The following is a 101,981-nucleotide window of genomic DNA, read 5'->3' on the forward strand; positions in this document are numbered from 1 at the left end:
CGGTAAAGGCTCAGAAGCCGTCGTCGCCCAACTTCAACAGATGCAGACGGAAATCGCATTCGGTGGACCACTGAAGAGGCTGTACTTGGAGAACCACCGACTTTTCCAGTTTCATCCTTGGTATAAAGGTTTTCCAATAAATAGTCTCGATATCTCACGATTGGACTTTCCTCTACCTTCTCGGTGCAGTCATATATTGTTAACGGAGGTTTTTCATCAACCAGAAGGCCAGTCCTTGGGTGTGTATGTTCGGGGATTTCCGTGCTCAACCACCGATAGAAGCTCAATAACGCAACTGCATGGGATTGAATCGTCTTATCGGAGGATATATCTGGATCTGCCAACAAAGAGTGAAGATATAGATTCACTGGCACCACATTGATACCATCGGGGTCTATTAAAATTGGAAGTTTATGAGCAAATGGTTTTGAGTTGTCCCTAACGTCATGGATGATCTCGCCACTGTCAGGGTGTGGCCTACTTATAAATGAGGGATATTTCTCCGTACTAATCCACATAAGACAATAGTCAAAGCCGAAGTCATCTGGAAACGACCTATTTTGTTCAATCACATTAACACCTAAATCATCCGTTATTCACACTGCTAAGCCTTCCCCCAGGGGGTTACGCGTTCATACATCTACTTTTTCAAGATATTTCTTAACCAATAGTAAAAATTGTAACCACCCCTCATCTCGACGTCTAATTTATACAACCTGAAACATTACAACATGTGATGTCTAAAGTATTTCCCAACTGTAAGCGCATAGTTAGAGGAGAATGCCAAAATGCCATGGCGCTGCATTTCGGCTTTGATCTGAAAGACGGGTACGCCCATTTTAATACCGAGTAACTTAGCTTCACGCGAGCGTGCAACCACGCAGCCGTCATTGTTGGACAGCACCACAACCGGCGTATCTTTTAAATCAGGACGAAACAGCTTCTCACAACTGGCGTAAAAGTTGTTGCAGTCCACCAAGGCAAATACAGGCATGGGACAGTCACGACTTACGGCGCATGTTTCGCACCACATTGGTGACCACACCAAATATCTCTAACTCTGCCCCTTCAGGAATATGAATGGGCTCATACGCCTGGTTTCTTGGGATCAGCTTGACGCACGGCCTTAGTTGAAGCTCCTTTACCGTGAGTTCTCCATGGATGCCAGCGATGACAATGTCACCGTGTTCTGCTTGAACAGAACGATCAACCACCAAAATATCATCTGGGTGAATCCCAGCATCAATCATTGAATCACCTTCAACACGCACAAAGAACGTTGCAGCCGGTCGCTTGATGCACAGCTCGTTGAGGTCGAGCGTTTGCTCAACATAATCCTGCGCTGGATTCCCATATGAACTCATTCTGCCCATATCTTGTCAGCTCTCTGTAGAAATTGAGGCGCTACTGAGTTCCTCCAGCGCCAAGTCGATATAGTCGCGGAGGAGGGCGCTCAATTCAGTAGGACTCCTGCCGTGTCTGAGTTCGATAGCAATGTCCTTGAGATTGGACCGTAGCGATTCAACGGCAAGCTTTGCTTTAATCAGGTCTAAGGTACTTCCAAACCTCGCCACTTCCTCGAAAGCCAAGTGAATATACGGTTCAAGACTACTGATCGAAGTATGCCCCGTGTACTCTTGAACCTTTCTCTTGAGGGTCTCACCATCCAGGAGAGCACGCCGAAAATCGTCCCCATTTTCGAATTCATGTTGCTCAATCAAAGCCACAAAAAGCTTGGTAATGAATCTATGCCGGAACATGTGTGCGCAGGCTTGCTCTTCGATCTTGGCAGCCTTGGCAAGCAGCAGTAGTTCATTCGTCAGCGTCTCGGTAGCGAGCCTTAGTCCACTACTTTCCGAAATCAGCAGATAGCCCAAGTCACTAGCGCTACCGATGGTCTTCTTAATGATCCGGTGTCGGAACTTTTCGATGAAATTTACGATCAATTCAAGGTCCATTTTGGAAACCGGCAAGTATCTGTACTCTTCCCTTCCTCCCGAGCGCTTGGCGGTGAAGACCTTGAGAACAGGCTCTTGCTTCATCTTCCTCGCGTTATAGATGTCTTCGACTCTGATGTTCGCGATCTCAACTCGCCTTGCCCCAGTAATCTCCAAAAGCTTGACCAGAATGAAACGCCGTCTTCTCTGATAGGTCGTCGTGCTCACATCCGGAATCACTTCGATCAGTTTTGCGATATTTGTAGAATTGATAGGTAAGCGCCGTGTTGGAGGCTCGGGGTTAGGAAAGGAATGGTGATGCCAATAGGTATGGACTATCTGCTTTCTCTGACCAGCCAGCTTGAACTCCTTCGTCTCAGCCCTGATCGTTCCTGCGGCGCCGACGAACGACGGTTCTAGATAGAGTTCTCCAACGAATCCTAAAAAGCCGAGGCAGGTTCTCCCTATGTTTGCCACATGGGCTGCTCTCCGTTTTCTCTGCTCTGGTTTTCGTGGATCCATTTCTCCTTGGAGCGTTCTGATGAATAGTGAAAAGCGAGAATCAGTCAACCCTATGAATGAGTAGTTGTTGTTAAAGCAAAAGCGAATAAGGTGTGAAAGAAGCTTGGCATATTGAGTAAGTGTCCCACCGCCTTCCTTACGGGAAAGTCCACGCTCAAAACAGTGCAGCATATATAGGTTCGCCTCGGTGCACGGCCTGCCATCGGGCCAACAGAGAAGCGGAATGTTATCAGCTCTGACGCTGAGGACGTGGCTATTTCGATCAACCCCGTAAGGTAATCGGAAAACATCGCTCGTTAGATTATAGAGTTTCTCATCCTTCGGCATTGGACGGGCTCTCATGTAAAGGCGTCTGAGGCCGCTTGCTTAATGAGAACATTAAAAGCAGCTCTCTACGGCGCTTTTTGAAAAGGATCAGATCTGCCGGGTCTGGGCATTTCTCGGCAAACTGTTGGGCGAGTGTTACTGATTCTCTAAAAACATTCGTAACCAGTGCGATTTCATCCCACAACTGAGAGATGGTCCTTTCCTGAGCCTTAATCTTATCTTTGAGGTCCTGCTTGGTTATAGAGGACGATGAAGGCTTGACTACGGTTGAATCGTGAATAGCTTTTGCGGCCTGGCGTCTCAGGTGATCAATAGTCGTAAACCCACCAGGGAGTATGTCATTCGCTCTGTTCTTAAGCGTATTGAGAGACATAGGAGAAATAAAAGCTTCGCTAACCGCCAGCTTTGCAAGTCCACTTTGGCTCTTCAAAGCGATCAAAAGTGTTATGTTTTCTTGATGCTCGGCGGGTGAGTGAATAATCGATTCGAGATACTCAACGCGAGAAAGAACAGATCTGTTGCTAATCTCAAGCTGAGCAGACACCTGCCGTGATGCTTTCTTCATGAATTTTCTCCGGTGATTTTAAAGAGGATCTCATGGCGCTTTCCTGTCGGTGTGTCGAAGAAGACTGGCTCTATCTTTAGCAACCCTTCCATCATTAGGTCTTCGATATAGTCTGCGACTTCATCCGACTGCATGATGGAAAATGATGACAATCCGTAACGCTCACGTAGGAGATTACCCAGATCTTCTGTGTTGCTCTGCCCTATGAGAAGTGCATCAGATGCGTATTCGGCACCGATTCTTCGCAACACCTCTCCTGGAACGGTCTCTGTGATGTAGTGATAAACATGCTCGACATTCGTATGACCCAAAAACCACCGAAGTGTGTCTAGGCCGCCAAATCCGCCGGCCCAGAAGAATGTCATAGCGAAGAAGCGTCTAAGTTGATGGGTACGAATGTAATAACGATGCCCAGTAGCGTCCTGTTGGACTTCGAAATAGTCAGAAAAGCGGTTTAGCACCTTGGCCGCGTCTACTGAACCCATCGCAGACAGGCCAACTTCGCGATAATGAGGCTTGCTGAACAGCCTATCTGAAATCGTAACTGAACTAAGCAAGGAGAGCTTCTGACGAAGATCACCCAAGCTCAGAATGCACCGGGCCGCGACATTGGGAATGGGACGAAGGACCTGTTCACGAGTCTTGCCGAAGTTCCGTTTCCGCAAGTCAAACTGTAAATAATAGCCATGGGACTTCTTAACAAGGCAGGTATCTGCCTTAAGATCCCTAAGCTCTCCAGAACGTCTGGCACTAAGCGCAGCGAGTATTATCCAGATGGCACCATAAAGTACCTCAATTAGCTGGAGCAGTCCCTCATTCTCTCTGAACCGCTTAAAAAACAGAGCGCTACCGCCTCCACGGTTCTGCCCGCGAAAATCTGCCGAGAGATCCCAGATACTTACTCCGATGTCTCGCAACCTCTTTGGGATCAGCTCTATCGTTTCAGATTGGGTCAAATCCCCGATGGCACATCCACGTGCATCAGCCTCTCGCGCCAAGGCCAGATAACCATCGATAAGGACCTGACCCAAATCTAAGTAGAACTCCACTGCGTTCCGAAACGATGAAAATACGACGTCCCGAGGCAGCGACCGGTAACGCCCGGTGCCCTTCATCTTAAGTTGCCCGAGGAAAGCTCTATTATCCAAGGCTGTTAGCGAAAGATGGTTGATATGGTCCAGCCCACAGAGCTTAAGGAGTTCCATCCGTTTAAGCGATTGTCGGTAGAAATCAACCCCAGCCTCAGAGGGAAGTGGATCATCATACAGAACCATGGACGAAACCATGGGATACTCTCTAAAGGTCTTCTCGGATGGGCTAAAGTGGAGCTCGTCCAGCACCAGCCCCCGGAATTTAGGCGTCACTAAAGTTCGCTCATGATAAATTTCAGAGTAGATACTGTTTGGAGAAACTTGATGACTAAAAAATGAATGCCCATGACTACCCGCCTTAATCGGTATGCGTTTGTAGTTTCCGTTGATCCACAGAAAAATCCTAGCCGCAACAATCTCCGACTCTGATAAGCCAAGGTTGCTCTCATCTACATCATCAACAATAGCGATTCCAGGAACCTTTGATAGAACGTACTGTGTCTCCAGCTTCGTAACCTGATGGCTGTTGAGGCGAAGGAAACGCTGTAGCTCTTCACGCGCAGCGTAGAGATTGTTCTTAGCGTACTGATCAGTAGCCAACACAGCCATGAACTCAGTTATGTCATGCGGCGTAATTAGCTTGAACTGATGGGATGCCAGTTGGAAATGCTCGGCTCTCAGGAGAAAGTAGTCGATGATACCTAAGGTCGTACGAACCCTTTGCTGTACCGTCTTCGGGGCAAGCTGGCTGCCTCCGGTGGCCAACGGATGGGACGACAGACATAAATATGCCTTTATGCTTTCCAAAAGGTTGTGATGTCTTGGGTGGGTGAGCAGTAGCCCATCATCGAGCCTAACCCTGAAATCAATAACAGTGTCTCTCTTGCCATTTTCGGCAAAACGAGCGCTCCATACTGGGTCATCGAACTTCGAATTGAGCCATTCAGCGCTTCGGAATAGTCCTAGATCCGCATCGACTGATCGCGTTATGAAGTCCAATTCGCGAGGTAGCGCGCTGCTATCATCCATAGACTAGACCCTCAAACTGTTGAGGATTCGCTATCCCCTTAGCCTTAACTAGACAACCGCGGATATATGGATCTAGATAACCATCAGATTCAATGTGAGCCTCTATCTTCGCTGCGAACTGGCTCCAGTACACAGCCGTTCCCGCCGCACGTGGGCCAGCTTGCTCAACGGCCATTTTTAGCGAGAGGAGCACACCAAGAACGCCTTCATCGATAGAAATAACGATCTCTGGATCTGACGAACCAGATATTTGCTCAGAGGAACTACTCAGCTGTTCGGGTTCTTCAGGCGGCGTTCGAAGGGCATGCGCCTCTAGAAACATATCCAACTCACTCATGCTGCTAAAGTCCGTTGCATCAAGCAGATAAGGAGAGTCCTTCATAGCGTGGACAATCACCGCGTTTTGGAAAATCCTGACCCACCGCTCTTGGAAAAACTGCATGATGGTAGGCGGCAGATAATGGTTCATGGCGACTCGTTTCGAGTTGCCTAGTGACTCTGCCATTTTCTCTATGCTTAACGACTTGAGGTAGACGAGAACACCTGCGGTAGCCCTTATCCGGGCCAGCGACAATACGGAGACCATGTCTCCTAACTCGGCGCTATGAGCTTGTATAAAGGCTTTCTGCCGGAGGATCTTGGCGAAGCTGGTCTGGTTTGTGAAAGTGTAAGGTTCCTGAAAGCCCTGACCACCCGCGACGATGAACAATCGTCGCCAGGCATCATCCCTTTTCTCCTTGAGATAGCGCCTAACCGGGGCCGTGATCTGGATAAGCAGCTCGACCACCGAAGCTGCGTCGTCGCTCAGTACAACCTCCTGTTGCTTCCCTTTCCGGTTTTTCTTCACAACAAGCACAGATCCAGAGTCGGTCTTAACAAAGCCGGTTCGCTTACCGTTTCGGTCGAATAACTCGCATTTCAATAGAGATGCCTCGGTCAGAACGGGATGCTGCGCTACTAGCCAGAGAGCGATGGGAGCAATCGCATACTTCGTCGGCATAGCCAGATTCGCCGCTAACTCCGATGTTGAAAAAGAACTCCCTGTTGCGCTTACCAAGTGGCCGCGCATAGCGTGGTCGATGATTGCAAATCCGTTGTGGGTTTCTTTTACAGTTCTGATAAGGCTGTTCATCCCCATCACAGGCTGGCCATAAGCCCGAGCAGATATTCGAGAACCTAGCGTTATCAGATCCCCTTGATCGCAGGCCTGATCAATAACGTTCAAACGATGAGCTATGTGATCAATCTCCCGTCGAGCCCACCGAACGACTTTATTGAAGTCGTCTTCGATCTGTCTGAATAGAAGCTCCGTTGCCTCCTTATCTGTGACAGACAGTGGGATCTGGGTCAAAAGCTTTTGTGATACAAGGGATTCACCATCAGCGTATCGATGGTGGCCTACTTCATGGAGGAATCGAGTGAGCTTTTTGCTCCCTTCGGGCCACACATCGCCAAGCGGGGAACACATAAGCCCTCCGCTAACCAGAACAGACTTTGCCCAACAGATGATTCTGATCCATTGGCGCTGAAGGTTTGCCAACACCCGTTCCGTCGGTTGGGTTTGGCTCCGCTCGGAGTACCCTTCGAAATGCCAGCGCTGAAAGCTCCAGAAAAGCTGATATACAAAGACTGGATCTTGGAGCACGTGAGCGTTTAAGGAAGGTCTGTCTATCGGATCATCGTCATACCAGCGCAGAAAATCATCAAATCGAGAGACCACATTAGCGTAGTTACTATAATGACTATGAGCCAAGGCGTGCTTCTTACTCTCCTGGTGTAATTCCATCGTAAAATCAGGCCCAAAAACATCGAAGATGGCTCCCATCTTTAATCGAAATGAGTTCGCGCTTCTGTCTGCGACTTGCCACCCCATGAGCTTGGCTGCTCGTACAGGGTCAATCCCAATAGCTTCAAACTGAGCGATGCATTCTCGGACCTGGCTATCTGTAAGGTCTGAATATACAAAAATATTGATAGGAGACGATTTAGACAGCTCAGCGAGGAGTTTAAAGAAATACCGGACAAGTCTCTGTCTGCCTGAGTATTTTACTTCAGCAGCCAGAAAACAGTTTGAGTAAAGCGCGCCATAGAAAAGGCGCTGAATGCTCAGAAAAGCATTTGTTCGAAGGTCTAGAGTGCTTGTGATAGGTGGATGGTTGATTAGCCACAGGAAACATTCGAAGTAGAACACAGCCCTATTAGCGCTCCGCCGCTGGGACGGCGGTAAATTAGCAAGGTGAGATTGAATTAGAAGCAAAACATTACCGGACAGAACCAGAAACTGGAAATTCTTATCTGTGTGGCCTTTCGTAATGATACCTTGGGGAAAACTTTTTGGGGAAACCCGACTCATAAAGAGATCTCACTCACCTTGCTCTACAAGATAAGCCTACTATAAAAAACTGTATATACATACAGTTTTTTATAGCGCGAGATACTGCTAAATGACCACACTGCTCAACTACGGCCGCAGATAACTACCGTATAGCCGTCTCTGAGGAGCAGCGTTAAAGGGGGAGAGGGCATACGCTCACTGTTGCTTTAACAGAGCCAACTGAAATTTCCGGAACCGGACGTTAGATGATTTTCCTGCGCATATACCGGAGTCGGCACAATGCGGACATACGGAGCGGCCTGATCGATGTCTTTAGCTGCGATTTAGCTGCCGCTATAAAGGAAGATTGAAAGAACACCTCTCATCTTATGATGCTGAGGTGCTTAGTACCCGCCAAGTTGCCTTAGTTATAAGAAGCGAAAATTTCTCTACCTATTTTGGCAATAGCTTTATTTCTCTCGTCAAACGAAGCTTCAGTCTGGGTGAGATATATCGCAACAATTAATGGCTGCTGTTCATTTGACCAAATCGCAGCGGTGATTCCCCTAGACCCAAAACCACCAGCACCCGACCTATCAGCAATTGACCACCCCTCTGGTAGCACTGAACGCAACAAGCTATCGGACACCTTGTTGCCAGCCATCCATTCAATTAATTGTTCTTTAGAGCCACTTGAGAGTTTCTCGCCATAAAGCAGTTTCCCGAGGCTTTTTACAATCGCGTTAGGTGTTGTTGTATCACGCTCATCCCCGCTTCGCGCTTCATTTAAATGAGGCTCTATACGATCCAGTCGCGTTACTTCATCACCGAGTTCTTTCATGAACAAGGTCAATTCAGATGGGCCACTAATACCGTCCAGTACTATATTAGCCGCTGTGTTGTCACTCATAACCATTGCAGCCGTGCAAGCCTGCTTGAGGGAAAAGCTCTCTCCAACAAGCTTTTCTGTTATCGGCGACCAAGTAATAAGGTCTTGTTCCTCAATCTTCACAGATCGATCAATCGACAGCTTCGCCGTTTCAACATCGTGGAGCAATTTCGCACATGCAAGAGTTTTAAAGGTGCTCATCAACGGAAAACGTGAATCGCCGTTGTAATGCCAAAGGTAACCATCAGAAACGCTGTAGATTGAGACTCCTACTTTAGCACCCAGGTTTTGCTCTACCTCTTTGATGCTGTTGACTATCAGGTCTGGAGAAGAGTTGGCAGGAATGCTGAGGGTTAAGCTGCTTAACAGCGATACAAAAACAACAAATTTGGAGTACATACGATAGTTTTTTCCTAGATATAAAGAAAGGTGTTTCCTGCTCGCGATGATACATCAAAACGAATATCGATTAAAGAATTAGCGTCTGTTATGGGTCGCGACCTGCGGTTTAAAGCAGCTTCGAGTGAAAGAGAATTGCGTCTGCTTTACCAGTTTGTTTAAAAACTCTCACGGTTCGGAGTGGGCCAGCGCTTATCGAGGCCACCGAAGTTGTTCCGTCTCGCCTGAGTCGGACAAGGCCATTTATATTATTTAGTTAACTAGCCTAACTCAACTTTGCTCGGATGAGCGCTAAGGCAACCAATTAGGGGATCCCAGCGGGGATCAGTGAAAAAACTCGACCGAGTGATAGTTGTCAACGCCGTAAAAGTAGGTATGAACGAGATTTATCTTACTATCTTATTATTTTTTCGTTATTTATTAATAGATTTCAGAACATTGACAAAAAAGAGCAATATGGGAAAAGCGCTGGTGAAGGAAAACCAGCAGAAACACGTTCCATGAACAATGGAATACGAAGGCGCTTGGCTTTGATGAAGGCAAGTGCGCCGCTACGGCCTATCAGCGAGACACTCATGACGAACCTCGAAAAATCATAATTAATACTGTTTGTTTATACAGTATCTAATGCTATGCTGATTTCTACAAGTAAAATTGTAGGTAAAACTGTAGTTGTTCGAGTAAGACGCTGTGTTGTCGGTGATTTCTTTTTTGTGTTGAAAAACTAGATGTGGGGGGATCGCTCGCCCTCGTCAAAGCCTGCAAGGCTTGGACAATACTGCTTCTGCCTACTGCTCTTGTTTCTGTTACTGATCCTGTTACTGCTACTGGTTAACGCATGGGTCAAGTAACCGTCAAACAAGGCTTGTTGAACCCTTTGCAAAGGGTTTAAAAACAGTTAGTAAAATTCTGCTTCGTATTGAATTTACTGGCTTAAAGCGAAGTCAGGAGCATCATTAAAATGCTCAGTCGAACTCAGTTCAAGCCTTTTTCAACCGTTTGAAAAGGGGTTGGCTAAGCCATACCTAAAGGGTATCGGTAAGGGTTACCTAAAGGGTTTAGCTAAGGCTTTCTGAAAGGCTTAGCCAAAGCCTTCATACATGGGTTCACCCAGTAGAAAGATTAAAAAAACGCTGAGGTATCCAAGGTGCATTTAGAAAAACCTGTGGCACAGTGAAATCACCTAAAGCGAACAATAGAATTGAAGAGGAACCATCAATGACAAGAGCCCCTGCGCCATTTCCGCTAGAGCGCCTCGCGGATATCCCAGACAGACCAGAAGATTTTAGATTGCTGGAGCGTATTCCATTAACGCGTGAGCCGCAGTCCTGGCCACTTGAACTATCTCCTGTGGTCGGTGATGAACAGCCAATGGTGCTGCTCGATACAGAGACAACTGGACTGTCTGCCGATGACGAGTCCATTATTGAGCTTGGTATGGTTAAGGTGCTTTACAGTCCCTCGGCTAAGCGGATTGTGTCGATTGTTGATGTGATCAGTTTGTATGAAGATCCCGGCAAGCCAATCCCCGAGCTGATTACAGAGTTAACCGGTATTACCGATGACATGGTGCGAGGCCAGCGCATTGATGATTCACTGGTAGCGAGTTGGTTATCCGATGATCCGCTGGTGGTTGCACACAATGCACAGTTTGATCGTCCTTTCTTTGAAAAGCGGTTTGCTGCATTAGGCCATCTATCTTGGGCCTGTTCAGCCAGTGGCATAGATTGGAAGGCGCTGGGTTTTGAAAGTCGAAAGCTTGAGTACCTGCTGCTTCGCTTAGGTTGGTTTTATGAAGGACACCGAGCCGCAACCGATTGTTTGGCGATGGCCTGGTTGTTCCATTTGTTGCCCGAGTCCGTTGCAAACTTGTTGTCTGAAGCAGACAGGCGAACTGTGTTAGTTCGTGCGTTTGGTGCGCCGTTTGACGTAAAGGACTATTTAAAAGAACGTGGTTACCGTTGGCATGACGGCGTTAAAGGTGCCAACAAGCATTGGTGGCGCGAAATCAGCGAAGACGAGTTGCCGCAGGAACAAACTTACCTGGATGATTTGTATCATCGTGGCTCAGAACATGCCCACTATGACTACAAAGATGCCCGTAATCGATTTAAAGCTTTGTAGCTCTCTACAAGGTAAGCCTTGCATATTTGAAAACCTCTGGAAAATGGAAAGTGAACTCATGGTTTAACCAACAAGAGGAATCTTTCCATGTACCAAGACACCTACATTGAATACTGGGGCGAAATCTTCGTCTCTGCCCGCATCATTGAATTTGGCATCACGTTCGAGCGCTTTCTTAAAGATCCATGGAAGCACTTGATGTCCTGTGGCCAAGACTCAGCCCCAGACGCGATTGCTGAAGGGATGTTGCCATTGCTACCAGCCCAGGCAGAGGTTGCTAGGCGCATTCGGGAGAGTGAACAACGAGCCCTGATGTCTACAGAGTCGGACAAAGGGGTATCGCATCGCGGTAACATCGTGGTGCCATTGGTTCGGGTAGCGCATTGATAGCGGCTACCAGCAATGGCATGAAACAGTGTCTTCACGCCCATACCTGAGCGGCAATTGCAATCCAGATCAAAAAGTTGCCGCTTAGTCTTCCCTACAAAATAATTTGTGATAGGATGATACTTAATAAAATTAATTAGGTTGAAGCCTATTCAGTGTGTTATGGCCATCTGTCCAGCTTCAACCGGTAGAGATTGATTAGTCATTGCGGATGAAGAGCAGCATTGAGTGGTGCTTTTCAATGTGATTACGCGATGTCGGTCCGTACTTTATAAACAGAGTTTTAAGAAACTGGTTGAATTGGATAAACAAGACGCATGACAAATGATGGTCTGAAACAAACGGTACCAGCGAGTTCACTCGCTAAAGAAGGCGCGAAAGGAAAGCCAGATAGGCTTTTGCAGATAGCGCAGTTGCCACAAGCAACCAGGGATCGCATTGCCCACATCGATTTCACTTTATTGTTTAAGGGAGAAGCGGTGCGGGCGGATTTAGTCGATCGCTTCAGCATAGCTGCTGCACAAGCAACGAAAGACTTCACAATGTACCGAGAGCTTGCACCAAGCAACATTGAGTATGACCAAAAGCTCAAGTTGCATAAACGTGGTGAAGCATTTGAACCCTTGTTCGACTATGACGTTGTGAGAACACTGGCAACCATTAGCCAAGGATACGGAGATGGCTTTACTGGAAAGGTAAAACCACCACTGGCTTGTGAAGCGCCTTATCACCTTAACAAGCCCAGTTTATCTATAGTAGCGAAAGTCACCGAGGCCATTCACAAAGGCAAAGCCTTGAGTATCACCTATGTGTCGTTATCGAGCGGTGAAACCACGCGTGAAATTGTGCCGCATACGCTGGTGGACAATGGCCTGCGTTGGCATGTTCGTGGTTTTGACCGCAAGCATGGTGAGTTCCGTGACTTTGTACTGACCCGAATTAAAGCAGCGTTTGTGCTTGAAGATTCCACTTTGTCGCCTTCTGTTATCAAAGAAACGGAGCTCGAAACCCAAGATCGGCAATGGAACCGATTTGTAGAGCTTGAGTTAGTGCCGCATCCACGTATTGAGCACAGCGAAGCGATTGAACTGGATTATGGCATGAAAGGTGGCGTGATGAAGGTTGAGATTAGAGCTGCAACTGCTGGGTACTTGCTTCGGCTTTGGAATGTTGATTGCACCAAAGAGGCTCTGCTAAAAACACCCGAATTCCATTTATGGCTAAAAAATCATCAAACTTTATACGGTGTCGGTAACCTTGCGATTGCGCCTGGTTTCGATATGGTCACAGAATAGGAAATAACATGAACAAGCAACAATTAGCTGCAAAAATCTGGGAATCAGCCAACCAGATGCGCTCAAAAATCGAAGCTAACGAATACAAAGATTACATCTTAGGTTTCATTTTTTACAAGTACCTGAGCGACCAGTTAGTTCAGTTTGTCACCAAAGAGGGCATGACACCTGAAGACATTAAAGCCCTCAACGAAGAAGACGCGGACACGGTCAAGTACATTCAAGACAATCTAGGTTATTTCATCGCTTACGATAATTTGTTTGCTACTTGGGTTGATCCTGCATTCGACTTTGACGAGTCTAACGTGCGCGATGCGCTATCCGCCTTTAGCCGTTTGATTTCTCCTACCTACAAAAAATTGTTTGAAGGAATTTTCACCACACTCGAAACGGGTCTTAGCAAACTGGGTGAAAGCGCGGGTAAGCGCACAAAAGCCATTAGTGACCTACTGCATTTAATCAAAAGTATCCCAATGAACGGTAAGCAAGGCTATGACGTACTGGGTTACATCTATGAATACCTGATTGAAAAATTTGCCGCCAATGCCGGTAAAAAAGCCGGTGAGTTCTACATAATGCCATCTACAAATTTACGGTCTAAATGTCACCTTCATATAGCTGCGTAGAGTGTTACTATTTTTAAAGTTTCACGCTAACTTCTCATTAAGTGCTTGGCCCAAATCAATAATATTGTTCCTCGCTGTAACTCCATCTTCTAACGCTTCTAAAAACCATTTCTCTGGATAAACATTCCCTCTGTATTTAAAGTCTCGTATTAAGACACCAACGTTACCCTCTTGAACTTTGAACATTCGCTGCGTCTTTAACAGGTTTCTATGTTTAATCGTGTTAATAAATGATTCCACGTAAGTATTGCTTTCATTTGAGCATACTTGCTCAGTAAGCACTGTAAGTGGGTCATTTGGTATGTCTTTTTTTAGCATTTTAACCACACGTGCAATACTACAATCGTGGACTGGAATTTTCGGCTCTAAAATTAGCTCGTTAATTAATTGCGCATAGATTTCATACATAGAACGCACATTGTAAAAAGCTGATTGTAGGTGAGCTTGAAGGATCAGAGTGGAATCATCTAGTGCGGCTCTTTCTTCACTACGAGACAATATAAATGATATTGCTTCTCTTTGACTTTTTGGCTCAATCTCTTTGAAAAGAGCGTATGCTTCACATTTGTGATAATCAAAGATGTCAATAGACCTATCGAGAGACTCAACGTAATCAAAGACACTGTGATTACCTTGATAGCTTTGAGATATCGTTTCTTTCAGCGTTTTAATGTTCCACATTGTTATGCCCTAATCATCCACAACTTCAATCGTTACATGCTGTGCACCAAGGTATGTGCCTTCATCCACTTCATAACGCAGGGTTTCATTGCAATGTGGGCAGTCAAAGGCTTCGTTTGGTTCGATGCATTCATCTTCTAGCCAATCCCAGCCAATATGCTTCTCACAAGTCGGGCATCTCATTTAGCAATCCTTATTCATTCAAATACAACTCCGCCATGCCATCGAGCTTACTTTTAACTTCTTTCCAGTGCGGCATAACACTAGTCAGCAAGCGCCAAAACTTGTCACTGTGGTTGTGCTCAGCGATATGACAAAGCTCGTGCAGAATCACGTAATCAATACACTCTTTAGGCGCTTTAATTAGATGAGGGTTGAGCATCAGGTTCCCTTTGGCTGAACAGCTTCCCCATTGCTTACTCATTGGCAATACACGAAAGCTGGGGATACCATCAACCCATGTCGCTTGAGGTAGTAACTCAGATAGGCGCTCATGGAAAATACGTTCAGCACGAACCTTGTACCAGTTGCGCACCAAAGCTTTAACCATGGCAGTTTTGTCATCGTTAAACCTCGTCAAGGTGACAAGTAACTTACCGCGAGTCATTTTTACCGTTGGTAAGGCATCTGCATCTTCTACTACCTTTAGTACATAACGACGACCAAGATAGAACTGCATCTCACCGCTGACGTAGTGTTTGGGCTGCACGTACTCCAAATGACCTCGAAACTCTTTCAGGGCATCATAAATCCACTTGGCACGCTTCATTACTGCTTGGTGAATGTCGTCAAGCTCAGCGTCTTCTGGGGTACTAACCGTGACATCGCAGCTGGGTTGCACCTTGATGGTAATGCTTCGCTTCTTTCCTTGTTTGATAGGCTTACGCAGCACCTCATAGCTCACAGCCTCATCTCCATAGATGAAGCTGTATTCCTCTTTGTTACGTTCGTCAGAGAATGTTGATGCCATTAATGGTGACCTGCTAAACCTAAGCGAGTGATTTGCACCACTTCTTCGGCAATGACCTGCGCTTTATCGACCCCTAAATCGGCAAACAGCAACGGAAGTACCTCTAGAGTGATCTGGTTTTCAATTTCTGATGGATTGATTGAAAATTCTGCCACCGCTTTGCGCACTTTCTCGTCAATCTCTACTGCATAGTTGAAGTATTGATCTTCGGTAAGACCTTGACCTTCAGCGCCATGCTTTAAGAACAATCCAAAGTAAGCTTGTACATGACGCTTAATTTTTGGATCTAGCTCTGCGAAGCGATCGGTTGGTAATCCCTCGACTTTGCGATCGATCACTTGCTCTTCGAAATCAGCAAATAGGAGATATTGCTTAACAGGCGCATCGAACATCTCTTTGGCTTGCTGAATTGCTTGTTTAAGCAGTTTCGAGAAATACTCTTGTGCATAAGGGTCGTCGGCAAGATCTTGCTCAATCATCTTAGTGACACGACCAGTGATCGCATCTTTCTTATTGCGAGCCTCATCGTCACTTAGCTCTTCTGGTTTTATATCCTTACCCATATTGCCAACTAGATAAGCACCTTTAGACTCTTGGATCTCAACGCCACCGATGTGCTTGTCTAACATGGTGCGAATACTCTCAGCGTACTCGTCGTAATCAATGGTCTCTTCTGCTTGCTCACGGACAACTTTACGCAGCGATGTCATGCTTTTTAGCGTGTCTTTGTAAATCTGGCGCTTATCATCAAAGCTCTTGTCTTCAAAGTAGGTGGCCGATTGCAGAGCGACTTTTAAACAATTAGCAAACGCAGTGAGCGTGCTATAAAAATCTTGGCGTTTTTTTAGGTTTAAGTCTGTTGGTTGACCGTCTACATATTCTATGTTCGGCGCAAATACTCGTGCCATTGCGTGTGGATCTTGTGTGTTTTTTACATCAATGAAAAATGCCCAGAGTTCACTGTATAGACCAGGCAGTTTTTTATATTCGGTGTCCATTCGGCTGTATAAGCCTTTAAGATCGTCAATATCAAATCCGCCTTGAGTACGCTCTGCTAAGTCTTGATAGTCGGCAATGGTGGCATCGAGTTCTTTTAAGATGCCTCGGTAGTCGATTAGGTAACCAAACTCTTTCTTCTGGTGTAGGCGGTTCACGCGAGCAATAGCCTGAATTAAGTTGTGCTGCTTTAGCGGTTTATCGATGTACAACACAGTGTTCTTTGGTTCATCAAAGCCCGTTAAAAGCTTATCGACCACGATCATCAAGTCAGGGTCATCATCTTTACCAAACTCTTCAATGATATGCTTGGTGTAAGCTTTCTCATCTTGGCCAAAATCTGAGTCAAGTACGTTCTCTTTCCACCAATTCTGTACCACATCTTTGCTTTCACCATCGACCGTATCGTGCCCTTCACGGGTGTCTGGCGGTGACATAGCGACAACCGAAGTCACCTTGCCAATTTGGTCAAGAAGCTTCTTGTATTGGATAGCAGACGCTTTTGAGTCGCAAGCAAGCTGACCCTTTAAACCTTGGCGTTTGAAGTTTTGGAAATGGTCAGAAATGTCATGGGCGATAAGTTCAATACGACCCTCGGTTTGATAGATTTGACCTTTCTGAGCGAACTTCTTCTTCAAGTCTGTACGCTGTTTTTCAGTGAGCTTGTCGGTGATGCGATCAAACCAAGCATCGAGTGCTTTGTCATTGGTACTTAACTCGGGGACTCGCTCTTCATACAGCAGTGGGGTAACGGTTTTATCTTCTACCGCTTGCTGCATGGTGTACGAGTGGATGATTTTACCGAATTTGTTTTCGGTCTTATCATCTTGCAGCAGCGGTGTCCCCGTAAAGCCGATATAAGCCGCTTTTGGCAGGGCTTGCTGCATACGAATGTTGTTTTCACCGTTTTGGCTGCGATGACCTTCATCGACCAGCACTATCATGTCAGGGCTGTCGTTGTAGCACTCATCAAGCTCTATTGCGGTGCCAAACTTGTTGATGATGGAGAAGATAATACGCTCATTACCCTTACCAATTTGCTCAGCAAGACGTTTACCCGTTGTAGCCATGGCAGTTTTGCGATCTTTTTCAGACAGTGCACCGCCAGAGGCAAACGTACGTGCTAGCTGATCTTCCAAATCAACACGGTCAGTGACGACTACCACTCGGCATTTGGCGAGTTCTTTAATCCAAATCAGTGCCTTGGACAAGAACACCATGGTGAACGATTTACCCGAACCTGTGGTATGCCATATAACCCCACCATTACGTGCGCCTTGCTCATCAAAAGAGGTTACACGCTCAATTAATGCTTTAATGCCAAAGACCTGCTGATAACGGGCAACGATTTTGCCCGCTTTTTTATCGAACAAGGTGAAGAGTTGGGTTATTTCCAGAAGGCGGTCATGACGAAGTAGTGATACCAATAAACGGTCTTGGTCTGTCACCATTAAATCACCGCCAGCAATTAGTGATAGGTATTCATCACGTACTTTGGCTGAACGGTGAGCAAATAGCTTATCAAGCTGCGCTGGCGTAAGTGGCGAATTTTTAAGGCGTGCAAAAGTGGCATCGGTGATCTCTTCTTCTTTCCACTTCGCCCAGAATTTACTTGGTGTGCCGCATGTACCATATAAACCTTCGTGTCCATTCACCGACATCAGCAATTGGCTATAGGCAAACAGATGTGGGATCTCATCGACTTTTTGATTGCGGATGTTTTGTGAAATACCCTCGGCAACAGTCGGCTTGCCTTCATGAGAAGAGTCTGGACGCTTGGCTTCAATCACCACCCAAGGCAGGCCGTTCACAAAGCAGACAATATCGGGAATACGATGACCCGTTCCATGAGCATTTTCTACTTCCAGCTCTTCAGTAAAGTGGAACTGGTTGTTCTCAGGGGTTTCCCAATCAATGACATTGATTGTTGGGCTGGCTTTCTTGCCATTAACAAACTCGGTTACGCCAATGCCATAGGTCAGAGCGTTATACAGTTTTTCATTAGCCGCTTTCAGCCCTTCGTTCATAGCAGGGTTGGCAAGGTCATGGACAATTTTGTCGATAGCCGCTTCCGATAGGTGATGATCTTTCCCCATGAATGAGTAGGTTTTGTGCTTGAGTACATCACGCAGTACATCAGGCAAAATAACGGTTGAAAGATTACCACGCCTAATTACACATTCACTCGGTGAAATGAACTGATAACCAAGGTTAGTGAGCAAGGTTAACGCTGGAATTTTCGCGCTTTGTTCTTCTCGGAAGTTGGGTAAATTGCCTGACATTGTCGTCCCTTATTGTCGATTCGTTTTTGTTTTTATTGTGGGTTTTGCTTTTAATGTAGTTTTCGTTTTTTTGCCTGATTGAAGTCGATGACGTTATCGGGTGTCTCTTCGTTGAACGTGTCAGGGGCAATCTCTTGATAATACTCATGGATTGCTTGGCTGAGTTCGGCATTCATCCCATCAAAATAGTCGTCGTCGGGAATCCCACGCTTAACCATTTCGGCGTGCATCATCTGTCGGCGTAGAGAACCAAATAACTGGCGGATGAGCTTGTCCTCGTTGTCGCCCAATTCGCTGTAGGTCTGCATCCAATCGATGAACATCTCTTCGTCAGGGTGAAAGTGGTATTTCTTTTGTTTGGTCGAGCGAATCAAACTGTTGATCCACTCATCAAAGCTGGCGCACTCTTGGTGGCCGTCTGGGAGAGAGCCAACTTGGTAAACCCGACTTTCAAACTGCCAAGCGACATCATTAATGTGGCTTTGTACACTGCGGTCACCGCGTTGACAAAAGAAAGGTTTAGGATGAAGTTTGATGAACTCATTGAACATCTCTTCGAAGCTCTCTTCATCGCACATTTCGAACTCTTCACCAAAGAACTGCATGTTGTTAAACAGCCGTTCCAGCAGTTGATTAGTAAACTCGAGCCAATCCCCTTTTTTAATGCCAACAAACACCATGGCGTAGCGGGTTTCGACATGCATGGCAATCAGCACTTTTTTGCGTTGAACGTTGACCGCATGCACCAACCAAGCACTGATTGGTACTGTTGGGGTATTCAACACATTCACGGCTTGAGAACCACTGACAGAATCCGTCGGCGGTTCTTCCAATGGAGAGACTTTTTTACCATTGCGCTTTACGGTGAAAAAGTCCGCAGCGGCTTTGGTGCAGTTAAACACTAACATTGTGTAATACCTAGTTTTGATAGCGCCAATAATGAGTGACGCACTGCGTCGCTCATTGGTCGAGCGTTAAGATATGCATCAAGCCGCAACGTCTTCATCCAATTTTACGCGGCGTTTACCCGTCAACAACTGCTGCATCAATGCCTTTTTCTCTTGTTTAAAGTTAGCGAGCTTAGCTTCAAGCACTTCTATTTCCTTATCGGCAGCAGTAAGGACTGAGGCGATTTTTTGTTGTTCTAATTTTGATGTCGGGTACTTAAAATCTCTCTCTTTTAGTTCCCTCATATGCCGACTATAACCAAGGTTTGGTATATCGGTGTTTAGTAAAGCGTAATAAGCAAATTTCTCATCCATTGACTTATGACTTTTCAAAACTTGAGTTCCATCTGCACCCTGTGCAAACTCAAAATCAACCCATTTAACTATTCTTGTGTGATCACCAAATATAATCACAGGTAAGTCTTTATAAGTGATTTCATTATTGGTATAGCCTCCAACAATAGATTTCCCTTGATCAACTATTGGAGTGCGCCCACTTTCTAAGTATTCTCCAGACTTCACTTGAGTCGCTTTGTTATTGGCAACCTTATAAAGTTCATTGAATTGCGAGAACTTCCACTCCCCCTCAAACGCCTTACCCGTTTCAGAATTAACCAAACGCTTCTTACCTGTTAAAAGCTGCTGCATCAGGGATTTTTTCTGCTGCTTGCTGGTTTCAATCAACTTTTCTGTGGTGCTAATCGCTTTGTCCCATGTAGAGAGGATTTTGGCGATTTTGCGTTGCTCTGGGAGTGGGGGTATTGGCAGCTTTACAGCATAGATAGGCTTCTGTGAGACAAGTGGCTGCCCCCCTTTATTTCTAAGTCTAGATAAGTCAAACTTTTTAAGTTTGCTAACCAAATACTCTTTGTCGATATCAGAAGATACTGATTTGGTATATAAGGCGTTATCAGTAATCCAACATGCTTTATCAATGTATCGCGTTACACCACAATATTCGCCGACACGTCCAATTAAAATCACAGAATCTGAAGAGTTTTTTTGACTAGAGTACCCCATGATGTTGTTTCCGCCATAGACAGGATATGGCGAATCATCAGAAAACTCTTTTTGCAAGTCAGTTGGTTTCGTATCTCCACTACCAAGCGTTAAAACATCACCTAGTTTAACTAAACTCCAACCATTAGGCACCATAACCCAACTCCTCTAGGTAACCCGCCATTTCCGCTTCAAGGTCAGTCAACTCATTTTGTAACGCCAAACGTTCACTGCGTACCGTCATCAAATCAATCTCTTCTTCTTCCTCAAAAGTATCTACATAACGAGGGATATTGAGGTTGTAATCATTCTCGGCAATCTCTTCGAGCGTAGCTAGGTACGAGTATTTGTCGGTCGTTTCACGCGCCTTGTAGGTATCAACAATCTTCTGAATATTCTCAGGCGTGAGCTGGTTCTGGTTCTTACCCGACTTGAACTCACGAGACGCATCAATGAACAGCACCTTGTTATCGTCTTTTTGCTTTTTAAACAGAAGAATAGCCGCAGGAATGCCTGTACCGAAGAACAGTTTCTCAGGTAGGCCAATTACTGTATCGAGTAGGTTTTCATCAATAAGCTGCTTACGAATTTTACCTTCACTAGATGCTCGGAATAGCACACCATGAGGCACAACCACGCCCATCCGACCCGTTTGCGGTTTTAGCGTCTCAATCATGTGTGAGATAAACGCATAGTCACCCTTAGTTTTAGGTGGAATACCACGGCGAAAACGACCAAAGTGATCATTAGCCGCATTATCATGCCCCCATTTGTCTAGCGAGAATGGAGGGTTTGCCGTTACCACATCAAAGTGTAGTAAGCCGCCTTCCTTATCCTGAAGCTTAGGGTTACGAATGGTGTCACCCCATTCAATACGGTGGTTATCTTCACCATGCAGAAACATGTTCATCTTAGCCAGCGACCAAGTAGAACCAATCGCTTCTTGGCCAAACAGCGCGTACTGCTTAGAGCCAGCGAAGTTGCTTTGAACTTGCTTACCACACTTCATCAATAGCGAGCCTGAACCACACGCAGGGTCGCAAATGCTGTCGCCCTGTTGTGGCTCTAGGATGATAGAAAGTAAATCCGACACCTCTGGTGGGGTATAGAACTCGCCCGCCGATTTACCGCTGCCTGCGGCAAAGTGTTTAATGAGGTATTCGTAGGCGTTACCAATCACGTCCAGTGAACCAACGCGGCTTGGGCGCAGGTTTAGTGTGTCTTTACCAAAGTCTTCCAGTAGGTGACGCAGGATATCGTTCTTTTGTTTTTCGTCACCCAGCTTGTCAGTGTTAAAGCTGATGTCTTGGAAGACGTTTTTAAGCTTGGTGCCGTTGGCTTCTTCAATCGCGTGTAATGCTTGGTCTATGCGTGAGCCGTTACCTGCTTCGTGGCGAGCTTCGTATAAGTCCCAAAATGTTGAACCTGTTGGAATTTTGAAAGACTGTTTCGACATCATCGCAATTATCATCTGCTCGTTACCATTGAACTGCTTTGATAGCTCATCAAACTTGTCTTGGTGTACGTCAGAGATGTACTTCAAGAACAGCATAGTTAAGATGAAGTCTTTGTAAATAGATGGGTCTACTGTGCCTCGGAAGGTGTCACAGGCAGCCCAAACGGCTTTGTTGATTTCATCTTGATTGATTGGTGTGTGTACCATTTTCCCTAGCCTTTAATTAGTTTGCTTTAATTCATTAGAATTTTGGATTAAGTCAGAAGCAATAGCATTAAGCTGCTGCTGACGGTTGTTTATAAGCTTATGAAGCAGCGCATTCTCTTTGATGCTGGCTTCATAGAGCTTGGCAATCGTGTTCTGTGTTTCAATATCGGGCAGTGCAATGGGCGTTGCTGCAAGCACAGGTTTTCTGATGCTTATCTGAAAGCTGCCTTCGGCACTGCGCTTAAAATAGGTTTGCACAGGCGCTTGGTTAAGCTGCCAAGTTAAAAACTGTGGGTTGACCTTTTCTTGCCATTGCGGTTTTACCCTTAGCAGAAACAAGCTTGGCGCACAGGTGGTGCGCTCTAATTGCTTATTCACATAGCTTGCCAGATGTTTCGAGCCTTTGGCGCTAAATAACACATCACCTTGCTTGAGCCAGTCGGCATCTCGTTTACCTGTCAGGTCGGTAGTGATCAAATCATCCGTTATCAACTCGCCTAAAGCAGAGATGTCTTTAGCTTGTACGGCTTTAACGCTGCCACTAGGGATGGCTCTGATCGCCCCTCTAAATGGGTAACCCGCTTGAATCGTGACACAGTCGTTGAGTGTTACTGATGTAACCGTTTTCTGAACACTCATCTCTGAACGCATCCTTTTGGAGTGTTCAAGATTGCTTGCTCATTACTTTCAACCATTTGGCTGAGCCTCTTAGTTATTCCATGTTTGATATTGTGGCATCAACCTCATACCTAGCCAATGATTTTTTACAGTAATTGTATGATGCAAATAATGCTTTGACATTAAAACCTATCTCATCTATCTTTTTATTGCAGTAAACGAATGGTGCAATGGTGTGTAATGGTAAGTGTTATTAAAAATGAGGTGAATCTGGGTGATTTGCCGTACTTCAATCAGGAGTCTCGTTATGGGCAGCCATTACGCGAGGTGTCGTATCATTGTGATCGCGAGATCAGTAAGTTTCCTCGTTTACGCTCATTGACTCGTATTCACGATGTATTGGAAATGAATTTGTTTCTAGAGCATCGCTATAAAGGGCAGTTTATGCCTCCCAAGCGTGCCAATCAAACAAACAACCTTGGCGGGGTAAGTGTGTTGACGCTTAGCTCAACGGCCTATTCATTGAGCATTTTCCTGTCATGGCTTGAAGAAAACAATGTAGCGTGGCAAGAAGTGATTGCTATTGCCCCTTCAGAAAAAGCCAAATATTGGCTCCCTGTGTACCGTTTTCGCAAACACTTAATTGATCGAGTGGCCGCCAAAGAGATCGATCGTGACTCTGCCAATCTTTATATGAACCATATTCGCCAATTTTACGAGTGGGCGCTCAAGCAGCGCCGCATCGATAAAATTCCTTTCCAATACAAAACTCAAGTTATTAAGAAAAAGCGCAAAGATGGGGATATTGATTTCCTATTTAGTGGTCAGTTTGCTCAAGAGCGTGGTATCACGGTAACAACCACCGACTTGCTCATACCTAAGAAGTACAAACAGAAGACTTTTAACCAGAATGAATTAGCGCCCTATAGCCGTAAGGAATTGGAACTGCTTTACGCAAGCAAGGAACTAACCAAACCAGCATCAAGGTTGTGGGTAGAATTGGCGCACCAATGTGGGTTAAGAGCCGATGAGGTAGCGACATTTCCAGCTTCGGCAGTCAAAGACCCTGCGTTTATCACTGACAAAATCTTTTACGTTGAAATCACAGGCAAGCTGAGTAAGACCAGAAAGGTCATGGTTTCGAGTGCGCTTATGGCGAGTTTATGGGGCTATCTAAACTCGACTGAGCGGCAGCGCCGACTAGGTAAATGGCAGCTAGAGCATGGTGAGAGTGATACTGCACCACTGTTTATTAATCGCTCTGGCAAGCCAATGATTGCTAAGTCAGTGAGTAACGTCATTTCTAAAGTGAGATCAGAGTTAAAAGAGGAATCATTAAAACGAGATTTTCACGACCTCCGCTCTACCTTTGCCACGAACCTTGCCAAGTTCATGCTTAAGCAAAACCTGCCGATTGGCTTTATTCAATACAAGTTAATGCAACTGCTTGGACACAGTGATTTTGCTACTACGCAGAAGTACATCAACTTTGCACGTTCAGAAACCTTTGATAAGCAGATGTCGAGTTGGGTCGATAAGCTGTTTGGTGAACATTTACCTAGCCTACACAGTGATTTACTCGCAATACAGCAAGGTGGTGAGCATGAGTAAGGTTACGCTTGAACTGCCTGTTGGTAATACCAACATCACGGACTTATTCGAATTTTCACCTGCTTTAGTGGAGGACTTGAAGCAAATCTTGGCCAGTGAACGATATCAAGGAGAGAAAGGCCATAATCTACGCTCAATGTCTGCACGATTTCGTGTGGTATTAACAGCTTGCCGATTTGTTATTGCCAATAACATCAATGCAGAATTGCTTAAACAAGGGTTTAGTGGCTTTGTTAAGGAGCATCATGCGCTATTGAAATCAATCTACCTCAGTGATATCCGCAAAGAATTGTGTAATGAACTGGTGTTTGCCATTGGTATTTTCATGGGAAGACCGCTGCTAAAGCATCACTATCAATCGGATTTATGGGCCTTTTACTTTAAAGAACAAGATGCTTGGCGACACATTGATAGCGCAGATCTAAAAGCGGCTATGCCAAAGATCCATGCTGAGATGACATCCTTGCTAAGCTGCGAGACTGAGCTGTTGTCGCAAAAAAGCTACAGTATGGAAACGCTCCATACTCGCTTTTCAAAAGCCAAGCGATTGTTATTAGAGCGCTTAGCTCCGCAATTTAAAGACGAGTTGGAGGAGCATGGTTTACAAGCGTTAAGTGTTGATAACAATCGCATCCAAAAATCACTGTTTCAAGCCATTCAAAGTGATGTTCAGCAAAAGAGTATATCACTCCGAACGGGGACAGGTTACTTTGAAGTCATACGCTGGTTAATGGAAGTGACAGGACAAGAGGTTGTCGATGCCTATCGAATATCGATGCAACGTTACCAAACTCATGCCAAGCGAGAATCACTAGAAAAGACCTACAGTGATGAAGAGTTAACAGAGTTGGTCTTCCACGTAGAGAAAGCCATTGAACAAGCAAAAGAAAGTAAGCCGCTAATCGCTCTATACTTTGCCAAAATCCAGTTAAAAACTTGCTGGAACACTGCGCCAATGTGTGCAATTGAACTCTCTGATATCAAAGAGATTGAGTTACCCACGTCGAAAAAGACGATGGCGATCATGCTGCAAAAAGCGCGTAAAGGCTACGACATTGATACTTATCAACTTGATGGTCGCACGGTGAACAGCGTGATGCAGGACTTGTTGCAAGTAAAAGTGCTCACTGAACAGTACCGAGAGGCTCACTCGCCATTTCAATCACTTCTGTTTGTTTATGAAGAGTACGGAGAGATCGGCTGCGTTAAAGGCACTAATGCCACATCATACATAAACAACCTACTGGAACAGCAAGGTTGCCGCGTGCGATACAACTCTCAGCGTATTCGTAAATCAGGTGCAAACCACATCTACCGTGAAGTGGCGAAAGATTTGCGCAAATACAAGCAGCGGATGCGCCATTCCTATTCGACATTTATTCAGCACTACAAGCAAGTGGAAGAAGCCGATACTCAAACCAATCTCGGCGATGCAGTGCAAACCATGCAGAGCTACTTTACGGGGCGTGAGATCAGCTCTGACATCATTATTATGGACAAAGATGATACCGATCTACAGCAGACGCCAACGGGGCTATGTGCCTCCAAGGGCAATGACATAGAAGCGCAGCAATATCACAAAGAGCATCGATTGTTACATAAGGATAATGGCCGTGAGTCGACATGGTGCAGTGACTATCTAGCCTGTATTTGGTGCAAGTATTTTCGAACTGTCGCAGACCCAGAACATGTGTGGCAGCTTCTGAGTTATCGGGACTATGTCTTGGCGGATATGAGGGCGAGTGTGTCCAATCTAGAGGGCAACGAGCAACAAACGGAAGCAATAGAAGTATTGAAAGACCGAGTGAATGATATTCTGCATCAGCTTGAGAACAGAGATCATAAAGCAGTCGAACAAGCTAAAGAGATGCAGCGAAATCAAGGCATGCACCCATTCTGGTCATTTGCTATTTCAACAGTCGCGGTATAGGGGAAAGTTCATGATACATGACGTGGTAGACACAGTTTTGAGTGTTGATGGTGCCATTCGATTGCGCCCTTTTTCTACGGAAGAATACCAACGATTAGCCTCCACGGTTTTATGGCAAGCAAACCGAAACACGGGAACGATGATAAGCCGTTTCAGTGATGATTCTTGGCTACGAGGGGGCGAAAAGTCGTCCATCACCTTCCACCAAGCAGATGAAGAGTTGGGGTATGAACTGAGAGCGATAACGTTAGGGATGCTTACGCATGGTGCGGGTGAAGGTATGCAGCCTGTCAAATGGGGAACAACCAAACGAATTATTCGTTGCAGCAAACGATTTGGTCTTTGGTTGCAGGAGCAGAACATTCGATCGTTACACCAGTTAGATGTATTGCCCTTGTTGAGATTAAGGCATCTTATTGGCAAGTTTTTGACGGATAATAACGCGTCAAAGCATGTTCATATCGCACAGGAGGTATCGAGTGCGCTGTATTGGTGGCAACAATACGGCATTATTAAGTCAGCCGAACGTGTGGATTTATTTAATGAATTACTCAGTCCGCTGATTGCCCTTAAATCCTCTTTACGTCAGAAGCATGCGGTGATCCCAACTCGCATAATGAAATTAATGCTGAAGGAGTGCGAAGAGCAACTTGAGCTTGCGGAGAGGCATTTTGACCAATGGCAAGTCATCCAACTGGGCTTGAATAACCGTATTGCAGGGCTTAATCCTGGCCACTTTAATCATGACACCTTTATCGATGCTTTAAGTGAAACTGAAGCAGAAGAGCTAAATCATTTGCATGCGTATTTTGAACGCATCAGGCGCTATGTTTTTGTACTTGTTATGGCCTATTCGGGGATGAGGCACAGTGAGGCAATGGCGCTGGACGACGATGCTGCATTTAGCCGTGATGGTATTTATTACTTACGTTCAGAGTTGTCAAAAACTACAGATGGCAGCCAAGCGCTAGAATGGGTAGTCAGTGAACAAGCGTATAGAGGGGTTGGGTTACTTGGCAAGATGAACGCGATTTATCGTGAACGTGCCAAGCAACTTATTCAATACTATTCGAACTCACTGCCTGAAAAGCGATTGCTTGACCTTAAATTTGGAGCCAAAGACAACAAACTATTTCGAGTGAAACACACTAAGCAGTCGGCATGGTTTAGTAATCAATCCAAGGCAACGAAGAACGGTTTCAATAACGTGAATACCTTGTTCAGCATCTCTGTGACTCAAGCGGATATTGATCAGTTGGAAACGTTGGGGTGTAATGTTCAATCTGTCTCTGCAACGAGTAAAAACTTCCGCTTACCTTACCTAGTCGGCATCCCGTTTAACTTTACCTCTCACCAATTTCGACATACGTTCGCTTGGTTTATTGTGGCTAATCGTTTGGGTGATCTTGATGACATCAAGTACCAATACAAGCACTTAGAAAGCAGTATGACGCTGGTTTATAGTCATCGCGGTTACGACTCTATGGCTGAACTGGTACGCCTGACCGAAAGCTTTGAAGTCTATTTAACCGAGCAAGCCATGACGGATATGGTTAGCGCAGCCGAGCAAGGTCATTTGGCTGGTCGAGGCGGACAGAAGTTTGTCGAGAGACTAAAGCAGGTGCTTGGTGATGACTTTGAAAGTGGATCTTCACCGCACTTCGCCAATATGCAAGAACTACTAGCCTATACCGCCAAGCACTCGTCAAATTTCAGAGGGCTATCTCATGGATACTGTACCAAAGGCACTGGCTGCAAAGTTCGTAACGCGGCTGATCCAAGCCATTGCATCAACTGTGACTCTTATATAGCGACACCGAAACATTTACCTCATTGGTTAGTGATAAAGCAGCGCTGTGAGCAACAACTAACGGCGTTTGAGCAATTCCCCGAAGAGATGCAGCCAAGGTTTGCGTCGTTTAAGGGCGCACTCACCGATAACTTACATGCGGCTAATCGAATCATTGAACAACTGCAAATCAACATTAAGGAAGCCTAATGGAAACTGAAACAAGACAGCAACTTGAAGCCATTGTGACCGAGATGATTGCAACAGGCGAAAAGATAAATGTGAGCCGAGTAGCAGCAAAGGCAGGTGTTTCTAATGCTCTGATTTATAATCGTTATCCTGAGTTAAAGGTACGTATTCAGGCTGCCAAAGAGACACAGCAAAGCCGAAAGGAACAAATTGAGGTTACGACTGAGGTTGAGAAACTTAAGTCTAAGCTCGATAAGGCAAAGCAAAAGCAAGAAGAAGCAGAATTAATGGCTTGCTCGTACCAAAAGCAAAACGAGCAGCTTTGGGAGCATATACAAGAAGTTTATTCGATGTACGACCAAGTGCTAGCAGAGCGGAATGACTTTGCTGAGCGTTTGAAGTTTTCTGTATTGGATGAAAGTAAAGTTACTTAAAGGCGGTTTAATAACAGGTTTCGCTAATCAAATAATTAGCATTCGATAGCTATAGACAGTCCAATGTATGTTTAATGAAAGTATTATGGGTGTGATGGTATCTATCCTGCCTTATCGCAAGTTTATATCCCTAAAATAACCCAAGTATTGATAGTATTGGGTATCTAGGCTGAATGAAGTTTCAGTTTTAATCAACGGAGGTTAAGGAGTCTTTTATGAATCGTCCTGTAATTAATAGTTGTACACGGTGTAACGGTACTGGTTACATAGGTAAATGGAAGCATATCGCTAACGGTATTTGCTTTGAATGTCAGAGTGAACACGGTTATGTGCGTGGTGAATATCAGTCATCACACCGTAACAACTACCGTTCTCGTGTAGCACGCATGAAGGATAAATATGCCGCGGAAATTAAGGCTAAGATGTTGCCTGATTCTGACAGTATTCTTTCAGCGGCACCACCAGTAAATAGTGAGACGTTCAATACAATGTGTTCGCTTGCAGAGGAAGGCTTTGATGATGAAGTGTTGTACGATTTAGCTCATCAAATGCGCCATTCGGTTGGTAGTGATGTTTGTAACGCATCCGTTACTGAACGACGCATGATAAAAGAGGGCACAATTACTATTGAGAGCTGCATACTTAAGCGAACCGTTCTTGAGATTGATGGTGTTGTTTATGATAAGGGTGGTAATTGGTCTAAAAGCGATACTCCATACCTAAATGGTGTTGATACTCTAGATATAATTCGTTTTCCTGATAGTAAGATTCTTGAGCTTATGAAAGGCGATCGAATCAAAGTCATATCATAAGGCCCTGTACACGATAGTCTTGTGTTCAAAATGGAACTTGTCTTCAAGGGTGAGTTGACTCCTGCTATCGTCTCAAAACGCACTAGAGAACGTGATTCTCACATTTCCTGGCGTTATAGCGTTTACTACTAGTGACAAAATATTTATCTTGAGAAATATGTCTAAGTAACACTTTCCTTTCATATCGTACCTAAACTGTTAATTTCGAGTTTATAATCCCTAAAAACTGTTACTAGCTTAGATGCTTTGTATTTGCGAGGTGTAACAGTTTTAGTAACACCTCAAAAATTCCATTAACTTTACGCCGCATGAAGTCTCGGTACTGATGTCGCACATCATCGCCCACGAATTAAAACACAAAGACACCATCGAGATTTACGACCCAACCTCTGGCTCAGGCTCTCTACTGATCAATATTGGTGAAGCGGTCGAAAAATACGCCAAAAGCAAAGACAGCATTACCTATTATGCGCAAGAATTAAAAGCGAATACCTATAACCTTACCCGTATGAACCTGATCATGCGCGGGATTAAAGCCAGCAACATTAAAACCCGTAACGGTGACACCCTAGAAGACGATTGGCCCTACTTCGATGAAAACGATCCGCAAGGCACTTACCATGCGCTGTATGTGGATGCGGTCGTCTCCAATCCGCCTTACTCACAAGCCTGGGACCCAAGTTTTAAAGACAGTGACCCGCGTTATTCGCGTTTTGGCTTAGCGCCTAAAACCAAAGCCGACTTTGCCTTTTTGCTGCACGACCTTTACCACCTGAAACCCGATGGCATTATGACCATTGTATTGCCCCATGGGGTGCTGTTCCGTGGCGGTGAAGAAGGCGAAATTCGCAAGCAGCTGATTGAACAGAACCATATAGATGCCATTATTGGCTTACCGTCCAATATCTTTTTTGGCACCGGTATTCCTACGGTGATTTTGGTGCTTAAACAAAAAAGGCAAAATACCGAAGTGTTGATTGTGGATGCCTCCAAGCATTTTGTTAAAGAAGGCAAAAACAACAAACTGCAAGCCAGTGACATCAAGCGCATAGTAGATGCAGTCATCAACCGAGAAAGTATCGAAAAATTCTCTCAAGTAGTGAGTAAGCAAACTCTGCGCGACAATGGCTACAACTTAAACATACCCCGTTATGTAGATTCGTCACCAGCCGCTGAAAGCTGGGATTTACACGCCACTATGCTCGGCGGCATCCCAAATAGCGAAATTGCGCAGCTACACCCGTATTGGCAAGCCTTCCCGCAATTGCACGATGCGCTGTTTGTGGCCAAATCTGCCGCCTATAGTGAATTAGCCATTGCCAAACAAGACGTTAATGCAACCATTACCCAGCACTCACAAGTCATCGAGTTTATCAGTGCTTATAACCAAGCTTTTGCTGGTTTTGATGACTATTTAAACAATACGCTTATTCAAGGCTGGCAAGCGGTTAACCGTAACCAGCAAGAGCCTGAATTAAGCACCGAGTTATTTACACGCTTAGCACCCATTGCCTTAATCGACAAATACCAAGCCTACCAATTTTTAAACAACCAATGGCAAGTGATAAGTAACGATTTAGAAATGATGCAAACCGAGGGTTTTACCGCCACCACGCAAGTTGATCCAAATATTGTGGTTAAAAAAGTTAAGGGCAAAGATACCGAAGTACAAGACGGCTGGAAAGGCCACATCATGCCATTTGATTTAGTACAACAAACCTACTTGAGCGATGACCTAGCGGCACTGGCAAAACAAGAAAACCGCCTTGTCGAAATCGCCAGCTCGCTGGAAGAAATACTCGAATCACTAAGCGAAGAAGACAAAGAGCAAGACACGGTAAAAGAAAGCAAAGACGGCTTTGCCAATGCCGAAGTCGCCAAGGCGGCGAAAGCTTTCCTAAAAGAGCAAAAAGAGACCAAAACTAAGTTCTCAGCCGACAGCCCTGAGCCAGAGGAAAGTTATAAAGCAAAAATCATTAAGGCCAATAAACTCATCGATGAAGACAAAGCTCTGAAAAAAGCGGTCAAAGAAGCACAAATCGCGTTGCACTTAAAAACCAAAACCACCATCGAGGGTTTAAGTGAGAGCCAAGTGAACGAACTGCTGCACCTAAAATGGATCGCGCCATTAAGCCAAGAGCTTGCTTCCATGCCAAGTGTCGTGATTTCAGAGTTGACCAGCCAAGTACAATCCCTTGCCGATAAATATGCGGTGACCTATTCGCAAGTGGCGAATGAGATTAAAACCACCGAACAAGAACTAGCTGACATGATGGGTGAGCTAACCGGTAACGAGTTTGATCAGCAGGGATTAAATGAGCTCACCAACTTGTTGAAGGGTGCTTAGGATGAGTGTTGAAAAGAATATGCCTGCGATTCGCTTTAAGGGGTTTGGTGGTGAGTGGAACGAAAGCTCAATTGGCGAAATTTGTGGCTCAACTTTTGGTGGTGGTACTCCATCGACGAACGATAAAGATTTCTGGCAAGGTGAAATTCCTTGGATTCAATCCTCTGACCTAAAAGACGGCATTCTTAGCTCCGTTACTGCAAAGAAATACATTACTAAATTGGCTGTAAACAAGTCAGCGACTAAGTTGATCTCTGGCAACTCCATCGCAATTGTTACGCGAGTTGGCGTAGGAAAACTTTCTTTGATGCAAGGCGAGTATGCTACAAGTCAAGACTTTTTATCACTAAGCGATTTAAAAATTGATTCACAATACGCTGTTTACGTTATTTGGAAACAATTGCAAATTGAAAAAGAACAAGTTCAAGGAACTTCGATAAAAGGAATTACAAAGGATGAGTTGCTAGGAAAGTGTATAAGCTACCCAGAAACCGAAGAAGAACAAACCGCCATCGGCAACACCTTCCAAAAACTCGACAACCTAATCAACCAACACCAACAAAAGCATGACAAGCTCAGCAACATTAAAAAAGCCATGCTGGAAAAGATGTTCCCCAAACAAGGCGAAACCATGCCAGAAATCCGCTTTAAAGGGTTTAGTGGGGAGTGGGAGGAAAAACATCTAAACCATGAAGTTGAGCTTTTTAGTGGGCTGACGTACTCACCAAAAGACATACGAAAAGATGGTGTTTTTGTTATTCGTTCTTCAAATGTAAAAAATGGTCAACTTGTTCAAGCTGATAATGTTTACGTAAATCCTGAAGTAGTTAATTGCAGCAATGTAGAAAAAGGAGACATAATTGTTGTTGTACGTAACGGTTCAAGATCCTTAATTGGAAAGCATGCACAAGTAGATTCATGCATGGATAAAACGGTTATTGGGGCTTTTATGACAGGGATTAGAGGTAAACAGCCTGCGTTTATCAATGCTCTATTTGATACTAACCAATTTACATCTCAAGTTGAGAAAAATTTAGGTGCAACCATTAATCAAATTACTAATGGTGCTTTTAATAGCATGGTTTTTATGTTCCCAGATGTGCTAGAACAAACCGCCATCGGCAATTATTTCCAAAAACTAGATGCGCTGATCAACCAACATCAGCAACAAATCACCAAACTCAATAACATCAAGCAAGCCTGCTTGAGCAAAATGTTTGTTTAGCAGGGAGCACCACCATGACGACGTTTAAAAGCGAAGCACAATTTGAGCAGGCCTTTATCGAGGTGCTTACCCACAAGGGCTGGGAAAGCGAGATACTTAAAAACAAAACCGAAGCGGATTTACTGCAAAACTGGGCGAACATTTTATTTGAGAACAATCGCCAGCAAGACCGCTTAAACGATGTGCCACTGACGGCAACGGAAATGCAGCAGATTATTGAGCAGATCAAAGAGCTAAAAACACCGCTAAAGCTCAATGGCTTAATCAACGGCAAAACCGTGGCCATTAAGCGCGATAACCCCGCTGATAGTTTGCATCTTGGTAAAGAAGTCAGCCTTAAGATTTACGATCGCCAAGAAATTGCCGCAGGCCAAAGCCGTTACCAAATTGTCCAGCAACCTAAGTTTGAACGCGGTAGCCCACTGCGTAATGACAGACGTGGTGATGTGTTGTTACTGATTAACGGTATGCCTGTCATTCATGTTGAACTTAAACGTAGTGGTGTGCCAGTAAGCCAAGCGGTTAACCAAATTGAGAAGTATTCTAAAGAAGGTATTTTTAGTGGCCTATTTTCACTCATTCAAGTGTTTGTCGCTATGGAGCCTAATGAGGCCAAATACTTTGCTAACCCAGGGCTAGATGGCAAGTTTAATCCCGATTACCAATTCAATTGGGCCGATTTTAATAACGAGCCCATGAACCATTGGAAAGACATTGCCTCGACGTTGTTATCCATCCCTATGGCGCACCAGTTGATTGGTTTTTACACCGTTGCCGATGATACCGATGGCGTGCTCAAGGTAATGCGAAGCTATCAGTATTACGCCGCCAATGCGATATCGGATAAGGTAGCCAAAACCAATTGGCAACAATTGGGTAGCGCCAATAACCCAGACCGCTTGGGCGGCTATGTGTGGCATACCACGGGCTCTGGCAAAACCATGACCAGTTTTAAATCAGCACAGCTCATTGCCCAATCAAAAGATGCCGATAAAGTCATTTTTTTGATGGATCGCATTGAACTAGGTACTCAGTCGCTGGCGGAATACCGAAATTTTGCAGGCGATGGTGAAGATGTACAAGCCACCGAAAATACCCATGTATTGGTAACCAAGTTAAAAAGCACGTCCCCAGCCGATACCCTCATTGTTAGCTCTATTCAAAAAATGAGTAATATTTTTGAAGATGTCTCCAGTGACAAAGAGCAGGATGAAGGCACTGCAACGCTGATATCCACAAATACAGCAGATATTGAAAAAATTCGCGCTAAACGCTTGGTATTTATTATTGACGAGGCGCACCGTTCAACCTTTGGCGACATGCTGATCATTATTAAACGTACCTTTCCACGCGCTTTGTTTTTTGGTTTTACTGGCACGCCGATCCAAGAAGAAAATGAAAAAAACGGCAATACCACCAGTACCGTATTCGGCAACGAGCTGCACCGCTACAGCATAGCCGATGGTATTCGCGATGGTAACGTACTCGGCTTTGATCCCTATAAAATACCTACTTTTAGAGACAGCGACCTAAAACAAGCAGTTGCCCTTGAACAAGCGAAAGCGGAGTCGGTAGCTGAAGCTATGGATAATCCCGCCAAAAAGAAAAAATTTAATTATTTTATGAATGAAGTGCCTATGGCTGGCTACAAAGACGCCACAGGTAAATACCACAAAGGTATTGAAGATTATGTGCCTAAAAGTCAGTACCTAAGCGAGACTCACCAAGCCAAAGTGGTAGAAGATATTTTACACAAATGGGATGTGCTAAGCCAAGGCAATAAGTTTCATGCGATTTTGGCTACTAACAGTATTGCTGAAGCCATTGATTATTACCGTCTGCTAAAGGCTGCTAAGCCTGATTTAAAAGTATCAGCACTGTTTGATCCTAACATTGATAATGACGGCAGTGGCGACCGAGGGCCAACATTTAAAGGTGATGGCTTGGATGAGATTATGCGTGACTATAATGCGCGTTATGGCCACGATTTTGATTTTGCCCGCCATGCAGCATTTAAGAAAGATCTAGCCGCACGCCTTGCTCACAAAAAACCTTATGAGCGTATTCATACAGATCCCACAAAACAGTTGGATTTATTGATTGTTGTAGACCAAATGCTCACCGGTTTTGACTCCAAGTGGCTGAATGTCTTGTATTTAGATAAGGTAATTAAATACCAAAACATCATCCAAGCCTTCTCTCGTACCAATCGATTGTTTGGCCCCGATAAGCCTCATGGTGTTATCCGTTACTATCGTTACCCGCATACGATGGAGCAACATATTAACGATGCGGTAAAACTATACTCTGGCGACAGACCCATAGGGTTGTTTGTAGATAGGCTAGAAAGCAACTTAGAAGCAATGAATGAACTATTCGGTGATATTACCGAGTTGTTCATCAGTGCCGGTGTGGCAAATTTTGAAAAACTGCCAGAAGATGTTGAAGCGTGCGCAAAGCTCGCTGAACTATTTAAAGTATTTAACCAGCATCTAGAAGCAGCGAAGGTACAAGGTTTACATTGGGAACAGTCGGTCTATACATTCACGACGGACGCTTCAACAGGCGAAAATGGCACTGAACATGAGGTTACTCTCGCCATTGATGAGCAAACCTACCTGAGCCTCGCGCTGCGTTATAAAGAGCTCGCATCAAAAGGTGATGGTGGTGGTGCGGGTGGCGGCGATGTGCCTTTTGATATTAGTGGCTATTTGACGGAAATTGATACTGGAAAGATTGATGCCGACTATATGAATAGTCGTTTTGATAAATATTTAAAAGAGCTAAATCAGCATAATGATCAAGCCAGCATTGAACTTACGCTCAACGAACTGCACAAGTCATTTTCTTCACTGACGCAAGCTGAACAAAAATACGCCAAGCTTTTCTTACATGATTTACAGCGTGGCGATGCAAAGTTAATAGAAGGCCATACTTTCAGAGATTACATCAACACCTACAAAGACAATGCTGAAAATGCCCAGATTAATGCCATTGTTAATGCGTTAGGTTTAGATAAAAGCCAGCTTATTAGCTTATTAAACGATAGTGTTAATGAGAAAAACCTTAATAATTTCGGTCGCTTTGACGCACTTAAAGACACTGTTGATAAGGCAAAAGCCAAAGTTTATTTTGAAAAATTAGATGGCCTAAGCATTCCGCCCTTTAAGCTCAATATTCGCATTGATCAGTTTTTAAAGCAGTTTATTTTTGCTCAGGCTGATGATCTCTTGAATGATGTAGTAGATATGCTTGATGGAGTAATGGAAGAGTCATGAGTAGCCAATCTCATTCTCTTTGCACTGTTAACTTGGTTGATTCAGCTATCTCAGTGAGAGAGTGGTCGCTGTTTTTACGAAAAAGTATCCAGGAGGAAAATAATGGTCACATTTGATCAGCTTATGCTCCCGCTAATAAAGGCATTAGTTAACCTTGGGGGCTCAGGCAGCATCGACGAGATTTACGAAGAAGTTGTCGAGCTTGAGAAGTTTGATGAGGGTACTTTGGCTGTTCTGCACAACCCCGAAAAAAGTAGCCAAACAGAGGTTGGATATCGATTAGCTTGGGCTAGAACCTATCTGAAGAAAGCTGGATACCTTGAAAACTCATCTCGTGGCGTGTGGGCACTTACAGATAAAGCTAGACAGGAACCGGAAATTGATAGCAGAGAAATTGTCAACTTTGTTAGAGCTCTGGACCGCAAGCCTGAGCAGACTAATACTACGACATCTACTCCAGAACTGTCGTCCGATGACTCCCCTGAAGAGGCTATGCTTTGGCGTGAAAAACTGCATCATGTGCTAATTGAAGAAATGAGTCCCGATGCGTTTGAGCGACTAACACAGAGGTTATTGAGAGAATCAGGTTTTATCCATGTTGAAGTGACTGGCCGCACGGGTGATGGTGGTATCGATGGCAAAGGAATTGCCCGAATCAACGGTTTGATGAGTTTTCATATTGCCTTTCAGTGTAAAAAATACAAAGGCTCAGTTGGGGCACCAGAAATCCGAGATTTCAGAGGGGCAACGGTAGGACGTGCAGATCGTGGCATGTTTATAACAACTGGCAGCTTTACAAAAGCAGCCATTGAAGAAGCCAACCGTGATGGCGTTGCTCCGATTGACTTGGTCGATGGTGATCAGTTAGCCGATAAGCTTAAGGAGCTTAGTTTAGGCGTTAAAACAGAGTTAGTTGAAAAAGTAACTGTTGATCCTGGCTGGTTTTTAGGCCTTTAACTGTTAATAAGCACCAAGAGAACTCCAAAATGTATTGTCTAGTTCTTGAATATATGCGGTTAAATACGGCCACTCACATAACGGAAAGTTAGAATGAATCCTGAAAAATACAATAGAAGTATAAGCTTGCTTTGCCCTACTTGTGGCTGTTCAGACTTTTCCTATGAAGACGGTTGCGATGAAACAATACAAGTAATGACTTGTGCATCTTGTGACCGAGAGTTCAATAAAGATGAGCTTATTCAAGAGAATAGCGAAAATATTGACGAGCACCTTTCTGAAATCAAGGAAGAAGTTTTAAAAGACGTTCAAGACGACTTACGTAAATCTTTGAAAAAGGCTTTTTCTGGTAGCAAGAATATAAGGATTAGGTAATGCCAGTAACTATTGATGCAGGTGATGTGATAGCTGGATTGGCTTTCCTTTTATCTGGCTACGCAACATGGCAAACGGTCAGCTTTAATAAGAGGCAGAAGTCACTTGTCGAAAGCCAAGAAAAGCTAAACACCATTCTCTTGGAAAAAGAAAATGAAGATGCTCTGAAAGGAAAGCAAGCTGACCTTGGTGCATCAATTATAAAACTTGGCAGCAGTAAGTATCGGCTTAAGGTTTGGAATAAAGGTTCTGCTACTGCAAGAAACGTCAGAATTGAGTTCCCCGAAGGTAACGATTTAGTTATTGAATCAGAAGTGACTGACAAATTTCCAATGGAAAGCCTCGAAAAGTATCAAGCCGTTGAGCTAATAGCCGCTGTTCATATGCAAACGAAACGAAAGCATGTTGTTCGGCTAGTTTGGGAAGATGATGCCCAGTCTTACAATGAAAAGCTGTCTTACCCCACACTGTAATGTAACTGTCGGTTTTTTCACTAGAACGAAAACAACTACAGATAAATGCATATTTCTTTCAGCTATCTAACATCTTCAGTTGCTAAAGAACCTTCACACTATCGTGTCGGAGGTTCACTATGTTCAAAAACCTATTTTTTCAAACCAAAGCACTACCAGAGCTGTCATCGCAACTTGATGCGGAAATTCCGCGCTATCCGCCATTTCTAAAGGGGTTGCCAGCAGCGTCACCCGAGGATTTGCAGTCCACACAAGACGAGCTAATTGCCAAACTGCGCCAGGTACTTGGCTTTAATCAGCGTGAGTTTCAAAGGCTGATTCAGCCCTGTATTGATCATCTGGCTGCTTATGTTCATTTGTTGCCAGCTTCTGAGCATCATCATCACAGTGGTGCTGGCGGTTTATTACGCCATTCGTTGGAAGTTGCTTTCTGGGCGGCACAAGCAGCTGAAGGGATCATCTTTGTTGCCAGTGGCACACCAGTTGAGAAAAAAGAGCTGGAACCAAGGTGGCGTGTTGCGGCGGCTCTTGGCGGTTTGTTCCATGATATTGGTAAGCCTGTTTCAGACTTGTCCATTACAGACGAAGATGGACGCTATCAGTGGAACCCTTTTTTAGAAACCTTATCTCAATGGACCACTAATAACAGCATTGAACGCTATTTCATTCGCTGGCGCGACGGACGGTGCAAGCGGCACGAGCAATTTTCAATTCTGGTATTAAACCGGGTGATGACACCTGAGTTGCTCGCTTGGTTAACCCAGCCGGGCCCTGAGATTTTGCAAGCTATGCTGGAGGCAATTGGCAATACCGATCCCGAGCATGTCCTGTCTAAATTGGTTATTGAAGCTGACCAAACCAGTGTCCAGCGAGACCTGAAAGCTCAACGAGTTTCCGTTGACGACAATGCCCTTGGTGTCCCAGTCGAACGCTATCTACTTGATGCCATGAGGCGATTGCTTGCCAGTTCCCAGTGGTTGGTCAATCAGCGAGATGCCAGAGTCTGGGTACGAAAATCGAATCAATCAACCCATCTTTGCCTGGTTTGGAAAAGCGCGGCTAAGGACATCATTGAGCTGTTGGCCAAAGACAAGATACCGGGCATCCCAAGAGATCCCGATACCCTTGCGGACATCCTTATTGAGCGAGGATTGGCCACTAAATCCGCCTCAAATGAGCGATATGAAAGCTTTGCCCCTGAAGTGCTGATCAAAGACGGCAAGCCAATCTGGCTACCCATGCTGCATATATCTGAGGCCGATTTATTGTTCAGCTCGAATGTACCGAGTGGTGTAACACTGTTTAACAAATCTGAGTGGGAAGCAACGCAGCAAACACAAGCAGAACCTCAGAGTCGCTCCAGTGAGCATTCAGACTTGCCTGAAGGGTCATCATCAATCGAACACGGCAATTCGGCTGAGTCGCCATCGTCAAAATCGTCCGACCAAGATGATGAACTTCGTCTTGCCAGTGATGTTAATAACCCCCAGGCAAATGAAAATGCTCCAGGTGATGGATGTGAAAAGCCCAACAATTCATATGATGGCGCTATCTCAAATAACGTAAACCAGCACGATGCAGAGGCATTGAATCTCCCTGATTCTTTGGCGTGGCTCCCAGAGGCCGGCAGTGCGTTGGTCATGGTTGGTGAACAGATATTGATCCGCTATCCCGATGCCGTAAGACATTGGTGTGCTCCCCGAAAACTGCTTGCTGAACTCAGTCGATTAGACTGGCTTGAACTAGATCCTGCAAACCCGACACGTAAGGCCAGAGCTATTACTACGAAAGATGGCGTTCAGGAGCAAGGGTTGCTGCTGAAAGTATCGATTTCTAAAGGGCTTACTGCACTGATTGACCTTCCCAAACAAGACGCAGAATCAGCGGCAGCAATTCAGAACGAAGAGGCTTCACCGCGACCGGGTCGAACTGAGACAACCAATGCCCAAGCAAAAGAGCCCGCCACAAGAGCGGAGCGTAAGCAAAAGCCGATTGCGCACAATGCGCAGTCAAGTACTGACCCCAAACACGCGAAGCGCCAACAGATGGTTAATTTTGTGAAAGATTTGCCCATCTTACTGACCGATGGCGATTACCCAGACGTGGATCATAGTGCCGATGGTATTCGCGTCACGATTCAAACCTTACGCCAAGTCGCTAATGCGCATGGCATTCCAGCCGGACAGCTGCTTCGGGGGATCTCGGCCAGTGACCAATGCCAGTTTGATGAGGGGGAAACGGTTCTGTTTACCGCTCACGCTAAACGTTAATCCATTTGAAGTTAAGCGGATTGTAAACGGTTATTTCGCGGAGCATGAATGAAAGAAAACGCATATGAGATGCCCTGGCGCACGAACTATGAAGCCTTGGCAGCAGCAGGTTGGCTGGTTGGTGCAACTGGGGCAATTGCCGCAGAAATGCTGACTGAGCTACCACCTGCGCCATTTTGGTGGATGACAGGGATTTCCTCGGGCATGGCGTTGTACCGCCTGCCTGAGGCTTACCGTCTTCATAAGTTACAGAAGGGACTAAAAGGCAAACCATTGGCTTTTATGGAGCTGTCGCATTTACAAAAGGTGATGGCAAAACATCCTGATGAATTGTGGTTAGGGTATGGCTTTGAGTGGGACCAACGTCATGCTCAACGCGCTTATGAAATCTTAAAGCGGGATAAGCAAACCTTGCTTAACCAAGGTCACGGCAAACAAATGGGTTCGACCTGGATTCATGGTGTTGAGCCCAAAGAAGAAGATGTGTACCAGCCAGTTGGTCACACTGAGGGGCACACCTTAATTGTCGGTACGACTGGTGCGGGAAAAACCCGATGCTTTGATGCGATGATCACTCAGGCCATTTTGCGCAATGAAGCCGTGATTATTATTGACCCCAAGGGAGACAAAGAACTTAAGGATAATGCACAGCGAGCTTGCATTGCCGCCGGTAGTCCTGAGCGCTTTGTGTATTTTCATCCGGGTTTTCCTGAGCATTCAGTACGTCTTAATCCCTTGAGGAACTTTAACCGGGGTACTGAAATTGCCAGCCGTATTGCGGCACTAATCCCATCCGAAACCGGTGCTGATCCATTTAAAGCCTTTGGCCAAATGGCACTGAATAACATAGTGCAAGGTTTGTTGCTTACGTCACAACGTCCTGATCTGAAAACACTGAGACGATTCTTGGAAGGTGGCCCAGAAGGCTTGGTAGTAAAAGCCGTCACGGCCTGGGGGGAGCAGGTGTATCCGAACTTTAGTGTTGAGATCAAGCGCTTTACCGAAAAGGCCAATACCTTGGCTAAACAAGCCATGGCGATGCTGCTTTTTTACTACGAACGCATTCAGCCCGTTGCCGCCAATACTGATTTGGAAGGCCTTTTGAGCATGTTTGAACATGACAGAACCCACTATTCCAAGATGGTGGCTTCACTGATGCCGGTGCTCAATATGCTCACTTCAAGTGAACTTGGCCCACTGCTATCACCGATTGCAAACGATGTGGATGACAGCCGGTTAATTACGGATTCTGGCCGTATTATCAACAATGCCCAAGTGGCGTATATCGGGTTGGATTCATTGACCGACGCCATGGTTGGCAGCGCCATTGGTTCGTTGCTTTTATCTGATCTCACCGCCGTGGCCGGTGACCGCTATAACTATGGTGTTGAAAATCGTCCCGTAAATATCTTCATCGATGAGGCGGCTGAAATCGTCAACGATCCCTTCATTCAACTGCTCAACAAAGGCCGTGGTGCAAAAATGCGTTGTGTGATTGCTACTCAGACCTTTGCTGACTTTGCAGCTCGTACAGGCAGTGAAGCTAAAGCTCGCCAGGTGTTAGGTAACATCAACAACTTGATAGCTCTTCGGGTGATGGATGCCGAAACGCAGCAGTACATTACCGACAATCTGCCTAAGACTCGGTTGCAGTACATCATGCAAACTCAAGGTATGTCGTCCAACTCGGACAGCCCCGCGTTGTTTACCGGCAATCATGGCGAGCGCTTGATGGAAGAAGAAGGCGATATGTTTCCACCGCAGTTATTAGGCCAGCTCCCCAACCTGGAGTACATCGCCAAGCTTTCAGGTGGCCGCGTGATCAAAGGCCGTATTCCTATTTTAACCAGCTCTACACAGGCAGCATAAGGAGTCTGTATGCATCATTCTGTTTGTCTGAAAATGACAACACTTACCAGTCAAGAAATGCTCGCTCAGTGGCAGCAACATAACCCCCAGTTCAAGGAAACCATAAGACTACTTGAAACCGACTGGCCTCATGCTTTGGCTTCAGTGCACTGTTTGGCGGACTACTTAACGGATGCGTTCACGTTAGATGGCCATTCCATCTTTGATTTGTGTCTGTGCAATGGCTTGGGTAGTTATGAGGAAGTCAGTTGTGATGATGACAGTGTACGCCTTTGGCATTTCATTGAGGCACTGACCTGGACTGCATCCAGTGCTTTAACGGGGATTCGGCTGCGTGATCCTGACCATTTCGAGTGGGCCGCCGTGGATGGTGTGTATTTCCACACCTGGATTCGTAATCGTCCAAATCGGATGGCGTATCTGGCTGAAGGACGCATCGAAGTGCGTTATGTCAGCGGTCATACGACGACAAAGCGGCTTCAACAAGTGATTAAAGCCCGGATTATGACGCCAACCGTTGCAGCCATGCTAGCCCGAGTAGAAGAGGATGTTTGGCATGAGCAAGCATAAGTCGGTTTGGCTGCTGTGTCTGGCACTGATGCTGGAGATTATTGCCATTGGCGTATTAGTGCCCGGTGATTGGACTGGCCGGGTTATTAGTAAAGAGAAGCAGATGATCCAAAATCAATTGGGCGCACAAACAAGCTATTGGATTGGTCAAACTAGCCATCGCTGGTATAAGTCATGGATTGTGGATACGCAGATGGAGCAATCTGTGCGAGATTTTCTGATCCCCACTGAAGAGCAGCGACTGCGTTCTAAAGGTATGGAGAACATGGGAGGCTTTTGGTTTGTGTGGGTAGAAGACCGTATTCAGGCATTTTTTGACGTGTTGTACCAGGTGTTCACTCGATTTGCTTTGCTGATGGTCTGGTTGCCCTTTGCGCTTATTCTCATGTTACCGGCGCTGTGGGACGGCTTGATGACCTGGAAAATTAAGAAAACAACCTTTGATTTTTCGAGCCCTATCATTCACCGCTACAGCATGATTATCCTGGGCTCAGGCGTCATTTTGCTGTTTATGGGATTGTTCGCCCCGCTGGCTATTCCACCGGTGGTACTACCGTCGATGATCATCGGCTTGGCGTTGATGGCGGGGTTGGCGTTAAGTCACTTGCAGAAGAAGATATGAGGCCAGTTAGGCCTCATCTTGTAGAGCTAAAACCTGACGCCTACTGCATTGCCATTCTCGTCTTCCGCTGGCAAATGATAAGTATCAATAAGGTGACCTTGAAGCCAAATATATTGCGGCATCCAAAACGAGTACTGTCGTATAAGAGCCAATACTTCTTTCAGCGGTTTGTTTGCATGAGACTCGGCTAGGCGAAAGTACATGAATGAGCAATCATCTCGAAAATACTCATGAAGCTCTGAATCTGATAGCGTTTCTTTTAGCGGCCTGTTTTGTTCGTCGTCCTCATCAGGGGAATTGGCATAAATTTCGAATAGCTGCTTTTCAGTGAGCATCTCCAAGAAATGGTCTTCAATTAAGATCCCATCACTGGTATCGACATCCATACCATCTTTGACATCAAAAGCCATGACACATCCAGAAGATAATGCCACTTCTGATGGTTTAAGTAAGTCATTAGCTTGTACAACCTGATACCAATGATTAAAGCCAACAGAGATTGCAATTTCATCGAGTGCTTCAGTGTGTGTAATGGATTGTTCACGTTTAAGCTTTCGTGCTTTTTGCTTTAAACGTTCAACCGTGGCAGAGGAAATGATTTTAGTAATTTGCATTGAGTTTCTCCTATTAGCGAATACGGTGCCCACTGCCGAGGTCGCAGAAAAAACCTAAGCAAAAAATAAATTTGATATGCATGTCGTCCCATCCGGGTTTGCTAAAGTGGGCAGCTGGTCTCGACACGACCAATATCCCCATCATATCAACCGCATCAAAAAGATCAATTGTTAGTATTGTCTGAGTAGAACCCTCAAAACCTTCAAGAATTCGGCATCTAGCTGACCACCGAACCTGCCAATCCCAAGGCATTCTTCACTTCTCAATTCAAACAACGAGGAGTGACTATGGAACCTGTAAATATTCCATCCTATATCGATGACCCGCCGCACTTCCTGCTTTGGAGTGCCGATGAGATGGCTCCCATTCTGTTGGGGCTAGTGATCGGCATTTTTACCGGTAATGCCTTGGTTTTATGCCTGTTGGGGTTGGTAACAACCAAGCTCTATCGGCGTTTTCGTGATGGTCGCCCAGATGGTTTTATTCTTCACGCCATCTACTGGGTCGGACTGTTGCCAACCAAAGCCAAGACGATCCCTAACCCATTTATCAGGAGCTATCTGCCGTGAAGTTCGACGTGTTTTTAAAATCATGGCAAGGCACGCAATTGGAGAACCGATGGCAACGGTTCCTGATTGCGGTGCTGGTGCTATCTAACTTGCTGCTTGCGGTTGCGGCATTTTCTCGCAATACCGTGGTAGCCATTCAACCGCCAACCTTGTCTGAAACGGCTGAAGTGTCACGAAACCAGGCTACTCAGCCTTACTTGGAATCCTGGGGGCTCTACCTAGCTGAGCTTATGGGCAACGTGACGCCGGGCAATGTGTCTTTTATCCGGGTTGCTATCGAGCCGCTACTTTCACCTGCGGTGTACCAGCAAGTGGTCGATGCACTGGAGATTCAGGCAAGACAGATCCGTGAAGACCGAGTCACGCTCAAATTCCAACCCAGACAAGTGGAGTATGAGTATGAAACCGGCCATGTCTTTGTGACCGGTTATTCCTTGGTCTCTGGACCATCTGGAGATGAGCAGCGCCAAACTCGCACCTATGAGTTTGATATCGATATTGAGCAATACCGTCCAAAACTTAGCTGGATGGATACGTATGAGGGGCAAGCTAGAACGAAGCGAGTTCGTGAAAAGTTGACCCAAGAGCAAAACCGGAGGGTGAATGATGCGAACCAAAATTAGTCGATGGATGACACCAAGCTTAATCGCAATTAGCCTGAGTGGCGTTCTGTTATCTCAAGCGTCGTATGCAGACATGGAATTGCCGATTGTGCCAGCCAGTGTGATGAAGCAGTCTGTTACAGCAAATCCACCAGTTCAAAGCAATACGGTTGCAACGGATGCGCCAACAACGTTACTGATGACACCGGGGGTTAATGAACTGATCCCTGTGGCACTTGGGCATCTGAATCGGATTGTGACGCCGTTTGAATCGCCTCAGGTGAGAACAACCAGTGATGCTCAGACGCAAATCAAGGGGAATGTTGTATATGTGGCCACGGACAAAGAATCACCGGTTTCACTTTACATCACTCCGCCTGGTCAGGAAGCGCCCGCACTATCTGTCACCTTAGTGCCTCGTCGTATTCCACCGCGTGAAATCACCTTAGCTATTGATGGTCAGCAGTGGCCTATTAAGGGCGTCGTGAACCGAAAAGCCGCCACTTGGGAAACGGCTCAGCCATACGTCGATAGCTTACGTGATTTACTCAGACGCCTTGCACTAAATGAGTTACCACAAGGCTATGACATCCGTTTAGCAGGCCAAACTGACACAAGCCCGAAATGTTTTCAGCCAGGTTTAAAGTTTGGTTTTAAGCAGGGGCAAATTGTGACGGGACATTACTTCACCGTCTATGTAGGACTGGTTGAAAGCTTTGCCGATGAACCGATAGAAGCCAGTGAAATAGCCTGTCATGCACCAGATATAGTGGCAAGTGCTTACTGGCCTCGCAATATATTGTTACCGGGTGAAAAGACTGAGTTGTATGTGGTTGTTCGCAATCATCGTGAAGAAGCGGTGGAAAGTCAGCGACCTTCGCTTCTTGTGGGAGGTGAATAACGATGAAAGCACAATGGGAACAAATGAGCCCGAACATGAAGCGGGGCCTATCGGTTGCCGGTATTGCTGGTGGTCTCATCCTTATGGTGATGGTGTTTTCACCTAATCCTGACGATGGCTCAAGCAGTCGGAACCGACAGGAAACGATCCGGCACATTCTTACGGATACCAATACTCGTGATGTTGGGGTCGATAGTTTGGCTGCGAACGTAAAACTACTCAGTGAGCGCAATGAACAGTTACGTCGTGAAGTTGAGCGCTTGCGTCGTGACGTCGATTCAGGACGGCTAAGCCCAGGTTCGCCTTCTATACCAAGTGAGGTCAATGCGGAGTTGGCTCGCCTTAGAGCGGAACTTGATGATGTTCGCGCAGGAGGTGATGCAGCAGTTGAAGGCACAAATAGCCGGTTTGAAGTGCCTTTATCTGCCATGGAATTGCCTAAAGAAGAAAAGCCACTGCCGTCTAACCCAGACGACTATTTTGCCAATGCGCCGCTGCCAGATCCGCTCTATCAGCAGCCAGTCAATGGTCAAGGTTCACGAGCACGGGATGTTCCATTGCCGCCAATCACGATTCGTATGATTGAGCCTGAAGTGGTTGTCGAGCCAGAAGTTGTTGTGCAAGAAGCGCCGCCTTTGTATTTACCGGCGGGCAGCATCATCTCAGGTACTTTGATCACAGGTTTGGATGCACCTACTCACGAGTCTGCAAGACGTGAACCTTTTCCTGCATTGCTGAGGATTCAAAAGGAAGCCATTTTACCCAACCGATTCAGAGCGGATATCAAAGAGTGTTTCTTGATCGCCGCAGGTTACGGTGATTTGAGCTCTGAGCGTGCCTATTTGCGAGGCGAGACCATTTCATGTGTGAGAGAAGATGGTGGCGTCATTGAAACGCGACTGGATTCTTATGCCGTGGGTGAAGACGGTAAAGCCGGTATTCGTGGCCGATTAGTGTCGAAACAAGGCCAGCTGGTGGCCAAATCGATGATGGCCGGATTCCTTCAGGGCTTGGCAGGCGCATTTGATGTGAATCCTGTACCAACGATTCAGACGGGTAATGCCGGTGATACTCAGTTGTACCAGCAAGTCATGAGCCAAGAAGCATTACAAGGCGCTGCGATTAAAGGCACTGGTAAAGCATTGGATCGAGTGGCCAAGTTCTATTTGGACATGGCAGAAAATATGTTCCCAGTCATAGAGGTAGACGCTGCAAGGAAAATAGAAGTCATAGTCACTCGTGGGGCCTCGTTGTCGTTGGCCACTTCGCAAGGGGGAGGTGCAAGAAGATGAAAAAATCCTGCATGTTGCTAACCGATCGAAGTCCGTTTCAGACAATAAGATGTGTATCCAGAGGAGAGTTAACCATGACGACATCAATGCAGAACAACCCAAAGCACCAGTCAAAACAGTGGTCTAAAGCTGGATTACTTTTATTGGCAGTCGGCTCAACCTTATTGTCTGGCTGTAGTTCATTGGGTCTTGGGAGTAGTGAATATGGATGCCCAGGTATGCCTGACGGTGTGCGCTGTTTATCCGCTCGTGAAGTCTATGAGCTTACCAGTAATGGCGCTGCACCCAAGACGATTGATGCTGTGGCGACTCGAATTGGTTCTCCCTCTGGGTATTCACAATCTGATTTAGAGACAGGACTGCTGAGCCATCCAGCATTACCTGAGACGCAGCAATCTGCACCTATTCGCATTCCTTCAAGGGTGATGCGAATTTGGATTGCGCCTTGGGAGGATGACCGTGGAGATCTGAATTTATCCAGCTACGTGTTTACCGAAATTGAACCGCGCCGGTGGGATATTGGGGTGTCAGCACCTCGAATGGTTTCGCCTGTGCTACGTCCACTTCAGACTCAGAGCGATTCAACCTCAGCGGGAGCTGATGGTAAGCGCGATAACTTGAGTATCTACGGAGAAACTAACGAATGACAAATGCAGTTCGCACCATTCAAACTCAGCGCCTAATGACCATTAGTGCGCTTGGTTTGATGGCGTTAATGATTTCGGAGCCCTCATTTGCGGGCACCGGTGGTGATGCTTTCACTGATGTGTGGGATACCCTAAAAGACTGGACCCAAGGTACATTGGGACGGATCGTAGCGGGAGCCATGGTTCTGGTGGGTATTGTGGGCGGTATCGCTCGCCAAAGCTTGATGGCTTTTGCCTTGGGCATTGGTGGCGGTATGGGTCTCTACAATACGCCAACAGTCGTTGAAAGTGTTATGTCTGCAACTTTACCTGTTGTTGCCAGCACTCAAGAAGTCATTGGCACAACAGTTCCAGCAATCAGCGCCGTCTTACTGGGCACCTGAATGTGAGCCATATTAGGCAGTTCACTTAAGGCAATCAAACTTAGGTCTACACAACATCGGGTTATTGGTGATGTTGTGTAGACCTTTTCATTTCAGCGACGCCACATTAACGAACTTGGTTTACATTATTTGGTATATTAATACCTAAAGTGTTAAAATTCCTATCGTAATAAACTATATGGTTTATACTGTTCGTGATATTCACACTTGGGGTGTTAAAATGTCATCTAAAATAAACTGGCTTGTTGCTCATACTTCTCCTGGTGCGCTAGTACTTCAGCAATGGCTGACTGAAAACGGCGTGAGCTACTCGTTGGCTCAAAAGTACGCGCAGAACGGTTGGCTGAAGAAGCTTAGTTCTGGTGTGTACTATCGTCCAAATGCGCAGGGCGATATAAAGCCAACTTGGGTTGATGCCATTCAAGCATTGGATGTGCAATTGGGCGTTTCAGTTCATTTGGCTGGATTGAGCAGCTTAACTCACCAAGGACTGAGTCACTATTTACAGCTGAACAAAGAGCAAGTTTGGGTTTGCGTTAAAAACAAGTCGTCCTTACCGAAATGGTTTCGTGAATTCCCTTATCAGAATTGGTTTTACTGTGGAAACCATAAGCTTGAAGTGAATCCCGAGAAAGATTTGAAAAGGATCACGGTTAAAGAGAAAGAACTCACTGTCAGCTGTGCAGAACTTGCTGCCTATGAAGTGGTAGATGCGATTGGAAAGCTGATTTCATTTGAGCATGTCGCAGAATTATTTCAGGGTTTAGTCAATCTTAGCCCTAGAAAAGTACAAGATATTCTTGAGCGAAGCAGCTCTGTTCAGGCAAACCGAATATTTCTATTTCTGGGTCGATACTACGATCACCAGTGGGTCAATCGCATAGATGAAACAAGAATTAAATTGGGTGCAGGAAAGCGGCAGGTTGTCGAAAAAGGACGTTTTGATGAGCGATATCAAATCACAGTGCCAGAGATATTAAGCGTCAAAAGAGGTTAACAACATAATGGATAAATATAGCCCATATTACAAACAGGTTTCCTTGCTCATAAGAATGCTTCCTGTGGTAGCAACAGAGACGGTTTTTGCACTTAAAGGTGGCACCGCGATTAATTTATTTGTGAGAGATTTTCCTCGGTTATCTGTAGATATTGATCTTGCTTATCTTCCACTTGAACCAAGAGATGAGGCTTTGATTAATGTCAGGGCTGCATTGCAGCGCATTACAGACAGAATCAATACTCAACCAGATATCAGAGCGGCATTTCAGGATAATAAAGCTGATGAACTGAGAATAGTTGTATCAAGTCCGGTTGCGACGATCAAAATTGAAGTGTCGCCCGTCGCCAGAGGTACATTGCATAGTGCAGAAGTAATGCCAGTTCAAGAGTCTGTTGAAGACGAGTTTGGTTATGCTGAGATTCAGGTAGTCAGTCTTCCCGATCTGTATGGTGGGAAATTGTGTGCTGCAATGGATCGCCAACATCCTCGCGACTTATTTGATGTGCGTATGTTACTTGGCAGTGAAGGGATTTCGAGAGAGATTTTAGTGGGTTTTTTAACCTATACATTAAGTCATCCCCGGCCTATTAATGAAGTCATGTCGCCAAACTGGCAGCCTCTGAATGAGAAATTTCAGGCAGAATTTGATGGAATGACTTTTGAAAAAGTTGAATGCGAAGACTTAGCCTCTGTTAGGCCTATCATGTTAATTGAACTGCAAAAACATTTCACAGAAAGGGATCATGCCTTCCTCATGTCATTCAAAAGAGGGCAGCCTGACTGGGCATTGTTTGATTATCCTAGTGCAGCAGACTTGCCAGCGATTCGTTGGAAATTGCAGAACATTAACAAATTGGCAAAGAATCAAGCAAAACATCAAGAGCAATTAGATAAATTGAAGCAAGTACTTGATGATTGGCTTGTTAACGCAAACGCTGAGTAATTCGTTTATAACAAACCTCAACGAGCTATAAGACCCCTAGTTAGTTTGCGATTTCTTCAATCTATCTAACCGAGTCCACATAGGTGTAAAAAAACGGGCTCAGCTAAACCGGTTGGCTAGTAACGGCGCTTCTGTCATCGCTAGTAGGCGATAAAAGTGTTATGTCTGCAACCTTACCTGCTATTGCCAGTACTCAAGAAGTTATTGGCACAACCGTTCCAGCAATCAGCGACGTTTTACTGGACACCTGATAACAATAAAAAACCCCAAGCGGCCAGATATCTGACGGCTTGGGCGTCATCCTACCCCGTACCCGTTTATCATGACGGCGTTTCAGTTATAAGTAGCCAAAGTAAAGTTGTTTGGGTTCTTTTCATTGTCTTGGCTTCATGAGAGTTATGTGATGTACAAAATGGTACTTATGGGTTATAAATTTACCCAAAGGGTGTGAAAAATACCTTACTATAAAAACCTTTATTTGTTCGATGGTGCGCAATTAATAAGGCCTTTAAATCGAAGGTTGTTGGCACGATGCTTGATATTTAGGATGAACAACTTATTCGATCAAAGGACGAAACATGGCGTTATTAAGATACGCAAACTTAGGAATTCACAGGCCAGACATCCTGCTTAGTAAAGCAGTGAGTGGTCTTGGTGACTTTTATAAGTATTTAGACACCACTCGAAAATACCTAGAAAGTACGAAGGCTGTTAAAGCGATAGCTTGGGAAAAGCTGGACGATGCTCAAAGTGGAGTATGGATACAATTAGTTGAGCCTGCCGATAACTGCGGTGATTTCGAAAAGAACTTAAAGCTCTTTTTAGATGAAAGTACCGACACGGTATACGAAGCAAGCCCCGCTAGATGGAAAGCCGTGGGTAGTGCCGCTAGAGAATGCCCAAATTGTAGAAGTCACGGTAAACCTAAAATGGCTTATGCAACTGAGGAGCACGCGGACGAAATTGCGAGTGAATTAGGCAATGGGCTGTCGTCGTATGAGTGTCCAGACGGTTATGGTTGGCATTTGACTGGGAAATCACAAAGCAATGTTGGATTCAATAAATCCAACGCAATTTCAGTCCTGGACAGAAATGTAGAGAATGACAGCTTGTTATTGGATCGTTTACCTGACCACGACTATTTGGTTATTCGTCCAAACACATACCAGTTAAAGTGTCAAATTAATGCATTACAAAGCTTACAAGACACCCCTTCTATTCACCATCTTCCGCTATTGAGGCTGTTTGAAGGTAAGGATCATGCTAAGTGGCCGAATGTTCCTTATGATGAGCACTTATTTAACGATGACTACTACGTTCTTACCGATGGAGCAAGAGAGGGAACATCTCAGCAGCGTGAGTTTGTAAATATTGCACTCAATACACCAGACTTTGCCTTCCTTGAAGGCCCCCCAGGATCTGGCAAAACTACAGCCATTTGCGAACTGATTCTTCAATTAATAAAGCGAGGTAAGCGGATCTTACTTTGTGCATCAACACACGTTGCTGTTGACAATGTTCTTGAACGAATGATGTCTGAAGAAAATATTTATCGTGACATGGTGTTACCTGTACGGATTGGAGATAAATCAAGCGTTTCTCAAAAGGCAAAGCCATGGCAATTGGAAGAGTTTGTTAAAACTGAACGCACAAGATTGCTAAAACATCTTCAGCAACAACCGCACATTTCAGTTAGTCAGAAGTTACTTAAAAGTAAGGTCGGTGAAGGTAAACATATTGTTGAGCGTCTTGTTCTTGAAGCGGCGAATTTAGTTTGCGGGACAACTATTGGGTTGCTTCAGCATCCTGATATCAAAAATAAACAATCAACATCGCCAATCTTCGATGTGATGATTATTGATGAAGCATCAAAAACAACTTTTCAAGAGTTTTTGGTGCCAGCGGTACTTGCCAAGCGTTGGATCATGGTGGGAGACCCAAAACAGCTTTCACCTTATGTTGATGATGAAGCTACCGAAGTAAATTTGCAGCCATGTTTACAGGATAGTTATCAACGAGAAGCATGCGCAGATATTTTCTCTGCTCGACAAATCAATATTCAGAAACGAGAAGTATCCTTGGTTTGCACTGACGATGAAAAGACAATTGAATTTTATCATCAGCAAGCAAAGTCCAAAAATGTATTGGTTGCATCATCTAAAGGTCCGAAGACAGATCTCCCTTACGCGTCAGTAGTCCTTGGTTCGTCAGCGTTCATCGCTCAGAATGCTAATCACCTACCCCTGGATTTGACGACCATAAGGGGGCTGCCTGCGTTACCGGAAAAGTTAGAAATGCGACTTGCAGCGCATTCGAGATTAACTCGTACAAAAATCAAGACCGAGTCCGATAGCTGGGAATCCCAGTTAGCGTGGCGACTGGCTCGTATGTACGAACAGCGCCTAAATACAGAATCTAACGGAAGTTCTAAAACTGTTAATAAGTTAGAGGAAGATATCAAAGCGCTACTACCATTTGACTCAGAAAAAGATACGTTCACTGCAATAGACAGGGTACGTAGGATCGCACTGCCTTCTATCCTTGAATCATTACAAGTTGGATTTGAACGAACAGAGTATCAGAAACAAGGCACCGCTCTGTCTGATGGACTTCCAGCCAGTGTTTTGGAACAACGACAAATACGGCTTAGTTACCAGCACAGAATGCATCCAGACATTGCCGAGTTTTCCCGAGTACATATATACCATGAAAAAGCACTGCAAAGTCCTGATGGCCAAGCTGAAAAGCGGGACTGGGGATACCGAAGCGGCTCACATCGTTGTATATGGCACGATGTTAAAGGTCGAAAAGGCAAAGAAGGTGAAATCACCGCTGAAGTAGAAGAAATATTAAAAGAATTAAGTCGCTTTGATTCTTGGGCAAAATCAAACCCAAATGTTGAGAAAAACCAACAAAAGCCTTGGGAAGTTGCTGTTTTGGCATTCTATCGGGCGCAAGAGCGAGCTATACGTCGAGCTTTACGAAAGTGGACGGGAAATCATCACGGAGTAAGGCATTTCTATCGAGGTGAAAAATCCTCACCGTATATTGATATTCAAATATGTACCGTAGACCGTTTTCAGGGGCATGAGGCTGATTTTGTCATGCTTAGTTTCGCAAATAATCATCCCACGAGTTTTCTTGAAAGCCCAAATCGCTTGAATGTGGCAATAACGAGGGCCAAGCACCAGCTCATTGTGTACGGAAACCGCCCTGCAATGCAAAAGGCATCGGGTGTGTTAGGTACTTTTGCCAGCAATTCTTACTGGTCTACAACAATCGAGACTGAATCACAGGAGGCACTATGAGCCAGGACATCATACTAAAACGAGAAATTAAGACTGAAAGTTGGCTCATACAGGGTGAAATCGCGCTGGCAGATAGCCGTCCAGAAATTAACTGCGTGCTGCAATTCCTTCAAGATTATCCGAATGCGAGTTCTGCTGAGTGCTCCGAGCATTTATTTGGGGACAAAATCGGACGTCGTGTCGTTGCTGATAGGTTACTAAACATATGTCGATTATATGGGCTTGCTGAGTCTAATCGAGACCAATACAGGCTCACTGAATCAGGACTGATTGCTCTTGAGAAAGATCAAATCCTAGTGCCAGAAGATGGGTGTTGGAGCCTTTGCGTTTGTCATGAGCCTTTATTGCCTCATCCACTTCTTAGTATTGAAGCGCACACAGAGCCTAGTGCAGCGTCGATCGGACTTGGAAAAAACAGAAATGAGCTAAATGAAAGAGCAAAGCGACTAGTTGAGGTTCCTCAACTAGTCAAAGACGTTCGTGGACTAAAGGTTGAACCAATAGGTGGCGGTTCGGAAGTACGCGTTGATAAAATTGAACTCAAAGGTGAGCGCATCTCACCTCAAGGAAAACCGTATTACATCGAGTGGAATGTGACTGATGGCAATGTCGATGTGAAGCGCGGAAAGGATCTTATATTTTCACATCGGGTTGAACCAATCAGTCGTCAGCAAGTTTTGAAAGTACTTCTGCATTGTGAGGGCTTGCTTGAACAATGGGATGAGCAAACGGAAATCTTGTCAGTGGTTTTTGAAAATACTACTGAATCTGAGCGAATCAATATGAAGCGCGAGGTAAGTGTAAAAAGACCATCTGTTCACAAGTTGGGCTCGTTTGATGCGATGAAGTTACACAATATTTCTATATCAGCATTGACTGAATTGGATGCTAAAAAGTGGGCTGAATGGAGATTAGAGAAAAATATCAATATGTATGCCACTAATAGCAAGTACCAAGTTTGGAGAGAAAAAGCACTCGAACCTTTTAAAAGTTGGAATTTCACACTACCTGATAGGGCTGAGTTGGCAAATCAGTTTTGGACTGAAGAAGACCAGCAAAATCAGCATACCTGGCATGTCATTGCAGCCCATGATTGGAACCTATAAGGAATAATAGTGATGAATCTAATTGAAAAGTTTACTAAGACTGAAACTAAGATTGTTGATCAATCAAATACCAAGTTGCCCCCTGTGCTTTTGCCTGTTTTACCTAAACAGGTATCTGATCCGCAACCTATTAATAGCTCTTTGTTCTGCAATGAGCTGCAATCAAGAGTTGTCGAATTAATCGATAATGCTGAGCACTCGGTTATTCTTAGTACGTTTTTACTTGCTGATGAGAATGTCGAATCTGCTGTCCTAAAAGCTGCAAAGCGCAAAGTTCGTGTGTACATACTATTGGCATGTGAGACTCGTCTTGATGGCGATGTGCCTGACGATGACTTTGGTAAGAAGTGTCTTGTGCAGCATAAGGAAATGTTAAACAAATTGTCTGGACATGTTCACTTTGCATCTGCGCCGCATTTCCACGCAAAAGCCGTTGTTATAGACGCATTACATGAAACTGGTAATGCTAAAGGGTTGCTTTTAACGGCAAACCTTACAGAAGAAGCACTTTTACGAAATGAAGAGCTGGGGGTCGCGCTTTCACGCCATCAAATAGCTGAGATCGTGAATGTGTTCCGTTGGGCAATCTTCGAGAGTGCGCAGCACCATATGACAAGCCGTGGTGAATTCTCAGCATATAAGTCGCCGGGCAATGTCAGATATCCAAGGGAATTAGCTGAAATACTGGTCACATCGAGTGAAGACGCTCGAATTAGGGAACACGCATTAGCGTTGATCAATCAAGCGGAAAATGAACTCATCATATCGAGTTTTGGATGGCAAGAGGACCATCAGCTTGTAAAAGCAATATGTGAACGTGCGAAGTCGGGGCTAAAAGTCACCATTCTATCTCGCCAAAGACCCGCAGCCATGCCAGCGTTGTTGGCTATGAAACAGGCTGGTGCATCGGTGATGTGTTTTAAATGGCTACATGCCAAAGCGATTGTAGTAGATGGAATGCATGGCATGGTGATGTCGGCCAATTTTCAAGCGCATGGTATGGATCAAGGCTTTGAGTTAGGCGTAAAACTCACCGGTACTCAGGTAAAAGAGCTGATGAACTGCTTAGATATGTTTTTAACTAATAGCCACAATGAATTGAGCATCGACATGAGTCTAGGGATGATTTCTGGTGGTTTTGAAGCTTGGGAAAATAATACATTCAAGAGGTACTCAGTCAGCGAAGTAGACATTGTTGAGTTATCACCTATAAAAGCAGATTGTTTGTCTGATATGGATAAGCACCCAAAAATACCCAATGCAAACTGGCGGGAAAAAACATCGCACAAGATTGAGTATAAATGGCGTATAGAGCCGCCAGTTATCACTAACGCCAGTCCAGAGTATTTCAAACCTTTAACGGCTAAGGATGAAACTTCTAAGAAGCAGGATTCAGGATCGCCTAGAGAGAGTTATGAGCCAAAGGTTGTTCGACTGACAAAAAAACAGTTAGCTATTACAGTTCGTCAAGAATACGAACTTGCCATGGCAAAAAGGCTGAAGCAAAGTGAATTGCCAAACGCCCGAATTGTATTGGAGGCGTAACTTTGGATAACAAAAACACACTGCTTTGTTGGCACTCAAAAAGAGCTGGGGTTGAGGTATTAGACGAAGCGTTAAAGCGGCTTAAGAATCGTAAAGTTTATGTTGGCAAAGTAATTGTTCTTACTCAGTCAGCTGGGGATAACAGTCTGTACAAAGAGCATGAATTTGGCGATATACAGATTACCTTTCGAACTGTAGCTATCGAGAACCCAGCTGATCACAACGAAATTTATCACGCAATAGAGTCTGAGATTATTCCAGAGCTAAAGCTTGAACAGAATCTTCATATCAATGTATCGCCGGGAACTCCGGCGATGCATGCGGTTTGGTTGATTCTTCATGCTCGGGGGCATTTTCCACGCGAAACAATCCTCTGGTCATCACAATATAACCCCGATACCAAAAGAACCAGCATTGCCAAAGTTGATTTCAGTGTAAATACGTATTTGGCAGAGATCTCTGCTATTTCAAGTTCAGAGGGCGGTTACGCCCTTTACGATTTAGACCCTAAATCAAAAGCAAGGCAGGATGCATTACAAACGTTAAAGCAGTTCTCTTGTGTTCCCAAAGCTCCGTTACTTGTACTGGGTGAACGTGGTACAGGGAAAACGAGGCTAATTGAAACCGTTGTCGGTAAGGTAAAGCAAAAGCAGGTTGTTACGCTTGCATGTGGAGGACTAGATTCTCAAGTGGTTGATAGTATGTTGTTTGGCCACGTAAAAGGTGCCTTCACTGGGGCGGAAAAGGATCGCAATGGACTTTTGAAAGAAGCAAATGGAAAAGTTTTGTTTTTGGATGAGATTCAAGATTTACCAACTTCGGTTCAGCGAAAGCTGGTTCGAGTGCTTCAAGATAACCATCACAGTTTTCGCCCTGTTGGAAGTGACACTGAGGAAGCATCTGACTTCGAGCTAGTTTGTGCGAGTAATAAATCACTTGAGCAATTGGCAACGATACTCGATGCTGATTTCTTTGATCGTGTATCCATGCTCACAATAACAATACCTCCACTTCGTGCATGCAGAGAAGATATTCTGTCGGATTGGCAAAGAATCTGGCAGGAAGTTAATGTTAACCCCAATCTGCCTGCGGAAGCTCCGGTGTCAAATGAATTAATCCAGTTTTTTAACTCGGCATATTTACCAGGCAACTTACGTGACCTAAAAAAGCTGGCATACATGTCTTGTGCGTTTTTGAGCTCTCAAACTACAGAGTCGGCAATCTCTAGCTCATTAGCTGCGTTGGGCGAGCCTGTTATCCAGGAAGATAGTCCTGACACAAGGTTTGCATTTGGTGATTTATCCAAGACAACTAAGGATGAGTTAACGAAAGCGTTTCATAAGGAATTTGCAACAGCTGCCAAAAAGCAATTCGGTACATGGGTTAAAGCCGCGGAAGCATTGAAGGTGGATCAAAAAACTTTGCAAAAGTATATGAGAGACAATTGAGTTATTTTAGTGTGTGATTGTTTTCATTAAGATTTGGTGTTGGTGCTGCTTAGCAAGACGACAAATTCTTCAATCTATCTAACCGAGTCCACATAGGACAACTGCATAGACTGGAGCCTCGATTTACATTAACGAGGACTCCTCATGCGAAAACTATCTCCAATCATTCTGGCGCTTGCGCTGTCTCCTTTGGTTCAAGCTGAACCTGTGTCTGAAGTGTCGCCCGTTGGCAAAATTGACGGCATGGTTTCTTTACCTGTCACGGGTATGAAAGCGGTCGAAAGCAATGGCCGTATTGTTTTCATGTCAGACAGTGGCCGGTTCGTCATTGATGGCACGCTCTATGATGCCTGGTCCAAAAAGCCGCTTACTAGCCTCGAAGAAATTCGTGAAGCGGGGAACACGCTGGACTTAAGTCGTCTTGGCTTAAAAATGGATGATTTGAACCCACTGACTTTAGGCGAAGGCAAAAAGAAAGTGGTGGTCTTTGTTGACCCCCGGTGCCCGCATTGCCATGAGCTTTTGAAACAAGCCCTACCGTTAACCAAAGAATACACCTTCCAAATACTCCCTGTGCCAGTGCTTGGTCCTGATTCAGAGCGTCAGGTTCGCCAGCTTGGCTGTGCGCGTGACAAGAAAGCGGCAACCGATGCATTGCTCAATGGCCGGATTGGTAACCTAGAACAGGATGATGCCTGCAACTTAGAACCAATGCAGCGTACCTTGGTGACGGCTCAAATCCTGGGCATTCAAGGTGTGCCTTTCATTGTCGCCAATGATGGTCGCATCAGCCGAGGCCGTCCTTATGACCTTTCTACTTGGTTGGAGGGGCGTTAATGAAAGCCTCTCTGTATTCAGGGCAACGCGCTTCTGAGCTCTTGCCAGTATTAGCCTATTCAGACGATGAGCAACTGTTTTTCATGGAAGACCAGAGTGTTGGCTTTGGTTTTCTATGTGACCCATTGCCTGGTGGTGATGAGTCTGTTGCAGACAGGGTTAATGTTCTACTTAACAACGACTGGCCAAAAGACACTTTGCTGCAATTTGGCCTGTACGCCTCGCCTGATATTCAAACCGACCTTCAGCGCATGATGGGCTTACGGCATCGTCAATCCGATCCATTGCTCAGGGCGTCGATACGCAAACGTGCGGATTTCCTCGATGGCGGCACGGTTCAACCGATAGAAGAATCGACCCAGACTCAGGTACGCAACTTTCAACTGATCGTCACCTGCAAATTGCCTTTGGAAAGTCCTATTCCGACGGAGCGTGAGTTGAGTCGAGCATCCGCGCTTCGGGCTTCTTTCTCGCAAGCGCTGGCAACGGTTGGTTTTCGCGTCACTGAGATGACTGACCGAAACTGGCTCGCGGCAATAAGTGCTCAGCTTAACTGGGGAAAAGATGCTTCCTGGCGTAATCCATCACCAATCCGCAGTGAGGCAGATAAACCACTTCGGGAGCAAGTGTTGGATTATGACCGAGCTATCAAGGTGGATAGCCAAGGTCTGATGCTGGGCGATTACCGAGTTAAAACCTTATCGTTTAAACGCTTGCCTGAGCGGATCTGGTTTGGTCATGCCGCAAGTTTTGCGGGCGATATGATGACGGGCAGTCGCGGTTTACGCGGCAGCTTTTTGCTAAATGTCACCATTCACTTTCCCTCAGCTGAGGCGATGCGATCTCGTTTAGAGACGAAGCGTCAGTGGGCGGTCAATCAGGCCTATGGCCCGATGCTCAAGTTTGTGCCGGTGCTTGCAGCCAAGAAAAAGGGGTTTGATGTTCTTTTTGAAGCTTTGCAAGAAGGTGATCGTCCTATTCGGGCAAATATGACCTTAACGCTGTTTTCCCCGACGGAAGAGGCGTCCATCAGCTCTGTTTCAAATGCTCGAACCTATTTCAAAGAGCTCGGATTTGAGCTGATGGAAGACAAGTACTTCTGTTTGCCCATTTTCCTGAATGCCTTGCCATTTGGTGCTGACCGCCAGGCGATGAACGACTTGTTTCGATTCAAGACCATGGCGACACGACATGTGATCCCACTGTTGCCTTTGTTTGCAGATTGGAAAGGCACGGGCACGCCAGTGATTAACTTTGTTTCCCGCAATGGCCAGATCATGAGTGTGTCCCTTTATGACTCGGGCAGTAATTACAACTGTTGCATCGCGGCGCAATCGGGATCGGGCAAGTCATTCCTGGTGAACGAAATCATCTCCTCCTACTTATCTGAAGGCGGGCAATGCTGGGTAATTGATGTTGGCCGCTCTTATGAAAAGCTGTGTGAAGTCTATGATGGTGAGTTCTTACAGTTCGGGCGGGACAGTGGCATTTGCTTAAACCCGTTTGAAATCGTTGAGGACTATGACGAAGAAGCGGATGTACTGGTTGGGTTATTGGCCGCAATGGCCGCACCTACGCAGTCATTAACCGATTTTCAGATGGCCAACCTAAAGCGTCAGACCCGTGAACTGTGGGAGAAAAAAGGTCGTGCCATGTTGGTTGATGATGTGGCAGAGGCCTTGAAAAATCACGAAGACCGACGTGTGCAAGACGTGGGTGAGCAGCTCTATCCGTTTACGACACAGGGCGAATATGGCCGCTTCTTTAATGGTCACAACAATATTCGCTTCAAAAACCGTTTCACCGTTCTGGAGTTAGAAGAGCTCAAGGGGCGCAAGCACCTGCAACAAGTGGTGTTGCTTCAGCTTATCTACCAAATCCAACAAGAGATGTACTTAGGTGAGCGGGATCGTCGCAAGATTGTGTTCATTGACGAAGCCTGGGATCTGCTGACTCAAGGTGATGTCGGTAAGTTCATCGAGACGGGTTACCGTCGATTTCGAAAATATGGCGGCAGTGCTGTAACGGTAACGCAGTCGGTCAACGATTTGTATGACAGCCCAACAGGTAAAGCCATCGCTGAAAACTCGGCCAATATGTACCTGCTTGGCCAAAAAGCTGAAACCATCAACGCGCTCAAAAAAGAAGGCCGCTTGCCACTAGGTGAAGGCGGTTATGAGTACCTAAAAACGGTTCATACCGTCACGGGTGTCTATTCCGAAATTTTCTTTATTACCGAAATGGGCACCGGGATTGGCCGCCTCATTGTCGATCCGTTTCACAAGCTGTTGTACTCGTCCCGTGCAGAAGATGTAAACGCGATTAAACAGTTAACGCGCAAAGGCCTTTCTGTTGCTGATGCCATCTCTCAGTTGTTGAAGGAGCGAGGCTTTGACTGCTCCCCTCCCTAAAGGAAGGGGATTCTTGTTTCAAGGCGTTATGCCCGAAGTTCATTAGAACAATCGGGACTTACTTACGCTCCACAAGCTAACACCGCTTGCCCAGCGGCTTTGATATTAATAGCGGCATTGGTATCACGGTCTAAGCGCGCTTCACACGCTGGACAAGTCCAATGCCTTATATGTAACGGTAGAGAATCAACTACGTGACCACAGCAATTACAACGCTTACTAGACGGATACCACTTGTCAATCTGGACAAGTGTTCTGCCGCGCCATTCTGCTTTGTACTCAAGCTGCCTAACCATTTCGCCCCAATTGGCGTCACCAATGGCCTTAGCAAGTCGCGGATTCTTGACCATGTTTTTAACGCTCAAACTCTCACAGCTAATCACTTGGTTTTCGTTTATCAACGTAGTGGTGAGTTTGTGGGTAAAGTCGCGGCGGCAGTCGGCAATCTTCGCCTGAATGCGAGCAACTTTGATTCTGGCTTTGTGGAAGTTGGCAGTTCCTTTCTTCTTCTTGGAAAGGCGGCGTTGCGCCTGAGCCAATTTCTTCTCGTACTTTGCAGTATGGCGGGGATTGCCAGATTTAAACCCGTCAGCGGTAATCACAAGGTCGGTCAAACCCAAATCAATACCCGTTGTCTTTTTGGTAACAGGCAGTGGTTTAGGCTCGAAGCGGCAAAGCATAGACACGAAGTAGCGGCCTGCACTGTCTTTCGAGATAGTGACGGTAGTTGGTTCGCTAGGAAGTTCACGCGACCAGCGAATATCAAGCGGCTGTTTGGACTTGGCAATGTAGATATTGCCATCTTTGAACTTAAACGCCGACTTCGTGAATTCTGCGCTTTGCTTGCTGCGCTTCTTCTTAAAGGCTGGATACTTCGCCCTTCCTTCAAAGAAGTTCTTAAACGCAGTTTGTTGATGGCGCAAAGATTGTTGGAGCGGTACACACGACACGCTGTTAAGCCATTCAAACTCAGTTTGCTTCTTGAGTTCGGTCAGCTTAGAGCTTGCCGTGTTGTAGTTAACCTTTTTGCTTTCGTTGTAGAAAGCGTCGGTACGCCATTTAAGGATCGCGTTATAAACGAAACGCACACAGCCGAAAGTCTGCGCAAGCAATTGAGCCTGTTCAGTCGTTGGGTAAAAGCGTTGTTTAATAGCGATCTCTTTCATAGTTCACAAGAATACAGTTGTTTTTGTGAAAGTAAATATTAACATTAACCAATCGGGTAGTTTTTGCTCCTTCGGAGCAACCGCTATCCCTCCTCGCCCTAGAAGGACGGGGTTTCTCGCGGGATTTAGATGAATAAGACCACGCTTTGGCCATTTATGGCCTCTATTACTTTGTCTATTGCTGGTAGCGGTTTAATGACCAGCTGGCTTTTAATGAAAACACTCGAACCCATCCACAGCCAGTTGGCGTTAAGTACGCCCATTGCAGTCGTGGATTTTGGGGATGCGGTGTTGTCACTGGGTCCTAATGCCAGCGAACAAGACATCGAATCCAGGTTGCTTCAGACCAATCAGCAAATTGAAAAGTTAAAAGCAGCCGGTTTTATCGTGCTGGATGCCCAAGCGGTGGTTGGCGCTGATGATTCTGTTTTCGTGCCAGTAGGCTCAAAGGAGGTGTCTCATGCAGATACTCCGTAAAAGAATGCCTTGGCGGCCATATCTCATCCGGCTGACCATTCTTGCGTTAATCATGGCCTTGGTAGGCACCTATGCCATGATGCGCTACCGAATAGGTATTGATACCCAGCAAGAGCGCTGCCTGCCTGATACCACGGTATATCTGATTGACCTATGGAATAAAGAGCCCGTTAAGGATGGTTTGTATGCCTTCCACTCAAAAGGACTCGCTCCGTTATATAACGACGGTACTCGGATGCTTAAACGCCTAACAGGGATGCCTGGGGATGAAGTCAATGTGACGCCTGAGCATGTGCTGGTGAACGGTGCTGAAGTCTCTACCGGCATGGCATTAGCCCAGCGTCTTGGTATGGCGGAATCACAGTTTAGCCGCTCATTGACGCTGCAAGAAAACGAATATTGGTTTTCCGGCGAGGCTGCAACGAGTTTCGACTCCCGCTATTGGAATGCCGTTAAGCGCGAGCAGATTGTCGGTCGCGCTTGGCCGCTTTGGTAGGAGGTGGATGATGAGAAGACTATGCCTCTTATTTTTGTTGGTTGCTCCATTGGCTTGGGTTCAAGTGTCCTGGGCACAAGAGCCTTTTCCGTTGTCTGACGAGGACAAAAAGATCGTCGAAATGAGCCGCAGCATTTTACAAAGTGCTGTGGATGGTTCATCTGAATTTATCGAGCCTTTTTCACCGATTGAACAACCTGCGTCGCTCAAACACAACGATGAATGGTTGATATTTGCGTCGTCCTCACTGGGGGATTCCTCACTGAAGCAGCTATTTAAAGAGGCCAGTGCTACCGGCGCTATTGTGTTGTTTCGGGGAATTCCTGAAGGAAAGACCTTGGGGGCGGCTATCCGTGATTGGCATATGCTGATGACGGGGCTTGATCCTGTTCCTCAGGTTCGAATCGATCCGAAAGCCTTTGTGCACTGGCGGGTGACTAGCGTGCCTGCCATTTTCCGCATAGAAGATGACAAGGTGACTGCAAGTGCACTAGGGGTTTACAGCAAGGACTGGTTGCAGCGTCAAATTGAAACAGGCAATACCGGTTCATTGGGTCAACGCGGTCCTATTCATTCCATTTTAGAACCGGATTTGATGCAAGTGGCGATGCAGCGTTTACAGTCGCTTGACCTGGGCGAGTTAAAGAAAAAAGCCATTGAGCGCTTCTGGTCTCGCCAAACATTTACTGACTTAGCCAAAGCCACGCAGTATCGGATAAGAACGGTTGATCCAACCATCGTCATGCAGCGGCCACTATTGGATGCCAATGGCCGAACATTGATCCCAGCAGGAACGCGTATTAACCCGCTCAAAGCATTGCCGTTTACTCAGCAGCTTGTGGTGTTTAATGCGTCGAACGCTGAAGAAGTGGACGCAGTAGCGCATTGGCTTGAGACGCAAGATAGGACACTGCGCCGCATTACGCTTATCACCACGCAGCTCGACCGTGCCCAAGGCTGGAATCGCCTCAATGCGCTCGAAAAGACATTGGATAGTCCGGTTTATCTTCTCAATGCCTCGCTAAAGCAGCGCTTTGATTTGCAAGCCACCCCATCGTTTGTTCAAGCAAAGGGACTCGCGTTTGAAATTGAAGAAATTCCAGCAAAGGAGCTTGTTCATGAAAAAGCTCAATAATACGTATCGTCTGTTGCGGACTCTTGTAGTCATGCTTGTCCTGGGCGCATCTATTCCTGCAAAAGCCGAACTGACCTGTCCAGACGCGGGGTTATTGTCCGGCAAGTTGCTGACAGATGTTTGCTGGTCATGCATTTTTCCTATCCGGGTTGCCGGTCTTCCTCTTGGTTCTGGCAATGTCCCAAGCGGCGCATCAAACAAGTCATTTTGCTTATGTGAAGACAACTTAGGCGTGCCAAGGCCAGGTATTGTTACCAGCATGTGGGAGCCAGCTCGCCTGATTGAATTGGTCAGATCGCCGGGCTGTTCACCTTCATTGGGAGGGATTCGTTTACCGTTAGGTGATAGGCGACTGCAAGGTGGTCATGGCGAAGGTGAATACGATACCGGTGATCTTGCTTTCTACCATTACCATTATTACGCCTTTCCGCTTTTGGTCATGCTCGATTTGTTCATGGATGGCAATTGCAATGCCGATGGTTACATGGACTTTGACTTGATGTATTTGTCGGAATTGGACCCAACATGGCTGAACGATGAACTGGCCTTTTTTACTCAGCCTGAAGCGGCTGCTGTTGCTAATCCATTGGCTATTTCGGCTTGTACCGCTGACGCAGCCTCATCAACGCTTGGTAAACCCATCGATCAGTTGTTTTGGTGTGCTGGCAGTTGGGGCCATCTCTATCCGTTATCTGGCCATACCTTAGCCTTTGGCTCATTAGCAGAAAACACCAGCCATTTAGCGGCACGTGCAATCGCAGCTCAACACCGGCGTGGTCTTGCAAGGCGAACAATGGGAAATAGTGCGCTATGCCGACCTGTTATCGAACCCATGCTGCCGAAATCCCAATACAAGATGAGTATGTTCTTCCCTGTACCAGAAACTGAAAGTGCGCATGTCATCGGTGAAAGCACCATGAAATGGGGAGAGTGGCGAACGATCCCCGGTGCCGGAGAAGATGCACTCTACATTTTGTGGCGCTGGCAAGACTGCTGTAACTCGGGAGGTTAACCATGAAACCAACACTTTTTACCCGAGTGTTAGCGGGTATTTTATCAATCACTATGGCGTGCTTGCCCTTACATGGTGTGGCCGCTGATGTGCAGCGCCAATCCGGCCTAAGCGGACAACAAGAAGGTAAGCAATTACTGCAAAACTGGACGATGCCCGCACTCAATGGCAATACAATGTCGGTGCCGAATGGCAGTGGTAATGAGTCCATTAACTTGCAAGAGCTTTTCCCTGGTATGGATCAGGGCTCATTGGATGTCTTAACGGGCGTTTATGGCTCTGATGCCAGCATGGATCAATTGGGGACACAGCGCCAAGAGAGCATGGCATCCGAAAGTGGCGCTACGGGTGAAGCATTTCGTTCGCTACAACAGATCAAAGACAGGTCTCGGCCAGATATGGTCAATGATCCCCTTTGGGCATTAACCGATGCGGTTCAAACTGACCCAAATCTATTAACACAAAGCTTCCCAGGCTGTGAGTCTCAAGGTGAAGGAGGCCCAAACTACCAGCAATGTGACAGGCTCAATACAGCGGTTAACAGCTGCACGATTACTCACGATTACACGGCAGGCATTATTGAGCATGTTTCTGGACCGATGAACCTTCGCTCTTGTGGTGAGGGGTGTCTTGAAGTTTGGATAGGACGAATTGGTGACAACTACTGGAGTGGCAGTTGTAAAGTGTTCGAACAGGCCATCACACTCAAAGTCGTGAACCCCGATGCGATTACCTCAGCCGTTCTTGAGTACGCCAAATGGGATGACTACATGCAAGTGTGGCTTGGCGATCAGAAAGTCTGGTCTGGGCCGAACAATAACTTTCCACCAGAAACGGCAGGTCGCTGCGAGCTTAGTACCAGTTGGGAACGCAATCCAAATACCGATCTCACTGCCAAGCTAAAAGCGGTAGAACCAGGTTTAGAAGTGCCGGTGAAAATTCGCGTATCGGTAACGGGTAGTGGTGAGGGCTATGCACGCATCAAGGTGCGCTTTGATCCAACCAAGGTGGTGATGAATGATAGTTGGTCACCACAGTCCTGTATCGAACAAGCAGCGGATATCCCGACGAAGTTTTCAGACTACAGCATTCAATGCACGGATCAGCCGTCTTCAACCAACGGATGTACGGTGGTCAATGGTGTTTCAGTTTGTGAATCCTACTTTGCCCCAAGCCCAGTGGCTGGCATATCGCCTTTGTGTCGGCGTGTACAAGTCAGTGTGGATGACGAAAGCTATAAGGGGGTTGAAAATCAGGCCTGCCAAGTGCTTGAAGCGAATCCTTCCTGTGGATTCATGTCGTCAGAATGTGCCGAAACCAATGATAAAGGTGAATGCATTCGTTTTACCGATACCTATGACTGTGGATTGCAAACCAGCGATCCAAAGTGTGTGGTATCCAACCTTATGCCAAGTAGTTTTGAGGCCTGTGAGCCTACTCAGACGATTACGCCATTTACTGAAACCAAGCATGTACCGGATTACCAGGTGTGCGAAAAGATCAGCACGCTTACTCAGTGTCAGTTAGAGCGACGTGTATCCGCCGAAACACATCAACAAAGCTGGTCCATTGAGCGCGGTTGCTTTAGCTCTGAAACGCTCAGCTTTGTTCCACAGCACAGCAGTACAATGCAAACTGGAAACGCGACACTGAGGATTTTTGATAATCAAAATACTGAGATAAAAATCACCGAGTCGCCGTCCAAGGCAAATGGTTGGAAAACGACACTCTCATTGACGGGCAATAAGGAGACGGTGACTGAGACGAAATCGTCCATTAAATACCCTGAAATGACCTGTCCAAAAGGAACCTTGGTTGGCTCATTGTGTAAAGTCGTCAATGGTTCGATTATTTCGTGGCATGAACCCCAGGAAGTCACTCGTTCCAGATGTGAGTCTGGCTGGAACAAAGTCGATTTCGATACTTGCAGCCGAGAAGTTCAGAAGTGTTTGGCTCCTGCGAAACTGAGCGCTTCATTGACCTTCTCTGGCAAATACTTAGAGCAAGACATTGTTCATCAATCAAGTGATCCGGGCATAGACCAATGCTTGATGCAAACGGATCAGTTTACTGCGGTGCAGTGGCAGTGTTTGGATACGGGCACAAAACGAATCGACGGGTTAACAGTTGGTAGTGGCGAGTTGTCCAATCTTGGAAGCCTTTATCCGGCGGTTGTTTCGTCTCCTGCTCATTTAACCAGTCGCGGCAGCTCTGATGGACTGGGACTCTCATGCTGGAGGGCAAGAGCAACCTACAATGCTTCGACTGCTCATCCAGAGTTCAACATGGGCAGCTCAGATAGCTGGGTAGATGCCAATGGTAATACGCAAACCATCGTCAATAACGGACAAAACACGACCACCAATACGTGTGCCGCGCTAGAGCAAAATCCGGCCTGCCAGTATGTCAGAACCGAATGCACTGAAGGCGGGGCTGGTCATGAAGGCTTCTGTTATATCCAAAGTTTGGTGTATGACTGCGGACAAAGCGTTGAAGTGCAAAATGCACGAATGGAAACTCAATACAACTGTGAGGGACCAGTTCGCTGTATGGGCACAGATTGTTTAGAGCCAGAGTCAATCAAGCAGGCTAACTTTGCAGAAGCCGCTGCGATGCTTAATGCGGCGCAGTTTATGACTAATGATATGTCATGTACGGGAGCTGATGGCCAAGATAACGTTGAGTGTACGGTCTTTAAAGGTAATGCTGGCCAGTGCAAAAAAGCCGTTGGAGGCATAGTAGATTGTTGTGAAAAGCCAAGTGGCGTGTCGTTATCGGATTACATCACAATGATTGTGGCGGTTAACAAGCTTGATACGGCAGTCATGGCCATGAATCCGTCTTCTGCAATCTATGGTTCGTGGAATACGCTTAGGGAACCGATAACGAGTACTTGGAGTGCGGTTAAAGAGCCTTTTGTGTCTGCATGGGACTCTCTCATGGGAGCTGGACCATCAACGGCTGCTGGCGCGGGAGCGGAGCAAGCTGCGACAGGCTTCATGCAGGTGTTGACCAACAAAACGGCTGAATGGGTAGGTACGACCTTTGGTTCGGGGGCGCAATCGGCACTGTTTAGTAACGTTGGTGGCGCGGTTGGAGCCGATGGTGTTGTTTCGGGTGGAAACTTTGCCCTCGGTGGCGCTGCGGGCGCGGTTCTGAGTACGGTTATGACGGCCTACATGATTTACTCTGTCACCATGATCCTCATTCAGCTTATCTGGAAATGTGAGCAGAGTGAGTTTGAAATGAACGCCAAGCGGGTATTGAAGAGTTGCCACTACGTAGGCTCTTACTGCAAGTCTAAGTTCTTAGGTGCTTGTGTTGAGAAACGGCAATCATATTGCTGCTTTACTTCGCCGCTTTCACGGATCATTCAAGAGCAAGTGCGTCCGCAATTAGGCCTTGGTTGGGGAAGTGCCAAGTCACCAAACTGCGAAGGTTTGACCGCGAGTCAGTTAAACCAGGTAGATTGGAGCCAAGTCAATCTGGATGAATGGATAGGTATCTTATCGATCACGGGCAACCTACCCGAAGTACCGTCACTGGATCTGGAAAGACTCACAGGCTCAGGAAGTACGCTAAACGTTGATGGGAACCGTCAAAGTGCCGCAGATAGAGCCATTGAACGGCTAAACGGAATGGATGCAAAGAAACTGCGTCAGGAGGCGACGGAAGAAATTTCGGGGAATAATTGATTCAGATAATTCACCATATCCGTGTGTGCTAAATTGTTGTTTGGCTCGGGATGGCCTGAAATAAGAGGCCATCCTTTTTGCTCACAGGAATAGTTACTTTACTGCTAACTAAATATCGAGCCGAAAGTTTTCTTGTATTTCATCTATCAGTGTTTTTGGCACATCCCATTCTTGAGCAAGCTGACGCCAAGTTGATACGTGCTCAATCGTTGCATCAATAATATCGTCGATCTTTTTCTTGTTAAAAACAGGGCTAAGTTTCTCTAAACTATAGAAATCACTTCGTCTAAAGTTATCTCTTTTACCATTTAAGCTCATCCAATGGCTGTTCACCCATTTACTGCCAGGTTTATAGCTATAAGCTAAATCATAAGCTGGTGCGAGAGACCATTTGTCTTTTTTCAGAATAAAGGCAAAGTTCTTTGAGTGGTCGTCATGATTTCGAGCAATGATATTGAACGTCATGCGCTTGAATAGCTGCTCAGCTTCAACAGCAGAAAGCTTCAACTGTCTGGCTATGCCAAATAACTCTGCGTAAGAAAATGCCCCCGGCTTTTTATAATCAACGTGGGCAAGCCCGTTAAGCGTTTGTACGTGTACCTTGCTGTTTTTAATTCGATCAAACCGTTGTGTAATAAAGTGGCGTCGGTTGCCTTCATGGAGTAAGCGGCATGGCATCATATCGACACCGCATTTTTTAGCCATTAAATGATAAACAAACTCCATTGCTCCATAGCCTAATGGGTCACCGAAGGTTTCTTGATTTTTGTTATGCTCACTAACTCCGTCAAATTTCATCAAATAATGAGTAAAACCACTTGGCACTTTGGCTTGGCCGGAGCGAACTTGAGTAAAATCTTCATTAAATGCTAACACGGCTTTCGGTCGTGCTCCTCCTGCACTCATGCCAACTGATAATAAAGACATCATTGCCTCTCTATCGTCTTGGCCATTTTGTTTTAGTTCTACTTCAAAATTACCTCGTGAATCTAAGATTTCTTGTGCAATAGAAACTAGCGATTGGATTTCTACTTGTTGTGAAGCATTTAAACTTCGTAACTTTGTAGCTGGCGCATACTCAAGAGCTCCCATGCCTCGCTTTCCCGTATATTGGAGGCGTTGAAGTGGTGTAATGTCACCCGGAGAGCGACCTTGACCTGCAACCCATGCGTTGAGAACTGCGTTACCAAAATCATCAGGTAAGGAGTCAGCTATTAAACCTGGTAGTCCTTTAAAGGTATTGAAATCCAGTTCGGGAAAGCTATAAATGCGATTCGATAATGGCATTTTGATTGGGGATAGCTCGACACCTTTTTTTATGAATCCTGGATCATATTCAAATGATCCAAGTCCCTTTTCAGTGTCAAAACTCACTGCTCCAACAACATCGTCTTGGTATGTTATTGTAATGACTTCCATTACCATTCTGGTGCTTCCTCATCTTTGTTACTACGCTGGCCAGAGGCTCTCTGCCTTTTCTTGCCTTGCAGTTTGGCCAGCTGTAAGGGAGAAATTTCTTGTTTAGGGAGAAAAAGATCAATCTGCTGTGTGAGGTCTAATGCCATTAATATAGCAATCATGATGTCGAGCTGAACTTTTCCCTTTTCTGCATTCAAAACCGTTTTGCGGGCAATGCCAGCAAGCTGTGCAACTTCAGATTGTGTTAGGTCTCGATTGAGTCGAGCTTGCTTCAATCTGTCGCCGATCTCTTCTGCTAATGCTGTAGCTGTCATGTCTCTCACTATAAAGCCCTACTTTGGTTACACTATGCGAGCCATTCTCACTTAATGTTCTTAATTTAGGACTTTAATGCGATATTGTCAAATTATAATTTTAGCGTCCCTAATTGGTTACATTAAGTTGGTTTTCACTCTTTAGAGTAACTATATGTGGACTTTATGTGATTTATAGGAAGCCCCTTTGAGAGGGGCTGGTTGATGGGAGCCTAGTTGGCTAGTTGGCGGGGACCAGCTGTTTCCTCTTCAGTGATATCGTCATCGGTTGAAGGCACCGCTTGTTCAACTTCTGCTTCTTTACCCTTGGCTTGAGCTGATTTTCGTGCTCGAATTTCGATATCAATAATGCGTCGAGCCAGTTTGATGATGCGCTGTTGCCATGCGTAGTTGCCATCAACACGTTGCTTGTTGCTAAGCACGCTAGACAACCAGAGAGTGTCCATTGAGATCATCAAAGCATCGAGTTTGCGAACTAAGCCGACAAACTGGCCAACCTGAGGCGAGCTTATTTTGGCGTTGAAGGTAATCGGGTCCGTGTAGTCAGGTACTTCATCGATGCCGTTGGACTCCATCAGTTTGTCCAAACGAGCTTGTTCGCTGTCTACCGCCTTAGCGCAATCCTCGATCAACTGGCTAATGATCTGTTCCACTTCATCAATTTCGTTCTCATCGCCAATGATGCGTAGGATGACATCGATTCCGTAAAGTGCACTGACCGTCCGTCTAAAAACACGGTCAACGACACGTTGCGCCTGTAAGCTGTTAATTGTGAATGATTGTTCAAAGATGGGTTTTGAGTAATTGGGTTTTGCTTGGGCCATAAGTTTGCTCCTGATATGACAATAATCAGTCCCTAGCCTAATCCTCTGTGCGGTAATGGCCTTTCAGCTAGGTGGAAGAATTGAGCATCTTTCTAACTATCCTGTCTGGATAAGACGGTTACACTGACTATCAAATATTGCTGATCTGTTTCAGTGATATCCGCGCCTGAGAGCATGAGCTCAAAGGAAGCCCGCCGCTGAGTTTTCTCAGTGGTACTAAGAGGTAGCTAGCCTCCTTAAACAAATAGCCTGCATGTTTTTACATGCTCAACCATGCGTTCCTTGCGGTTCGCCTTTTCACCACCCAACTGGGGGAGTTTTCCCCAGTTGGGGGTGACTCCTTCAAAACCAACATTAGGAGTCACCAATGGAATATATCTTCGGATTTATTATCCAACTCGCAGGCATTATGTTGCTTGCAAAACTGAGCTGGTCGCTTTTGCGATTACTTGCTCGTCAAAGCGTGCGCCCGTTTCGATTTGTACTTACTCAAATCAAGCGTTTGCTCACACCAACACCAAAACGTCGTCCAATGGCAGTGCCTAAAGCTCCTGGTATGCCCCGTTTGACATCTGCGTTTTACAAAGAGCCACATCAGTACGATATGGCTTTACTCGAAATACCAACCTATCTGCGCCGTCAGTCTTCTTTGCCCAGCCGGGCAGAAACGACTGTGTGCACAGAGTTCAACTAAGACGAGGAGAACACCATGAAAAACCAAGTAACACTCATAGGCTACGTTGGCTCTGAGCCAGAGACGCGAGCCTATCCATCAGGTGATTTAGTGACCAGCATTTCACTGGCCACTTCTGAGAAATGGCGCGACCGTCAATCCAATGAGCTCAAAGAGCATACGGAATGGCATCGGGTCGTTTTTCGAGATCGTGGTGGATTTAAGTTAGGGCTAAGAGCAAAAGATTTGATCCAAAAAGGAGCGAAGCTTTTTGTTCAAGGGCCTCAGCGCACGCGCTCATGGGAGAAAGATGGCATTAAGCATCGATTGACCGAAGTGGACGCGGATGAGTTTCTGCTTCTTGATAGTGTGAACAAAGCATCTGAGCCATCACCGGCGGATGATGCGAGCTCCCAAGCTAATTGGGCACAAACTTATCCTGAACCAGATTTTTAACCGAGCGATAACGCTTTAACCCAGCCGGGAGTACTTTCCCGTCAGGGGCAGACTCCCACTTTGATTGTCGGAGTCCATAATGGAAAAACCAAAGCTAATCCAACGCTTTGCTGAGCGCTTTAGTGTCGATCCAAACAAGTTGTTCGATACCCTAAAAGCAACAGCATTCAAGCAACGTGACGGTAGTGCACCGACCAATGAGCAGATGATGGCGCTCTTGGTGGTTGCAGATCAGTACGGTTTGAACCCTTTCACCAAAGAGATTTTTGCGTTCCCTGATAAACAAGCTGGGATTATCCCAGTGGTAGGTGTCGATGGATGGTCTCGCATCATCAATCAACACGACCAGTTTGATGGCATGGAGTTCAAGACTTCAGAAAACAAAGTCTCACTGGATGGCGCGAAAGAATGCCCTGAATGGATGGAATGCATCATCTATCGGCGCGACCGTTCGCACCCAGTCAAAATCACTGAGTATCTGGATGAAGTCTATCGACCGCCTTTTGAAGGTAATGGCAAAAATGGCCCTTACCGTGTAGATGGTCCATGGCAGACGCACACTAAGCGAATGCTAAGACATAAATCCATGATCCAGTGTTCCCGCATTGCGTTTGGCTTTGTGGGAATTTTCGATCAAGACGAAGCGGAGCGAATTATCGAAGGCCAAGCAACACACGTTGTTGAGCCATCTGTGATTCCACCCGAGCAAGTTGATGATCGAACCCGAGGGCTTGTTTACAAGCTTATCGAGCGGGCGGAAGCTTCAAACGCTTGGAATAGTGCATTGGAATATGCCAATGAACATTTTCAAGGTGTTGAGCTGACGTTTGCGAAGCAAGAAATCTTTAATGCTCAGCAACAAGCAGCCAAAGCGCTCACACAGCCTTTAGCTTCTTAGCGCCACGCATTCATTTTACTAACCCTGGCGGGATTATTCTCCCGTCAGGGGGAAGGTCTCGTCTTTTTTTTGGAGATCTTCCATGACTAAATCAGCCTCACTTTTTCGCTTGGTATTGGTTGTTGCCCTTGTCTTAGGTTCGATTCAAGCCGGTAAAGCGGCAATTGATTCGGTTCAAGCAAGTGTTGTTCAGCACCAAACAGCGTTAGCACAAGCTGCAAAGTAACCACTTAACCCTGAAGGGGAGTTCTCTCCTTCAGGGGAGTCTCCCTTCAAAGGAGGCAATATGAAGGTTATCGACCTATCACAACGTACTCCTGCATGGCACCAGTGGCGCATTGCAGGGGTTACGGCATCTGAAGCCCCAATTATTATGGGGCGTTCACCCTACAAAACACCTTGGCGATTATGGGCAGAAAAAACCGGATTCGTATTACCGGAAGACCTGTCGAATAATCCAAATGTGCTTCGTGGTATAAGGTTGGAGCCTCAAGCAAGGCGAGCATTTGAGAATGCGCATAATGACTTTCTTCTGCCGTCATGTGCAGAAGCCGATCATAACGCAATCTTTCGAGCCAGCTTTGATGGCATCAACGATGCGGGCGAACCCGTTGAACTGAAATGTCCTTGCCAGTCAGTTTTTGAGGATGTGCAAGCTCACCGAGAACAAAGCGAGGCGTACCAGTTGTATTGGGTGCAAGTACAGCATCAAATACTGGTCGCCAATAGCACGCGAGGTTGGTTGGTTTTCTATTTTGAGGATCAACTGATTGAGTTTGAAATACAGCGAGACGCGGCGTTCTTAACTGAGTTGCAAGAAACAGCGCTTCAGTTTTGGGAGTTAGTACAGACCAAAAAAGAGCCGTCAAAATGCCCTGAGCAAGATTGTTTTGTTCCCAAGGGTGAAGCCCAATACCGTTGGACATCGCTGTCTCGACAGTATTGCTCAGCACATGCCGAAGTGGTCCGACTGGAAAATCACATTAAATCTTTGAAAGAGGAAATGCGAGACGCCCAGTCAAAATTGGTCGCCATGATGGGTAACTACGCTCATGCCGACTATGCTGGGGTCAAACTCAGCCGCTACATGATGGCGGGCACGGTGGACTATAAGCAATTGGCCACCGATAAGTTAGGCGAGCTGGATGAACAGGTTTTAGCCGCTTACCGAAAAGCGCCACAAGAGCGGTTGCGCATTAGCACCAATAAGCCAGAGCAGCCCGTTGAAACACCAATCAAAATCAGTCTTGAGCAAGATAACTTGGTTCTGCCAGGTGACTCGCCGAGCTCATTTTACTTTTAACGTTCACTTGGAGCCGATTTCGGCTCCTTTCTCATGCGCTTACATCGAGTGCATCAGAAAGCAGTTTCACTCGTAGCCAATGCTGGGTACGAATGATAGAGCGAGCTGAACTCTTACATACACAGCCATACCACAATCAACACACCACCCGACGGGGACTTCATTCCCTGTTGGGGCATGGGGCCTCGTTAAAACTAATGAGGTTTACCATGACAGAACAATCCCCATTTTTGGTTCAAGTGAATCAAGCGTTTAATGTCCCGGCTCCTGATGCTTTCGTTCTGGAAGGATATGGTGCCGACACTACCCATCCAAACATTCCCGTTCGCAAGGACGAGTATGTTTTTAGAAAAGAAGACTTACGTGACGTATTGGCGTTCTTGTCTCACCCAGACGGTGACGGTTTGTATATTACAGGCCCCACGGGATGCGGTAAGACCTCGCTAATTTGCCAAGTTGCTTCTCGATTGAATTGGCCTGTTCAGCAAATTACTGCGCACGGTCGATTGGAGTTGTCCGATCTTATCGGTCACCACACACTGGTTAATGGCAACATGACCTTTGTGTATGGGCCGCTGGCACTGGCTGTCAAGCATGGCCATTTGCTGATCATTAATGAAATGGATCTTGCTGAGCCTGCTGAACTGGCTGGGCTCAATGACATTTTGGAAGGTGCCCCGTTGGTCATCGCACAAAATGGCGGTGAGATCATCATGCCACATGCCAAGTTTCGTTTTATCGCTACCGGCAACAGTGCGGGCAGCGGTGACCAAACGGGCTTGTATCAAGGTGTGCTCCAACAGAATTTGGCTTTTCTTGATCGCTTTAGAATCATCGAAGCGACCTATGCAGAGCCTTCTGTAGAGGAAGCCATTCTGGAGAACGTTGCGCCGGGCTTGCCAGAAGTCTTTCGCCAGAAAATGGTGAAAGTGGCTGGTGACATTCGTCGTCTCTTTATTGGGGGCGCGGATGGCGGTGCTGAGCTTAGTATCACCATGTCCACTCGGACCTTGGTGCGCTGGGCAAAGTTAACACTTGCTTTCAAAGGTGCTCCTAACGCAGTGGAGTATGCACTGGTTCGGTCTTTGACGGCTCGTGCTGAGTTGGAGCAACGTGAAGCTATTCACCGTATTGCCGCTGATGTCTTCGGTGACCACTGGGAGGATTGATGATGGAAAAGTGCTTTGCTCTTTACCGTTACAGTCATTCTGATGGGACAGCCAAAGAATGGGCCATTTACGTTGGATCAGACACCCAGGAGATTGAAGTTCGGTTTGGAAAAGCTGGTCAAATGTCGCAGCAGCGATTGATTGACTCGACTGATCCTAACGCTGAAGCAGACCGACGAATCAATGAGAAAATCAACAAGGGTTATCGATTTGTTGGACACGTCGGCATTGATCATCAAGGGCGGCCATTTGAACTCTCAAATGCGCTAGATAGCGTCGCGTGCGCCAATAACGTCAGTTGGGAGTTTCGTACTCGCAAGGACGTCAATGGCCAAATCTCGCTGGCTCAAAAAGCGTTGTTCGATATGGCAAAGCTGCTTGAAGCCTATGGCTTGGCTGTTATTGATGATAACCAGGTCAGGATTGGAAAATGGTCATTAGGGTTTTGCAAAAGCGGATTACCTAGTACCAATCAAATCAGCATGGTGTCAGGTGAAGGCGCTGGCATTGTTAACACTGATGATGGCCCGTGGCCATTGTTGCTGTTACTGGCCTTTAAGCGTCAATTACCACCATTGTGTTCGCTCACAGTAGCGAGTCCTGAAGGGATAGAAGTATCCGACCAACTGAAGTTGGAAAAAGATGTATTGCGGTTGCTAGGCAGTGATTTAGAGCGGGTTCGCCCGATTGCTGAAGCACTGGACTTAATGCCTGCGAAAATCGATCTCAACCAATCGTCGCCTGATTCGCAAAATTACTATTTCTGATAGTGGTATTGCCATTAGCGCGTCAACTACTACCACCCAAACGGGGGCCATTGCTCCTGTTTGGAGTGGTGCGTCCCCATCTCGCATGAGGATGCACTATGAGTATTCAAACCCTCGACAAACTTTTGATTTGTCACATCGACTGTTCCATCTGGAGCGGTAGAAAAAAACTAAGGCCTGAAGATTTCAGATTAGCCAATGGCAGCCAACTTCCACCGAAGGATGTTGCCAGCTTAGGGAGTAAAAAAATTTGCGACCCAGAGGCATTGGCGAACTTTGAACGGCTTAAAAAAGAAGCGCAGCGCTTGTGTGAGCAAGTCGGTGTGCGGTTTTTAGGTGGCTATGCCGTCCCTGAAGACCGAATTGATCAGATTGTTCCAGAGCTTGACCGGATCGGTCAGGAGTTTGCGCAGTGTAAGCAGTTGTTCTTGGACAACTATGATCAGGTGACGTTTGACTGGGTTGCGAAACACCCGGAATTTGCAGATGCAATCCGGCGTGCGCTGTCACCCATCGAAGACGTGGAACAACGGCTTCAGTTCGATTATGCCATCTATCGAATGCAACCGGCTGAACAAGCTGGAGGCTTAGATGACAAGGTCAATGGTATGGGACACACCCTCTTTAGGGAGGTGGCTCGTGATGCCAATGAACTGTTTGAGCGTTCCGTTGCAGGCAAGAATCAAATCAGTCAGCGAGCCCTTAATCCGCTCAAGCGATTAAGAGACAAGTTGGATGGTTTGTCCTTCCTGGATCATCGAGTTCAGCCGATGGTTGAAGCGATGGACAATTTATTTGTTCGTCTGCCGAAGACCGGCCCTGTGACAGACAATCTCTATCACGAACTGATGGCGACCATTTTAATTTTGTCTGATCCAGACAAGATGAGAATGCACGGTGAAGGTCAATTGGATATCAGACAACTGATGCCCAAACCTGAACCTAAACCCGCACAGCCAGTATCTGCTCAGGCAGATAACTTACGTGCAATACCCCAACCAACCGTCAGACCAAACCTTGGTGCGACTGTACCAAACTCATTTTATTTCTAACGTCCTTGAGGGCATGTTGCCCTGAAGGGCGCATGTCCTCTGAACTATGTAAGAGGAAATTATGCAATCAACCATCCATAACCCCAGCCAACTGAACCAGTTTGAAGCACATTTTCGTGGTGTGACTGATGCGGTTGAAAGTGAATCGATACCAGAAGTGGCGTGTTGTCGAACGTTAGTACAACGGTCGTACTCAACACATAGTGTCGTGATCCCCAAGAATCCTGTTTTGATCGCAGATGCGGACGAACAAGGAGCTTGGGTAACGGCCATGGTATTTGTTCCAAACATGGCATTGCAGCAAACCGCTTTTGAGCGGGCCTGGCTGCAATATCAACACGAGGTGTCTACTCAGTTACAAGATCAGTACGGTCTGACATTGGATGACATCCTGAGTTTAGACCAGCTTAAAACGTCATTTGAGCAGCACGAGAGTCCAGCTCAATTGGTGGCTTGGTTAGGTCAAAAATACGACCTGGATAAGCTAAAAGCACAGGTTTAAACATCCATATTCCCAGCGGGGAAACGCTCCCGCTGAGGGAGTATTCCCCCTAATGATTAGGAGACTCCCATGAATCATCCATTAAAAAATGCACTGCCAATCGTTGCCGCCGCTTATGGCGAAAAGTTTGGTGTGAAGGTGCTTATTCAAGGACAAGATGCGTTTACCGATGGTGAGCGGATTGTGATCCCAACAGCAAACCCAGACGACCCACACTATCAACAGATAGCTTGGGGTTATCTGGCTCATGAAGCGGCGCATATTCGGCATACCAATTTTGACATGGTGCAGAAGGCGTCGTCCAAACCGATCCGTAAGGCACTTCTCAATATCATTGAGGACGTTCGCATTGAAAACGAATTGGCAAAGGATTACCCCGGAACCCGGCGCAGTATTTCGCAAGTGATTGAGTACATGGTAGACACTCAGCAAATGTGTGTACCTGAACAGCTTGAGCCTGCATCTAACTTGCAAGCCTGGTTGTTGTTCCGCTTGAGATGCCATTTTCTGGGCCAGAAAGCGCTGACGCCTTTGTATCAAGCAGTTGATGAAAGAGTGAGACAACTCTTTCCTGCCGCAGCGATGAGCCGGTTAAGCGCCATGCTGACAGCAGTGCCTAGCTTAGGGTCTACAGGTGAAGTGCTGAAACTTGTCGATGCCATCGTTGCCATGTTGGAAGAAGAATCTCGTCCACCACAGGATGAGTCGGATGCTGATAGCGGTAATGACATTGGACAAGATTCGAGTAATGACAGCAATAGCAGTAGTGACAGTCAAACCCCGGAAACAGGTTCGTCTGCAACAGGGGATGCTGCTGAAACGGGTGATTCTGATAACTCTGATCAAGCTGACAACTTGCGACAAGCCTTAGAGGCCAGTGCCGCTCAGTTTGAACCCGATACCTTTGCACAAGTGGCAGAAGTGTTGTCGGAACAAGCTGAAGGACATCAGGGCGTCACTCCACTCAGTTTGCCCCAAGCAGAGCAGGCAATGTTGGGTGATGAGGCTATTTTGACCTTATCGGCGTCGGAGTCTGCTCAAATTCGAGCCCGACTTAGGGGCATGGTTCAGTCCAGTCAGGACAATCGGAATCATGTCAAAAGGCACGGTCTTCGAGTTGCAACCCATCGTCTTGCCGCTTCACAAGCAGGTGAGTCGAGATTGTTTATTCAAAGGCAACCTCGCATTGCGCCTAATGCTGCTGTGCACTTGCTGGTCGATATATCGGGTTCAATGGGTAAACCCATTGGCGAAGGTAATCGAAAGTACTTTCATGTTGCCAATGAAGCTGCTTTGGCTTTGGCCATGGCACTGGAAGGCATACCGGGTGTTGTACCTGCGGTCAGTTATTTTCCTGGTATTCATCAGGAAGTTTCTATCGCGTTATTGCCCAAGCAATCGGTTCGACATCGGGCCGCCTGTTTTGACCAAAAACCACGAGGTTGTACGCCTATGGCACAAGCGATGTGGTTTGCTGCAAACAGTTTGTTAGCACAAAAACAGAAGCGAAAGCTAATGATAGTGCTAACGGATGGTGACCCAGATGATTGGGCTGCTACGCATGACATTGTTGACCGGTGCAGACGAAGTGGCTTTGAGCTGCTGGGAATAGGGATTCAAACACGCAGTGTTGAGAGATTCTTTCCACAAAGCATCGTGATTAACGACGTCAAAGATCTAAAGCGTGAGTTATTCGAAGTAACACAACAACTGTTAATTCAGTAACCACATCCATTTTACCACCCTGCGGGGACGATTCCGTCCCCGTCTGGGCATGGGTTCGTCTCCGTTTTTTTGGAGACTCCTATGAAAAACAAAAAATTCTTAGCTGGCGAAGAAGCCGGTACTTACATCGTTCCTGAGCAGGTGACCGAAGCCGATATATTAGATATGGCGCTCAAGCTTGCTCGTGGTCGATTGAGTAAAGGTCGCAAAATTGAACAGCCATCGTCGGCGTTCTCATACCTGCAAACACTGATGCACGAGTATGAGCACGAAGTCTTTGGAGTGCTGTTTCTTGATACAAAGCATCGCGTTATTCGATTTGAAGAGCTGTTCAAAGGCACTTTAGATGCGGCGAGCGTGTATCCAAGGGAAGTAACAAAGCGTGCGCTAGAGCTTAATGCGGCAGCAGTGATACTGGTTCATAACCATCCATCGGGTGATCCTGAACCTAGTGAAGCTGATAAACGCATCACTCATCGACTCCGTGACGCCTTGTCACTTGTTGATATTCGAACGCTTGACCATGTTGTGGTCGCATCCGAGGGCTGCGTTTCGCTTGCCGAACGCGGTTATCTTTAATGAATGGGCGCATTGCCCATTCTCCTACATCACAAAAGCAGTCCCATCAACACACATCATCACAGCTCGAATTTCTATTTGAGTTTGATGATGCCCCAGTCACTTGGTCTGACACGGAAATCTGGCAGTTACGCGAAGGCATTCTATTGGATGCGATCCGTGTGTTGCTGGACGGTCGTGTCAGTACTCGGTTGCGCAAGGATGTGTTGTCGTGGATTCAAAATGACGAATTAGCGCCATTTTGCTTTCGTGTTTGCGCAATGGCTGCGGTTGTCGATCCTGATGTGCTTCGTGATTCCATCATGTGGCTATTAAGACGACATGGTATCCGGCTTGACTAACGCTCCTGCATTAACCGAACGGCTAATGCAGGACCTAAGCTGACTTTTACCTCATGTGGTAGGAGTCGGCATTTTACTTAAGGAGGTTATATGGCGTTACCTTTACAAATTGACACAGTAAGGCCATATCTCAATGGCCAATGGCTTCAAGTCTTGGCGGCATTGGTGCCAGAACTTGATGCCGCTATTGCTCGAAAAGGACGTCATGTGGCTTGTCCTGTTCATGGCGGTCGTGATGGCTTTAGGCTATTCAAAGATGCTGAATATACCGGAGGTGGCGTTTGTAACACCTGCGGTATCTTTCATGATGGCTTTGAACTGTTGTCTTGGATTAATGGATGGAACTTTGCCCAGTCTGTTGAAGCAATTGGCCAAGTTCTAGGTATTCAACCCGGACAAATACAAGCACCTTCTCGGGCAATACCGAGTAACGCTGTTGATTGGAAGGCTAGAAAGCAGGACGAGGACAAAGCGATTATCCATCGCTTGAATCAAACCTGGGGAGAAACGTTATCCCTTGCGGATACTCGTGCGCAACCAGTTTGGAACTACTTGCATCGTCGTGGCATTGTTACCCGGCTTCGTCCTGAATGGGATTCGGTGCTGAGGTTTCATCCAAACTTGCCTTACCATGATGAAGATGGTCTGTTTATCGATAGCTACCCAGCGCTGCTAGGTAAAATCGTTACTCAGCAAGGGCGTTCGGCCACGTTTCATCGGATCTACCTAAGTGAAGATGGATTCAAAGCGCCGGTTGAAAAGCCTAAAAAGATGATGCCGATACCAAGTGACAGAACAATCACTGGTGGTGCCATTCCGATAGGTGAGCCTGGTGAGGTATTAGGTGTTTCTGAAGGCATCGAAACAGCTTTAGCGGTTACCAGAGCTACGGGACAGACATGTTGGTCGGTTGTGAATGCAACGCTACTGGCTAGGTTTGAACCACCAAGTAATGTGAAAATGCTGTACATCTGGGCAGATCACGATCTCTCTGAGACCGGCCTGAATGCAGCGAATGAACTCAAGAAAAAAGCCTGGCAAAAAGGCATTCTGACACAAGTTCTGATCCCTCCGATACCAACGTCACTTGGCGTGAAAAGTTGGGATTGGAATGATGTGCTGAATGTTTACGGTGCCATGGGCTTTCCGAAAGTTCATATCTGATCCAAGGGGCTTCGGCCCCTTTTTTTGCGCCTTGCATATTTGAAAAAACATGGAGAATGAAAAATAGATAACCAATAGGAGAACAAACATGATGGTATTAACCCTGTTAATAAAGCAGATTGGTGGTGAGTTTACGGTTTACTGGAAGACCGGCCTTCGAAGAGGTGGTGAACTAAAGGTCGATTTAGGTGAGCAATACGACAAGCTACCTGAGCAGCAAAAGCCAATTGCAGCTGAGCTCTATGCGATTCATCACCTACTGTCAGTGAAAGAGGTGATGGGGAGTAACCGAAGCGGTAATGGCCTTCAAATCCGGGTCAGTAAAGGAGCCATCAAAAAGTTACAGAAACAACGCTCAACTCAGCATTCACTTTACAGCCTGACTAGGTTCTTGCTCACTCGTTACCAGGAAGCACAGATCTCGGTAGAAAAGCGGGACGATTGGCTCTCACATTCCTTCGAAGAATACAGCGTCGATAATGCTACAGTGAGAGAAATCGATGAGGTAATCAACGTTCCGAACATTGGACCTGTCGTGGTGACTCGTCATGCACTGGAACGGTTTGTGGAACGGCTTTCTAATGGAGTGCCCAAGCATCCTTGGAAGGCTTTGTGCTCAAAGTTGCTATGTTCTGCGCTAACTAAAGCCCAGTTGCCTGAAAGGGTCACCATCCAAAAAGCCAAAAAATATGCACAGGAAGCAGAGTTCTGGCAGCATCTTGGTAGCAAAATGCACTTTGTTATGATTCCGGGTGACTCAATGAAGACGTTGGTAACGGTTTTTGCAGTAAAGTGAACTAATGTAGTATTCGCACTTTATGAATATTACTTATGTGCCAATTGCGGACATTTCCAGGTGCATACAGAAACGGCTGCTTTGCAGTTCAAAGCGGTCATTGCTTTAGCAAAGTGTACTCGACAATACTCGCGTAACCATCTTGATGAAGACCTATTTGGGGGGGTGTGTACGAAGCTTTGGAGGCAGCAAAAACTTGATCTCTAACTGTATGTCTTCTACAACTAATGTTAGTATTTCAATACTCTGCAATAAGGAATATTCATGCGTAAAAACCTTCCTGTTACTGATAGAGAGAAAACTTTTGGAAGCAATACAAAGTTAATTTCAGTGACCGATACTCAAGGCATCATTATTGAGTGCAATGATGCCTTTGTTGAAGTGAGCGGTTTTGAAAAACATGAACTAATCGGGCAGCCTCACAATATGGTAAGGCATCCTGATATGCCACCAGAAGCGTATAAAAAAATGTGGCATTACCTAAAGGCTGGGAAGCCTTGGATGGGCCTTGTCAAGAATCGATGTAAGAATGGCGATTTCTACTGGGTAGATGCTTATGTTACGCCTGTAACACAGAACGGTAAAATAATTGGCTATGAATCAGTTCGCTCTTGCCCCTCAAGGCAAGACGTGGAGCGGGCAGCTAGACTTTATCGTAATATCAATGTAGGTAAAACCAAACGCGCTGCTTTACCTATATCACTTGAAAATGTTTTCTTAGTCTTATCGATAGCAATTTGTGCTGGTTTATTTGGCTTTGGTTTCAGAGAGCTCTCAGAGGCGGCATTACTTATCTCTGTCATCATTTTTGCTTTTTGGGTCTCGTTTAATAGAAAGAAAACCCTAAATGCGTTGAATGAGATGCTTAACCATGCATTTTCGGATGAACTTGCTGTACAAAGCTATACTGATGAATCGGGTGATTTAGGCAAGCTTAAAGTCGCGATTCTAAGTCAGCTAGCACATTTGGGCACCGTGATTACTCGAATTGAAAGTGCTGCACTAGTCGTTGCTAAAGAATCTGAGAAAGGCGCGGAGCTCACGGCGAAAACAAGAAAAGATATTGAAAGTCAGCAGTCTGAAACGATGCAAGTTGCTACCGCAATGAACCAAATGTCGACGACCATTGCTGAAGTCTCCAAGCATGTCAGTGATACTGCTACGCAAGCTGATACTGCTAATCACCTCGCATTAAAAGGCAATGAGATTGCAAATATTACTCGCAGCTCCATTCAAAAGCTAAAAATGACCGTAGATCAAATTGGTAACTCAGTTCAAGGCGTTTCAGAACAAACCTCCCGAATTGCTAGTGCTGCGCAAATCATTGAACAGATTACCGAGCAAACCAATTTACTTGCGCTTAATGCTGCTATTGAAGCCGCACGAGCGGGCGAGCAAGGGCGTGGCTTTGCGGTAGTTGCTGATGAAGTCAGAAATCTCGCTAGACGCACTCAAGAATCTACAAAAGAAATCTACTGTATAGTTAACGAGTTAATTAATCGAGCAGGTGATGCCGTAAAAGTCGCTGATGCAGGGGCTATTGATGCCGAAGAGGGGCTTTCTAATGTTATTGAAAGTGGCAGAATGTTAAGCGGCATTTCAGAATCGATTGGCCAAATCGCCTCCATGTCTACTCAGATGGCTGCGGCAGTAGAAGAGCAAGCTCATGTTGCTGAGGATATTAATCGTCAAATTGTTAACATTTCCGCCCTTGCCGATTTGAGTAATGACAGTTCGATGCAACTTTCTGAAACCATTATTTATTTGAATGAAATAGCTGATGAGCTTCATGAGCTTGTAGTGCGGTTTAAGCGTTAGCCTCTCAAATGCAGAAGCCTTAGGAGCCTGCGAACAAGCTCCAATTTCATGACCGCCCCACCTGACAACGGCTTAACGACCACTTTCCGGTTATAACCGGCCCTTTTGAGCCCTTTTTCCTCCGTCTGGAGACCGTTTTCCAGTCTCCAGACGGAGCTACCCCTTAAAAGCGTACCCGACGACAGACCCGGACTACGTTAGCCAAGGCAAACAGGACCGAGAGCTTGTTGTCGTTTTTCTTCAAGCCGCGATAGCGGGTTTTCCTGAAACCAAACTGACATTTGATCACCCCAAACGCATGCTCGACCGGTGCTCGCAGGCTGGATTTGTAGTATTCCATTTCCAGCTCATGCTTGTTGATTCGGGGGGGCTTGCGCAGCGTTTTTACTTTCGATGGCATCAGCGCAATTTTCCAGTCGATGCCCTTACCCCATCGGCCAGTGCGTGACTCTACACCCCGATAGCCCGAGTCGGCATAGACATATTTCTCTTCACCGTGCAGCAGGTGTACAGCCTGAGTTACATCATGAACATTGGCCGCTGTGGTTTCAAAACTGTGTACCAGCCCTGACATTGAGTCCACCCCAATATGGGCCTTCATGCCAAAGTACCATTGGTTGCCTTTGCGGGTCTGGTGCATTTCGGGGTCACGCTCGCCGGTGCTGTTTTTGATAGAGCTTGGCGCATCAATAATGGTCGCGTCCATCAGTGTCCCTTCGCGCAGCAGCACACCGGCATCCTCTAGCCACAGATTGATCTCTTCGAAAATCTCCCGGCCCAGTTGGTGGCGCTCCAGTAGGTGCCGGAAGTTCATGATGGTGGTGTGGTCCGGGATCGGCTTGTCCAGCGACAGGCGGGCAAACAGCCGCATGCTAGCGACCTCGTAGAGTGCATCTTCTGCAGCCGGATCACTCAGGTTATACCACTGCTGAAGTAGATGAATTCGCAGCATCGTAGCCAGCGGATAGGGCCGGCGGCCATTGCCCGCCTTAGGGTAATAGGGTTCTATTACGGCCTCCAGCCGCCCCCAGGGGATGATCAACTCCATCCGCTCAAGGAAGATCTCTTTACGAGTTTTACGGCGCTTTTTCTGAAATTCACTATCAGCGAAGGTAAGTTGATGTGCCATGGCTACCGGATTTCCTTCCCAAGGAGATGATTGTGGTATTGTCTCATGAGTGGGGACTTAATCGCAGGCTCCCTTACATAAACAAAAGATTATTGTAGTGCAATTGATAGCTCGCAATTGATAAGTAAATTGTTGGAGACACTTTTGAACGCACCTGAATTCCCTATTGATGAAGCTACTCGTCTACTTGCGTTACAGCAGATAAATTTACTAGATACTCCCGCTGAGAAGCGATTTGATCGCATTACCAGATTGGCTGCGTCCGTATTTGAGGTGCCAATATGTCTCATATCTTTGGTTGATAGTGATAGGCAGTGGTTTAAATCAAAGGTTGGGCTTGATGTTTGCGAAACAAATCGTGATATCTCGTTTTGTGGGCATGCGATATTACATGATGATATTTTTATTGTTTCAGATGCAACAGAAGACGCACGCTTCGCGTCGAATCCTTTAGTTACCCATGAGCCACATATTCGTTTTTATGCAGGTGCTCCCTTAAAAGAGCCTAGCGGGCAACCTATTGGTACCCTATGTCTTATTGACTCCAAGGCTAGAGTTTTTTCAGCAAAAGAACAGCAAGAACTGCGCGAATTTGCAGATATGGTTGAGTATGAAATTGCCAAAGTAGACCAAGAACGACTTCAAGAACAATTCTTTAAAAGCATGGCAAGAACAGCCTCAATATTGGCAACACTGCCTGATATGATATTTGTAATTGACCGAAGTTTTCGTTTTTTGGTTTGCAAAGAGCATCCTGACTTACCTAAACCCCAACAAGAAATTTTGGGATATACGGTTCCTGAGATACTAACCAATGAATTAGGTAATCAACTGGTAGCTTGCCTGAAGCAAGCCTTTTCAACTGATGATGTGATTCATCATAACTACACGTTCGAAAAATCAAATCAATCGTTCGAAGCTCGATACAAAAAGATTGATGATAATGAAGTATTGGTGGTCATTCGCAATACCACTGAAAAAGTTGAAATACAGTCAGAAATAAGCCGCCTTTCCGAAGTTGCAAGGCAAACGACTAATGGTGTGGTAATTACCGATCTAGACGGTAGAGTTACATGGATTAATGACGCCTTTTCTGCTCTCACAGGGTATAGCATTGGAGAAATGCAGGGTAAAAAACCTGGGGAGTTATTACAAGGGGCAGACACTGATCCGGCAACTGTTGCAATAATGAGAGATGCTCTTGCCCAACAGGACGGCTTTAATGTTGATATTGTAAATTATTCAAAAGCACAAGACGCCTACTGGGTAAGGATAACTTGTAACCCGTTGTTTAGTAAAAATGGCAGTTTAAATGGCTATATTGCAATTGAAACAAATATTACAAAAGAGAAGCGGGATGAGGAGCTAATTCGTAACAGTGAGAATTTATTAAAAGCCGTTATAGACGCTAACAATATAGGCACATGGCATTTTAATATTCAAACGGGTGAGTTGATTATCAATGATAAATGGGCCGCACTACTGGGTTATACACTTTCTGAGTTATTACCTACAAACAGAAGTGCGTGGGAAAATTAACGCATCCTGATGACTTAGCTTATTGTGCAGCTATTCTTGAAAAGCATGCGGTAGGTCTTATTCCTACATATGAAGCCAATATTCGTATGAAACACAAAAATGGTGAATGGATATGGATAAATACCAGAGGGCGTGTATCTTCAAGGTCTAATGATGGCAAAGCGCTATGGTTATTGGGTACGCATTTTGATATCAATGACCAAATCATTGCAGAAAGAGCGCTTAGTGATAAGTCGCGGCAGATGGAAGCTGTTGTTGAAGGTTTACTTGATGGCATTATTATTATTGATTGCCGTGGTAAAATTTTGACATTTAACCAAGCGGCACAAGAAATCTTCGGCTATTCAGAAGGTGAAACGCTTGGCAAAAATATTAACATGTTGATGGGTTCTCCTCATCGTGAGCATCATGATGGTTACTTATCAAACTATATTGAACGTGGTATAAGCAATATTACCGGACGTATTCGTGAGCTGGACGCTTGGCGTAAAGATGGTTCAATTTTTCCTATCGAGCTTGGTGTCGTTGAAGTTCAAGTGGCTGGTGAAATTAACTTTATCGGTGTTGTAAGGGACATTACTGATCGAAAGCAACGTGAGCATGAAATTCATCAGTTAGCTTTTTATGACCCATTAACATTGCTACCTAATCGACGTCTGTTGTTGGATAGATTAGTGGGAGCTATAAACCATAGCGCTCGTACAAATAATTTCTCGGCGCTACTGTTTCTTGATTTGGATAACTTTAAAGACCTCAACGATAGTGCTGGGCATAATAAAGGTGATTTGCTGTTATGTCAGGTTGCTGAGCGTCTTGTCAACTCAGTTAGGCAAGGAGATACGGTAGCGCGTTTAGGCGGCGATGAGTTTGTTATCATTGCATCAGATTTAAGTCATGATCCAACATTAGCAGCGAACCAGGCTGAAGGACTTGCGCAAAAAATCAAGGATAATTTAGCGAAGGAATATAATCTTGACGGTCTGACTTACAATAGTTCTGCTAGCATTGGTGTGACATTTTTTAATAATGGGAACCTTCCAAAAGAAGATTTGTTAAAGCAAGCTGATATGGCTATGTACAAGGCTAAATATGCTGGCCGAAATGGTGTGCAGTTTTTTGACCCACAAATGCAAGTCGCAGTAAGCTCAAGAGCAACAATTATTAGCGACTTATACGCTGCAATCCTAGGCCAGCAATTTGTTCTTTTCTATCAAAAACAGGTCGATCATCTGGAGCAGTGTATTGGTGTTGAGGTGTTGTTGCGTTGGATACACCCAGAAAAAGGAATGGTGTCACCATTGCAATTTATCCCCTTAGCGGAGGAAACCGGTCTTATTGTGCCCATTGGCGAGTGGGTGCTACAAGAAGCTTGCGCTACTCTGGCAAAATGGTCTTTAGAATCGGAAAAACAACATCTTAGCATTGCGGTTAATATAAGTGTAGTTCAATTTAGCAAAGATAATTTTGTTCAGAGTGTTTTCAATGCATTAGAAATCTCAGGTGCAAATCCACAGTTACTTAAGTTGGAAATTACGGAAACGCTGCTCGCAAACAATATTCCCGATGTTAAAGCTAAGATGAAAGAGTTGCAGCAACACGGCGTGACTTTCTCAATCGATGATTTTGGTACAGGCTATTCATCCTTGTCTTATTTAAAACAATTACCAATAAATCAATTGAAAATTGACCAAGGATTTATTCGAGATATTATAAATAGCAGTAATGACAAAGCCATCGCTCAAGCAGTTATAACGCTAGCCGATTCAATGGAGCTGCAAGTTATAGCTGAAGGCGTTGAAACAGAAGCTCAGCGCGCGTTATTACAAAGCATGGGGTGTAATACCTATCAAGGCTATTTGTTCGGAAAACCTTGTCGGATAGAAGAGCTGCACTTTTAGACGCTATGAGAGTAAGGCACATTAAGCAGGTTTTGATTCAGTAGTTTATGGGCAATAAGATCCAAAAGGTGATTGTCCGCTATATCAAACAAAGCATACTTTTGAATGAGCACTATGATGCGGAGAGAAATTTCCGCTATTCGCTCAAAACGGTCTAAGTATAAGGTTGGCTCGTTAAACCTAGCTGTTGTTACTGGTCATAACAGCTAGTCAGAAACACACACAATTCCTTCATCTATCTGGCCAATCGCTCTTACTGGGATCTTTAGCATGTTAGCTCTATGAAATTTCTGGAGCTGACAATGAGAACCCCTTTGTTACCTTGGTTCATCCTATGGGTGACCATCCCAATCATTATTTTCCTTCTATTCATCTTGCCCGCCTATGCTAGTGATGGGCAATTCTATCAGCGTGGTCAGGAAGGCTGGTTTTGGTATCAGGTCATTCCTGAGCCAGCGGAGTCTGAAGAGCTTTTAAAGCAGGAATTTGGTTCCGTTGAGTCCAGTCAGGACGAGCTAAAACCCTTCAGTGCTGCCTGGTTCCGAGAGCACATGCAGTCGTTCATGGACAAGGCTATTGATGAGCCGACGAATGAGAACGTCAGAGCCTATCTGTATCTCCAGCGAGTCATGATGGATAAGGGCTCACTATTTGCTGATGTTAGTCAGCAGGTGGTCATGGGTGATCCTGTTTTGGATGAAATCAGTCGCAGACCCTTGGCGACTTATGCTGCCAATCGGATGGATCGAGAAGCTGGCGCTCAACGTGATGTAGCTTTAGGTGAAGTAGCAAAACGGGCTGGCTTGTTCTTCTTCTATCGTTCGGATTGCCCTTATTGCCATGCTCAAGCGCCTATCATCGAATCTATGGCCTTGAACTATGGGTTCGAGGTGTTTGCTATTGCTGTCGATGGCTTGCCTTTACCCGGTGGAGAGTTTCCCAATTACAAAGTCGATTCAGGACAAGCACAAACCTTGTCCGTTTCGACTGTTCCAGCGGTCTTCTTAGTAGACCCGCCTAATGTCATCACTCCGATTGGCCAGGGCGCAATGAGCCTTGATGAGCTCAATAATCGAATCATTCTTGCAGCCCATCAAGCCGGTTGGATTGACGATCAAACTTACTATGCCACCAGACCTGTTCAACCCGGCGTGTCACTCGCGATGTCAGCCCAAGAGCTTAACGAAAAGATATTACAGGACCCTGAGTTCCTTGTTCGCTATCTGCGTGCACAAGGAGGGTTATAACGATGAAAAAAGTATTCCGAGTATCGCTAATCGCCTGTGCGATTGGTTTTTCATCTATGAGCCAAGCAAGCTTGCAACAGGAGATGAACCAGTTGTTTGGTTCAATGACCAACACCACTGCGCCTGGTGTATTCGAGAGTCAACGGCGTGGTGTGATATCTGGCGGAAGCGTTGTTGTTCGTAACAGGATCATGAACGAGAACCTCGTCTCTATGGTGCCTCCGTCATTCCAAGCCGGTTGTGGCGGCATTGATATGTTCGCTGGAAGTTTGTCATTTGTTAATGCAGATCAGTTTGTTCAATTACTTCGTTCTGTTGCTGCAAACGCCAAGGGATACGCATTCCAATTGGCGCTCAGTGCTATGTGTGAGAAATGCTCTCAGCACATGGAGACACTGCAAAAGAAAATCCAGCAGTTGAACGAGTATTTCGGCAATTCCTGTCAAATGGCTCAGGGAGTCGTGAACGATACCCTGGCTGCTTTTGGTAAAAAGGGGCAAACAGAAGCCAGCATGTTGAGCTCACTTAAAGGGGCTGGAGACGTTTTTACCAGTTGGAGTGAATCCAATGGTAAGAACCCATATGAGAACGCTTCGAGTGTCGCGGCATCTGATGTGAACAAAACGATTAAAGGTAATTTGGTTTGGCGAGCATTGAAACGTCACTCGGCATCAAGCTGGTTTGCATCGGGGGATGACCGTTTCCTTGAAGCGGTTATGTCGGTGACTGGTTCGATCATTGTTGGTGATCTTGCTAATGCCGCTGATGGCCAAGGTAAAGCCCCAAAACTGACCAGGCTGAATGGCAATAAAGTGACTATTGAGCATCTAATTCATGGCGGTAACGTCGCTATGTACCGATGTGACACAGTGACGCAAGACGGTTGTCTGAACCCAACAATCACTAACGTGACTCTTACCGGGTTATCAACTCAGGTAGAAAATTTACTTCTTGGTACAGGTTCTAGTAACGGCATTATTTTTAAGTTTGCTCGAAATACAGGGGCTGCTAGCACCACCGAAAAGGCTTTTATGACCTCGGCTCCTGCCAGCATTGGGGGCATGATTCGAACTCTTTCTGCATTAAATGAAGGGGCCGCTAGATCGTTTGCTTCAAGAGCGGCACCATTTATTGCTGTTGAGATGGCCCGAGCATTGGTTGAAGACATGCTCAATGCAGCTAGAAGTACCTCAGGTGTGGAAGATCATGCCTATGCGAAGTTATTAACGGAAGACCTTGAACGTGCACGTCGCCAAATCAATGAGGAGTACGCCGCGTTGCAGCGAAGATACGGCTCAGAGCAAGAGTTGCTGGCACATTTTAACCAGGTGATTCAGACCATTCGCAAACAGCGTTATTACACCGTTAAATCTACGGCGCTGGGGGAATAGGTCATGTGGGAAATCTATTCCATCGGGGATTCGGCTTTTTTAGAGCAGGTCCTGAACGCTGTCGCGATGATCACTGGTACAGGCGATTTTACTTCAATGGTTCGGATTGGCTTGCTCATTGGGGTATTGATGGTCTCTGTTCAGGCCTTAATGCAAGGTGGTCGAGGGATTAACTTTCAACATGTTTTAGTCTCATGGCTAGTCTTTGCAACCATGTTTGGGCCCAGTACCCGAGTGAGCATTGAGGATGCGTACACGGGACAAGTTCGAGTGGTTGATAATGTGCCCATCGGTGTTGCTGCCGCAGGCAGTACGATTTCGACTGTTGGCTTTCAAGTCACGCGATTGTTTGAAACGGCGTTCTCAACTCCCGCCATGACGGAATACGGCTTTGCATCCAGTTTACAGTCACTGATTAAAGTGAGAAAACAGGTGATGGATCGCTCTGGTTTGGGTGATGCAAATCGTGTCGCCGGTTCGGACATCGAGCAATCGTGGTTTAACTACATCAAAGAGTGCACCTTGATTGGTATCGACATTGGCCAAAAGAACCTCGATCAGGTGCTGAGTGATCCTAACCCGATGACTGCGATTAGGTTTGATTCGCGCATTTATGGCACTCGAATCATGCTCAGTGGTAGCAGTAGCGATCTGGACTGCACCGATGCCTATAGCCAACTGAAACTCATGACAGAATCAACCTTCATTCCAAGGCTTAAACAGGTTCTGTCAGCCTCATTGGGGACTTCGTCAGCAACGGACACTGATGACGTGATCCGAAATGCACTGAATAACCTTGGTTTGGCTTCAGTAAACACCCAAGAGTACATGACCGCGTCGGTGCTTTTGCCTATTTATGAGCAAAGCGTGACGGGCAAATATATGGATGATCAAGCTTTCACCGCAGCCGTTATGGTTAATCAAGCGATTGAGCAGCGCAATACGCAATGGGCGGCGGAGCAGACCCTGTTCCAAAGTATCGTTCGTCCGATGATGACGTTTTTTGAGGGGTTCATTTACGCCATCACCCCTTTGATGGCCTTTGTGATAGCCCTTGGCCAAATCGGGATGCGAATGGCCGGGAAGTACTTGTTAATCCTGCTTTGGATTCAACTTTGGATGCCTGTCATGGCCATCATTAACCTGTATATTCATTTAACCGTTGCTGGGAAAATGTCGTCGCTTGATGCCTTTGCAGGTACAGAAGTGCCATCTTTTGCTGGGATGATGCAGATGGATTCAGTGCTGCAAACCTGGATAGCTACTGGCGGCATGTTGGCGTCGAGTGTTCCGGCGATTTCGCTCATGCTCGTGTATGGCTCAGCAATAACCGCTACCCACTTGGCTGGACGTCTTCAAAACGGTGATGCCATTGATGAAAAGATGGCAAGTCCAGATGTCGCGAAAAATGCCCCGGTAATGCAATCACAGTCAATGTTCCAAAATTCAGCCCTCACTGGTTCTGCTATGACCGGCGCGTCAAACCTACTAAGCAGTTTCTCTGTCGGAAACGCAGTGGGTTCAATGGTCGGCTCTGCAAAAGAATCCATGACTCAGGCAACTCAAGCCTTTAGTCGTCAGGTTGGCAATACCATGAGTCGAACCTTTGGTGAAAAGCTAAGTTACGACAACCTTTCTTCGGTTGGACGTCAGATCGGCTCATCTAACTCAGCATCTAGCGCCGTTGTTAATCAGGTTACTGATGACCTGCAAACTCGGTATGGTTTTGGCGACGATAAAAAAGATGCTGTACGTGGCTTGGTATCTGGCGTGTTATCGGGAGGCTTAAGGGTCGGTGGCGATGGAACCATTACAAATCCCGGTGAGAAAGAAGTTGCTGACAAGGGTTTTCTTGGAAGGCTTCTTGGTACTGGCGGCAATGATTCTCCACAGGGCAACTTGCCAGGAGTGGATAAGCCAGACTCATCTCGTGTACCAAAACTATCAAGGGTACGAGCAGGCTTGGATTTAGGTGGTAACTTTAGTGGCCAAGTTGAGTCATCAGAGGGCAGTTCTCGATCTACGACCGCAAATACGCTCACTGGGGAGATGCAAAGCTTGGCATCAAGTGATTCACGACGTGCTGAGTTTCGCGATGCGATGGTTAAGGACCTTTCAGATTCAAGACGCTCTGGCGTTGAGATGTCGTTGTCTAATCAAGACTATCATTCACTTCAGAGTTCAGCACAAGACGTTATCACGGCATCAAACCGCTTTAGTGAGCTTGATCAGGCCAGCTACAGTCTATCAGGACAAAGGAACACGGATGGTGCGACGTTAACTCGATTAGCAGCGGATAATCCTGAAGTCATGGATTATTTAGGTCGCTATATGAACCAGCATGTTGAAGCAGGTAACCGATTACGTGAAAACCTTCCAATGTATCAGCGCTTGCTACCTGATGATAATCAGGCGTATGTGGCCGCAGCTATGGAGTCTTTAACCTATAGCAACTCCTCGACGCCCGCTGAACGAGACAATGACTATCAAGCAGCAATGACTGTTATGGCCATGGCTACCGGAGCCGATTTACGATCTATTCAGCCACGCTCTAATGAAGGCTTGTCATCAACTGCACCTACTTTTGGTGGCACTCAAAGCCAAGTTGAATCCGGTGTTCTGGGAGGCTATGAGGATGCTGCAACAGTTCAAACGCAGTTCAATTCGGCTCAATCTGCTTACCAAACCAATCTTTCTGGTGTAGATGGACAGCTGAATGCGCATCAGCAACAAGCCCAGCAGGCCGTAGCTTCTGACACAAGTACCTATCAATCTGGACTAAACAGTGAAGCTGGCTCTCAGTGGCGATCTCGCATTATGGCTGATGATAGCGGAGTCTCTGGTGCTGAAATGTTCTTCAACAGCGCCAGGGCTATTGGTGATTTCAGTGGCAAGCATACTGATGCAGCACTGCATACCTTGAATCATTTTGGCGAAGACTATGAGAGTTACAAGGAGCAAGCCCTTGCAGAACCTGGCTCACGAGGTTTCTTGCACAATGCAACGGTGGCCAGCAAATCAACATGGGATGGGTTAAAAGCAGCCGTTGACGCCGGAACCTCTTTGGAAAATCCTTTGACGGCGTTTAATGATGCATACAGTGGATCGAGTTCGCAGTATGCCTCCGAAGTTAACTGGGGCACTAAGTCTGAAGCCATGTTGGCTGGGGCATTCGGTGCGGCAGTTAACAATCGATACGGTGAGTTCTTAGAACAGTACGCCGATGATTTTAAACAGGAAGCATACAGCGAAGGGCAGAGAATGGGATTGACCCCGATTCAAAGTCAAGTGTTCGCTCAAGCTTTCAATGAAGGTTTGGCGGGGCGCGTATTCAACTCTGAAGACTCATCGAGTTGGTCGCCTGAAATGCTAGGTCTAAGGGAGCAAATGCTAAATGAGTATCGTCAAAAGGATGAGAGTGGCGCTTACATTCCTGACAGTGTGTCCGAAGAAGATAAAGCATTTGTGGATAAGCAGATAGCGGTGATCTCAAATGCATCCCTTGCGGGAGATTATGCTCAGAACAACTTGATTGATATTAGGGCCTATAACCAGGCATCAGGAAGGAACTGAAAATAGAAGGTAGCCAGCTTGTGGTTGGCTGGCTATTTTTTTGGCTTTTTGGGATACCTTGGATAAAAGCCATCAAAAAACGAATGGAGCTTATACCAATACCATTTTTCTTCAATGCTCAAAGTTCTACCCGAATCTTTAACTTGGTTACTCAAGAATCTAATTCCAGTACAAATAGCTAAGAAAAAGAGTCCCAAACCAACAATTGTCCAACTCGCTTGCCAATATGCGATTGCTACAAGCATAGTGATTATGGCTATAAGTCCGATGGGATTACAGGTCGCTTTGAATCCCAAGTAGCTGAAAAAAAAGACGGTGCAGAACAGAAATGGCAAAGCCGCTAACTTGGCAGATGTCGTTAATATTTCTGATGGAAAAAAATGAGCCGCAGCCAAAGTCGCCAGAAAAAGCCCCAGTGATATAAACCAGCAGCGTGCTGGTAAAGATTTAAGTAAGTTTGTCATCTTCTTAGTACTCTCAAAGTGCACGGGCGGTGCACAATCAAATCATGCATCAGCATGTTAGTTCTCAAAAAGTGCTCTAGTGGTTTGCTCGGCCATAATCTCACACACAGGGCATTTAAGCTGAATGCGCTGTTGTGATACCGTCAAATACAGACTGCCGCATCGACACCGGTGTAAGGATGCAAGCTGTGATCTTAAATCACGAGCTAGAACCCAACCTTCATTGATGGTTAGTTTTTTCCAGGGGATCTCAGCTGGAAGATCTGCTTCTTCTCTTGCAACCAAGTACGCATCGTAAGCCTTCATCAAAGCATCGATATTTAATTGCTTGTAGACATTATCACCACCAATATTGACATAAAGCGCCATCAGCAGAGAGCCTTCAACTAATGCTCTTCTGCTTTTAACGATGGCATCAGATTCTGGCAATTGACCAGGACAAGGTGACTTGCCGGTCACTTCTTTGTGGAGCCTTCTGATAATGTGGATTGGCAAACCTGTATCGAGCGCGATAATGGTTGTTCTAAATCCGTATTTAATAAGCAGCGAGGCTCGGGTAAACAGCTCACTTTTGGACAGGTTATCAATCATGCATCCCCCTTGTTGTTTAGGGTTGATAATAAATAAGCGATTCTTGGGATACCTGTGCCTTTGCTCTTCACCATCTCAATCAGTTGGCTTTGGTTACCCCTTGGTTGAAACAGCATGAATGATGAAGTCGCCACTCGTTGCAGGTCGTCAACACCAGCATTAATCAGTGCATCCACCACGTCGCGTGTAAGTCCAAAGCGCAAGACCGCCTCTTGCGGATCAATTCGCGCTAATTCTCGTGCTGCGTGTAGGTACGCCAAATTTAATTGATAGAAGTCTTGTTGATTGGTTGTCATTGACGGACCTCCAGTTCATGTAAAATATTGCGATAGATAGAAAGCACTCTTTGCCCATACCAGCGTGCACGCTCTTCGTTCCAGCTGTGATAGCGGCCTATGCCAAGCTCTAAATCGTTTGGTGAAGACTTGATTGCTTCGGCCAAAATACTGGAGCCGACAGTTAGGTTGGTGATGGGGTCTAGCAGTTCTGCTGCTGAACTCACCCGATGTCCGTGCCAATGCAAATTGATTTGCATTAGGCCAATATCGAGCTGGTATTTTTCACTCTCTTGCAGTGCTTGGTTTAACAGTTGCTCTGCTTCTGTCTTAGATTTGGCGTAGGTTGCATTTGAACCATTGCGAATTGCGTATGGCCATGGGCTGGTCATGTTGAGACCACGATGTGAGGCGGACTCAGCCAAGGCAACGGCGTAGAGCATGACTGGATCAATACCAACGCTTTGTGCTGCTTTTTCCCACTGATAGCCCGGAAAAGCATAGACTGAAGTGCTTGCGGACATGGCTATCGCTAGGGCAATGGTTTTTGCTTTAATCGTTTTCATTTTTGTCCTCTAATTGATTTCCGAGAAGCGCCTGAATGGCTTTCGGGCTTATTCTTTTTAAAGGCACTGCGCTAAAGTCGGCGATGCCTCTCGTATAAACTTGTGCCGCTTTTGACCAGTCGCCCACGGCAACAGGCGCTTGCATATCAAATCCTTTTTGCTGGTTCTGATGGTCTGCAATACCCTGTAATAGCCTTGGGTATTCACCCACTTCGTCCCGCAGCAAGTAAGCCTGGTAGCGTGTTAAAAACTCTTTTTGCTTAAAGGGGTATTCCCTGTCATCTACCTTGCAGAGTTCAACCCATCCCCCCATGTCTGAAATAACGCGGTGAATAAGCGCATCGTCAAACATCACGGATGTCCAAGCGCCAACCTGACGAACAGCCTTGTCAACTTTGTTCCAAGCAACCATGGCTCTTGAACCCGAGTTGCCATCGATATGCTTGATGACGTCAGCGGGCTTTGGAAAAAATTGCCCAGTATCCGGTGATTGAATATGCCGAGTCAGACCGATTCGCACTTCTTCAATGCTATAAGCACGAAGGGCTTCAAATGCGATGGATAGCAATTGTGGTGATACGCTTTTGCCATACATGGCCCAAGCTGCTCCCCAAACTTCAGCAAACTCGCGTTTATCAACCTCCTGCACTTGAACGAACCTCCCGAATACCTGGTCCGGCCCAGCTTTCAGCAATGCGGCGATTGCTTTCTTCAATGTTCAATTGGTGATTGCTGCCCTTTAGGCTCGTCGATGATTGCTGTACTTCATCAATGCGAACGTACTCGTCTTCCCATTGCCGGTTTAAAAGCCAGTTATGTGGCATAGGGGTCTTAGTCCGATCTTGATACTGCAATCGGTTGTCTCGTTGCTCTTTCCAGCGTGTTAGCACTTCCAAGGCGAGTTCATGGTCTTCATTGAGGCCCATGCGAAGCCATTCTTCTTTGGCTTTCGCTTTTTTTTCTTTGCGTATTTGTACATCCCAGAAGTCTTCAAACTGTATGTGGCCAACAGTTTTAATTGTTGGTTTATTGCTTCTCTCAGAGTCATCCGACCGTTGAGAGTCCCTTACCGGGTTGCCATCAGGCATAAACAATGATGAAAATTCTTCTGGTAGCCGAGCTTGAAAAGCGGCAAGAGATTTCAAAAGCGATGCCATACCAACGAAGTCGGCAGGTACATCTTTAAGCAACCGAAAGGCGGCCTTACCTTGGTTCGGGTTTTCGATTGGGTTGTGCTTCAGAAAGCTCCGAATCAAAGTCCAACCGGATTCCTCGCAACGAATGAGGAAATGATCTTGTTCTAACTCATTTAGAGCCTTGGCAACCTGTTGCTCATCCCAGTTCAAGTCAGAAGCAACGTAACCAATCGGCAATCGAAAGCAGCCAAGCAAATTACAATGTGGGCATGTAAGCAAATACAGTCCTAGCAACTTCGCTGAGTCACTCCAGGACAAAACGTTTTGCTTTAGCCAAAAGCGGGTATAGACCTTGCCATAATCACGCATGGAGGAACTCGCTTTTGTGTTTACGTAAAATGCTGACCATTATTTGCCCTTAATCCTACTGGTTACTGGCTTTCAGCTCGCTTGGGCATTCGGGATAGATGTCCGGTCTTAACTGGGATCGGGTTACCTGTCCTTGCGTAGCTTGTTCGATGGGTAAAACGAATTCAGCGGGAACTCGCCCTGATTTATTCAACCAAAACCAGACGTTTTGCTGTTTTGAGTTGATGGCTCGTGCTAATGCTGATTGCCCGCCGACCAAGTCAATGGCACGGCGGAGATGTTTTTGTGTCGTGTTGAACACTTCCATACCGTCTCCTGTTACAATAATAACTGTTACAAGATTGAATGTTACAGTTTAAACTGTAGATTAGTCAACAGTTAAAATTGTTGAAAGGCTACAGTTTTATTTGTAGAATACGGGCTTATGAAAACTTTATCCGAACGACTAAACCATGCCTTGCAGCTTACTGGGGTGACTCAGTCTGAGTTGGCTCGTCGCATTGGTATCAAACAGCAGTCGATCAGCCAGATTTGCTCTGGTAAATCGGCTAGGTCTCGTTACACCATGCAGATCGCGGAGGCGCTTCGCGTGAATGCTCATTGGCTCGCCACAGGTGATGGCGAGATTGGCTTGGGGGTCGGTAATGTAGAAGTCGGGCCTGATATTAAGGGAAGAATTCCTCTCATTAACTGGGTTCAGGCCGGTGATTGGACTGAAATAGCGGAGGGATTTGCCCATGAAGATGCTGAGGAGTGGCGTGAAGTCACTGGGAAAGCACATGAGGGTTGTTTCGCACTTCGCGTAAAAGGCGACAGTATGGAAAATCCAAGCGGAAAAAAATCCATACCTGAGGGGGCAGTGATCGTTGTTGATCCTGAGTTACCTTATTCTTCAGGTTCATTGGTTGTTGCGCGTTTGGATGATTCGAAAGAAGCAACCTTTAAGCAGTTAGTTATTGATGGTGAACAGAAGTACCTAAAACCTTTGAACCCGCAATACCCTGCAATACCGATCAACGGCAACTGCACCATCATCGGTGTAGTACGACAAGCTATCATCGATTTTTGGTAGCGAAGGAATTTGTGGTTTAGCCACAGTTGTTCATGAGCTGAAGAAGCAACGATTGCAAACAGCTACAACTGAGCATTGGCGCACGCTGAGAGTAAATGGTAACCGATTAGATAACCATTGATTGTTTATAAAGTCAAGATCAGCGAAAATAGCGGCCAATTACGATTAACACGACGGATTTGACAAGCGAAGAACTGAAAATAGAGTACTTCCAAAAGTGTGTACAAATCCGTGTACAAACTAAAAGAATTTATACATGGCAAACCAAGATTTTCTTAATGAAATCAATAAGCGAAGGACCTTTGCTATCATCTCGCACCCTGATGCCGGTAAAACCACCATTACCGAAAAAGTACTGCTGTACGGAAACCTGCTGCAAAAAGCCGGTACCGTAAAAGGACGCGGCTCCGGGCAGCACGCTAAGTCGGATTGGATGGAAATGGAAAAAGAGCGGGGCATTTCGGTGACCACGTCGGTGATGCAATTCCCATATCGGGATGCGCTGGTAAACCTGCTCGACACACCTGGTCACGAAGACTTTTCGGAAGATACCTATCGGACATTGACTGCCGTTGATTCCTGCTTGATGGTGATTGATGCCGCCAAAGGTGTGGAAGATCGAACCCGCAAATTGATGGAAGTAACGCGCCTGCGCGATACGCCGATTGTCACCTTCATGAACAAGCTCGACCGCGATATTCGCGATCCCATGGAGCTGCTTGATGAAGTTGAGAATGAACTCAACATCATGTGCGCACCGATTACTTGGCCTATTGGCTGTGGTAAAGAATTCAAAGGCGTGTATCACTTAACTCGTGATGAAGTGATTTTGTATCAAACCGGTCAAGGCCACACTATTCAGGGCGTTGAAGTCATTAAAGGTATTGATAACCCTTTGGTCGAGGAAAAAATCGGCGACGGTTTGGCTGAGATTCTTCGCGAAGAATTAGAGTTGGTGCAAGGGGCTTCGAACGAGTTTGACCAAGAGCTGTTTGATTCAGGTGATTTGACACCGGTATTTTTTGGTACCGCGTTAGGTAACTTCGGTGTTGATCACATGCTCGATGGCTTAACAGCTTGGGCACCGACGCCGCAACCACGCAAAACCAACGAACGTATCGTTGAATCGGGTGAAGAAAAATTCTCAGGATTCGTGTTTAAGATTCAAGCCAACATGGATCCGAAGCACCGAGATCGCATTGCCTTTATGCGTATTTGCTCTGGCAAATACACCAAGGGTATGAAAATGCGTCATGTGCGCATTGGTAAAGATGTCGCGATTTCTGACGCCGTGACCTTCTTAGCGGGCGATCGCAGCCATGCCGATGAAGCTTATCCGGGCGATATTATCGGCCTGCATAACCACGGTACCATTCAGATTGGTGATACTTTCTCGCAAGGCGAAGCCTTTAAATTTACGGGTATTCCAAACTTTGCACCAGAAATGTTCCGCCGTATTCGCCTGAAAGATCCACTCAAGCAAAAACAATTGCTTAAAGGCTTGGTGCAGTTATCAGAAGAAGGTGCCGTTCAGGTATTCCGGCCACTCGATAGCAACGATTTGATTGTGGGTGCCGTTGGTGTGCTGCAGTTTGATGTGGTGGTGGCGCGACTGAAAAGTGAATACAAGGTCGATGCGATTTACGAGTCCGTGAGTGTGGCAACTGCGCGCTGGGTTACAGGCGATGATGCGAAAAAGCTGGATGAATTCCAGCGTAAAGTATCAACCAACTTGGCCCTAGATGGCGGTGACAACCTCACTTACATTGCGCCGACCATGGTGAACTTGAATCTGGCGATGGAACGTTATCCGGACATTATGTTCCACAAAACTCGCGAACATTAATTGGTATACTGTGCCGTCCTAAAATAAGTTGACGGTTTTTATTAAGCCAGCGTTCCTTCAACGCTGGCTTTTTTGTGCACTTGTT

Annotated in this window: 86 protein-coding genes and 4 pseudogenes; 60 read left to right on the forward strand and 30 right to left on the reverse strand. The window is 45.9% G+C overall.

From position 1 onward, the window contains the following. From K0504_RS13115 to K0504_RS13155, 9 genes and pseudogenes are all read right to left on the reverse strand, one after another. A pseudogene (locus K0504_RS13115) lies at positions 1–572 on the reverse strand (hypothetical protein); the annotation flags it as partial. Positions 573–760: 188 nt separating this feature from the next. After that, positions 761–994: pseudogene (locus K0504_RS13120) on the reverse strand (Y-family DNA polymerase); the annotation flags it as partial. A 7-nt stretch (positions 995–1,001) separates the two neighbouring features. Next, positions 1,002–1,349 (reverse strand): annotated as a pseudogene (gene umuD, locus K0504_RS13125) (translesion error-prone DNA polymerase V autoproteolytic subunit); the annotation flags it as partial. Between the two features lie 30 nt (positions 1,350–1,379). Then, a complete protein-coding gene (locus tag K0504_RS13130) occupies positions 1,380–2,459 on the reverse strand; it encodes a site-specific integrase (protein WP_158088367.1) in 1,080 nt (359 codons plus the stop codon). Between the two features lie 313 nt (positions 2,460–2,772). Continuing rightward, positions 2,773–3,351 (reverse strand): hypothetical protein, encoded by a 579-nt coding sequence (locus K0504_RS13135; RefSeq protein ID WP_025441396.1) that lies wholly within the window; start codon positions 3,349–3,351, stop codon positions 2,773–2,775. Further along, entirely contained in the window at positions 3,348–5,471 is a 2,124-nt protein-coding gene (locus tag K0504_RS13140; protein ID WP_025441397.1) for a site-specific integrase, read from the reverse strand. Before K0504_RS13140 ends, K0504_RS13135 begins: the two co-directional genes overlap by 4 nt. Beyond that, on the reverse strand, positions 5,464–7,824 hold the full coding sequence (locus K0504_RS13145; RefSeq protein WP_025441398.1) for a hypothetical protein: 2,361 nt from the start codon (positions 7,822–7,824) through the stop codon (positions 5,464–5,466). Before K0504_RS13145 ends, K0504_RS13140 begins: the two co-directional genes overlap by 8 nt. Positions 7,825–8,209: 385 nt before the next feature. Continuing rightward, complete coding sequence (bla, locus tag K0504_RS13150) at positions 8,210–9,073, reverse strand: class A beta-lactamase (RefSeq protein WP_025441399.1); 864 nt, start codon at positions 9,071–9,073, stop codon at positions 8,210–8,212. Between the two features lie 466 nt (positions 9,074–9,539). Beyond that, positions 9,540–9,650 (reverse strand): annotated as a pseudogene (locus K0504_RS13155) (UV protection and mutation protein); the annotation flags it as partial. A gap of 641 nt (positions 9,651–10,291) precedes the next feature. Here K0504_RS13155 and K0504_RS13160 point away from each other — a divergent pair. From K0504_RS13160 to K0504_RS13175, 4 genes are all read left to right on the forward strand, one after another. Continuing rightward, positions 10,292–11,197 (forward strand): 3'-5' exonuclease, encoded by a 906-nt coding sequence (locus K0504_RS13160; RefSeq protein ID WP_048609065.1) that lies wholly within the window; start codon positions 10,292–10,294, stop codon positions 11,195–11,197. Positions 11,198–11,284: 87 nt separating this feature from the next. Further along, positions 11,285–11,584, forward strand: a complete 300-nt coding sequence (locus K0504_RS13165) for a hypothetical protein (RefSeq protein ID WP_048609064.1) — start codon at positions 11,285–11,287, stop codon at positions 11,582–11,584. A gap of 317 nt (positions 11,585–11,901) precedes the next feature. Continuing rightward, positions 11,902–12,879 (forward strand): WYL domain-containing protein, encoded by a 978-nt coding sequence (locus tag K0504_RS13170; protein WP_220104655.1) that lies wholly within the window; start codon positions 11,902–11,904, stop codon positions 12,877–12,879. 8 nt (positions 12,880–12,887) lie between these two features. Beyond that, entirely contained in the window at positions 12,888–13,505 is a 618-nt protein-coding gene (locus tag K0504_RS13175) for a type I restriction-modification system subunit M N-terminal domain-containing protein (RefSeq protein ID WP_225918136.1), read from the forward strand. Positions 13,506–13,526: 21 nt separating this feature from the next. On the opposite strand, the gene K0504_RS13180 is transcribed toward K0504_RS13175, so the two are convergent. From K0504_RS13180 to K0504_RS13215, 8 genes are all read right to left on the reverse strand, one after another. Next, a complete protein-coding gene (locus K0504_RS13180; protein WP_220104656.1) occupies positions 13,527–14,186 on the reverse strand; it encodes a hypothetical protein in 660 nt (219 codons plus the stop codon). Positions 14,187–14,195: 9 nt separating this feature from the next. Further along, positions 14,196–14,369: a hypothetical protein gene (locus K0504_RS13185; protein WP_220104657.1), complete on the reverse strand. Its 174-nt coding sequence runs from the start codon at positions 14,367–14,369 to the stop codon at positions 14,196–14,198. A gap of 10 nt (positions 14,370–14,379) precedes the next feature. Beyond that, a complete protein-coding gene (locus K0504_RS13190) occupies positions 14,380–15,156 on the reverse strand; it encodes a M48 family metallopeptidase (RefSeq protein ID WP_220104658.1) in 777 nt (258 codons plus the stop codon). Next, positions 15,156–18,434: a type I restriction endonuclease subunit R gene (locus K0504_RS13195; RefSeq protein ID WP_220104659.1), complete on the reverse strand. Its 3,279-nt coding sequence runs from the start codon at positions 18,432–18,434 to the stop codon at positions 15,156–15,158. The genes K0504_RS13190 and K0504_RS13195 overlap by 1 nt, the downstream gene beginning before the upstream one ends. A 50-nt stretch (positions 18,435–18,484) precedes the next feature. Further along, positions 18,485–19,342, reverse strand: coding sequence for a DUF6933 domain-containing protein (locus K0504_RS13200; RefSeq protein ID WP_220104660.1), 858 nt, complete (start codon positions 19,340–19,342; stop codon positions 18,485–18,487). A 78-nt stretch (positions 19,343–19,420) separates the two neighbouring features. Beyond that, the gene (locus tag K0504_RS13205; RefSeq protein WP_220104661.1) at positions 19,421–20,536 is read right to left on the reverse strand and encodes a restriction endonuclease subunit S; all 1,116 of its coding nucleotides are present in this window, start codon (positions 20,534–20,536) and stop codon (positions 19,421–19,423) included. Next, on the reverse strand, positions 20,526–22,043 hold the full coding sequence (locus K0504_RS13210) for a type I restriction-modification system subunit M (protein ID WP_220104662.1): 1,518 nt from the start codon (positions 22,041–22,043) through the stop codon (positions 20,526–20,528). The genes K0504_RS13205 and K0504_RS13210 overlap by 11 nt, the downstream gene beginning before the upstream one ends. A 12-nt stretch (positions 22,044–22,055) precedes the next feature. Next, positions 22,056–22,682, reverse strand: a complete 627-nt coding sequence (locus K0504_RS13215) for a restriction endonuclease subunit S (RefSeq protein ID WP_220104663.1) — start codon at positions 22,680–22,682, stop codon at positions 22,056–22,058. 219 nt (positions 22,683–22,901) lie between these two features. Here K0504_RS13215 and K0504_RS13220 point away from each other — a divergent pair, with 219 nt between their 5' ends. From K0504_RS13220 to K0504_RS13290, 15 genes are all read left to right on the forward strand, one after another. Next, a complete protein-coding gene (locus K0504_RS13220) occupies positions 22,902–24,272 on the forward strand; it encodes a tyrosine-type recombinase/integrase (RefSeq protein WP_220104664.1) in 1,371 nt (456 codons plus the stop codon). Then, the gene (locus tag K0504_RS13225) at positions 24,265–26,202 is read left to right on the forward strand and encodes a hypothetical protein (RefSeq protein WP_220104665.1); all 1,938 of its coding nucleotides are present in this window, start codon (positions 24,265–24,267) and stop codon (positions 26,200–26,202) included. Before K0504_RS13220 ends, K0504_RS13225 begins: the two co-directional genes overlap by 8 nt. Before the next feature lie 10 nt (positions 26,203–26,212). After that, positions 26,213–28,201: a site-specific integrase gene (locus K0504_RS13230; protein ID WP_220104666.1), complete on the forward strand. Its 1,989-nt coding sequence runs from the start codon at positions 26,213–26,215 to the stop codon at positions 28,199–28,201. Then, positions 28,201–28,614 (forward strand): hypothetical protein, encoded by a 414-nt coding sequence (locus tag K0504_RS13235; protein ID WP_220104667.1) that lies wholly within the window; start codon positions 28,201–28,203, stop codon positions 28,612–28,614. Before K0504_RS13230 ends, K0504_RS13235 begins: the two co-directional genes overlap by 1 nt. A 215-nt stretch (positions 28,615–28,829) precedes the next feature. Beyond that, positions 28,830–29,426, forward strand: coding sequence for a hypothetical protein (locus tag K0504_RS13240; RefSeq protein WP_220104668.1), 597 nt, complete (start codon positions 28,830–28,832; stop codon positions 29,424–29,426). A gap of 292 nt (positions 29,427–29,718) precedes the next feature. Further along, positions 29,719–31,773, forward strand: coding sequence for a type I restriction-modification system subunit M (locus tag K0504_RS13245; RefSeq protein ID WP_318837978.1), 2,055 nt, complete (start codon positions 29,719–29,721; stop codon positions 31,771–31,773). 1 nt (position 31,774) lies between these two features. Further along, entirely contained in the window at positions 31,775–32,998 is a 1,224-nt protein-coding gene (locus K0504_RS13250; protein WP_220104669.1) for a restriction endonuclease subunit S, read from the forward strand. Positions 32,999–33,012: 14 nt separating this feature from the next. Then, positions 33,013–36,276, forward strand: coding sequence for a type I restriction endonuclease subunit R (locus K0504_RS13255; RefSeq protein WP_220104670.1), 3,264 nt, complete (start codon positions 33,013–33,015; stop codon positions 36,274–36,276). A 102-nt stretch (positions 36,277–36,378) separates the two neighbouring features. Next, positions 36,379–37,233 (forward strand): restriction endonuclease, encoded by an 855-nt coding sequence (locus K0504_RS13260; protein WP_220104671.1) that lies wholly within the window; start codon positions 36,379–36,381, stop codon positions 37,231–37,233. 93 nt (positions 37,234–37,326) lie between these two features. Then, a complete protein-coding gene (locus K0504_RS18400; protein WP_225918137.1) occupies positions 37,327–37,608 on the forward strand; it encodes an ECs_2282 family putative zinc-binding protein in 282 nt (93 codons plus the stop codon). Continuing rightward, the gene (locus tag K0504_RS13270) at positions 37,608–38,081 is read left to right on the forward strand and encodes a hypothetical protein (protein ID WP_193284092.1); all 474 of its coding nucleotides are present in this window, start codon (positions 37,608–37,610) and stop codon (positions 38,079–38,081) included. Before K0504_RS18400 ends, K0504_RS13270 begins: the two co-directional genes overlap by 1 nt. Positions 38,082–38,200: 119 nt before the next feature. Then, positions 38,201–40,351, forward strand: a complete 2,151-nt coding sequence (mobH, locus tag K0504_RS13275) for a MobH family relaxase (protein WP_220104672.1) — start codon at positions 38,201–38,203, stop codon at positions 40,349–40,351. Between the two features lie 48 nt (positions 40,352–40,399). Beyond that, the gene (traD, locus tag K0504_RS13280; RefSeq protein ID WP_220104673.1) at positions 40,400–42,220 is read left to right on the forward strand and encodes a conjugative transfer system coupling protein TraD; all 1,821 of its coding nucleotides are present in this window, start codon (positions 40,400–40,402) and stop codon (positions 42,218–42,220) included. A 9-nt stretch (positions 42,221–42,229) separates the two neighbouring features. Continuing rightward, positions 42,230–42,790, forward strand: coding sequence for a conjugative transfer protein (locus K0504_RS13285; protein ID WP_220104674.1), 561 nt, complete (start codon positions 42,230–42,232; stop codon positions 42,788–42,790). Beyond that, positions 42,777–43,412 carry a DUF4400 domain-containing protein gene (locus tag K0504_RS13290; RefSeq protein WP_220104675.1) on the forward strand — a complete coding sequence of 212 codons (636 nt, stop codon included), beginning with the start codon at positions 42,777–42,779 and terminating at the stop codon, positions 43,410–43,412. The genes K0504_RS13285 and K0504_RS13290 overlap by 14 nt, the downstream gene beginning before the upstream one ends. A gap of 26 nt (positions 43,413–43,438) precedes the next feature. On the opposite strand, the gene K0504_RS13295 is transcribed toward K0504_RS13290, so the two are convergent. Beyond that, entirely contained in the window at positions 43,439–44,026 is a 588-nt protein-coding gene (locus tag K0504_RS13295; protein ID WP_220104676.1) for a plasmid-related protein, read from the reverse strand. 288 nt (positions 44,027–44,314) lie between these two features. Between K0504_RS13295 and traL the strand changes: the two genes are divergently transcribed. The 14 genes from traL (at position 44,315) to traC (ending at position 61,019) form a co-directional block, all read left to right on the forward strand. Further along, on the forward strand, positions 44,315–44,596 hold the full coding sequence (gene traL, locus K0504_RS13300; protein ID WP_040132784.1) for a type IV conjugative transfer system protein TraL: 282 nt from the start codon (positions 44,315–44,317) through the stop codon (positions 44,594–44,596). After that, on the forward strand, positions 44,593–45,219 hold the full coding sequence (locus tag K0504_RS13305) for a TraE/TraK family type IV conjugative transfer system protein (RefSeq protein ID WP_000667170.1): 627 nt from the start codon (positions 44,593–44,595) through the stop codon (positions 45,217–45,219). Before traL ends, K0504_RS13305 begins: the two co-directional genes overlap by 4 nt. Further along, on the forward strand, positions 45,203–46,099 hold the full coding sequence (locus K0504_RS13310; RefSeq protein WP_220104697.1) for a TraK domain-containing protein: 897 nt from the start codon (positions 45,203–45,205) through the stop codon (positions 46,097–46,099). The genes K0504_RS13305 and K0504_RS13310 overlap by 17 nt, the downstream gene beginning before the upstream one ends. Before the next feature lie 2 nt (positions 46,100–46,101). Then, positions 46,102–47,391 (forward strand): TraB/VirB10 family protein, encoded by a 1,290-nt coding sequence (locus K0504_RS13315; RefSeq protein ID WP_220104677.1) that lies wholly within the window; start codon positions 46,102–46,104, stop codon positions 47,389–47,391. Positions 47,392–47,465: 74 nt separating this feature from the next. Continuing rightward, on the forward strand, positions 47,466–48,038 hold the full coding sequence (gene traV, locus K0504_RS13320) for a type IV conjugative transfer system lipoprotein TraV (protein ID WP_139175592.1): 573 nt from the start codon (positions 47,466–47,468) through the stop codon (positions 48,036–48,038). Further along, positions 48,035–48,421, forward strand: a complete 387-nt coding sequence (gene traA / locus K0504_RS13325; RefSeq protein ID WP_048608546.1) for a TraA family conjugative transfer protein — start codon at positions 48,035–48,037, stop codon at positions 48,419–48,421. The genes traV and traA overlap by 4 nt, the downstream gene beginning before the upstream one ends. A 220-nt stretch (positions 48,422–48,641) precedes the next feature. Continuing rightward, on the forward strand, positions 48,642–49,418 hold the full coding sequence (locus K0504_RS13330; protein WP_220104678.1) for a type IV toxin-antitoxin system AbiEi family antitoxin: 777 nt from the start codon (positions 48,642–48,644) through the stop codon (positions 49,416–49,418). Positions 49,419–49,425: 7 nt separating this feature from the next. Then, positions 49,426–50,364, forward strand: coding sequence for a nucleotidyl transferase AbiEii/AbiGii toxin family protein (locus K0504_RS13335; protein WP_108947340.1), 939 nt, complete (start codon positions 49,426–49,428; stop codon positions 50,362–50,364). Between the two features lie 578 nt (positions 50,365–50,942). Beyond that, positions 50,943–53,672: a DEAD/DEAH box helicase family protein gene (locus K0504_RS13340; RefSeq protein WP_108947341.1), complete on the forward strand. Its 2,730-nt coding sequence runs from the start codon at positions 50,943–50,945 to the stop codon at positions 53,670–53,672. Further along, the gene (locus tag K0504_RS13345; protein WP_108947342.1) at positions 53,669–54,778 is read left to right on the forward strand and encodes a hypothetical protein; all 1,110 of its coding nucleotides are present in this window, start codon (positions 53,669–53,671) and stop codon (positions 54,776–54,778) included. The genes K0504_RS13340 and K0504_RS13345 overlap by 4 nt, the downstream gene beginning before the upstream one ends. 12 nt (positions 54,779–54,790) lie before the next feature. Next, positions 54,791–56,323, forward strand: a complete 1,533-nt coding sequence (locus K0504_RS13350) for a phospholipase D-like domain-containing protein (RefSeq protein ID WP_001048895.1) — start codon at positions 54,791–54,793, stop codon at positions 56,321–56,323. Between the two features lie 2 nt (positions 56,324–56,325). Then, positions 56,326–57,771, forward strand: a complete 1,446-nt coding sequence (locus K0504_RS13355) for a sigma-54-dependent transcriptional regulator (RefSeq protein ID WP_000369162.1) — start codon at positions 56,326–56,328, stop codon at positions 57,769–57,771. Between the two features lie 144 nt (positions 57,772–57,915). Beyond that, positions 57,916–58,608 carry a DsbC family protein gene (locus K0504_RS13360; protein WP_108947343.1) on the forward strand — a complete coding sequence of 231 codons (693 nt, stop codon included), beginning with the start codon at positions 57,916–57,918 and terminating at the stop codon, positions 58,606–58,608. Then, the gene (traC, locus tag K0504_RS13365) at positions 58,608–61,019 is read left to right on the forward strand and encodes a type IV secretion system protein TraC (RefSeq protein WP_140077947.1); all 2,412 of its coding nucleotides are present in this window, start codon (positions 58,608–58,610) and stop codon (positions 61,017–61,019) included. Before K0504_RS13360 ends, traC begins: the two co-directional genes overlap by 1 nt. 62 nt (positions 61,020–61,081) lie before the next feature. Here the strand turns inward: traC and K0504_RS13370 are convergent, their stop codons facing one another. Further along, the gene (locus K0504_RS13370) at positions 61,082–62,185 is read right to left on the reverse strand and encodes an RNA-guided endonuclease InsQ/TnpB family protein (protein ID WP_032479266.1); all 1,104 of its coding nucleotides are present in this window, start codon (positions 62,183–62,185) and stop codon (positions 61,082–61,084) included. 129 nt (positions 62,186–62,314) lie between these two features. Here K0504_RS13370 and K0504_RS13375 point away from each other — a divergent pair, with 129 nt between their 5' ends. The 5 genes from K0504_RS13375 to traN are packed head-to-tail and all read left to right on the forward strand — an operon-like array spanning position 62,315 to position 69,000. Beyond that, positions 62,315–62,662 (forward strand): hypothetical protein, encoded by a 348-nt coding sequence (locus K0504_RS13375; RefSeq protein WP_008305502.1) that lies wholly within the window; start codon positions 62,315–62,317, stop codon positions 62,660–62,662. Further along, complete coding sequence (locus tag K0504_RS13380; RefSeq protein WP_180801381.1) at positions 62,646–63,158, forward strand: S26 family signal peptidase; 513 nt, start codon at positions 62,646–62,648, stop codon at positions 63,156–63,158. Before K0504_RS13375 ends, K0504_RS13380 begins: the two co-directional genes overlap by 17 nt. A gap of 10 nt (positions 63,159–63,168) precedes the next feature. Further along, entirely contained in the window at positions 63,169–64,293 is a 1,125-nt protein-coding gene (locus K0504_RS13385; protein WP_140077956.1) for a TrbC family F-type conjugative pilus assembly protein, read from the forward strand. Further along, entirely contained in the window at positions 64,277–65,305 is a 1,029-nt protein-coding gene (locus K0504_RS13390) for a TraU family protein (protein WP_140077946.1), read from the forward strand. Before K0504_RS13385 ends, K0504_RS13390 begins: the two co-directional genes overlap by 17 nt. Positions 65,306–65,307: 2 nt before the next feature. Next, entirely contained in the window at positions 65,308–69,000 is a 3,693-nt protein-coding gene (gene traN / locus K0504_RS13395; protein WP_220104679.1) for a conjugal transfer protein TraN, read from the forward strand. Positions 69,001–69,108: 108 nt separating this feature from the next. Here traN and K0504_RS13400 read toward each other — a convergent pair whose 3' ends face one another. The 3 genes from K0504_RS13400 to K0504_RS13410 form a co-directional block, all read right to left on the reverse strand. Continuing rightward, the gene (locus K0504_RS13400) at positions 69,109–70,425 is read right to left on the reverse strand and encodes a type II toxin-antitoxin system HipA family toxin (RefSeq protein ID WP_220104680.1); all 1,317 of its coding nucleotides are present in this window, start codon (positions 70,423–70,425) and stop codon (positions 69,109–69,111) included. After that, positions 70,419–70,733 carry a helix-turn-helix transcriptional regulator gene (locus K0504_RS13405; RefSeq protein ID WP_220104681.1) on the reverse strand — a complete coding sequence of 105 codons (315 nt, stop codon included), beginning with the start codon at positions 70,731–70,733 and terminating at the stop codon, positions 70,419–70,421. The genes K0504_RS13400 and K0504_RS13405 overlap by 7 nt, the downstream gene beginning before the upstream one ends. Before the next feature lie 212 nt (positions 70,734–70,945). After that, a complete protein-coding gene (locus K0504_RS13410) occupies positions 70,946–71,557 on the reverse strand; it encodes a hypothetical protein (RefSeq protein WP_220104682.1) in 612 nt (203 codons plus the stop codon). A 367-nt stretch (positions 71,558–71,924) separates the two neighbouring features. Here K0504_RS13410 and K0504_RS13415 point away from each other — a divergent pair, with 367 nt between their 5' ends. The 15 genes from K0504_RS13415 (at position 71,925) to K0504_RS13485 (ending at position 84,800) form a co-directional block, all read left to right on the forward strand. Then, positions 71,925–72,251 carry a plasmid-related protein gene (locus tag K0504_RS13415; protein ID WP_220104683.1) on the forward strand — a complete coding sequence of 109 codons (327 nt, stop codon included), beginning with the start codon at positions 71,925–71,927 and terminating at the stop codon, positions 72,249–72,251. 15 nt (positions 72,252–72,266) lie between these two features. Then, a complete protein-coding gene (locus K0504_RS13420; protein ID WP_012368368.1) occupies positions 72,267–72,686 on the forward strand; it encodes a single-stranded DNA-binding protein in 420 nt (139 codons plus the stop codon). A 79-nt stretch (positions 72,687–72,765) separates the two neighbouring features. Further along, a complete protein-coding gene (gene bet, locus K0504_RS13425) occupies positions 72,766–73,584 on the forward strand; it encodes a phage recombination protein Bet (protein ID WP_000414662.1) in 819 nt (272 codons plus the stop codon). Positions 73,585–73,666: 82 nt separating this feature from the next. Next, on the forward strand, positions 73,667–73,810 hold the full coding sequence (locus K0504_RS13430) for a hypothetical protein (RefSeq protein ID WP_015066581.1): 144 nt from the start codon (positions 73,667–73,669) through the stop codon (positions 73,808–73,810). A 60-nt stretch (positions 73,811–73,870) separates the two neighbouring features. Beyond that, positions 73,871–74,887: a YqaJ viral recombinase family nuclease gene (locus tag K0504_RS13435; RefSeq protein ID WP_024015926.1), complete on the forward strand. Its 1,017-nt coding sequence runs from the start codon at positions 73,871–73,873 to the stop codon at positions 74,885–74,887. 209 nt (positions 74,888–75,096) lie between these two features. Next, positions 75,097–76,056: an AAA family ATPase gene (locus tag K0504_RS13440; protein ID WP_067206276.1), complete on the forward strand. Its 960-nt coding sequence runs from the start codon at positions 75,097–75,099 to the stop codon at positions 76,054–76,056. A 2-nt stretch (positions 76,057–76,058) separates the two neighbouring features. After that, positions 76,059–76,823, forward strand: a complete 765-nt coding sequence (locus K0504_RS13445; protein WP_449867079.1) for a hypothetical protein — start codon at positions 76,059–76,061, stop codon at positions 76,821–76,823. Positions 76,824–76,921: 98 nt separating this feature from the next. Further along, positions 76,922–77,875: a DUF3150 domain-containing protein gene (locus tag K0504_RS13450; RefSeq protein ID WP_220104685.1), complete on the forward strand. Its 954-nt coding sequence runs from the start codon at positions 76,922–76,924 to the stop codon at positions 77,873–77,875. 61 nt (positions 77,876–77,936) lie between these two features. Continuing rightward, entirely contained in the window at positions 77,937–78,377 is a 441-nt protein-coding gene (locus K0504_RS13455) for a hypothetical protein (RefSeq protein WP_001192020.1), read from the forward strand. Positions 78,378–78,446: 69 nt separating this feature from the next. Then, complete coding sequence (locus tag K0504_RS13460) at positions 78,447–80,102, forward strand: VWA domain-containing protein (protein WP_032482361.1); 1,656 nt, start codon at positions 78,447–78,449, stop codon at positions 80,100–80,102. 81 nt (positions 80,103–80,183) lie between these two features. Further along, a complete protein-coding gene (radC, locus tag K0504_RS13465; protein WP_000791199.1) occupies positions 80,184–80,681 on the forward strand; it encodes a RadC family protein in 498 nt (165 codons plus the stop codon). Next, a complete protein-coding gene (locus tag K0504_RS13470) occupies positions 80,681–81,022 on the forward strand; it encodes a plasmid-related protein (RefSeq protein ID WP_220104686.1) in 342 nt (113 codons plus the stop codon). Before radC ends, K0504_RS13470 begins: the two co-directional genes overlap by 1 nt. 90 nt (positions 81,023–81,112) lie before the next feature. Next, positions 81,113–82,186 (forward strand): DUF7146 domain-containing protein, encoded by a 1,074-nt coding sequence (locus K0504_RS13475; protein WP_220104687.1) that lies wholly within the window; start codon positions 81,113–81,115, stop codon positions 82,184–82,186. Between the two features lie 88 nt (positions 82,187–82,274). Continuing rightward, the gene (locus tag K0504_RS13480; protein ID WP_220104688.1) at positions 82,275–82,982 is read left to right on the forward strand and encodes a hypothetical protein; all 708 of its coding nucleotides are present in this window, start codon (positions 82,275–82,277) and stop codon (positions 82,980–82,982) included. Between the two features lie 264 nt (positions 82,983–83,246). Continuing rightward, the gene (locus K0504_RS13485; RefSeq protein WP_220104689.1) at positions 83,247–84,800 is read left to right on the forward strand and encodes a methyl-accepting chemotaxis protein; all 1,554 of its coding nucleotides are present in this window, start codon (positions 83,247–83,249) and stop codon (positions 84,798–84,800) included. 163 nt (positions 84,801–84,963) lie between these two features. Here K0504_RS13485 and K0504_RS13490 read toward each other — a convergent pair whose 3' ends face one another. Continuing rightward, positions 84,964–85,929, reverse strand: a complete 966-nt coding sequence (locus tag K0504_RS13490; protein ID WP_220104690.1) for an IS5 family transposase — start codon at positions 85,927–85,929, stop codon at positions 84,964–84,966. Positions 85,930–86,073: 144 nt separating this feature from the next. On the opposite strand from K0504_RS13490, the gene K0504_RS13495 reads away from it, so the two are divergent. The 5 genes from K0504_RS13495 (at position 86,074) to K0504_RS13515 (ending at position 95,577) form a co-directional block, all read left to right on the forward strand. Continuing rightward, positions 86,074–87,468 carry a PAS domain-containing protein gene (locus K0504_RS13495; RefSeq protein ID WP_220104691.1) on the forward strand — a complete coding sequence of 465 codons (1,395 nt, stop codon included), beginning with the start codon at positions 86,074–86,076 and terminating at the stop codon, positions 87,466–87,468. Beyond that, positions 87,456–89,366, forward strand: a complete 1,911-nt coding sequence (locus K0504_RS18595; protein WP_220104692.1) for a bifunctional diguanylate cyclase/phosphodiesterase — start codon at positions 87,456–87,458, stop codon at positions 89,364–89,366. The genes K0504_RS13495 and K0504_RS18595 overlap by 13 nt, the downstream gene beginning before the upstream one ends. A gap of 302 nt (positions 89,367–89,668) precedes the next feature. Next, positions 89,669–90,613 carry a thioredoxin family protein gene (locus K0504_RS13505; protein WP_220104693.1) on the forward strand — a complete coding sequence of 315 codons (945 nt, stop codon included), beginning with the start codon at positions 89,669–89,671 and terminating at the stop codon, positions 90,611–90,613. 2 nt (positions 90,614–90,615) lie between these two features. Continuing rightward, on the forward strand, positions 90,616–92,004 hold the full coding sequence (locus K0504_RS13510) for a conjugal transfer protein TraH (protein ID WP_011788529.1): 1,389 nt from the start codon (positions 90,616–90,618) through the stop codon (positions 92,002–92,004). 3 nt (positions 92,005–92,007) lie between these two features. Further along, on the forward strand, positions 92,008–95,577 hold the full coding sequence (locus K0504_RS13515) for a conjugal transfer protein TraG N-terminal domain-containing protein (RefSeq protein WP_220104694.1): 3,570 nt from the start codon (positions 92,008–92,010) through the stop codon (positions 95,575–95,577). Between the two features lie 32 nt (positions 95,578–95,609). Here K0504_RS13515 and eexS read toward each other — a convergent pair whose 3' ends face one another. The 7 genes from eexS to K0504_RS13550 are packed head-to-tail and all read right to left on the reverse strand — an operon-like array spanning position 95,610 to position 99,285. Continuing rightward, the gene (gene eexS / locus K0504_RS13520) at positions 95,610–96,041 is read right to left on the reverse strand and encodes an entry exclusion protein EexS (protein ID WP_087504542.1); all 432 of its coding nucleotides are present in this window, start codon (positions 96,039–96,041) and stop codon (positions 95,610–95,612) included. 57 nt (positions 96,042–96,098) lie between these two features. After that, a complete protein-coding gene (locus tag K0504_RS13525) occupies positions 96,099–96,632 on the reverse strand; it encodes a FlhC family transcriptional regulator (RefSeq protein ID WP_000566753.1) in 534 nt (177 codons plus the stop codon). Next, positions 96,629–96,928, reverse strand: a complete 300-nt coding sequence (locus K0504_RS13530) for a flagellar transcriptional regulator FlhD (protein ID WP_000210563.1) — start codon at positions 96,926–96,928, stop codon at positions 96,629–96,631. Before K0504_RS13530 ends, K0504_RS13525 begins: the two co-directional genes overlap by 4 nt. Next, entirely contained in the window at positions 96,925–97,473 is a 549-nt protein-coding gene (locus K0504_RS13535; protein WP_087504543.1) for a lytic transglycosylase domain-containing protein, read from the reverse strand. The genes K0504_RS13530 and K0504_RS13535 overlap by 4 nt, the downstream gene beginning before the upstream one ends. Continuing rightward, entirely contained in the window at positions 97,460–98,122 is a 663-nt protein-coding gene (locus tag K0504_RS13540; RefSeq protein ID WP_007105460.1) for a DUF6475 domain-containing protein, read from the reverse strand. The genes K0504_RS13535 and K0504_RS13540 overlap by 14 nt, the downstream gene beginning before the upstream one ends. Next, on the reverse strand, positions 98,109–98,978 hold the full coding sequence (locus K0504_RS13545; protein WP_087504544.1) for a hypothetical protein: 870 nt from the start codon (positions 98,976–98,978) through the stop codon (positions 98,109–98,111). The genes K0504_RS13540 and K0504_RS13545 overlap by 14 nt, the downstream gene beginning before the upstream one ends. A gap of 55 nt (positions 98,979–99,033) precedes the next feature. Beyond that, on the reverse strand, positions 99,034–99,285 hold the full coding sequence (locus K0504_RS13550; RefSeq protein WP_000451746.1) for a helix-turn-helix domain-containing protein: 252 nt from the start codon (positions 99,283–99,285) through the stop codon (positions 99,034–99,036). 117 nt (positions 99,286–99,402) lie between these two features. Here K0504_RS13550 and K0504_RS13555 point away from each other — a divergent pair, with 117 nt between their 5' ends. Then, positions 99,403–100,050, forward strand: a complete 648-nt coding sequence (locus K0504_RS13555; RefSeq protein WP_000854920.1) for a LexA family protein — start codon at positions 99,403–99,405, stop codon at positions 100,048–100,050. Between the two features lie 256 nt (positions 100,051–100,306). Then, the gene (gene prfC, locus K0504_RS13560; protein WP_220104695.1) at positions 100,307–101,896 is read left to right on the forward strand and encodes a peptide chain release factor 3; all 1,590 of its coding nucleotides are present in this window, start codon (positions 100,307–100,309) and stop codon (positions 101,894–101,896) included. Positions 101,897–101,981 lie beyond the last annotated feature (85 nt).

The sequence above is a fragment of the Neiella holothuriorum genome (assembly GCF_019457915.1).
GTDB classification, from domain to species: Bacteria; Pseudomonadota; Gammaproteobacteria; order Enterobacterales; family Neiellaceae; genus Neiella; species Neiella holothuriorum.

Bases quoted from the DNA above. Each gene is read 5' to 3' on its own strand.
- K0504_RS13210 (WP_220104662.1), bottom strand. From the start codon at position 22,043: ATGGTACACACACCAATCAATCAAGATGAAATCAACAAAGCCGTTTGG.
- traN (WP_220104679.1), top strand. From the start codon at position 65,308: ATGAAACCAACACTTTTTACCCGAGTGTTAGCGGGTATTTTATCAATC.
- K0504_RS13145 (WP_025441398.1), bottom strand. From the start codon at position 7,824: ATGAGTCGGGTTTCCCCAAAAAGTTTTCCCCAAGGTATCATTACGAAA.
- K0504_RS13225 (WP_220104665.1), top strand. From the start codon at position 24,265: ATGAGTAAGGTTACGCTTGAACTGCCTGTTGGTAATACCAACATCACG.
- K0504_RS13190 (WP_220104658.1), bottom strand. From the start codon at position 15,156: ATGGCATCAACATTCTCTGACGAACGTAACAAAGAGGAATACAGCTTC.
- K0504_RS13345 (WP_108947342.1), top strand. From the start codon at position 53,669: ATGAGCCAGGACATCATACTAAAACGAGAAATTAAGACTGAAAGTTGG.
- K0504_RS13410 (WP_220104682.1), bottom strand. From the start codon at position 71,557: ATGGCCCAAGCAAAACCCAATTACTCAAAACCCATCTTTGAACAATCA.
- K0504_RS13460 (WP_032482361.1), top strand. From the start codon at position 78,447: ATGAATCATCCATTAAAAAATGCACTGCCAATCGTTGCCGCCGCTTAT.
- K0504_RS13550 (WP_000451746.1), bottom strand. From the start codon at position 99,285: ATGGAAGTGTTCAACACGACACAAAAACATCTCCGCCGTGCCATTGAC.
- radC (WP_000791199.1), top strand. From the start codon at position 80,184: ATGAAAAACAAAAAATTCTTAGCTGGCGAAGAAGCCGGTACTTACATC.
- K0504_RS13270 (WP_193284092.1), top strand. From the start codon at position 37,608: ATGCCAGTAACTATTGATGCAGGTGATGTGATAGCTGGATTGGCTTTC.
- K0504_RS13200 (WP_220104660.1), bottom strand. From the start codon at position 19,342: ATGTTAGTGTTTAACTGCACCAAAGCCGCTGCGGACTTTTTCACCGTA.
- traC (WP_140077947.1), top strand. From the start codon at position 58,608: ATGAAAGCCTCTCTGTATTCAGGGCAACGCGCTTCTGAGCTCTTGCCA.
- K0504_RS13510 (WP_011788529.1), top strand. From the start codon at position 90,616: ATGAAAAAAGTATTCCGAGTATCGCTAATCGCCTGTGCGATTGGTTTT.
- K0504_RS13480 (WP_220104688.1), top strand. From the start codon at position 82,275: ATGATGGTATTAACCCTGTTAATAAAGCAGATTGGTGGTGAGTTTACG.
- K0504_RS13555 (WP_000854920.1), top strand. From the start codon at position 99,403: ATGAAAACTTTATCCGAACGACTAAACCATGCCTTGCAGCTTACTGGG.
- K0504_RS13525 (WP_000566753.1), bottom strand. From the start codon at position 96,632: ATGATTGATAACCTGTCCAAAAGTGAGCTGTTTACCCGAGCCTCGCTG.
- K0504_RS13475 (WP_220104687.1), top strand. From the start codon at position 81,113: ATGGCGTTACCTTTACAAATTGACACAGTAAGGCCATATCTCAATGGC.
- K0504_RS13240 (WP_220104668.1), top strand. From the start codon at position 28,830: ATGAATCGTCCTGTAATTAATAGTTGTACACGGTGTAACGGTACTGGT.
- K0504_RS13420 (WP_012368368.1), top strand. From the start codon at position 72,267: ATGAAAAACCAAGTAACACTCATAGGCTACGTTGGCTCTGAGCCAGAG.
- K0504_RS13185 (WP_220104657.1), bottom strand. From the start codon at position 14,369: ATGAGATGCCCGACTTGTGAGAAGCATATTGGCTGGGATTGGCTAGAA.
- K0504_RS13335 (WP_108947340.1), top strand. From the start codon at position 49,426: ATGGATAAATATAGCCCATATTACAAACAGGTTTCCTTGCTCATAAGA.
- K0504_RS13250 (WP_220104669.1), top strand. From the start codon at position 31,775: ATGAGTGTTGAAAAGAATATGCCTGCGATTCGCTTTAAGGGGTTTGGT.
- K0504_RS13530 (WP_000210563.1), bottom strand. From the start codon at position 96,928: ATGACAACCAATCAACAAGACTTCTATCAATTAAATTTGGCGTACCTA.
- bet (WP_000414662.1), top strand. From the start codon at position 72,766: ATGGAAAAACCAAAGCTAATCCAACGCTTTGCTGAGCGCTTTAGTGTC.
- K0504_RS13505 (WP_220104693.1), top strand. From the start codon at position 89,669: ATGAGAACCCCTTTGTTACCTTGGTTCATCCTATGGGTGACCATCCCA.
- K0504_RS13315 (WP_220104677.1), top strand. From the start codon at position 46,102: ATGAAAGCACAATGGGAACAAATGAGCCCGAACATGAAGCGGGGCCTA.
- K0504_RS13405 (WP_220104681.1), bottom strand. From the start codon at position 70,733: ATGACAGCTACAGCATTAGCAGAAGAGATCGGCGACAGATTGAAGCAA.
- K0504_RS13380 (WP_180801381.1), top strand. From the start codon at position 62,646: ATGCAGATACTCCGTAAAAGAATGCCTTGGCGGCCATATCTCATCCGG.
- traA (WP_048608546.1), top strand. From the start codon at position 48,035: ATGACAAATGCAGTTCGCACCATTCAAACTCAGCGCCTAATGACCATT.
- K0504_RS13330 (WP_220104678.1), top strand. From the start codon at position 48,642: ATGTCATCTAAAATAAACTGGCTTGTTGCTCATACTTCTCCTGGTGCG.
- K0504_RS13440 (WP_067206276.1), top strand. From the start codon at position 75,097: ATGACAGAACAATCCCCATTTTTGGTTCAAGTGAATCAAGCGTTTAAT.
- traD (WP_220104673.1), top strand. From the start codon at position 40,400: ATGAAAGAAAACGCATATGAGATGCCCTGGCGCACGAACTATGAAGCC.
- K0504_RS13295 (WP_220104676.1), bottom strand. From the start codon at position 44,026: ATGCAAATTACTAAAATCATTTCCTCTGCCACGGTTGAACGTTTAAAG.
- K0504_RS13130 (WP_158088367.1), bottom strand. From the start codon at position 2,459: ATGGATCCACGAAAACCAGAGCAGAGAAAACGGAGAGCAGCCCATGTG.
- K0504_RS13490 (WP_220104690.1), bottom strand. From the start codon at position 85,929: ATGGCACATCAACTTACCTTCGCTGATAGTGAATTTCAGAAAAAGCGC.
- K0504_RS13170 (WP_220104655.1), top strand. From the start codon at position 11,902: ATGACAAATGATGGTCTGAAACAAACGGTACCAGCGAGTTCACTCGCT.
- K0504_RS13435 (WP_024015926.1), top strand. From the start codon at position 73,871: ATGAAGGTTATCGACCTATCACAACGTACTCCTGCATGGCACCAGTGG.
- K0504_RS13515 (WP_220104694.1), top strand. From the start codon at position 92,008: ATGTGGGAAATCTATTCCATCGGGGATTCGGCTTTTTTAGAGCAGGTC.
- K0504_RS13195 (WP_220104659.1), bottom strand. From the start codon at position 18,434: ATGTCAGGCAATTTACCCAACTTCCGAGAAGAACAAAGCGCGAAAATT.
- K0504_RS13175 (WP_225918136.1), top strand. From the start codon at position 12,888: ATGAACAAGCAACAATTAGCTGCAAAAATCTGGGAATCAGCCAACCAG.
- K0504_RS13485 (WP_220104689.1), top strand. From the start codon at position 83,247: ATGCGTAAAAACCTTCCTGTTACTGATAGAGAGAAAACTTTTGGAAGC.
- K0504_RS13470 (WP_220104686.1), top strand. From the start codon at position 80,681: ATGAATGGGCGCATTGCCCATTCTCCTACATCACAAAAGCAGTCCCAT.
- K0504_RS13140 (WP_025441397.1), bottom strand. From the start codon at position 5,471: ATGGATGATAGCAGCGCGCTACCTCGCGAATTGGACTTCATAACGCGA.
- K0504_RS13450 (WP_220104685.1), top strand. From the start codon at position 76,922: ATGAGTATTCAAACCCTCGACAAACTTTTGATTTGTCACATCGACTGT.
- K0504_RS13285 (WP_220104674.1), top strand. From the start codon at position 42,230: ATGCATCATTCTGTTTGTCTGAAAATGACAACACTTACCAGTCAAGAA.
- K0504_RS13415 (WP_220104683.1), top strand. From the start codon at position 71,925: ATGGAATATATCTTCGGATTTATTATCCAACTCGCAGGCATTATGTTG.
- K0504_RS13545 (WP_087504544.1), bottom strand. From the start codon at position 98,978: ATGCGTGATTATGGCAAGGTCTATACCCGCTTTTGGCTAAAGCAAAAC.
- K0504_RS18400 (WP_225918137.1), top strand. From the start codon at position 37,327: ATGAATCCTGAAAAATACAATAGAAGTATAAGCTTGCTTTGCCCTACT.
- K0504_RS13535 (WP_087504543.1), bottom strand. From the start codon at position 97,473: ATGAAAACGATTAAAGCAAAAACCATTGCCCTAGCGATAGCCATGTCC.
- K0504_RS13180 (WP_220104656.1), bottom strand. From the start codon at position 14,186: ATGTGGAACATTAAAACGCTGAAAGAAACGATATCTCAAAGCTATCAA.
- K0504_RS13360 (WP_108947343.1), top strand. From the start codon at position 57,916: ATGCGAAAACTATCTCCAATCATTCTGGCGCTTGCGCTGTCTCCTTTG.
- K0504_RS13220 (WP_220104664.1), top strand. From the start codon at position 22,902: ATGGTAAGTGTTATTAAAAATGAGGTGAATCTGGGTGATTTGCCGTAC.
- K0504_RS13350 (WP_001048895.1), top strand. From the start codon at position 54,791: ATGAATCTAATTGAAAAGTTTACTAAGACTGAAACTAAGATTGTTGAT.
- K0504_RS13370 (WP_032479266.1), bottom strand. From the start codon at position 62,185: ATGAAAGAGATCGCTATTAAACAACGCTTTTACCCAACGACTGAACAG.
- K0504_RS13455 (WP_001192020.1), top strand. From the start codon at position 77,937: ATGCAATCAACCATCCATAACCCCAGCCAACTGAACCAGTTTGAAGCA.
- K0504_RS13310 (WP_220104697.1), top strand. From the start codon at position 45,203: ATGCGAACCAAAATTAGTCGATGGATGACACCAAGCTTAATCGCAATT.
- K0504_RS13375 (WP_008305502.1), top strand. From the start codon at position 62,315: ATGAATAAGACCACGCTTTGGCCATTTATGGCCTCTATTACTTTGTCT.
- K0504_RS13400 (WP_220104680.1), bottom strand. From the start codon at position 70,425: ATGGTAATGGAAGTCATTACAATAACATACCAAGACGATGTTGTTGGA.
- K0504_RS13205 (WP_220104661.1), bottom strand. From the start codon at position 20,536: ATGGTGCCTAATGGTTGGAGTTTAGTTAAACTAGGTGATGTTTTAACG.
- K0504_RS13135 (WP_025441396.1), bottom strand. From the start codon at position 3,351: ATGAAGAAAGCATCACGGCAGGTGTCTGCTCAGCTTGAGATTAGCAAC.
- K0504_RS13230 (WP_220104666.1), top strand. From the start codon at position 26,213: ATGATACATGACGTGGTAGACACAGTTTTGAGTGTTGATGGTGCCATT.
- K0504_RS13430 (WP_015066581.1), top strand. From the start codon at position 73,667: ATGACTAAATCAGCCTCACTTTTTCGCTTGGTATTGGTTGTTGCCCTT.
- K0504_RS13385 (WP_140077956.1), top strand. From the start codon at position 63,169: ATGAGAAGACTATGCCTCTTATTTTTGTTGGTTGCTCCATTGGCTTGG.
- K0504_RS13340 (WP_108947341.1), top strand. From the start codon at position 50,943: ATGGCGTTATTAAGATACGCAAACTTAGGAATTCACAGGCCAGACATC.
- K0504_RS13165 (WP_048609064.1), top strand. From the start codon at position 11,285: ATGTACCAAGACACCTACATTGAATACTGGGGCGAAATCTTCGTCTCT.
- traV (WP_139175592.1), top strand. From the start codon at position 47,466: ATGACGACATCAATGCAGAACAACCCAAAGCACCAGTCAAAACAGTGG.
- K0504_RS13445 (WP_449867079.1), top strand. From the start codon at position 76,059: ATGGAAAAGTGCTTTGCTCTTTACCGTTACAGTCATTCTGATGGGACA.
- K0504_RS13290 (WP_220104675.1), top strand. From the start codon at position 42,777: ATGAGCAAGCATAAGTCGGTTTGGCTGCTGTGTCTGGCACTGATGCTG.
- traL (WP_040132784.1), top strand. From the start codon at position 44,315: ATGGAACCTGTAAATATTCCATCCTATATCGATGACCCGCCGCACTTC.
- K0504_RS13255 (WP_220104670.1), top strand. From the start codon at position 33,013: ATGACGACGTTTAAAAGCGAAGCACAATTTGAGCAGGCCTTTATCGAG.
- K0504_RS13215 (WP_220104663.1), bottom strand. From the start codon at position 22,682: ATGAGTGTTCAGAAAACGGTTACATCAGTAACACTCAACGACTGTGTC.
- eexS (WP_087504542.1), bottom strand. From the start codon at position 96,041: ATGACAAACTTACTTAAATCTTTACCAGCACGCTGCTGGTTTATATCA.
- K0504_RS13160 (WP_048609065.1), top strand. From the start codon at position 10,292: ATGACAAGAGCCCCTGCGCCATTTCCGCTAGAGCGCCTCGCGGATATC.
- prfC (WP_220104695.1), top strand. From the start codon at position 100,307: ATGGCAAACCAAGATTTTCTTAATGAAATCAATAAGCGAAGGACCTTT.
- mobH (WP_220104672.1), top strand. From the start codon at position 38,201: ATGTTCAAAAACCTATTTTTTCAAACCAAAGCACTACCAGAGCTGTCA.
- K0504_RS13235 (WP_220104667.1), top strand. From the start codon at position 28,201: ATGGAAACTGAAACAAGACAGCAACTTGAAGCCATTGTGACCGAGATG.
- K0504_RS13260 (WP_220104671.1), top strand. From the start codon at position 36,379: ATGGTCACATTTGATCAGCTTATGCTCCCGCTAATAAAGGCATTAGTT.
- K0504_RS13390 (WP_140077946.1), top strand. From the start codon at position 64,277: ATGAAAAAGCTCAATAATACGTATCGTCTGTTGCGGACTCTTGTAGTC.
- bla (WP_025441399.1), bottom strand. From the start codon at position 9,073: ATGTACTCCAAATTTGTTGTTTTTGTATCGCTGTTAAGCAGCTTAACC.